The sequence below is a fragment of the Pseudomonas sp. RIT-PI-q genome (assembly GCF_001297125.1).
Classification (GTDB): Bacteria; Pseudomonadota; Gammaproteobacteria; order Pseudomonadales; family Pseudomonadaceae; genus Aquipseudomonas.
The window spans coordinates 224,559-327,775 of record NZ_LHPC01000007.1 but is presented as its reverse complement, the minus strand read 5'-3'; the positions used below and the strand labels follow the sequence as shown (position 1 = coordinate 327,775).

103 protein-coding genes, 4 tRNA genes, 1 rRNA gene and 1 pseudogene (1 of these 109 only partly in view) are annotated in these 103,217 nt (G+C 58.7%); 78 read left to right on the top strand and 31 right to left on the bottom strand.

Features of this window, described 5'->3' with window-relative positions:
- The 51 genes from rrf to bfr form a co-directional block, all read left to right on the top strand.
- Positions 1-102 (top strand): 5S ribosomal RNA (gene rrf, locus AEQ67_RS01795); the annotation flags it as partial.
- Between the two features lie 134 nt (positions 103-236).
- Positions 237-1,196, top strand: a complete 960-nt coding sequence (gene birA, locus AEQ67_RS01790; protein ID WP_059402173.1) for a bifunctional biotin--[acetyl-CoA-carboxylase] ligase/biotin operon repressor BirA — start codon at positions 237-239, stop codon at positions 1,194-1,196.
- Positions 1,186-1,935, top strand: a complete 750-nt coding sequence (locus AEQ67_RS01785) for a pantothenate kinase (RefSeq protein ID WP_059402172.1) — start codon at positions 1,186-1,188, stop codon at positions 1,933-1,935. The genes birA and AEQ67_RS01785 overlap by 11 nt, the downstream gene beginning before the upstream one ends.
- A 7-nt stretch (positions 1,936-1,942) precedes the next feature.
- Positions 1,943-2,383: a hypothetical protein gene (locus AEQ67_RS01780; RefSeq protein WP_059402171.1), complete on the top strand. Its 441-nt coding sequence runs from the start codon at positions 1,943-1,945 to the stop codon at positions 2,381-2,383.
- A gap of 142 nt (positions 2,384-2,525) precedes the next feature.
- A tRNA-Tyr gene (locus tag AEQ67_RS01775) sits at positions 2,526-2,610 on the top strand.
- A 23-nt stretch (positions 2,611-2,633) separates the two neighbouring features.
- A tRNA-Gly gene (locus tag AEQ67_RS01770) sits at positions 2,634-2,707 on the top strand.
- Positions 2,708-2,733: 26 nt separating this feature from the next.
- Positions 2,734-2,809 (top strand) — tRNA-Thr (locus AEQ67_RS01765).
- 84 nt (positions 2,810-2,893) lie between these two features.
- Positions 2,894-4,087, top strand: a complete 1,194-nt coding sequence (gene tuf, locus AEQ67_RS01760) for an elongation factor Tu (RefSeq protein WP_007896619.1) — start codon at positions 2,894-2,896, stop codon at positions 4,085-4,087.
- Between the two features lie 53 nt (positions 4,088-4,140).
- Positions 4,141-4,216, top strand: a tRNA-Trp gene (locus AEQ67_RS01755).
- A gap of 45 nt (positions 4,217-4,261) precedes the next feature.
- Positions 4,262-4,630, top strand: coding sequence for a preprotein translocase subunit SecE (gene secE / locus AEQ67_RS01750; RefSeq protein WP_008145488.1), 369 nt, complete (start codon positions 4,262-4,264; stop codon positions 4,628-4,630).
- Between the two features lie 9 nt (positions 4,631-4,639).
- A complete protein-coding gene (nusG, locus tag AEQ67_RS01745; protein WP_007896622.1) occupies positions 4,640-5,173 on the top strand; it encodes a transcription termination/antitermination protein NusG in 534 nt (177 codons plus the stop codon).
- Between the two features lie 117 nt (positions 5,174-5,290).
- The gene (gene rplK, locus AEQ67_RS01740) at positions 5,291-5,722 is read left to right on the top strand and encodes a 50S ribosomal protein L11 (RefSeq protein ID WP_003210097.1); all 432 of its coding nucleotides are present in this window, start codon (positions 5,291-5,293) and stop codon (positions 5,720-5,722) included.
- Positions 5,722-6,417, top strand: coding sequence for a 50S ribosomal protein L1 (gene rplA, locus AEQ67_RS01735; RefSeq protein WP_007896626.1), 696 nt, complete (start codon positions 5,722-5,724; stop codon positions 6,415-6,417). Before rplK ends, rplA begins: the two co-directional genes overlap by 1 nt.
- A gap of 198 nt (positions 6,418-6,615) precedes the next feature.
- Positions 6,616-7,116 (top strand): 50S ribosomal protein L10, encoded by a 501-nt coding sequence (gene rplJ, locus AEQ67_RS01730; protein WP_028621539.1) that lies wholly within the window; start codon positions 6,616-6,618, stop codon positions 7,114-7,116.
- Positions 7,117-7,196: 80 nt separating this feature from the next.
- Positions 7,197-7,562, top strand: a complete 366-nt coding sequence (gene rplL, locus AEQ67_RS01725; RefSeq protein WP_010467258.1) for a 50S ribosomal protein L7/L12 — start codon at positions 7,197-7,199, stop codon at positions 7,560-7,562.
- A 220-nt stretch (positions 7,563-7,782) separates the two neighbouring features.
- A complete protein-coding gene (gene rpoB / locus AEQ67_RS01720) occupies positions 7,783-11,856 on the top strand; it encodes a DNA-directed RNA polymerase subunit beta (RefSeq protein WP_059402170.1) in 4,074 nt (1,357 codons plus the stop codon).
- 64 nt (positions 11,857-11,920) lie between these two features.
- Entirely contained in the window at positions 11,921-16,120 is a 4,200-nt protein-coding gene (rpoC, locus tag AEQ67_RS01715; protein ID WP_007896632.1) for a DNA-directed RNA polymerase subunit beta', read from the top strand.
- 216 nt (positions 16,121-16,336) lie between these two features.
- The gene (gene rpsL, locus AEQ67_RS01710; RefSeq protein ID WP_002555494.1) at positions 16,337-16,708 is read left to right on the top strand and encodes a 30S ribosomal protein S12; all 372 of its coding nucleotides are present in this window, start codon (positions 16,337-16,339) and stop codon (positions 16,706-16,708) included.
- A gap of 117 nt (positions 16,709-16,825) precedes the next feature.
- Positions 16,826-17,296, top strand: a complete 471-nt coding sequence (gene rpsG / locus AEQ67_RS01705; RefSeq protein WP_002555493.1) for a 30S ribosomal protein S7 — start codon at positions 16,826-16,828, stop codon at positions 17,294-17,296.
- A gap of 30 nt (positions 17,297-17,326) precedes the next feature.
- On the top strand, positions 17,327-19,432 hold the full coding sequence (gene fusA / locus AEQ67_RS01700) for an elongation factor G (protein ID WP_059402169.1): 2,106 nt from the start codon (positions 17,327-17,329) through the stop codon (positions 19,430-19,432).
- A gap of 31 nt (positions 19,433-19,463) precedes the next feature.
- Positions 19,464-20,657, top strand: coding sequence for an elongation factor Tu (gene tuf / locus AEQ67_RS01695; protein WP_007896660.1), 1,194 nt, complete (start codon positions 19,464-19,466; stop codon positions 20,655-20,657).
- A 156-nt stretch (positions 20,658-20,813) separates the two neighbouring features.
- Positions 20,814-21,125: a 30S ribosomal protein S10 gene (gene rpsJ, locus AEQ67_RS01690; protein ID WP_003186070.1), complete on the top strand. Its 312-nt coding sequence runs from the start codon at positions 20,814-20,816 to the stop codon at positions 21,123-21,125.
- Between the two features lie 80 nt (positions 21,126-21,205).
- A complete protein-coding gene (gene rplC / locus AEQ67_RS01685; protein WP_003186059.1) occupies positions 21,206-21,841 on the top strand; it encodes a 50S ribosomal protein L3 in 636 nt (211 codons plus the stop codon).
- A 12-nt stretch (positions 21,842-21,853) separates the two neighbouring features.
- A complete protein-coding gene (gene rplD, locus AEQ67_RS01680) occupies positions 21,854-22,456 on the top strand; it encodes a 50S ribosomal protein L4 (RefSeq protein ID WP_007896707.1) in 603 nt (200 codons plus the stop codon).
- On the top strand, positions 22,453-22,752 hold the full coding sequence (gene rplW, locus AEQ67_RS01675; RefSeq protein WP_002555488.1) for a 50S ribosomal protein L23: 300 nt from the start codon (positions 22,453-22,455) through the stop codon (positions 22,750-22,752). Before rplD ends, rplW begins: the two co-directional genes overlap by 4 nt.
- A 14-nt stretch (positions 22,753-22,766) precedes the next feature.
- A complete protein-coding gene (rplB, locus tag AEQ67_RS01670; protein ID WP_003176423.1) occupies positions 22,767-23,591 on the top strand; it encodes a 50S ribosomal protein L2 in 825 nt (274 codons plus the stop codon).
- A gap of 16 nt (positions 23,592-23,607) precedes the next feature.
- Positions 23,608-23,883 carry a 30S ribosomal protein S19 gene (rpsS, locus tag AEQ67_RS01665; RefSeq protein WP_002555486.1) on the top strand — a complete coding sequence of 92 codons (276 nt, stop codon included), beginning with the start codon at positions 23,608-23,610 and terminating at the stop codon, positions 23,881-23,883.
- A 13-nt stretch (positions 23,884-23,896) separates the two neighbouring features.
- Positions 23,897-24,229: a 50S ribosomal protein L22 gene (rplV, locus tag AEQ67_RS01660; RefSeq protein WP_003103908.1), complete on the top strand. Its 333-nt coding sequence runs from the start codon at positions 23,897-23,899 to the stop codon at positions 24,227-24,229.
- A gap of 13 nt (positions 24,230-24,242) precedes the next feature.
- The gene (gene rpsC, locus AEQ67_RS01655; protein ID WP_003176422.1) at positions 24,243-24,929 is read left to right on the top strand and encodes a 30S ribosomal protein S3; all 687 of its coding nucleotides are present in this window, start codon (positions 24,243-24,245) and stop codon (positions 24,927-24,929) included.
- 12 nt (positions 24,930-24,941) lie between these two features.
- A complete protein-coding gene (gene rplP / locus AEQ67_RS01650; protein ID WP_008145497.1) occupies positions 24,942-25,355 on the top strand; it encodes a 50S ribosomal protein L16 in 414 nt (137 codons plus the stop codon).
- Positions 25,355-25,546, top strand: a complete 192-nt coding sequence (gene rpmC, locus AEQ67_RS01645; protein ID WP_008030901.1) for a 50S ribosomal protein L29 — start codon at positions 25,355-25,357, stop codon at positions 25,544-25,546. The genes rplP and rpmC overlap by 1 nt, the downstream gene beginning before the upstream one ends.
- Positions 25,547-25,548: 2 nt before the next feature.
- The gene (gene rpsQ / locus AEQ67_RS01640; protein ID WP_003176419.1) at positions 25,549-25,815 is read left to right on the top strand and encodes a 30S ribosomal protein S17; all 267 of its coding nucleotides are present in this window, start codon (positions 25,549-25,551) and stop codon (positions 25,813-25,815) included.
- 23 nt (positions 25,816-25,838) lie between these two features.
- Positions 25,839-26,207: a 50S ribosomal protein L14 gene (gene rplN / locus AEQ67_RS01635; RefSeq protein WP_002555479.1), complete on the top strand. Its 369-nt coding sequence runs from the start codon at positions 25,839-25,841 to the stop codon at positions 26,205-26,207.
- An 11-nt stretch (positions 26,208-26,218) separates the two neighbouring features.
- The gene (gene rplX / locus AEQ67_RS01630) at positions 26,219-26,533 is read left to right on the top strand and encodes a 50S ribosomal protein L24 (protein WP_059402168.1); all 315 of its coding nucleotides are present in this window, start codon (positions 26,219-26,221) and stop codon (positions 26,531-26,533) included.
- A 20-nt stretch (positions 26,534-26,553) separates the two neighbouring features.
- A complete protein-coding gene (gene rplE / locus AEQ67_RS01625) occupies positions 26,554-27,093 on the top strand; it encodes a 50S ribosomal protein L5 (RefSeq protein WP_003176415.1) in 540 nt (179 codons plus the stop codon).
- Between the two features lie 13 nt (positions 27,094-27,106).
- Positions 27,107-27,412, top strand: coding sequence for a 30S ribosomal protein S14 (gene rpsN / locus AEQ67_RS01620; RefSeq protein WP_003176414.1), 306 nt, complete (start codon positions 27,107-27,109; stop codon positions 27,410-27,412).
- Positions 27,413-27,621: 209 nt separating this feature from the next.
- Positions 27,622-28,014, top strand: coding sequence for a 30S ribosomal protein S8 (rpsH, locus tag AEQ67_RS01615; protein ID WP_003186040.1), 393 nt, complete (start codon positions 27,622-27,624; stop codon positions 28,012-28,014).
- Between the two features lie 12 nt (positions 28,015-28,026).
- On the top strand, positions 28,027-28,560 hold the full coding sequence (rplF, locus tag AEQ67_RS01610; protein ID WP_007896774.1) for a 50S ribosomal protein L6: 534 nt from the start codon (positions 28,027-28,029) through the stop codon (positions 28,558-28,560).
- Positions 28,561-28,570: 10 nt separating this feature from the next.
- A complete protein-coding gene (gene rplR / locus AEQ67_RS01605; protein ID WP_003186037.1) occupies positions 28,571-28,921 on the top strand; it encodes a 50S ribosomal protein L18 in 351 nt (116 codons plus the stop codon).
- 3 nt (positions 28,922-28,924) lie between these two features.
- The gene (gene rpsE, locus AEQ67_RS01600; protein ID WP_007943782.1) at positions 28,925-29,425 is read left to right on the top strand and encodes a 30S ribosomal protein S5; all 501 of its coding nucleotides are present in this window, start codon (positions 28,925-28,927) and stop codon (positions 29,423-29,425) included.
- A 2-nt stretch (positions 29,426-29,427) separates the two neighbouring features.
- Positions 29,428-29,604 (top strand): 50S ribosomal protein L30, encoded by a 177-nt coding sequence (gene rpmD, locus AEQ67_RS01595; RefSeq protein WP_003186033.1) that lies wholly within the window; start codon positions 29,428-29,430, stop codon positions 29,602-29,604.
- 3 nt (positions 29,605-29,607) lie between these two features.
- Positions 29,608-30,045 (top strand): 50S ribosomal protein L15, encoded by a 438-nt coding sequence (rplO, locus tag AEQ67_RS01590; RefSeq protein ID WP_007896782.1) that lies wholly within the window; start codon positions 29,608-29,610, stop codon positions 30,043-30,045.
- The gene (secY, locus tag AEQ67_RS01585) at positions 30,046-31,374 is read left to right on the top strand and encodes a preprotein translocase subunit SecY (RefSeq protein ID WP_003228718.1); all 1,329 of its coding nucleotides are present in this window, start codon (positions 30,046-30,048) and stop codon (positions 31,372-31,374) included.
- 27 nt (positions 31,375-31,401) lie between these two features.
- Positions 31,402-31,518: a 50S ribosomal protein L36 gene (gene rpmJ / locus AEQ67_RS01580; RefSeq protein WP_002555468.1), complete on the top strand. Its 117-nt coding sequence runs from the start codon at positions 31,402-31,404 to the stop codon at positions 31,516-31,518.
- A 130-nt stretch (positions 31,519-31,648) separates the two neighbouring features.
- Positions 31,649-32,005 carry a 30S ribosomal protein S13 gene (rpsM, locus tag AEQ67_RS01575; protein WP_003186020.1) on the top strand — a complete coding sequence of 119 codons (357 nt, stop codon included), beginning with the start codon at positions 31,649-31,651 and terminating at the stop codon, positions 32,003-32,005.
- 30 nt (positions 32,006-32,035) lie between these two features.
- A complete protein-coding gene (rpsK, locus tag AEQ67_RS01570) occupies positions 32,036-32,425 on the top strand; it encodes a 30S ribosomal protein S11 (RefSeq protein WP_002555466.1) in 390 nt (129 codons plus the stop codon).
- Between the two features lie 18 nt (positions 32,426-32,443).
- Complete coding sequence (rpsD, locus tag AEQ67_RS01565; RefSeq protein WP_003210056.1) at positions 32,444-33,064, top strand: 30S ribosomal protein S4; 621 nt, start codon at positions 32,444-32,446, stop codon at positions 33,062-33,064.
- Between the two features lie 22 nt (positions 33,065-33,086).
- On the top strand, positions 33,087-34,088 hold the full coding sequence (locus AEQ67_RS01560) for a DNA-directed RNA polymerase subunit alpha (RefSeq protein ID WP_003186012.1): 1,002 nt from the start codon (positions 33,087-33,089) through the stop codon (positions 34,086-34,088).
- Between the two features lie 42 nt (positions 34,089-34,130).
- Positions 34,131-34,517 carry a 50S ribosomal protein L17 gene (gene rplQ, locus AEQ67_RS01555; protein WP_008145500.1) on the top strand — a complete coding sequence of 129 codons (387 nt, stop codon included), beginning with the start codon at positions 34,131-34,133 and terminating at the stop codon, positions 34,515-34,517.
- Between the two features lie 189 nt (positions 34,518-34,706).
- Positions 34,707-36,155, top strand: coding sequence for a catalase (locus AEQ67_RS01550; RefSeq protein ID WP_059402167.1), 1,449 nt, complete (start codon positions 34,707-34,709; stop codon positions 36,153-36,155).
- Positions 36,156-36,310: 155 nt separating this feature from the next.
- Positions 36,311-36,775, top strand: coding sequence for a bacterioferritin (gene bfr / locus AEQ67_RS01545; protein WP_059402166.1), 465 nt, complete (start codon positions 36,311-36,313; stop codon positions 36,773-36,775).
- A gap of 170 nt (positions 36,776-36,945) precedes the next feature.
- Here bfr and uvrA read toward each other — a convergent pair whose 3' ends face one another.
- The gene (gene uvrA / locus AEQ67_RS01540; RefSeq protein ID WP_059402165.1) at positions 36,946-39,780 is read right to left on the bottom strand and encodes an excinuclease ABC subunit UvrA; all 2,835 of its coding nucleotides are present in this window, start codon (positions 39,778-39,780) and stop codon (positions 36,946-36,948) included.
- Positions 39,781-39,971: 191 nt separating this feature from the next.
- On the opposite strand from uvrA, the gene AEQ67_RS01535 reads away from it, so the two are divergent.
- Together AEQ67_RS01535 and AEQ67_RS01530 are read left to right on the top strand one after the other, a co-directional pair.
- Positions 39,972-41,369 carry an MFS transporter gene (locus AEQ67_RS01535; protein WP_059402164.1) on the top strand — a complete coding sequence of 466 codons (1,398 nt, stop codon included), beginning with the start codon at positions 39,972-39,974 and terminating at the stop codon, positions 41,367-41,369.
- Positions 41,370-41,378: 9 nt separating this feature from the next.
- Positions 41,379-41,906: a single-stranded DNA-binding protein gene (locus AEQ67_RS01530; protein ID WP_010467282.1), complete on the top strand. Its 528-nt coding sequence runs from the start codon at positions 41,379-41,381 to the stop codon at positions 41,904-41,906.
- 190 nt (positions 41,907-42,096) lie between these two features.
- Here AEQ67_RS01530 and AEQ67_RS01525 read toward each other — a convergent pair whose 3' ends face one another.
- A complete protein-coding gene (locus tag AEQ67_RS01525) occupies positions 42,097-44,301 on the bottom strand; it encodes an OsmC domain/YcaO domain-containing protein (protein ID WP_059402163.1) in 2,205 nt (734 codons plus the stop codon).
- 154 nt (positions 44,302-44,455) lie between these two features.
- Entirely contained in the window at positions 44,456-45,010 is a 555-nt protein-coding gene (locus AEQ67_RS01520) for a cysteine hydrolase family protein (RefSeq protein WP_059402162.1), read from the bottom strand.
- Positions 45,011-45,111: 101 nt separating this feature from the next.
- Here AEQ67_RS01520 and AEQ67_RS01515 point away from each other — a divergent pair, with 101 nt between their 5' ends.
- From AEQ67_RS01515 to AEQ67_RS01505, 3 genes are all read left to right on the top strand, one after another.
- A complete protein-coding gene (locus AEQ67_RS01515) occupies positions 45,112-46,104 on the top strand; it encodes a GlxA family transcriptional regulator (RefSeq protein WP_059402161.1) in 993 nt (330 codons plus the stop codon).
- 300 nt (positions 46,105-46,404) lie between these two features.
- The gene (locus AEQ67_RS01510) at positions 46,405-47,514 is read left to right on the top strand and encodes a DUF3182 family protein (protein WP_059402160.1); all 1,110 of its coding nucleotides are present in this window, start codon (positions 46,405-46,407) and stop codon (positions 47,512-47,514) included.
- Positions 47,504-48,262, top strand: a complete 759-nt coding sequence (locus AEQ67_RS01505; protein WP_059402159.1) for an alpha/beta hydrolase family protein — start codon at positions 47,504-47,506, stop codon at positions 48,260-48,262. Before AEQ67_RS01510 ends, AEQ67_RS01505 begins: the two co-directional genes overlap by 11 nt.
- Positions 48,263-48,403: 141 nt before the next feature.
- Here AEQ67_RS01505 and AEQ67_RS01500 read toward each other — a convergent pair whose 3' ends face one another.
- The 5 genes from AEQ67_RS01500 to AEQ67_RS01480 all read right to left on the bottom strand — a co-directional run bounded on the left by AEQ67_RS01500 (position 48,404) and on the right by AEQ67_RS01480 (position 54,339).
- Entirely contained in the window at positions 48,404-49,390 is a 987-nt protein-coding gene (locus tag AEQ67_RS01500) for a lysylphosphatidylglycerol synthase domain-containing protein (protein ID WP_059402158.1), read from the bottom strand.
- Complete coding sequence (clsB, locus tag AEQ67_RS01495; RefSeq protein ID WP_059402157.1) at positions 49,377-50,672, bottom strand: cardiolipin synthase ClsB; 1,296 nt, start codon at positions 50,670-50,672, stop codon at positions 49,377-49,379. Before clsB ends, AEQ67_RS01500 begins: the two co-directional genes overlap by 14 nt.
- Positions 50,669-51,466 carry an endonuclease/exonuclease/phosphatase family protein gene (locus AEQ67_RS01490; RefSeq protein ID WP_059402156.1) on the bottom strand — a complete coding sequence of 266 codons (798 nt, stop codon included), beginning with the start codon at positions 51,464-51,466 and terminating at the stop codon, positions 50,669-50,671. Before AEQ67_RS01490 ends, clsB begins: the two co-directional genes overlap by 4 nt.
- Complete coding sequence (locus AEQ67_RS01485; protein WP_059402155.1) at positions 51,463-52,389, bottom strand: DUF72 domain-containing protein; 927 nt, start codon at positions 52,387-52,389, stop codon at positions 51,463-51,465. Before AEQ67_RS01485 ends, AEQ67_RS01490 begins: the two co-directional genes overlap by 4 nt.
- Positions 52,390-53,136: 747 nt before the next feature.
- Positions 53,137-54,339 (bottom strand): MFS transporter, encoded by a 1,203-nt coding sequence (locus AEQ67_RS01480; RefSeq protein ID WP_059402154.1) that lies wholly within the window; start codon positions 54,337-54,339, stop codon positions 53,137-53,139.
- Between the two features lie 339 nt (positions 54,340-54,678).
- On the opposite strand from AEQ67_RS01480, the gene AEQ67_RS01475 reads away from it, so the two are divergent.
- Entirely contained in the window at positions 54,679-56,805 is a 2,127-nt protein-coding gene (locus tag AEQ67_RS01475) for a mechanosensitive ion channel family protein (RefSeq protein ID WP_059402153.1), read from the top strand.
- A gap of 131 nt (positions 56,806-56,936) precedes the next feature.
- Here the strand turns inward: AEQ67_RS01475 and AEQ67_RS01470 are convergent, their stop codons facing one another.
- On the bottom strand, positions 56,937-61,253 hold the full coding sequence (locus AEQ67_RS01470) for a DEAD/DEAH box helicase (protein ID WP_059402152.1): 4,317 nt from the start codon (positions 61,251-61,253) through the stop codon (positions 56,937-56,939).
- Between the two features lie 324 nt (positions 61,254-61,577).
- Between AEQ67_RS01470 and AEQ67_RS01465 the strand changes: the two genes are divergently transcribed.
- Positions 61,578-62,462: a sugar nucleotide-binding protein gene (locus AEQ67_RS01465; protein WP_059402151.1), complete on the top strand. Its 885-nt coding sequence runs from the start codon at positions 61,578-61,580 to the stop codon at positions 62,460-62,462.
- Entirely contained in the window at positions 62,455-63,384 is a 930-nt protein-coding gene (locus tag AEQ67_RS01460; RefSeq protein WP_059402150.1) for an NAD-dependent epimerase/dehydratase family protein, read from the top strand. Before AEQ67_RS01465 ends, AEQ67_RS01460 begins: the two co-directional genes overlap by 8 nt.
- A 204-nt stretch (positions 63,385-63,588) precedes the next feature.
- Here the strand turns inward: AEQ67_RS01460 and AEQ67_RS01455 are convergent, their stop codons facing one another.
- The 5 genes from AEQ67_RS01455 to AEQ67_RS01435 form a co-directional block, all read right to left on the bottom strand.
- Positions 63,589-64,287, bottom strand: a complete 699-nt coding sequence (locus AEQ67_RS01455) for an OmpW/AlkL family protein (protein ID WP_059402149.1) — start codon at positions 64,285-64,287, stop codon at positions 63,589-63,591.
- 224 nt (positions 64,288-64,511) lie between these two features.
- On the bottom strand, positions 64,512-65,024 hold the full coding sequence (locus tag AEQ67_RS01450) for a DUF3299 domain-containing protein (RefSeq protein WP_059402182.1): 513 nt from the start codon (positions 65,022-65,024) through the stop codon (positions 64,512-64,514).
- 11 nt (positions 65,025-65,035) lie between these two features.
- Complete coding sequence (locus AEQ67_RS01445; protein WP_059402148.1) at positions 65,036-66,301, bottom strand: ABC transporter permease; 1,266 nt, start codon at positions 66,299-66,301, stop codon at positions 65,036-65,038.
- A 1-nt stretch (position 66,302) separates the two neighbouring features.
- Positions 66,303-67,013, bottom strand: coding sequence for an ABC transporter ATP-binding protein (locus tag AEQ67_RS01440; protein ID WP_059402147.1), 711 nt, complete (start codon positions 67,011-67,013; stop codon positions 66,303-66,305).
- Positions 67,014-67,161: 148 nt separating this feature from the next.
- A complete protein-coding gene (locus AEQ67_RS01435) occupies positions 67,162-67,740 on the bottom strand; it encodes a DUF2796 domain-containing protein (RefSeq protein ID WP_059402146.1) in 579 nt (192 codons plus the stop codon).
- 134 nt (positions 67,741-67,874) lie between these two features.
- Between AEQ67_RS01435 and AEQ67_RS01430 the strand changes: the two genes are divergently transcribed.
- A complete protein-coding gene (locus AEQ67_RS01430) occupies positions 67,875-68,216 on the top strand; it encodes a hypothetical protein (protein WP_059402145.1) in 342 nt (113 codons plus the stop codon).
- Positions 68,217-68,318: 102 nt separating this feature from the next.
- Here AEQ67_RS01430 and trxA read toward each other — a convergent pair whose 3' ends face one another.
- From trxA to AEQ67_RS01415, 3 genes are all read right to left on the bottom strand, one after another.
- Positions 68,319-69,191 carry a thioredoxin gene (gene trxA, locus AEQ67_RS01425; RefSeq protein WP_059402144.1) on the bottom strand — a complete coding sequence of 291 codons (873 nt, stop codon included), beginning with the start codon at positions 69,189-69,191 and terminating at the stop codon, positions 68,319-68,321.
- Positions 69,192-69,388: 197 nt separating this feature from the next.
- Positions 69,389-70,045, bottom strand: coding sequence for a class I SAM-dependent methyltransferase (locus AEQ67_RS01420; RefSeq protein WP_059402143.1), 657 nt, complete (start codon positions 70,043-70,045; stop codon positions 69,389-69,391).
- Positions 70,042-70,506 carry a hypothetical protein gene (locus tag AEQ67_RS01415; protein WP_059402181.1) on the bottom strand — a complete coding sequence of 155 codons (465 nt, stop codon included), beginning with the start codon at positions 70,504-70,506 and terminating at the stop codon, positions 70,042-70,044. The genes AEQ67_RS01420 and AEQ67_RS01415 overlap by 4 nt, the downstream gene beginning before the upstream one ends.
- 128 nt (positions 70,507-70,634) lie before the next feature.
- Here AEQ67_RS01415 and nrdR point away from each other — a divergent pair, with 128 nt between their 5' ends.
- The 12 genes from nrdR to AEQ67_RS01355 all read left to right on the top strand — a co-directional run bounded on the left by nrdR (position 70,635) and on the right by AEQ67_RS01355 (position 79,608).
- On the top strand, positions 70,635-71,099 hold the full coding sequence (nrdR, locus tag AEQ67_RS01410; protein ID WP_003228656.1) for a transcriptional regulator NrdR: 465 nt from the start codon (positions 70,635-70,637) through the stop codon (positions 71,097-71,099).
- Complete coding sequence (gene ribD / locus AEQ67_RS01405; protein ID WP_059402142.1) at positions 71,096-72,229, top strand: bifunctional diaminohydroxyphosphoribosylaminopyrimidine deaminase/5-amino-6-(5-phosphoribosylamino)uracil reductase RibD; 1,134 nt, start codon at positions 71,096-71,098, stop codon at positions 72,227-72,229. The genes nrdR and ribD overlap by 4 nt, the downstream gene beginning before the upstream one ends.
- A 46-nt stretch (positions 72,230-72,275) precedes the next feature.
- Positions 72,276-72,941 (top strand): riboflavin synthase, encoded by a 666-nt coding sequence (locus AEQ67_RS01400; RefSeq protein WP_059402141.1) that lies wholly within the window; start codon positions 72,276-72,278, stop codon positions 72,939-72,941.
- Between the two features lie 31 nt (positions 72,942-72,972).
- On the top strand, positions 72,973-74,064 hold the full coding sequence (gene ribBA / locus AEQ67_RS01395; protein ID WP_059402140.1) for a bifunctional 3,4-dihydroxy-2-butanone-4-phosphate synthase/GTP cyclohydrolase II: 1,092 nt from the start codon (positions 72,973-72,975) through the stop codon (positions 74,062-74,064).
- A gap of 91 nt (positions 74,065-74,155) precedes the next feature.
- A complete protein-coding gene (gene ribH, locus AEQ67_RS01390; protein WP_003185938.1) occupies positions 74,156-74,632 on the top strand; it encodes a 6,7-dimethyl-8-ribityllumazine synthase in 477 nt (158 codons plus the stop codon).
- On the top strand, positions 74,629-75,129 hold the full coding sequence (gene nusB / locus AEQ67_RS01385) for a transcription antitermination factor NusB (protein ID WP_059402139.1): 501 nt from the start codon (positions 74,629-74,631) through the stop codon (positions 75,127-75,129). The genes ribH and nusB overlap by 4 nt, the downstream gene beginning before the upstream one ends.
- A 174-nt stretch (positions 75,130-75,303) precedes the next feature.
- Positions 75,304-76,269: a thiamine-phosphate kinase gene (thiL, locus tag AEQ67_RS01380; protein ID WP_059402138.1), complete on the top strand. Its 966-nt coding sequence runs from the start codon at positions 75,304-75,306 to the stop codon at positions 76,267-76,269.
- Complete coding sequence (locus tag AEQ67_RS01375; RefSeq protein WP_059402137.1) at positions 76,266-76,769, top strand: phosphatidylglycerophosphatase A family protein; 504 nt, start codon at positions 76,266-76,268, stop codon at positions 76,767-76,769. The genes thiL and AEQ67_RS01375 overlap by 4 nt, the downstream gene beginning before the upstream one ends.
- Before the next feature lie 22 nt (positions 76,770-76,791).
- The gene (locus tag AEQ67_RS01370; protein WP_059402136.1) at positions 76,792-77,526 is read left to right on the top strand and encodes a substrate-binding periplasmic protein; all 735 of its coding nucleotides are present in this window, start codon (positions 76,792-76,794) and stop codon (positions 77,524-77,526) included.
- 248 nt (positions 77,527-77,774) lie between these two features.
- On the top strand, positions 77,775-78,392 hold the full coding sequence (gene ribA, locus AEQ67_RS01365) for a GTP cyclohydrolase II (RefSeq protein ID WP_027924335.1): 618 nt from the start codon (positions 77,775-77,777) through the stop codon (positions 78,390-78,392).
- Positions 78,389-78,808, top strand: a complete 420-nt coding sequence (locus AEQ67_RS01360) for a hypothetical protein (RefSeq protein ID WP_059402135.1) — start codon at positions 78,389-78,391, stop codon at positions 78,806-78,808. Before ribA ends, AEQ67_RS01360 begins: the two co-directional genes overlap by 4 nt.
- Positions 78,808-79,608 (top strand): cobalamin-binding protein, encoded by an 801-nt coding sequence (locus AEQ67_RS01355; RefSeq protein ID WP_059402134.1) that lies wholly within the window; start codon positions 78,808-78,810, stop codon positions 79,606-79,608. Before AEQ67_RS01360 ends, AEQ67_RS01355 begins: the two co-directional genes overlap by 1 nt.
- 109 nt (positions 79,609-79,717) lie before the next feature.
- Here AEQ67_RS01355 and AEQ67_RS01350 read toward each other — a convergent pair whose 3' ends face one another.
- The 5 genes from AEQ67_RS01350 to AEQ67_RS01330 form a co-directional block, all read right to left on the bottom strand.
- Positions 79,718-81,601, bottom strand: a complete 1,884-nt coding sequence (locus AEQ67_RS01350) for a TonB-dependent receptor domain-containing protein (RefSeq protein ID WP_059402133.1) — start codon at positions 81,599-81,601, stop codon at positions 79,718-79,720.
- Between the two features lie 129 nt (positions 81,602-81,730).
- A complete protein-coding gene (dxs, locus tag AEQ67_RS01345; RefSeq protein WP_059402132.1) occupies positions 81,731-83,629 on the bottom strand; it encodes a 1-deoxy-D-xylulose-5-phosphate synthase in 1,899 nt (632 codons plus the stop codon).
- A 92-nt stretch (positions 83,630-83,721) separates the two neighbouring features.
- Positions 83,722-84,609, bottom strand: a complete 888-nt coding sequence (ispA, locus tag AEQ67_RS01340; protein ID WP_059402131.1) for a (2E,6E)-farnesyl diphosphate synthase — start codon at positions 84,607-84,609, stop codon at positions 83,722-83,724.
- Entirely contained in the window at positions 84,606-84,848 is a 243-nt protein-coding gene (locus AEQ67_RS01335; RefSeq protein ID WP_007894317.1) for an exodeoxyribonuclease VII small subunit, read from the bottom strand. The genes ispA and AEQ67_RS01335 overlap by 4 nt, the downstream gene beginning before the upstream one ends.
- Before the next feature lie 230 nt (positions 84,849-85,078).
- Positions 85,079-86,248 carry a Fic family protein gene (locus AEQ67_RS01330; RefSeq protein WP_059402130.1) on the bottom strand — a complete coding sequence of 390 codons (1,170 nt, stop codon included), beginning with the start codon at positions 86,246-86,248 and terminating at the stop codon, positions 85,079-85,081.
- Between the two features lie 277 nt (positions 86,249-86,525).
- Between AEQ67_RS01330 and AEQ67_RS01325 the strand changes: the two genes are divergently transcribed.
- From AEQ67_RS01325 to AEQ67_RS01300, 6 genes are read left to right on the top strand one after another with little or no spacing between them, the layout of a single operon-like run.
- Positions 86,526-87,317, top strand: coding sequence for a YfaP family protein (locus AEQ67_RS01325; RefSeq protein WP_059402129.1), 792 nt, complete (start codon positions 86,526-86,528; stop codon positions 87,315-87,317).
- Between the two features lie 34 nt (positions 87,318-87,351).
- The gene (locus AEQ67_RS01320) at positions 87,352-89,049 is read left to right on the top strand and encodes a DUF2138 domain-containing protein (protein WP_059402128.1); all 1,698 of its coding nucleotides are present in this window, start codon (positions 87,352-87,354) and stop codon (positions 89,047-89,049) included.
- Positions 89,034-89,684 carry a DUF1175 domain-containing protein gene (locus AEQ67_RS01315; RefSeq protein WP_059402127.1) on the top strand — a complete coding sequence of 217 codons (651 nt, stop codon included), beginning with the start codon at positions 89,034-89,036 and terminating at the stop codon, positions 89,682-89,684. Before AEQ67_RS01320 ends, AEQ67_RS01315 begins: the two co-directional genes overlap by 16 nt.
- Complete coding sequence (locus AEQ67_RS01310; protein WP_082377758.1) at positions 89,681-94,237, top strand: alpha-2-macroglobulin family protein; 4,557 nt, start codon at positions 89,681-89,683, stop codon at positions 94,235-94,237. Before AEQ67_RS01315 ends, AEQ67_RS01310 begins: the two co-directional genes overlap by 4 nt.
- 1 nt (position 94,238) lies before the next feature.
- Positions 94,239-95,858 carry a DUF2300 domain-containing protein gene (locus AEQ67_RS01305; RefSeq protein WP_059402126.1) on the top strand — a complete coding sequence of 540 codons (1,620 nt, stop codon included), beginning with the start codon at positions 94,239-94,241 and terminating at the stop codon, positions 95,856-95,858.
- Between the two features lie 3 nt (positions 95,859-95,861).
- The gene (locus tag AEQ67_RS01300) at positions 95,862-96,668 is read left to right on the top strand and encodes a YfaP family protein (protein ID WP_059402125.1); all 807 of its coding nucleotides are present in this window, start codon (positions 95,862-95,864) and stop codon (positions 96,666-96,668) included.
- Between the two features lie 71 nt (positions 96,669-96,739).
- On the opposite strand, the pseudogene AEQ67_RS01295 reads toward AEQ67_RS01300, so the two are convergent.
- From AEQ67_RS01295 to AEQ67_RS01255, 9 genes and pseudogenes are all read right to left on the bottom strand, one after another.
- Positions 96,740-97,043, bottom strand: a pseudogene (locus tag AEQ67_RS01295) (type II toxin-antitoxin system RelE family toxin).
- Positions 97,033-97,272, bottom strand: a complete 240-nt coding sequence (locus AEQ67_RS01290) for a type II toxin-antitoxin system RelB/DinJ family antitoxin (protein ID WP_054616768.1) — start codon at positions 97,270-97,272, stop codon at positions 97,033-97,035. The pseudogene AEQ67_RS01295 and the gene AEQ67_RS01290 overlap by 11 nt, the downstream one beginning before the upstream one ends.
- 475 nt (positions 97,273-97,747) lie before the next feature.
- Positions 97,748-98,500 carry a S24 family peptidase gene (locus tag AEQ67_RS01285; RefSeq protein WP_059402124.1) on the bottom strand — a complete coding sequence of 251 codons (753 nt, stop codon included), beginning with the start codon at positions 98,498-98,500 and terminating at the stop codon, positions 97,748-97,750.
- A 230-nt stretch (positions 98,501-98,730) separates the two neighbouring features.
- Entirely contained in the window at positions 98,731-99,258 is a 528-nt protein-coding gene (gene ppa / locus AEQ67_RS01280; RefSeq protein WP_028620880.1) for an inorganic diphosphatase, read from the bottom strand.
- Positions 99,259-99,531: 273 nt separating this feature from the next.
- Positions 99,532-100,344: a zinc-dependent peptidase gene (locus AEQ67_RS01275; protein WP_059402123.1), complete on the bottom strand. Its 813-nt coding sequence runs from the start codon at positions 100,342-100,344 to the stop codon at positions 99,532-99,534.
- A gap of 6 nt (positions 100,345-100,350) precedes the next feature.
- Positions 100,351-101,007 carry a DedA family protein gene (locus AEQ67_RS01270; RefSeq protein ID WP_059402122.1) on the bottom strand — a complete coding sequence of 219 codons (657 nt, stop codon included), beginning with the start codon at positions 101,005-101,007 and terminating at the stop codon, positions 100,351-100,353.
- A gap of 298 nt (positions 101,008-101,305) precedes the next feature.
- A complete protein-coding gene (locus AEQ67_RS01265; RefSeq protein ID WP_059402121.1) occupies positions 101,306-101,767 on the bottom strand; it encodes a GNAT family N-acetyltransferase in 462 nt (153 codons plus the stop codon).
- A 112-nt stretch (positions 101,768-101,879) separates the two neighbouring features.
- Positions 101,880-102,716, bottom strand: coding sequence for an ethanolamine ammonia-lyase subunit EutC (gene eutC / locus AEQ67_RS01260; RefSeq protein ID WP_059402120.1), 837 nt, complete (start codon positions 102,714-102,716; stop codon positions 101,880-101,882).
- Positions 102,713-103,217, bottom strand: the 3' end of a protein-coding gene (locus AEQ67_RS01255) for an ethanolamine ammonia-lyase subunit EutB (RefSeq protein ID WP_059402119.1). The gene runs 890 nt beyond the window's last position; the window shows 505 of its 1,395 coding nt (coding positions 891-1,395); its start codon lies beyond the right edge, outside the window; it ends in the stop codon at positions 102,713-102,715. Before AEQ67_RS01255 ends, eutC begins: the two co-directional genes overlap by 4 nt.

The following is a 103,217-nucleotide window of genomic DNA, read 5'->3' as shown; positions in this document are numbered from 1 at the left end:
AGCATTGGAACCACCTGATCCCATCCCGAACTCAGCAGTGAAACGATGCATCGCCGATGGTAGTGTGGGGTTTCCCCATGTGAGAGTAGGTCATCGTCAAGATTAAATTCCGAAACCCCTATCTGCGAATGCAGGTAGGGGTTTTGTTTTGTCCGCAGGAAAGTGGTCTGTACGGTTTCTATGCAACGGCTCGGGGCATAGCTATCATGCGGACCTCATTGTGAGGCGAGACTTGCATGCTGACGTTGTTAAAGCTTCTTAAAGATGGCCGATTCCATTCAGGTCAGGCCCTGGGCGTTGCCCTGGGTGTCAGTCGCAGTGCTGTATGGAAGCAGCTTCAGCATCTGGAAGCTGAACTGGGTTTGTCCATCCATAAGGTGCGGGGGCGCGGCTATCAATTGGCTGCACCTTTAACTCTGCTTGATCCTGTGGAGATAAGAGCGCGGGCGCCTTCTTGTGATTGGCCTGTTCTGGTATTCGATTCCATTGACTCCACTAATGCTGAAGCACTGCGTGCCATAGAGCGGGGCCAAGCCGCGCCCTTTCTGGTGCTCGCCGAGCGGCAGACTGCCGGTCGCGGGCGGCGTGGGCGGAAATGGGCTAGCCCGTTTGCGGAAAACATCTATTACAGCCTGGTGCTGCGTATAGAAGGTGGAATGCGTCAGCTTGAAGGCTTGAGTCTTGTTGTTGGGCTCGCCGTCATGCAGGCCCTGCGAGAGCTTGGTGTTTCGGGTGCAGGGTTGAAGTGGCCCAACGATGTTTTGGTTGGTCAGAAGAAGATCGCCGGCATATTGCTTGAGTTGGTGGGAGATCCCGCGGACGTGTGTCATGTGGTGCTGGGTGTTGGCATTAATGTGAACATGCAAATGACGGATGAGGTTGATCAGCAGTGGACGTCTATGCGTCTGGAGTCAGGCAGGGTGTTTGATCGTAATCACCTGGTCGCGGAGTTGGGCGTGATGCTTCAGGCTTATTTGAGTCGTCATCAAGTCGGCGGATTTTCAGCTATCCAGGCAGAGTGGGAGCAAAATCATCTATGGCAAGGGCGGGCAGTGTCGTTGATTGCCGGTGTCAACCAAATAGATGGTGAAGTGCTTGGTATTGATAATCAGGGTGCTCTGCGCTTGAAGGTGGATGGTGTGGAAAAAGTCTTTAGTGGCGGTGAGCTTAGTCTGAGGTTGCGTGATGATTCTTGAGCTCGACTGCGGAAACAGTTTCATTAAGTGGCGTGTGCTCGACGCGGATGCTCGACGGGTGGTTGGTGAGGGCGTCGTTGATTCAGATCTCGCGCTGCTGGAGAGCCTGAAGAGCCTCTGCGGGCTGGCTCTCAAGTATTGTCGGTTGGTCAGTGTCAGGACTGCCGAAGAAACTGCCGCGTTGATTTCACTGCTTGAAGAGGCTTTCAGTGTGTCGGTGATGTGTGCGGCTCCTGCTCGGGAAATGGCCGGGGTGCGCAACGGCTATGAGGAGTTCGAGCGGCTAGGGCTTGATCGCTGGCTGGCAATGCTTGGAGGTTTTCATCTCGCGTCGGGCGCAAGTCTTGTGCTCGATTTTGGCACTGCTGTTACTGCTGACTTCATCTCAAAGGACGGGGGGCATCTCGGAGGGTTCATATGTCCGGGAATGCCATTGATGCGAAATCAGTTGCGAACCCATACCCGTAGAATTCGTTACGGGGATCTTGCGGCGGAGCGCGCTCTGGAAAGTCTTGTTCCGGGTCGTACAACAGTCGAAGCGGTCGAGCGGGGATGCTTGCTGATGCTGAGAGGCTTTGTCCTGACCCAATTGGAGTTAGCGCGTAGCTACTGGGGGGATGACTTCGATGTATTCCTCACTGGAGGGGATGCGGATCTGGTCGCTGAGGTCGTACCCGAGGCCAGGGTTGTTCCAGATCTGGTATTTGTAGGTTTGGCTATGGCGTGTCCCTTGTCCTGAGGTTTTTATGCGTTGGTTGTTTCTGCTGCTGCTTGTTCTCAATGTGTTCTATTACATCTGGCACCAACAGGAGGCTCCTCTTCGTGCGAAGGACGTAACGCCGTTGAGTTTGTATCGGGGGTCGCAACAGGACATCCGCTTGTTGAGCGAGACGGCTGACGCGGCTCGCGATAAAGCAAAATCTACCCAGGCCGACAATGGTTGCCTCTACCTCGGCGGTTTTACGCGTCAGGAAGCCGCTCAGGCGGTTGAGCGGCGGCTGAGTGGTATGGACATCAAGTACCAATCCTTGCCAAAGGATCCCTCGGAGTCTGCTGGTTACTGGGTGCGTGTGGCACCAGAAAGCCGACGCTGGCTGGATGACGCTCAGCTAAAAAACCTTTCTAGAGAATTCAATGAGTTAAAACATAAAATAATGCCGTGTGAGGGGGTTGCACCTGCCGAATAGTTTGCATAGAATGGCGCCCGCTTCGCAGTGAACACCTTTAACGGTTAACGCTACGAAGCGACGTCAACGCAGCTAACCTCAGGTTTTTAATGAGAAAATGCTTGACAGAAGGCTGGCATGATATAGAATGCCGGCTCGCTTAGGAGGGGTTCCCGAGCGGCCAAAGGGATCAGACTGTAAATCTGACGTCTACGACTTCGAAGGTTCGAATCCTTCCCCCTCCACCATTTTTAGCGAGAGCTGCAAGCTCGCGGGTATAGTTTAGTGGTAGAACCTCAGCCTTCCAAGCTGATGATGCGGGTTCGATTCCCGCTACCCGCTCCAAGTTTGCAGATCCTGCGCAGTGTTACGCTCTTGTAGCTCAGTTGGTAGAGCACACCCTTGGTAAGGGTGAGGTCAGCGGTTCAAATCCGCTCAAGAGCTCCATATAACAAGGCAGATATGAAAATATCTGCCTTTGTTTTAATGGCTTGTTTGACTTGCTCAATTCTTCTCCTAAGGGTGATTTTGATGGCTAAGGAAAAGTTCGAACGTAATAAGCCTCATGTCAACGTTGGAACCATTGGTCACGTAGATCACGGTAAAACCACGCTGACAGCTGCTTTGACCCGCGTCTGCTCCGAAGTTTTCGGCTCGGCAAAGGTCGACTTCGACAAGATCGATAGCGCCCCTGAAGAGAAAGCTCGTGGTATTACCATCAACACCGCTCATGTTGAGTATGATTCGGCCGTGCGTCACTACGCACACGTGGACTGTCCTGGTCACGCCGACTACGTAAAAAACATGATCACCGGTGCTGCTCAGATGGATGGTGCGATTCTGGTTTGCTCGGCCGCTGATGGTCCGATGCCACAAACCCGTGAGCACATCCTGCTGTCCCGCCAGGTTGGTGTTCCGTACATCGTTGTCTTCCTGAACAAGGCTGACATGGTTGACGACGCTGAGCTGCTGGAACTGGTTGAGATGGAAGTGCGCGATCTGCTGAGCACTTATGATTTTCCAGGTGATGACACTCCAATCATCATTGGTTCTGCGCTGATGGCGCTGAACGGTCAAGACGACAACGAGATGGGCACAACTGCCGTCAAGAAGTTGGTTGAAACTCTGGATAGCTACATTCCGCAGCCTGAGCGCGCTATTGATAAGCCGTTCCTGATGCCGATCGAGGATGTGTTCTCGATCTCCGGTCGCGGTACTGTCGTGACTGGTCGTGTTGAGCGTGGCATTGTCCGCATTCAGGAAGAAGTTGAGATTGTTGGTCTTCGTGACACTGTCAAAACTACTTGCACTGGTGTTGAGATGTTCCGCAAGCTGCTCGACGAAGGTCGTGCTGGCGAGAACTGCGGCGTTTTGCTGCGCGGTACAAAGCGTGATGATGTTGAGCGTGGCCAGGTTCTGGTCAAGCCGGGCACCGTCAAGCCGCATACCAAGTTCACTGCTGAGGTTTACGTTCTGAGCAAGGAAGAAGGTGGTCGTCATACGCCATTCTTCAAAGGCTACCGTCCACAGTTCTACTTCCGTACGACTGATGTGACTGGTAACTGCGAATTGCCGGAAGGTGTTGAGATGGTAATGCCAGGTGATAACGTCCAAATGACAGTCACTCTGATCAAAACCATCGCAATGGAAGATGGTCTGCGTTTCGCTATCCGTGAAGGCGGTCGTACCGTCGGAGCTGGTGTCGTGGCAAAGGTTATCGAGTAAATTGTTGTAATGTCTTTTTCGGGCCGGCATAATGGTCGGCCTGATTTTGTTTTAGGTCAGTAGCTCAATTGGCAGAGCGACGGTCTCCAAAACCGTAGGTTGGGGGTTCGATTCCCTCCTGACCTGCCAGATTCACTTGGTGTATCTGGCTTTCTTTTCACAGGATCTTCATAGATGACTCCTAAAGCTGAAGCTCAAGGCTCTCGCTTCGATCTGCTCAAGTGGCTAGTAGTAGTCGCTTTGGTGGTTGTTGGCGTTGTTGGCAATCAGTATTACTCTGCTTCGCCTATCCTGTACCGCGTACTTGCTTTGCTCGCCATTGCTGCTGTAGCTGCCTTTGTAGGCCTGCAGACAGTCAAGGGCAAGTCTTTCTTTGTACTGGTTAAGGAAGCTCGCACCGAGATTCGTAAAGTCGTGTGGCCAACTCGCCAAGAAACCACGCAGACCACACTGATTGTTGTGGCTGTTGTTCTGGTTATGGCGTTGCTGTTGTGGGGGCTCGATTCCCTGCTCGGCTGGCTTGTTTCCTTGATTGTCGGCTAAGGGTGTCCCGTGGCTAAGCGTTGGTACGTTGTGCATGCTTACTCCGGTTACGAGAAGCATGTCATGCGCTCGTTGGTAGAGCGCGTAAAGCTGGCTGGCATGGAAGATGGCTTTGGCGAAATTCTGGTTCCCACTGAAGAAGTGGTTGAAATGCGTAATGGCCAGAAACGCAAAAGCGAGCGCAAGTTCTTCCCAGGTTATGTGCTGGTTCAGATGGACATGAATGAGGGTACTTGGCACTTGGTCAAGGATACTCCTCGGGTGATGGGTTTTATCGGCGGTACAGCTGATAAGCCGGCACCAATCACAGATAAAGAGGCAGAAGCGATTCTGCGTCGCGTCGCTGATGGTAGCGACAAGCCGAAGCCGAAGACGTTGTTCGAGCCAGGCGAGTCGGTACGTGTCAATGACGGTCCGTTTGCCGACTTTACCGGCACGGTCGAAGAAGTTAACTACGAAAAGAGCCGGATCCAAGTGGCGGTGCTCATTTTCGGTCGCTCTACTCCGGTAGAGCTAGAGTTCAGCCAGGTCGAAAAGGTCTAGCTGGGCAAGCATCCCAACCCCGCAGCCCTAGGCTGTGGGGTTTTGTCGTCACTGGGATAAACGCGCAAGTAACCGGGGAGCCTTTCGAGGCGTTCGAACCCGTAATTGGAGTGCCTCATGGCCAAGAAGATTACCGCTTACATCAAGCTGCAAGTGAAGGCCGCTCAGGCTAACCCAAGCCCACCTGTTGGTCCTGCTCTGGGTCAGCACGGCGTGAACATCATGGAATTCTGCAAGGCTTTCAACGCCCGTACTCAGGGTATTGAACCAGGTCTGCCGACTCCAGTGATCATCACTGTCTACAGCGACCGTAGCTTCACTTTCGAAACCAAATCCACACCTGCTTCGGTTCTGCTGAAGAAGGCTGCTGGTCTGACTAGCGGTTCCGCTCGTCCGAACACCGTTAAGGTTGGCACCGTGACTCGTGCTCAGCTGGAAGAAATCGCGAAAACCAAAAACGCGGATCTGACTGCAGCTGATATGGATGCGGCCGTGCGTACTATCGCCGGTTCTGCTCGTAGCATGGGCCTTAACGTGGAGGGTGTGTAATGGCTAAGTTGACCAAACGTCAAAAGGCTATCGCCGGCAAAATCGAAGCAGGCAAGTCCTACAACTTTGTAGACGCTGCTGCTTTGCTGGCTGAGCTGTCGACTGTCAAGTTCAGCGAGTCCTTCGACGTTGCTGTAAACCTGGGTGTTGACCCGCGTAAATCCGACCAGGTCGTTCGTAGCGCTACTGTGCTGCCACACGGCACTGGCAAGACTGTTCGCGTTGCTGTGTTCACCCAGGGTCCAGCTGCTGAGGCCGCTTTGGCTGCCGGCGCTGACCGTGTAGGTATGGACGATCTGGCTGCCGAAATGAAAGGCGGCGACCTGAACTATGACGTAGTTATCGCATCCCCGGATGCAATGCGCGTTGTTGGTCAGTTGGGTCAGATCCTCGGCCCACGTGGCCTGATGCCTAACCCAAAAGTCGGCACCGTAACTCCAGACGTAGCTACCGCGGTTAAAAACGCCAAGGCTGGTCAGGTTCGTTATCGCACCGACAAAAACGGCATCATCCACACCTCCGTTGGCAAAGTCGGCTTCGACGCCGTCAAGCTGAAGGAAAACGTTGAAGCCCTGATCGCTGATCTGAAGCGTATCAAGCCAGCTTCCTCGAAAGGTATTTACGTCAAGCGCGTTACCCTGAGCACCACTATGGGTCCAGGTCTGGTCATCGACCAAGGCTCGCTCGACGCGTAAGACACAGGTTGGCGCAAGCGATTGCGCCAATTGAAAGATTGGGGTCCCTGCCTGGCGGGGGCTATCCAAGACCGTAGGCGACGCAAGTCTTAAACCTCAAGCCTACGCAGATGGTGCTCCCGGTTCCTTACCGAATCAGACACCAAAACGACATCCGGCTCCGGTTGGATGAAACGGTAACAAGCAGGAGTTAAACCCGTGGCAATTAAACTCGAAGACAAGAAGGCCATCGTCGCTGAAGTCAACGAGGCTGCCAATGTTGCCCTGTCTGCTGTTGTGGCTGATGCCCGCGGCGTGACAGTAAGCGCTATGACCGGACTCCGTAAAGAGGCTCGTGAAGCTGGCGTTTACGTACGTGTTGTACGTAACACCCTGCTCAAGCGCGCCGTTGCTGGCACTCAATATGACGTGCTCAACGACGTGTTCACTGGCCCGACCTTGATTGCATTCTCCAAAGAACATCCGGGCGCTGCTGCTCGTATCTTCAAAGAGTTCGCAAAAGGTCAGGATAAGTTCGAGATCAAGGCAGCTGCGTTCGAGGGCAAGTTCCTCGCAGCTAATCAGATCGACGTACTGGCAAGTCTGCCGACCCGTGACGAAGCAATTTCTCAGCTGATGAGCGTGATTCAAGGCGCAACCAGCAAATTGGCTCGTACTCTGGCGGCCCTTCGCGACCAGAAAGAAGCTGCCGCAGCCTAAGGCTGAGCGACTCCTTTCAGCGTTTATTGTTTATTTCGATGGCCGCGTAGGCTGTCACCCCAATACAGGAATTTATAGTCATGTCTCTGACTAACGACCAAATCATCGAAGCAATCGGCGAAAAATCCGTTCTGGAAATCGTTGAGCTGATCAAGGCCATGGAAGAGAAGTTCGGCGTTTCCGCTGCCGCTGCTTCCGCTGGTCCAGCTGCTGTCGCTGCCGTTGTTGAAGAACAAACTGAATTCAACGTCATGCTGCTGGAAGCTGGCGAGAAGAAAGTTAACGTGATCAAGGCAGTACGTGAACTGACCGGTCTGGGCTTGAAAGAAGCCAAGGCTGTAGTTGACGGCGCTCCTGGCATGGTTCTGGAAGCTGTTTCGAAAGACGCAGCTGACAAAGCCAAAGCCACTCTGGAAGAAGCAGGCGCTAAAGTCGAGCTGAAGTAAGCATCGACTTTGCGTCTCCAGCCCGAGCGTTAAGCGAAAGGCTGATGGCTGGTGGCTCTTGCCACCGGCCTTTTTCCGTTATTGGCAGCCGACTGGGTCGGTGCTGGTAACGAGCTGTAACCACCCGATGCGGTGGCGCAAACCATGGGGTTTGCACGATTTTCTGGCTGCTCCCGTCGGGAGGGGCCAAACAAGCAGGTGACCAAGCTGGGGAACGCTGATGGCTTACTCATATACTGAGAAAAAACGTATCCGCAAGGACTTTAGCAAGTTGCCGGACGTCATGGATGTGCCTTACCTCCTGGCCATCCAGCTGGATTCGTATCGTGAATTCTTGCAAGCGGGAGCGACTAAAGATCAGTTCCGCGACGTGGGCCTGCATGCGGCCTTCAAATCCGTTTTCCCGATCATCAGCTACTCCGGCAATGCTGCGCTGGAGTACGTCGGTTATCGCCTGGGCGAACCGGCATTTGATGTCAAAGAATGCGTATTGCGCGGTGTAACTTACGCCGTACCTTTGCGGGTAAAAGTGCGCCTGATCATTTTCGACAAAGAATCGTCGAACAAAGCGATCAAGGACATTAAAGAGCAAGAAGTCTACATGGGTGAAATCCCCCTGATGACTGAGAACGGTACTTTCGTAATCAACGGTACCGAGCGTGTAATCGTTTCCCAGCTGCACCGTTCCCCGGGCGTGTTCTTCGACCACGACCGTGGCAAGACGCACAGCTCCGGCAAACTGCTTTACTCCGCGCGCATCATTCCTTACCGCGGTTCGTGGTTGGACTTCGAGTTCGATCCGAAAGATTGCGTATTCGTGCGTATCGACCGTCGTCGCAAGCTGCCTGCATCGGTACTGCTGCGCGCGCTCGGCTATACCACTGAAGAAGTGCTCGACGCGTTCTACACCACCAACGTCTTCCACGTGCAGGGTGAAAACCTCAGCCTGGAACTGGTGCCTCAGCGCCTGCGTGGTGAAATTGCTGTCCTGGATATCCTGGATGACAAAGGCAAGGTTATTGTCGAGCAAGGTCGTCGTATCACTGCTCGCCACATCAACCAGCTGGAAAAAGCCGGGATCAAAGAGCTGCAAGTGCCTCTGGACTACGTCCTGGGTCGCACTACCGCCAAGGTCATCGTGCATCCGGCAACCGGCGAAATCCTGGCAGAGTGCAACACCGAGCTGAATACCGAGATCCTGGCAAAAATCGCCAAGTCCCAGGTTGTTCGCATCGAAACTCTGTACACCAACGATATCGACTGCGGTCCGTTCGTCTCCGACACGCTGAAGATCGACTCCACCAGCAACCAATTGGAAGCGCTGGTCGAGATCTATCGCATGATGCGTCCTGGCGAGCCGCCAACCAAAGACGCTGCCGAGACTCTGTTCAACAACCTGTTCTTCAGCCCTGAGCGCTATGACCTGTCTGCGGTCGGCCGGATGAAGTTCAACCGTCGTATCGGTCGTACCGAGATCGAAGGTTCGGGCGTGTTGTGCAAGGAAGACATCGTCGCGGTTCTGAAGACTCTGGTCGACATCCGTAACGGTAAAGGCATCGTCGATGACATCGACCACCTGGGTAACCGTCGTGTTCGCTGCGTAGGCGAAATGGCCGAGAACCAGTTCCGCGTTGGCCTGGTACGTGTTGAGCGTGCGGTCAAAGAGCGTCTGTCGATGGCTGAAAGCGAAGGCCTGATGCCGCAAGACTTGATCAACGCCAAGCCAGTGGCTGCGGCGGTGAAAGAGTTCTTCGGTTCCAGCCAGCTTTCCCAGTTCATGGACCAGAACAACCCGCTGTCCGAGATCACCCACAAGCGTCGTGTGTCTGCACTCGGCCCTGGCGGTTTGACTCGTGAGCGTGCTGGCTTTGAAGTTCGTGACGTACACCCGACTCACTACGGTCGTGTATGCCCGATTGAAACGCCGGAAGGTCCGAACATCGGCCTGATCAACTCCCTGGCCGCTTATGCGCGCACCAACCAGTACGGCTTCCTCGAGAGCCCGTACCGTGTGGTGAAAGACGCACTGGTCACCGACGAGATCGTGTTCCTGTCCGCCATCGAAGAAGCTGATCACGTGATCGCTCAGGCTTCGGCCACGATGAACGACAAGAAAATGCTGATCGACGAGCTGGTAGCTGTTCGTCACTTGAACGAGTTCACCGTCAAGGCGCCGGAAGACGTCACCTTGATGGACGTATCGCCGAAACAGGTAGTTTCGGTTGCAGCGTCGCTGATCCCGTTCCTCGAGCACGATGACGCCAACCGTGCGTTGATGGGTTCGAACATGCAGCGTCAAGCTGTACCAACCCTGCGCGCTGACAAGCCGCTGGTCGGTACCGGCATGGAGCGTAACGTAGCCCGTGACTCCGGCGTTTGCGTCGTGGCTCGTCGTGGTGGCGTTATCGATTCCGTCGACGCTAGCCGTATCGTGGTTCGTGTTGCTGATGACGAAGTTGAAACCGGCGAAGCTGGTGTCGACATCTACAACCTGACCAAGTACACCCGCTCCAACCAGAACACCTGCATCAACCAGCGTCCGCTGGTGCGTAAAGGTGATCGGGTTCAGCGCAGCGATATCATGGCCGACGGCCCGTCCACCGATATGGGTGAGCTGGCACTGGGTCAGAACATGCGCATCGCGTTCATGGCCTGGAACGGTTACAACTTCGAAGACTCCATCTGCCTGTCGGAACGAGTCGTTCAAGAAGATCGCTTTACCACGATCCACATTCAGGAACTGACCTGTGTGGCACGTGACACCAAGCTTGGGCCAGAGGAAATCACTGCAGACATCCCGAACGTGGGTGAAGCTGCACTGAACAAGCTGGACGAAGCCGGTATCGTTTACGTAGGTGCTGAAGTAGGCGCAGGCGACATCCTGGTTGGTAAGGTCACTCCGAAAGGCGAGACCCAACTGACTCCGGAAGAAAAACTGCTGCGTGCGATCTTCGGTGAAAAAGCCAGCGACGTTAAAGACACCTCCCTGCGTGTGCCTACCGGCACCAAGGGCACCGTCATCGACGTACAGGTCTTCACCCGCGACGGCGTTGAGCGTGATGCTCGTGCACTGTCGATCGAGAAGACTCAGCTCGACGAGATCCGCAAGGACCTGAACGAAGAGTTCCGTATCGTTGAAGGCGCGACTTTCGAACGTCTGCGTTCCGCTCTGGTCGGCCACAAAGCCGAAGGCGGCGCCGGCCTGAAGAAAGGTCAGGACATCACCGACGAAGTTCTCGACGGTCTTGAGCATGGTCAGTGGTTCAAACTGCGCATGGCTGAAGATGCTCTGAACGAGCAGCTCGAGAAGGCTCAGGCCTACATCGTCGATCGTCGCCGTCTGCTGGACGACAAGTTCGAAGACAAGAAGCGCAAACTGCAGCAGGGCGATGACCTGGCTCCAGGCGTGCTGAAAATCGTCAAGGTTTACCTGGCAATCCGTCGTCGCATCCAGCCGGGCGACAAGATGGCCGGTCGTCACGGTAACAAAGGTGTGGTCTCCGTGATCATGCCGGTTGAAGACATGCCGCACGATGCCAATGGCACCCCGGTCGACGTCGTCCTCAACCCGTTGGGCGTACCTTCGCGTATGAACGTTGGTCAGATCCTTGAAACCCACCTCGGCCTCGCGGCTAAAGGCCTGGGCGAGAAGATCAACCGGATGATCGAAGAGCAGCGCAAAGTCGCTGAGCTTCGTAAATTCCTCGACGAGATCTACAACCAGATCGGCGGTCGTAACGAAGATCTGGATAGCTTCTCCGACCAGGAAATCCTGGATCTGGCGAAGAACCTGCGTGGCGGCGTTCCAATGGCCACTCCAGTGTTCGACGGTGCCAAGGAAAGCGAAATCAAGGCCATGCTGAAACTGGCGGACCTGCCAGAAAGCGGCCAGATGCAGCTGACCGACGGCCGTACCGGCAACAAGTTCGAGCGCCCGGTTACTGTTGGCTACATGTACATGCTGAAGCTGAACCACTTGGTAGACGACAAGATGCACGCTCGTTCTACCGGTTCGTACAGCCTGGTTACCCAGCAGCCGCTGGGTGGTAAGGCGCAGTTCGGTGGTCAGCGTTTCGGGGAGATGGAGGTCTGGGCACTGGAAGCATACGGTGCTGCTTACACTCTGCAAGAAATGCTCACAGTGAAGTCGGACGATGTGAACGGCCGTACCAAGATGTACAAAAACATCGTGGATGGCGATCACCGTATGGAGCCGGGCATGCCCGAGTCCTTCAACGTGTTGATCAAGGAAATTCGTTCCCTCGGCATCGATATCGATCTGGAAACCGAATAACACGTGACGCGAATCGAGAGCGGGGCAGGATTGCCCGCTCTCTGCTCCGCCAGGAGGAAAGGCCTTGAAAGACCTACTGAATTTGCTGAAAAACCAGGGTCAAGTCGAAGAGTTCGACGCCATCCGTATTGGATTGGCATCGCCTGAGATGATCCGTTCGTGGTCGTTCGGTGAAGTTAAAAAGCCGGAAACCATCAACTACCGTACGTTCAAACCTGAGCGTGACGGCCTGTTCTGCGCCAAGATCTTTGGCCCGGTAAAGGATTACGAGTGCCTGTGCGGTAAGTACAAGCGCTTGAAGCACCGTGGTGTGATCTGCGAGAAGTGCGGCGTTGAAGTCGCGCTGGCCAAAGTTCGTCGTGAGCGCATGGCGCACATCGAACTGGCCTCGCCAGTTGCCCACATCTGGTTCCTGAAATCGCTGCCGTCACGTATCGGCTTGCTGATGGACATGACCCTGCGTGATATCGAACGCGTTCTCTACTTCGAGAGCTATGTCGTTATCGATCCAGGCATGACCACCCTTGAAAAAGGTCAGCTGCTCAACGACGAGCAGTACTTCGAAGCGCTGGAAGAGTTCGGCGACGATTTCGATGCCCGCATGGGTGCCGAAGCTGTCCGTGAACTGCTGCACGCTATCGACCTGGAACACGAGATTGGCCGTCTGCGTGAAGAAATTCCGCAAACCAACTCCGAAACCAAAATCAAGAAGCTGTCCAAGCGTCTGAAGTTGATGGAGGCCTTCCAGGGTTCCGGCAACCTTCCAGAATGGATGGTGCTGACCGTTCTGCCGGTTCTGCCGCCAGATCTGCGTCCACTGGTCCCGCTGGATGGCGGTCGCTTCGCGACTTCCGACCTCAACGATCTGTATCGTCGAGTGATCAACCGTAACAACCGCTTGAAACGTCTGCTCGATCTGTCCGCTCCGGACATCATCGTGCGCAACGAAAAGCGTATGTTGCAGGAAGCTGTCGATGCACTGCTCGACAACGGTCGTCGTGGCCGCGCTATCACCGGTTCGAACAAGCGTCCTCTGAAATCCCTGGCTGACATGATCAAGGGTAAGCAAGGTCGTTTCCGTCAGAACTTGCTCGGTAAGCGTGTTGACTACTCCGGTCGTTCGGTAATTACCGTAGGTCCGACCCTGCGTCTGCACCAGTGCGGTCTGCCGAAGAAGATGGCTCTCGAGCTGTTCAAGCCGTTCATTTTCGGCAAGCTGGAAATGCGTGGTCTCGCGACCACCATTAAAGCTGCCAAGAAGATGGTCGAGCGCGAGCTGCCGGAAGTGTGGGACGTTCTCGCTGAAGTAATCCGCGAACACCCGGTTCTCCTCAACCGTGCACCGACCCTTCACCGTCTGGGTATCCAGGCGTTTGAACCGGTACTGATCGAAGGTAAGGCTATCCAGCTGCACCCTCTGGTCTGTGCTGCGTACAACGCCGACTTCGACGGCGACCAAATGGCCGTGCACGTACCGCTGACACTGGAAGCTCAGTTGGAAGCGCGTGCGTTGATGATGTCGACCAACAACATTCTGTCGCCAGCCAACGGTGAGCCAATCATCGTTCCGTCGCAGGACGTTGTATTGGGTCTGTACTACATGACTCGTGAAGCGATCAACGCCAAGGGCGAAGGTCGTGTGTTCGCGGATCTGCAAGAAGTTGACCGTGTGTTCCGTGCCGGCGAAGCCGCACTGCACGCTAAAGTCAAAGTGCGGATCAACGAAACCGTCAACGATCGTGATGGTGGCAGCGTCAAGAACACCCGTATCGTCGACACCACTGTCGGCCGTGCGCTGTTGTTCCAGGTTGTTCCACCTGGCCTGTCGTACGACGTCGTCAACCAGCCGATGAAGAAAAAGGCGATCTCCAAGCTGATCAACCAGTGCTACCGCGTGGTTGGTTTGAAAGAGACCGTGATCTTCGCTGACCAGTTGATGTACACCGGTTTTGCCTATTCGACCATTTCCGGCGTTTCCATCGGTGTTAACGACTTCGTTATCCCGGATGAAAAAGCCCGCATCATCGGTGCTGCTACCGACGAAGTGAAAGAGATCGAAAGTCAGTACGCCTCCGGCCTGGTAACCCAGGGCGAGAAGTACAACAAAGTGATCGACCTTTGGTCCAAGGCGAACGACGAAGTTTCCAAGGCGATGATGGCCAACCTCTCGAAAGAGAAAGTCATCGACCGTCATGGCGTCGAAGTCGACCAGGAATCCTTCAACTCGATGTACATGATGGCCGACTCGGGCGCACGGGGTTCTGCTGCGCAGATCCGTCAGCTCGCCGGTATGCGTGGCCTGATGGCCAAGCCGGACGGTTCCATCATCGAAACGCCGATTACTGCGAACTTCCGTGAAGGTTTGAGCGTACTTCAGTACTTCATCTCCACTCACGGTGCTCGTAAAGGTTTGGCGGATACCGCGTTGAAAACTGCGAACTCCGGTTACCTGACTCGTCGTCTGGTAGACGTGGCGCAGGATCTGGTTGTGACCGAGATCGATTGCGGCACCGAACATGGCCTGGTAATGACTCCGCACATTGAAGGCGGTGACGTTGTTGAGCCATTGGGTGAGCGCGTATTGGGTCGTGTTATTGCCCGTGATGTGTTCAAGCCAGGCACCGAAGAAATCATCGTTCCTGCCGGCACGCTGGTAGACGAGAAGTGGGTCGAGTTCATCGAGCTGAACAGCATCGACGAAGTGATCGTGCGTTCGCCGATCAGCTGCGAAACCCGCTACGGCATTTGCGCCAAGTGCTACGGCCGTGACTTGGCTCGTGGTCACCAGGTGAACATCGGTGAAGCGGTCGGCGTTATCGCTGCCCAGTCCATCGGTGAGCCGGGTACCCAGCTGACCATGCGTACGTTCCACATCGGTGGTGCGGCAAGCCGGACCTCCGCAGCCGACAGCGTTCAGGTGAAGAATGGCGGTACTGTCCGTCTGCACAACCTGAAGCACGTTGAGCGAGTGGATGGTTGCCTGGTTGCTGTGTCCCGTTCCGGTGAGCTGGCGATCGCTGATGACTTCGGTCGTGAGCGTGAGCGTTACAAGCTGCCGTACGGTGCTGTGATTTCGGTTAAAGAAGGTGACAAGGTCGACGCTGGCGCAATCGTGGCCAAGTGGGATCCGCACACTCACCCAATCGTTACCGAAATGAAAGGTACCGTGACCTACGTGGGCATGGAAGAAGGCATCACGATCAAGCGTCAGACTGACGAATTGACCGGTATGACCAACATTGAAGTCCTCGACGCCAAAGACCGTCCAGCTGCCGGTAAAGATATCCGTCCTGCTGTGAAGATGGTTGATGACAACGGCAAGGATCTGTTGCTGCCAGGCACTGACGTAATCGCTCAGTACTTCCTGCCAGCCAACGCCCTGGTCGGTGTTGCGGACGGTGCGAAGATCGCGATCGGTGATGTTATCGCTCGTATCCCGCAAGAAACTTCGAAGACCCGTGACATCACCGGTGGTCTGCCGCGTGTTGCCGACTTGTTCGAAGCCCGTCGTCCGAAAGAAGCCTCGATTCTGGCTGAAGTCAGCGGCACCATCGCGTTCGGTAAAGAGACCAAGGGCAAGCGCCGTCTGGTCATTACCCCGAACGACGGTAGCGATCCGTACGAAGAGCTGATTCCGAAGTGGCGTCACCTGAACGTCTTCGAAGGCGAACAGGTAAACCGCGGCGAAGTTATCTCCGACGGCCCGAGCGATCCACACGACATCCTGCGTCTGCTGGGTGTGAGTGCGCTGGCCAAGTACATCGTGAACGAGATCCAGGACGTTTACCGTCTGCAAGGCGTGAAGATCAACGACAAGCACATCGAGACCATCCTGCGTCAGATGCTGCGTAAAGTTGAAATCGCTGAATCCGGCGATTCCAGTTTCATCAAGGGCGACCAGATGGAATTGACTCACGTTCTGGTAGAGAACGAGCGTCTGGCTGGCGACGAGAAATTCGTTTCCAAGTTCACTCGCGTGCTGTTGGGTATCACCAAGGCGTCGTTGTCCACCGAATCGTTCATCTCGGCGGCTTCCTTCCAGGAAACCACTCGCGTACTGACCGAAGCGGCGGTAACCGGCAAGCGCGATTACCTGCGCGGCCTGAAAGAAAACGTAGTCGTGGGTCGTCTGATCCCGGCCGGTACCGGTCTGGCTTACCACAGCGAGCGTAAGCGCCGCCGTGATGCTGACAAACCGTTGCGCGTAAGCGCCAGTGAAGTGGAAGCTGCACTGACCGAAGCACTGAACTCGAGCGGTAACTGAGTTCTGCGGTAAATGAGCGTGAGGCCCCGGTCATTCCGTTCATCGAATCGAGACAATTTGTCGAGGTTGGATGAGCGGGGAGATCGGGGCCTTGCCTTGACTGGGGGCAAGATCCTCTTTAGACTCTTGTACCCCTAAATTTGGCGGGAATTCGTTCCTGCCATTTTGCTTTTCTTGCAAGACAATAGCGTCGCAAGACAACAGTGGAGCTAGTAGATGGCAACTATCAACCAGCTGGTACGTCAGCCGCGTAAGCGTATCGTCGAGAAATCCGACGTGCCTGCGCTGCAGAACTGCCCGCAACGTCGTGGCGTATGCACCCGTGTGTATACCACCACGCCGAAAAAACCTAACTCGGCACTGCGTAAAGTATGCCGTGTGCGTCTGACCAACGGTTTCGAGGTTTCCTCGTACATCGGCGGTGAAGGCCACAACCTGCAAGAGCACAGCGTGGTACTGATCCGCGGCGGTCGTGTAAAAGACTTGCCAGGTGTTCGTTACCACACCGTACGCGGTTCTTTGGATACTTCCGGCGTTAAAGGTCGTAACCAGGGTCGTTCGAAGTACGGTACCAAGAAGCCTAAGTAGTAGCGGCTTTTTGTAAAACTGATTTTCTATTTTTCTGAGTCGATAAGAGTAAGGTCGGAGGCGTCCCGAAAGGGCACCGATTCCGAGCGAACCTGAAGACCGTTTGAGGGCTTATCCATGCCAAGAAGACGCGTAGCAGCCAAGCGCGAAGTGCTTGACGATCCAAAATACGGCAGCCAGATCCTGGCCAAGTTCATGAACCACGTTATGGAAAGCGGCAAGAAAGCCGTTGCCGAGCGTATCGTTTATGGCGCGCTGGAAAAGGTTAAAGAACGCAAGAACAGCGATCCCCTGGAAATCTTCGAGAAAGCTCTCGACGCCATCGCTCCGCTGGTCGAAGTAAAGTCGCGCCGTGTAGGCGGTGCTACTTACCAGGTTCCGGTCGAAGTTCGTCCGTCCCGTCGTAACGCCCTGGCAATGCGCTGGTTGGTAGACTTCGCCCGTAAGCGCGGCGAGAAGTCTATGGCTCTGCGTTTGGCTGGCGAACTGTTGGACGCCGCTGAAGGTAAAGGTGCTGCAGTTAAGAAGCGTGAAGACGTGCACCGTATGGCTGAAGCCAACAAGGCTTTCTCGCACTACCGCTTCTAATTTTAGCGTCACTAATTTTGCGAGGGCTTTATGGCTCGTACTACACCGATTAACCGCTACCGTAACATCGGTATCGTTGCTCACGTGGATGCTGGTAAAACCACCACCACCGAGCGCGTCCTTTTTTACACTGGCAAAAGTCACAAGATGGGCGAGGTGCATGACGGCGCCGCGACCACAGACTGGATGGTGCAGGAGCAGGAGCGTGGTATTACCATTACTTCTGCTGCTATTACCGCCTTCTGGCAGGGTTCCGAGAAGCAGCACAAAGACCAATACCGCTTCAATGTCATCGACACCCCGGGCCACGTTGACTTCACTATTGAAGTTGAACGTTCCCTGCGTGTACTCGACGGCGCGGTCGTTGTGTTCTGCGGCACCTCGGGTGTTGAGCCTCAGTCGGAAACCGTATGGCGTCAAGCCAACAAATACGGCGTTCCACGTCTTGTTTACGTAAACAAGATGGACCGTGCTGGTGCGAACTTCCTGCGCGTGATCGGTCAGATCAAGCAGCGTCTGGGTCACACCCCGGTGCCAATCCAGTTGGCTATCGGTTCCGAAGACAACTTCCAGGGTCAGATCGATCTGATCGCCATGGAAGCTGTTTACTGGAACGACGCTGACAAAGGCATGGTTCCAGTTCGTAAGCCTATCCCTGCTGAATTGCAGGAACTGGCTGACGAGTGGCGCGGCAACATGGTTGAAGCTGCGGCCGAAGCCAGCGAAGAGCTGATGAACAAGTACCTCGAAGGTGAAGAACTCACCAACGTGGAAATCAAGGCCGCTCTGCGTCAGCGTACTATCGCTGGTGAGATCGTTCTGGCTGTTTGCGGTTCTTCCTTCAAGAACAAGGGTGTTCCCCTGGTTCTCGACGCCGTTATCGACTACCTGCCTGCTCCTACCGACATTCCTGCCATCAAGGGTACTGACCCGGATGACGAGACCAAGGAAATGGAGCGTCACGCAGACGACAGCGAGCCGTTCTCGGCTCTGGCGTTCAAGATCGCTACCGACCCATTCGTGGGCACCTTGACCTTCGTCCGCGTTTACTCGGGCGTGTTGGCCTCCGGCGACGGCGTGATCAACTCGGTTAAAGGCAAGAAAGAGCGCGTGGGTCGTATGGTGCAAATGCACGCAAACGCCCGTGAAGAAATCAAGGAAGTACGCGCTGGCGACATCGCGGCCTTGATCGGCATGAAGGACGTCACCACTGGTGAGACTTTGTGCAACGCTGACAAGCCAATCATCCTGGTTCGCATGGACTTCCCGGAGCCGGTTATTTCGGTTGCCGTAGAGCCTAAGACCAAGGACGACCAGGAAAAAATGGGTATCGCTCTGGGCAAACTCGCTCAGGAAGACCCGTCTTTCCGCGTCAAGACTGATGAAGAGACTGGTCAAACGATCATCTCTGGCATGGGCGAGTTGCACCTGGACATCCTGGTTGACCGGATGCGCCGTGAGTTCAACGTCGAAGCCAACATCGGTAAGCCTCAAGTTTCGTACCGTGAGCGCATCACGAAGAGCTGCGAAATCGAAGGCAAGTTCGTTCGTCAATCCGGTGGTCGTGGCCAGTTCGGTCATTGCTGGATTCGTTTTGCTCCTGCTGACGAAGGTCAGGAAGGTCTGCAATTCTTGAACGAAGTAGTGGGTGGTGTGGTTCCTAAGGAATACATCCCGGCTATCCAGAAGGGTATCGAAGAGCAGATGAAGAACGGCGTTGTCGCCGGCTATCCGCTGATCGGCCTGAAGGCTACCGTGTTTGATGGTTCCTACCACGACGTCGACTCGAACGAGATGGCGTTTAAGGTGGCTGCTTCCATGGCGACCAAGCAACTGGCCCAGAAGGGCGGTGGTGAGTTGCTCGAGCCGATCATGGCGGTAGAGGTTGTTACGCCTGAAGACTATATGGGTGACGTGATGGGCGACCTTAACCGTCGTCGCGGCATGATCCTGGGTATGGAAGACACGGTTTCCGGCAAAGTGATTCGCGCCGAGGTTCCGCTGGGTGAGATGTTCGGTTACGCAACCGACGTCCGTTCCATGTCCCAAGGTCGCGCAAGCTACTCTATGGAATTCAAAAAATACAATACGGCTCCGTCGCACATCGTCGAAACCGTTACCAAAAAACAAGGCTGATTCAGCCCCTTTAGGCTAGGAGTTAATTGTCGTGGCTAAAGAAAAATTTGACCGTACCCTCCCGCACGTCAACGTTGGCACCATCGGTCACGTCGACCACGGTAAAACCACGCTGACCGCTGCTCTGACTCGCGTCTGCTCCGAAGTTTTCGGTTCGGCCGTTGTTGCTTTCGACAAGATCGACAGCGCTCCGGAAGAAAAGGCTCGTGGTATCACCATCAACACCGCGCACGTTGAATACAACTCGCTGATCCGTCACTACGCTCACGTTGACTGCCCAGGTCACGCTGACTATGTGAAGAACATGATCACCGGTGCTGCTCAGATGGACGGCGCTATCCTGGTTTGCTCGGCCGCTGATGGTCCGATGCCGCAAACCCGTGAGCACATCCTGCTGTCCCGTCAGGTTGGCGTTCCGTACATCGTTGTCTTCCTGAACAAGGCTGACATGGTTGACGACGCTGAGCTGCTGGAACTTGTTGAGATGGAAGTGCGCGATCTGCTGAGCACTTACGACTTCCCAGGCGACGACACTCCGATCATCATCGGTTCGGCTCTGATGGCTCTGAACGGCCAAGACGACAACGAAATGGGCACCACTGCCGTTCGTAAACTGGTTGAGACTCTGGACAGCTACATCCCGGATCCAGTCCGTGTTATCGACAAGCCGTTCCTGATGCCAATCGAAGACGTATTCTCGATCTCCGGTCGCGGTACTGTTGTAACTGGCCGTATCGAGCGCGGTATCGTCAAGGTTCAGGATCCACTGGAAATCGTTGGTCTGCGTGACACCACCGTCACCACCTGCACCGGTGTTGAAATGTTCCGTAAGCTGCTCGACGAAGGTCGTGCTGGCGAGAACTGCGGCGTCCTGCTGCGTGGTACCAAGCGTGACGACGTTGAGCGTGGTCAGGTTCTGGTTAAGCCGGGTTCGGTTAAGCCGCACACCAAGTTCGAAGCTGAAGTCTACGTTCTGAGCAAAGAAGAAGGCGGTCGTCACACTCCGTTCTTCAAAGGCTACCGTCCACAGTTCTACTTCCGTACTACTGACGTGACTGGTAACTGCGAACTGCCGGAAGGCGTTGAAATGGTAATGCCAGGCGACAACATCAAAATGGTTGTCACCCTGATCAAGACCATCGCAATGGAAGACGGTCTGCGTTTCGCTATCCGTGAAGGCGGTCGTACCGTCGGCGCTGGCGTCGTAGCCAAAATCATCGAGTAAGCTCTTTTTGAGTAAGCTTTGATGAATTGAAAAAGCCCCCGCTTAGCGGGGGCTTTTTTATTGGGTTGACACCTATCTGGGGCGTCTATAGAATTGCGCCTCCTTTTAACGGGCGTATTGCGCTCGGTGGGAATAGCAGCCGGAGTCTGAAATCCAATGCAAAATCAGCAAATCCGTATCAGGTTGAAGGCTTTTGACCATCGCCTGATCGACCAATCCACCCAGGAAATCGTGGAAACCGCGAAACGTACTGGTGCTCAAGTGCGTGGTCCAATTCCACTGCCTACCCGTAAAGAGCGGTTCACCGTTCTGGTCTCCCCGCACGTCAACAAAGACGCGCGTGACCAGTACGAGATCCGTACTCATAAGCGCGTTCTGGACATCGTCCAGCCAACGGATAAAACCGTTGATGCTCTTATGAAGCTTGATCTTGCGGCCGGTGTGGAAGTGCAGATCAGCCTCGGCTAAGACTCGGTCTTAGTCGTGTAACGCTCTGAAATGGGCGGCCATAGCGGGTGAAAGCCCCGTACACTCATGAGGTTTACAACATGACTATTGGTGTAGTCGGTCGTAAATGCGGTATGACCCGTATTTTCACCGAAGAAGGTGTCTCCATTCCGGTCACGGTCATTGAGATCGAGCCGAATCGCGTCACCCAGTTCAAAACTGAAGAGACCGATGGCTATCGTGCAGTGCAAGTCACTGTAGGCGAGCGTCGTGCTTCGCGTGTTACAGCTGCTCAGGCTGGCCACTTCGCTAAAGCGAACGTTGCCGCTGGTCGTACCGTAATGGAATTCCGCCTTGAAGAAGGCGAGTACCAGGCCGGCGATCTGATCAACGCTGAAATCTTCGCCGCTGGTCAACTGGTTGATGTAACCGGTCAGTCCAAGGGTAAAGGCTTCCAGGGTACGATCAAGCGTTGGAACTTCCGCGGGCAAGATAATACCCACGGTAACTCCGTGTCCCACCGCGTTCCAGGCTCTATCGGCCAGTGCCAGACTCCTGGTCGTGTATTCAAGGGCAAAAAAATGTCCGGTCATATGGGCGCTGAGCGCGTGACCGTGCAGTCCCTCGAAGTAGTGCGCGTGGACGCTGAACGCAATCTGTTGTTGGTCAAGGGCGCTGTTCCTGGCGCTACTGGCGGCAACTTGGTTGTACGTCCAGCAGCCAAGGCTCGCGGTTAAGGGGAAGCTGACATGCAATTAAATGTAAATGACGCTCAAGCGATCGAAGTTTCCGAACTGACATTTGGCGGCGAATTCAACGAGACGCTGGTTCACCAAGCAGTCGTGGCCTACATGGCCGGCGGCCGTCAAGGTAGCAAGCAGCAAAAGACCCGTTCCGACGTTCGTGGTGGCGGTAAGCGCCCATGGCGTCAGAAAGGTACTGGCCGTGCTCGTGCCGGTACTATCCGTAGCCCAATCTGGCGTGGCGGCGGTACTACTTTCGCAGCTCGTCCTCAGGATCACACCCAGAAGCTGAACAAGAAGATGTATCGCGCAGCAATGCGTTCCATCCTTGCTGAGCTGGTGCGTACTGATCGTCTGGTTGTGGTTCAGGACTTCGCTGTTGATGCACCGAAGACCAAAGATCTGCTGAACAAACTGACCGGCATGGGCTTGACTGACGTCTTGATCGTGTCTGAAGTAGTTGATCAGAACCTGTACCTGGCTGCTCGTAACCTGCCACACGTTGATGTACGTGACGTGCAAGGTTCCGATCCAGTTAGTCTGATCGCATACGACAAGGTGTTGATCACCGTGTCGGCCGTGAAGAAATTCGAGGAGCTGCTGGGATGAACCAGGAACGCGTATTTAAAGTTCTGCTTGGCCCGCACGTTTCCGAGAAGGCTACGGTTCTGGCTGACAAGAAAGGCCAGTTCGTTTTCAAGGTTGCAACTGACGCAACCAAGCTGGAAATCAAGAAGGCCGTCGAAAGCCTGTTCAGCGTGAAAGTAGAGCGTGTTACTACCCTGAATGTTCTGGGTAAGAGCAAGCGCACTGCTCGCGGTCTGGGCAAGCGTAATGACTGGAAGAAGGCAGTTATCTCCCTTCAGCCAGGCCAAGATCTCGATTTCAGCAGCAGTGCTGAGTAAGGAAGGGGTGCATCATGGCAATCGTTAAATGCAAACCGACTTCCCCTGGCCGCCGTTTTGTGGTCAAGGTGGTCAACCAGGAGCTGCATAAAGGCGCTCCTCACGCACCGCTGCTCGAGAAAAAATCGAAGACTGGTGGTCGTAACAACAATGGTCGTATTACCACTCGTCACATCGGTGGTGGCCATAAGCAGCATTATCGTCTGGTCGATTTCCGTCGCAACGACAAAGATGGCATCTCTGCCACTGTCGAGCGTATTGAATACGATCCAAACCGTACTGCTCACATCGCTCTGCTGCTGTACGCAGATGGCGAGCGTCGCTACATCATCGCCCCTAAAGGCGTGAGTGCTGGTGACCAGCTGATCGCAGGTGCTTTGGCGCCGATCAAGCCGGGCAACGCTCTGCAACTGCGTAACATTCCAGTTGGTAGCACCGTACACGGCATCGAATTGAAGCCAGGTAAAGGCGCGCAAATCGCTCGTTCCGCTGGTGCTTCGGCTCAGCTGATCGCTCGTGAAGGTGTCTACGTGACCCTGCGTCTGCGTTCTGGTGAGATGCGTAAAGTGCTGGCTGAATGCCGCGCGACCCTGGGTGAAGTCTCGAACTCCGAGCACAGCCTGCGTTCGCTGGGTAAAGCTGGTGCCAAACGCTGGCGTGGCGTTCGCCCAACCGTTCGTGGTGTTGCCATGAACCCGGTTGACCACCCACATGGTGGTGGTGAAGGTCGTACCTCTGGTGGTCGTCATCCGGTATCGCCATGGGGCTTCCCGACTAAGGGCGCGAAGACTCGTGGTAATAAGCGTACCGACAAAATGATCGTCCGTCGTCGCAAGTAAATAGAGGGATACGACAGTGCCACGTTCTCTGAAAAAAGGTCCTTTTATTGATCTTCACCTACTGAAGAAGATCGAAGTGGCGGCGGAAAAGAACGATCGCAAACCAGTTAAGACCTGGTCGCGTCGTTCGATGATCCTGCCACAAATGGTCGGTTTGACCATTGCAGTGCATAACGGTCGTCAACATGTTCCAGTTCTCGTGAACGAAGACATGGTCGGCCACAAACTGGGCGAGTTTGCCGGTACCCGCACATATCGTGGGCACGTGGCAGACAAGAAAGCCAAGCGTTAAGGGGTAAGGAACGATGGAAGTAGCCGCTAAGTTGTCGGGCGCTCGAATCTCCGCCCAGAAAGCCCGCTTGGTCGCCGACCAGATCCGCGGGAAGAAGGTGGGCGAAGCGCTCAACCTGTTGGCTTTCAGCAGTAAGAAAGCCGCCGAGATCATGAAGAAAGTGCTGGAGTCGGCCGTAGCCAACGCCGAGCATAACGAAGGCGCAGACGTTGATGACCTTAAAGTCAGCACCGTTTTCGTCAACGAAGGGCGTTCGCTGAAGCGAATCATGCCACGTGCCAAAGGCCGTGCTGATCGCATCGTCAAGCGGTCTTGCCATATCACTGTCAAGGTTGCTGACAAGTAACGGAGTCGAAGAGATGGGTCAGAAAGTACATCCCATTGGCATTCGCCTGGGAATCGTCAAGGAGCACACCTCCGTCTGGTACGCAGACGGTCGGACTTATGCGGACTATTTGTTCGCTGATCTGAAGGTGCGCGAGTATCTCCAAGACAAACTAAAAAGCGCGTCCGTAAGCCGTATCGATATCCATCGTCCGGCCCAAACTGCACGTATCACCATCCACACCGCTCGTCCAGGTATCGTTATCGGGAAGAAAGGTGAAGATGTTGAGAAACTGCGTCAGGACCTGACCAAACAAATGGGTGTGCCTGTGCACATCAATATCGAAGAAATCCGCAAGCCGGAGCTCGACGGTATGTTGGTTGCGCAGAGCGTAGCTCAGCAGCTGGAGCGTCGCGTAATGTTCCGTCGCGCTATGAAGCGCGCTGTACAGAACGCCATGCGCATTGGTGCCAAAGGCATCAAAATCCAAGTGAGCGGTCGTCTCGGCGGTGCTGAAATCGCACGTACTGAATGGTATCGCGAAGGTCGTGTGCCACTGCACACCCTGCGTGCCGACATCGACTATGCCAACTACGAAGCTCACACCACTTACGGTGTGATCGGTGTAAAGGTTTGGATCTTCAAAGGCGAAGTAATTGGTGGTCGCCAAGAAGAACTGAAACCACAAGCACCAGCGCCTCGTAAAAAAGCTGCTAAGTAAGGGGTACGCCAAATGTTGCAACCAAAGCGTACGAAGTTCCGCAAGCAGATGACAGGCCACAACCGTGGTCTGGCTCAGCGCGGTAGCAAAGTCAGCTTCGGCGAGTTCGCGCTGAAGTCTGTAGCTCGTGGTCGTCTCACCGCTCGTCAGATCGAGTCAGCGCGTCGTGCTCTGACCCGTCACGTTAAACGTGGCGGCAAGATCTGGATCCGTGTATTCCCGGACAAGCCTATTTCCAAAAAGCCACTCGAAGTTCGGATGGGTAAAGGTAAGGGTAGTGTGGAGTACTGGGTTGCCCAGATTCAGCCAGGCAAAGTCCTGTATGAAATCGAGGGCGTTACTGAAGAGCTGGCGCGTGAGGCTTTTGCCCTGGCTGCTGCAAAGCTGCCGCTCGCCACCGCCTTTGTTAAACGGACGGTGATGTGATGAAAGCGAACGAACTTCGTGAAAAAGACGCGCCGCAGCTTAACGAGCAACTGCTCGGCCTGCTGCGCGACCAGTTCAATCTGCGTATGCAGAAAGCAACTGGCCAGTTGGGGCAGTCTCACCTGCTCCGGCAAGTTAAGCGTGACATCGCTCGCGTGAAGACTGTGCTCAAACAGCAGGCAGGTAAGTAATCATGGCTGAAGCCGAAAAAACCGTCCGTACGCTGACTGGCCGTGTTGTCAGCGACAAAATGGACAAGACCATCACCGTTCTGATCGAGCGTCGCGTTAAGCACCCGATCTACGGTAAATACGTTAAGCGTTCGACTAAGCTGCACGCGCACGACGAAACCAATCAGTGCCACATCGGCGACAAAGTCACTATTCGTGAAACTCGTCCGCTGGCCAAGACCAAGTCTTGGGCATTGGTTGATGTTCTCGAACGCGCTGTGGAAGTCTAAGGACTAGGGGTCGGAGAAATTATATGATTCAGACTCAATCCATGCTCGATGTGGCCGATAACAGCGGCGCTCGCCGTGTTATGTGCATCAAGGTGCTGGGTGGCTCCCATCGTCGTTACGCTGGTATCGGTGACATCATCAAAGTTACCGTGAAGGAAGCAATTCCTCGCGGTAAAGTGAAAAAAGGCCAAGTGATGACTGCTGTTGTAGTCCGCACTCGTCACGGCGTACGTCGTGCTGATGGCTCCATTATCCGCTTTGATGGCAACGCTGCTGTTCTTCTGAACAACAAGCAAGAGCCGATCGGCACCCGTATCTTTGGGCCAGTGACCCGTGAACTTCGTACTGAGAAGTTCATGAAGATCGTCTCGCTCGCCCCAGAAGTGCTGTAAGGAGATCCGACATGCAAAAGATTCGTCGTGACGACGAGATCATCGTGATCGCCGGCAAAGACAAAGGTAAGCGCGGTAAGGTGCTTAAGGTTCTCGCTGACGACCGTCTGGTCGTTGGTGGTCTGAACCTGGTTAAGCGTCATACCAAGCCTAACCCTGCAGCGGGCGTACAAGGCGGTATCGTCGAGAAAGAAGCGCCATTGCACGCTTCCAACGTTGCCATTTTCAACGGCGAAACCAACAAGGCTGATCGCGTTGGTTTCAAAGTAGAAGACGGCAAGAAAATTCGTGTCTTCAAGTCGACCCAAAAAGCGGTTGATGCTTGAACACTGCTAGGTAGAAGACCATGGCACGACTAAAAGAGATTTACTGGAAGGAAATCGCACCGAAGCTTAAGGAAGAACTTAAGCTTTCGAACGTGATGGAAGTTCCACGCGTTACAAAGATCACCCTGAACATGGGTCTGGGCGAAGCGGTCGGTGACAAAAAAGTCATCGAGCACGCTGTTGCTGACCTGGAAAAGATCACCGGTCAGAAAGTCGTTGTGACTTACGCTCGGAAATCCATCGCTGGCTTTAAAGTCCGTGAAGGTTGGCCGATCGGCGTCAAAGTGACCCTGCGCCGTGAGCGTATGTACGAATTCCTGGATCGTCTGCTGTCGATCTCCCTGCCTCGGGTCCGCGACTTCCGCGGCCTGAATGCCAAGTCCTTCGATGGTCGTGGTAACTACAGCATGGGCGTAAAAGAGCAGATCATCTTCCCGGAAATCGACTACGACAAGATCGATGCTCTCCGCGGTCTGGACATTACCCTGACCACCACTGCCAAGAACGATGATGAAGGTCGCGCCCTGTTGCGTGCTTTCAAATTCCCGTTCCGCAACTGATTGGAGTAGGAAAATGGCCAAGATGAGCATGAAAAACCGCGAGCTGAAGCGTCAGCTCACGGTTGCCAAGTACGCCAAAAAGCGTGCAGCACTGAAAGCTATCATCGTTGATCTGAACGCAAGTCCAGAAGCGCGTTGGGAAGCTACAGTAGCTCTGCAGAAGCAGCCACGTGACGCAAGCGCTTCGCGCATGCGTAACCGCTGCCGCCTGACCGGTCGTCCACACGGCGTTTACCGCAAGTTCGGCCTCGGCCGTAACAAACTGCGTGAAGCTGCAATGCGTGGTGACGTACCTGGTCTGGTTAAAGCCAGCTGGTAAGCACTGTCAAAGTCTCGGTGTTCGGGATCGCAAGATCCTGACCACCGGTGACCTTGAACTTGAATCAAGCCCCTATTGGGGCTTGATTCATTTGTGGGGTGTGTCTAGAATACCCGGCTCGCCTGAGCCCGTACTTTTTTCGTGCGGATGTACTCGGCGACACGTAGTAGCCGCAAGGCTAATTTTTTTGTATTAGGAGCGTCTAGCCCATGAGTATGCAGGACCCGTTAGCGGACATGCTAACTCGAATCCGTAATGCCCAGATGGCTGAAAAGTCCGTCGTAAGCATGCCATCTTCTACTTTGAAGGTAGCTGTTGCCAAAGTCCTGAAGGACGAAGGTTACATTGCGGGTTATCAGATCAGCAGCGAAATCAAACCACTGCTGTCTATCGAGCTGAAATACTTCGAAGGCCGTCCGGTCATCGAGGAAGTGAAGCGCGTTAGCCGTCCAGGCCTGCGTCAGTACAAGTCCGTCGATGATCTGCCAAAAGTTCGTGGCGGTCTCGGTGTGTCTATCGTCTCCACCAACAAAGGTGTGATGACGGATCGTGCTGCGCGCGCTGCCGGTGTCGGCGGCGAAGTTCTTTGCACTGTGTTCTAAGGGGGGATAAGCATGTCACGCGTCGCTAAGAACCCCGTTAAGCTGCCAGCCGGTGTCGAAGTCAAATTCGCAGGCCAACAGCTTTCGGTGAAGGGTGCCAAGGGCACTCTCGAACTGAACATCCATTCGTCCGTTGAGATTGTTGAAGAAGCTGGTGAGCTGCGTTTCGCTGCTCGCAATGGCGATCAACAAACTCGCGCAATGGCTGGTACCACTCGTGCGTTGGTAAACAACATGGTCCAAGGCGTAAGCCAAGGCTTCGAGCGCAAGCTCCAGCTGGTCGGTGTTGGTTACAAAGCGCAAGCAAAAGGCACAGTGCTGAACCTGGCTCTTGGCTTCTCGCACCCAGTGGATTATGAACTGCCGGAAGGCATCACCGCTGAGACTCCTAGCCAAACCGACATCCTGATCCGGGGTATCGATAAGCAGCTGGTAGGTCAAGTGGCCGCCGAGATCCGCGACTTCCGTCCACCAGAGCCGTACAAAGGCAAAGGTGTGCGCTACGCGGACGAAGTCGTCCGTCGTAAAGAAGCCAAGAAGAAGTAGGGCATAGCAAATGACCGACAAAAAAGTTACTCGACTGCGTCGCGCTCGCAAAGCACGCCTGAAAATGCACGAACTCGAAGTCGTGCGTCTCTGCGTGTTCCGCTCGTCGCAGCACATCTACGCCCAGGTCATTTCGGCCGACGGCAACAAAGTCCTGGCATCTGCCTCGACTTTGGATAAAGAACTGCGTGATGGCGCCACTGGCAACATCGACGCGGCCACTAAGGTTGGCCAGCTGGTCGCTACGCGTGCTAAAGCCGCTGGCGTCTCGCAGGTGGCTTTCGACCGCTCTGGCTTCAAGTACCACGGCCGCGTCAAGGCGCTGGCTGATGCTGCTCGTGAAGCTGGGCTGGAGTTCTAAGTTATGTCAAATAACGACCAAAAGCGCGACGAAGGCTACATTGAGAAGCTGGTTCAAGTTAACCGCGTAGCCAAAACCGTAAAAGGCGGCCGTATCTTCACTTTCACCGCGTTGACCGTGGTTGGTGATGGTAAAGGGCGTGTTGGCTTCGGCCGTGGCAAGTCACGTGAAGTGCCTGCTGCGATCCAGAAGGCAATGGAAGCTGCTCGCCGCAACATGATCCAAGTTGATCTGAACGGCACCACTCTGCAGTACGCAATGAAGTCCGGTCACGGCGCTTCGAAGGTGTACATGCAGCCTGCTTCTGAAGGTACCGGTATCATCGCTGGCGGCGCTATGCGTGCTGTCCTCGAAGTTGCTGGCGTTCAGAACGTTCTGGCCAAGTGCTACGGCTCGACTAACCCGGTAAACGTGGTTCACGCCACTTTCAAAGGTTTGAAAGCTATGCAGTCTCCTGAGTCCATTGCCGCCAAGCGTGGCAAAAGCGTCAAGGAGATCTTCTGATCATGGCTACCGTTAAAGTTACGCTGATCAAAAGCATGACCGGCCGCATCCCTAACCACAAACTGTGCGTTAAGGGTCTGGGTCTGCGTCGCATCGGTCACACTGTAGAAGTGCTTGATACTCCCGAGAATCGCGGGATGATCAACAAGGCTTACTACATGCTGCGTGTCGAGGGTTAATCGATGAAACTCAATGATCTGAGTCCAGCGCCGGGTTCCCGTCGCGAAAAGCATCGTCCGGGCCGTGGTATCGGTAGTGGTTTGGGCAAGACCGGTGGCCGTGGCCACAAAGGTCAGTCCTCCCGCTCCGGTGGCACCATTGCTCCAGGCTTTGAAGGCGGTCAACAGCCGCTGCATCGTCGCCTGCCGAAGTTCGGTTTCGTTTCCCTGAAAGCCATGGATCGCGCAGAAGTGCGTTTGTCCGAACTGGCTAAAGTGGAAGGCGACATCGTCACCGTGCAGTCCCTGAAAGATGCCAACGTGATCAACGTCAACGTACAGCGTGTGAAAATCATGCTGTCCGGCGAAGTGACTCGCGCTGTTACCATCGGAAAGGGAATCGGCGCCACCAAAGGTGCGCGTGCGGCTATCGAAGCAGCTGGCGGCAAGTTCGAGGAATAAATGGCTAAGCAAGGTGCTCTCTCTGCGCTCGGCAAAGGCGGTATGTCTGAACTCTGGGCTCGTCTGCGTTTTCTGTTCCTGGCGATTATCGTCTACCGAATAGGCGCACACATCCCGGTTCCAGGTATCAACCCGGACCGACTCGCGGACCTGTTTCGACAGAATGAGGGGACCATTCTTAGCTTGTTCAACATGTTTTCTGGCGGCGCGCTGGAACGGATGAGTATCTTTGCACTGGGGATCATGCCGTACATTTCGGCATCGATCATCATGCAACTGATGACCGCCGTCAGCCCGCAGCTGGAGCAGTTGAAGAAGGAAGGTGAAGCTGGCCGTCGCAAGATCAGCCAGTACACCCGCTACGGCACTGTCGTCCTCGCTCTCGTTCAGGCTATTGGCATGTCCATTGGTCTGGCGGGGCAGGGCGTTGCGTTCACTGGTGACTTTGGCTTCCATTTCGTCGCGGTATCCACTTTTGTGGCTGGTGCGATGTTCATGATGTGGCTGGGTGAGCAGATTACTGAGCGTGGTGTTGGCAACGGTATCTCGATGTTGATTTTTTCGGGTATCGTCGCCGGTCTTCCGAGAGCAATCGGGCAGTCTTTCGAGTCTGCGCGTCAGGGTGATATCAACATCTTCGCCCTGGTTGCCATCGGTTTGCTGGCAGTAGCGATTATCGGTTTCGTGGTGTTCATTGAGCGTGGTCAGCGTCGTATTGCTGTTCACTACGCCAAGCGTCAGCAGGGCCGCAAGGTCTTCGCTGCGCAGACTAGCCACTTGCCGCTGAAGGTGAACATGGCCGGTGTTATTCCGGCCATTTTCGCGAGCAGCATTTTGCTGTTCCCGGCTTCGTTGGGTGCCTGGTTCGGCCAGTCTGAAGGTATGGGCTGGTTGCAGGACATCTCGCAGTCGATCGCTCCTGGTCAGCCGTTGAATATTCTGCTGTTTAGTGCAGGGATTATTTTCTTCTGCTTCTTCTATACGGCGTTGATGTTCAATCCGAAAGACGTAGCGGAAAACCTGAAGAAGTCCGGTGCCTTTATTCCGGGCATCCGTCCAGGTGAGCAGTCTGCGCGCTACATTGATGGCGTTCTGACTCGCTTGACCATGTTCGGTGCTCTTTACATGACGGCCGTGTGCTTGCTGCCCCAGTTCCTGGTGGTTGCAGCAAACGTACCGTTCTACCTTGGCGGGACCTCGTTGCTGATCGTCGTCGTGGTTGTGATGGACTTCATGTCCCAAGTACAATCGCACCTCGTTTCGCACCAGTACGAATCCCTGATGAAGAAAGCCAACCTGAAGGGTTACGGCAGCGGCATGTTGCGCTGAGTACCCATAAGGTTCGAGGAGTTGGTGATGAAAGTTCGTGCATCGGTGAAAAAGCTGTGCCGTAACTGCAAGATTATTCGCCGCGAAGGTGTTGTTCGAGTAATTTGCAGCGCGGAACCGCGTCACAAACAGCGCCAAGGCTGAGTGTGATTGTGCTTCAAGCCCGGTAGCTAGTGCGCTACCGGGTTGATTATTTGTTATTACAGCGATATTATCTCGCGCCCTATTTCTTGGCTTCCGGGGCGTAGGTAGCTGTCAATTGGAGTCCCACTGAATGGCCCGTATTGCAGGCGTTAACATTCCAGATAACAAGCATACTGTTATCTCGCTGACCTACATCTATGGTGTTGGTCGCACTACTGCACAGAAGATCTGTGCGGTGACTGGGGTAAACCCAGCAGCAAAGATCAAAGATCTGAGCGACGAGCAGATTGAACAGCTGCGTGGCGAAGTGGCGAAGTTCACCACTGAAGGTGACCTGCGTCGCGAAATCAACATGAAAATCAAGCGTTTGATGGACCTCGGTTGCTATCGCGGTCTGCGTCATCGTCGTGGTCTTCCAGTGCGCGGTCAGCGTACCAAGACTAACGCGCGTACCCGTAAAGGTCCGCGTAAGCCGATCCGCAAGTAATCGCCCCAGCGAATCGACAGGAAATTAATCATGGCTAAACCTGCTGCTCGTCCTCGTAAAAAAGTCAAAAAGACAGTGGTTGATGGCATCGCCCACATCCACGCGTCTTTTAACAACACAATCGTGACCATCACCGACCGTCAAGGCAACGCTCTTTCCTGGGCTACCTCCGGTGGTTCGGGTTTCCGCGGTTCCCGCAAGTCCACCCCGTTCGCTGCTCAAGTAGCTGCTGAACGTGCTGGTCAAGCTGCGCTGGAATACGGTCTGAAAAACCTTGACGTTAACGTCAAAGGTCCAGGCCCAGGTCGTGAATCTGCAGTCCGCGCTTTGAACGGCTGTGGCTACAAGATCGCCAGCATCACCGACGTGACGCCAATCCCGCACAACGGGTGCCGTCCGCCGAAGAAGCGCCGCGTGTAATCCAGGAGATTGTAAAGAATGGCTCGTTACATTGGTCCAAAATGCAAACTCGCTCGTCGCGAAGGCACCGATCTCTTTCTGAAGAGCGGCGTGCGCGCGATCGAATCGAAGTGCAACATCGAAGCAGCACCTGGTATCCACGGCCAACGCCGCGGTCGCCAGTCCGATTACGGCACCCAACTGCGTGAAAAGCAGAAGGTCCGTCGTATCTACGGCGTTCTCGAGCGTCAATTCAGCGGCTACTACAAAGAAGCTGCTGGCAAGAAAGGTGCAACCGGTGAAAACCTGCTGCAACTGCTCGAATGCCGTCTGGACAACGTTGTATACCGTATGGGTTTTGGCTCTACTCGTGCCGAATCCCGTCAGCTGGTATCGCACAAATCCGTCAGCGTTAACGGTCAGACCGTAAACGTACCGTCTTACCAGGTTCGTGCTGGTGACGTGGTCGCGATTCGCGAGAAAGCAAAGAACCAACTTCGCATTGTCCAAGCTCTCGATCTGTGTGCCCAACGTGGCCGCGTAGAATGGGTAGAAGTAGACACTGAGAAGAAGTCGGGCGTTTTCAAGAACGTTCCAGCTCGCAGTGATCTGTCCGCCGACATCAACGAAAGCCTGATTGTCGAGCTCTACTCCAAGTAAGGGCTAGAAAATAGGTGCATCCATGCAGATTTCGGTAAATGAGTTCCTGACACCCCGCCATATTGATGTGCAGGTTGTCAGTCCAACCCGCGCCAAGATCACTCTCGAGCCTCTCGAGCGTGGTTTCGGCCACACCCTGGGCAACGCGCTGCGCCGCATCCTGTTGTCCTCAATGCCCGGCTGTGCAGTAGTCGAGGCCGAGATTGATGGTGTACTCCATGAGTACAGCGCAATCGAAGGCGTACAGGAAGACGTAATTGAAATCCTGTTGAACCTTAAAGGTCTGGCTATCAAGCTGCACGGTCGTGACGAAGTTACGCTGACCTTGTCGAAGAAGGGTTCGGGGGTGGTTACCGCTGCCGATATTCAGCTGGATCATGATGTCGAGATCGTTAACCCCGATCACGTAATCGCTAACCTGGCGTCTAACGGCGCCCTGAACATGAAGCTCACCGTAGCTCGTGGTCGTGGTTATGAACCGGCAGACTCGCGTCAGAGCGATGAAGACGAAAGCCGCAGCATCGGTCGCTTGCAGCTTGACTCTTCGTTCAGCCCGGTTCGCCGTATCGCATACGTGGTGGAAAACGCCCGTGTCGAACAGCGTACTAACCTGGACAAGCTGGTTATTGATCTGGAAACCAACGGTACTCTGGATCCTGAAGAGGCTATCCGCCGCGCTGCAACCATTCTGCAACAGCAGTTGGCTGCGTTCGTCGACCTCAAAGGTGACAGTGAACCAGTGGTTGTCGAGCAGGAAGACGAGATCGATCCGATCCTGCTTCGCCCGGTTGACGATCTGGAACTGACTGTACGTTCGGCTAACTGCCTTAAGGCGGAAAACATCTACTACATCGGTGACCTGATTCAGCGTACCGAAGTAGAGCTGTTGAAGACTCCGAACCTTGGCAAGAAATCCTTGACTGAAATCAAGGACGTTCTGGCCTCCCGCGGTCTGTCCCTCGGCATGCGCCTCGACAACTGGCCGCCTGCAAGTCTTAAGAAGGACGACAAGGCGACTGCCTGATCGTCGTAATCACCGAACGTTGTGTTTGGTAAGGAATGAACCATGCGTCATCGTAAAAGTGGTCGTCACCTGAGCCGCACCAGCTCGCACCGCAAGGCCATGTTTCAAAACATGGCGGTGTCGCTGTTCGAGCACGAGCTGATCAAAACTACACTGCCAAAAGCTAAAGAACTGCGTCGCGTTGCTGAGCCGCTGATCACTTTGGCCAAGACAGACAGCCTGGCTAACCGCCGTCTGGCTTTCGACCGTACTCGTTCGAAAGCTATCGTTGGTAAGCTCTTCAACGACCTGGGCAAGCGTTACGCTACCCGTGAGGGTGGCTACCTGCGCATCCTCAAGTGCGGTTTCCGCACTGGCGACAACGCGCCTATGGCGTACGTCGAGTTGGTTGATCGTCCTGCCGGTGGTGAAGCTGTATCCGCTGAGTAAGACGTCAGTCTGAAACGAAGAACCGGGCCTAGTGCCCGGTTTTTTGTGCGCGCTTTAAAAGTGGCGCGTGCGTTAGTAATTTTCTATCGGTTCTGAAAGGTTAATGAATTTGTAGGTGTAACGTTCGTGGTCAATACTCCCTCTCAGCCGATTAGCCGGCAGTTAAAGACTGACAGAGGAAGAGATCGCATGAGCCAAAATAAAACGCTTACCACCGCCAGTGGCGCTCCTGTCGCCGACAACCAGAATTCCCGCTCCGCCGGCCCTCGTGGCCCACTGCTGCTCGACGACTTCCACCTGATCGAGAAGCTTGCCCACTTCAACCGTGAAAACATCCCGGAGCGCCGCGTACACGCTAAAGGCTCGGGTGCTTACGGTACGTTCACTGTGACTCGTGATATCACCGAGTACACCAGCGCCAAACTGTTTGAATCTGTCGGTAAGCAAACGCCAACGTTCCTGCGCTTTTCCACTGTTGGCGGCGAACGCGGCTCGGCTGACACCGAGCGCGATCCACGTGGTTTTGCCCTGAAGTTCTACACCGAAGAAGGAAACTGGGACATCGTGGGCAACAACACGCCCGTGTTCTTCATTCGCGATCCGCTGAAATTCCCGGATTTCATCCACACCCAAAAGCGCCTGCCGCAAAGCAACCTGAAAAGTGCGCAGATGATGTGGGACTTCTGGTCGCACTCGCCTGAGGCGCTGCACCAGGTCACGATTCTGTTCTCGGACCGCGGCATCCCTGACGGCTACCGTCACATGCACGGCTTCGGCAGCCACACCTACAGCCTGATCAGCGCCAAGGGCGAACGTCATTGGGTGAAGTGGCACTACAAGACCAAACAAGGGATCAAGAACCTGGCTCCCGCAGACGCAGCACGTCTGGCCGGCACCGATCCAGATTACGCTCAGCGGGACCTGTTCGAGGCAATCGAGCGCGGTGACTTCCCGAAATGGCGTGTGTGCATCCAGATCATGACCGAAGCTCAGGCGGCAGCGCACTACGAGAACCCGTTCGATGTGACCAAGACCTGGTCGCAAAAAGAGTTTCCGCTGATCGAGGTGGGCGAACTGGAGCTCAATCGCAACCCGCTGAACTACTTCGCTGAAGTTGAGCAAGCGGCGTTCGGTCCGAGCAACATGGTTCCAGGTGTCGGCCTGTCCCCGGATCGCATGCTGCAAGGTCGGGTGTTCGCCTATGCCGATGCCCACCGCTACCGTATCGGCACCAATCACCAGCAATTGCCGGTCAATGCGCCTCGCAGTCCGGTGAACAGCTACCAGCGCGATGGTTCGATGGCGTTCGGCAGTAACGGTGGTGCAGCTCCGAACTACGAGCCGAACAGCTACGTCGAATCGCCTAAACAAGCACCTCGCTACGCTGAGCCTGCGTTGGCGTTGAGCGGTGCTGCCGGTCGTTACGATCACCGTGAAGATACTGACTACTACAGCCACGCCGGTGCGCTGTTCCGTCTGATGAGCGATGAGCAGAAAACCCTGCTCGTCAACAACATTGCCGGCGCGATGGCCGGGGTTTCCAGTGACGTGGTCGATCGTCAATTGCAGCATTTCTTCAGGGCCGATCCGGCGTATGGAGAAGCAGTCGCAACGGCGTTGGGCGTAGCGCTTAACTAAGTCTAAACGAGAAGCAGAACCGCCCTCATTTGGGCGGTTTTTGCGTTATTTAAACCACTTTTCTCAGAATATCTTCGCTTTTATCGCGTAAACGCAGTGACCAAACAGCCGCCTTGGTTCAAACTACAGACTTTCAAGCAGGGAGATGTAGGGCGATGCAAGGCCACCCAGACGTAATCGATTACCTCAACACGTTGCTGACCGGCGAGCTGGCCGCGCGTGATCAATATTTCATCCATTCGCGGATGTACGAGGACTGGGGTTTCACCGAGCTCTACGAACGTATCAACCACGAGATGGAAGAAGAGGCTGGGCACGCCGATGCCTTGATGCGCCGAATCCTCATGCTCGAAGGTACGCCGCGCATGCGTCCGGACGACCTCGATGTCGGCACCACGGTCCCTGACATGCTGGCCGCCGACTTGCGCCTGGAGTACAAAGTCCGCGCCGCACTGTGCAAAGGCATTGAGCTCTGCGAGCAGCACAAGGATTACGTCAGCCGGGAGATGCTGCGTATCCAGTTGAACGACACCGAAGAAGATCACACCTACTGGCTTGAGAAGCAGTTGGGTCTGATCAAGTTGATCGGTCTGGAGAATTACCTGCAATCGCAGTTCTGAATTACCTCCTGTAGGAGCGAGCTTGCTCGCGATGGACTACAAACGCCGCGTATATTCATGGTTCACGCGTTATCGTTAACGACCATCGCGAGCAAGCTCGCTCCTACAGGTCAGATACAAAAAAGCCCCTGTCACTGTAGAAGTGACAGGGGCTTTTTCATGGGCCAGATTCAGGCCTTGTCACGAGCCAGCAGTGGCTTGAGGTAGAAGCCGGTGTGAGACTGCTTCATCTCGGACACTTCCTCCGGTGTACCGACGGCAATGATCTGCCCGCCCTTGGAACCGCCTTCCGGGCCCAGGTCGACCAACCAGTCCGCCGTCTTGATCACGTCGAGGTTGTGCTCGATCACCACCACCGTGTTGCCGTGGTCGCGCAGTCGATGCAGGACATCGAGCAGTTGCTGGATATCCGCGAAGTGCAAACCAGTGGTCGGCTCATCGAGGATGTACAGCGTCTTGCCGGTATCGCGTTTCGACAGCTCGCGGGACAGCTTCACCCGTTGTGCTTCACCACCAGACAATGTGGTCGCCGATTGCCCCAGCTTGATGTAAGACAGACCCACATCCATCAATGTCTGGAGCTTGCGCGCCAGGGCCGGAACCGCATCGAAGAACACCCGCGCTTCCTCGATGGTCATCTCAAGCGTCTCGTGGATGCTCTTGCCCTTGTACTTGATCTCCAGCGTCTCGCGGTTGTAGCGCTTGCTCTTGCAGACGTCGCACGGGACATAGATGTCCGGCAGGAAGTGCATTTCCACTTTGATCAGGCCATCGCCCTGACAGGCTTCGCAGCGTCCGCCCTTCACGTTGAAGGAGAAGCGCCCCGGACCATAACCGCGGGAGCGGGATTCCGGTACGCCGGCAAACAGTTCGCGAATCGGGGTGAACAAGCCGGTGTAGGTCGCCGGGTTGGAGCGCGGCGTGCGACCGATCGGGCTTTGGTCGATGTCGACGACCTTGTCCAGATGCTCCAGGCCTTTGATGCTGTCGTGAGCGGCGGCTTCAAGCGTCGTTGCACCGTTGAGCGCCGTAGCACTCAAAGGAAACAGCGTGTTGTTGATCAGCGTCGACTTGCCCGAACCGGACACGCCGGTCACGCAGGTCAGCAAGCCGATGGGAATGTCCAGATCGACATTGCGCAAGTTGTTGCCGCGAGCGCCCTTGAGGGACAGCGACAACTTCTTGTTGCGCGGGGTGCGTTTGGCCGGGACCGCAATCTTCACCCGCCCCGACAAATACTTGCCGGTCAGTGAGTCAGGGTGAGCCATGACCTCGGCCGGAGTACCTTCGGCGACGATGTGTCCACCGTGTACACCCGCTCCCGGGCCGATATCCACGACGTAGTCCGCCAGACGAATCGCATCTTCGTCGTGCTCGACCACGATCACCGTGTTGCCGATGTCCCGCAGGTGCTTGAGCGTGCCGAGCAACCGGTCGTTGTCGCGTTGGTGCAGGCCAATCGACGGTTCGTCGAGGATGTACAGAACACCCACCAGGCCCGCGCCGATCTGGCTGGCCAGGCGAATGCGCTGAGCCTCACCGCCGGACAACGTATCCGCACTGCGATCCAGCGACAGATAATCGAGGCCGACGTTGACCAGGAACTGCAGGCGCTCGCGGATTTCCTTGAGGATCTTGTCGGCAATTTCGCCACGGCGGCCGGTGAGCTTCAGCGCACCGAAATACTCGCAGGCATCGCCAATCGGCAGATTGGTCACCGCCGGCAGGGTCTTCTCGCCCACCCACACATGCCGCGCTTCCCGGCGCAGGCGAGTGCCACGACAATCCGGGCAATGCTGGGTGCTGAGGAACTTGGCCAGTTCTTCACGCACCGAGGCCGACTCGGTTTCGCGGTAGCGGCGCTCGAGGTTCGGCACGATGCCTTCGAACGGGTGCGAGCGTTTGACGATATCGCCACGGTCGTTCAGGTACTTGAAATCGACGTTTTGCGAACCGCTGCCGTGCAGGATGAATTTCTGCTGATCGGCCGGCAGTTCATTGAACGGCACTTCCAGGCTGAATTTGTAATGAGAGGCCAACGACCCGAGCATCTGGAAGTAATAGACGTTACGCCTGTCCCAGCCGCGTATCGCGCCTTCGGCCAGGGTCAGTTCGCCATTGACCAGTCGCTTGATGTCGAAGAACTGCTTTACCCCCAAACCATCGCACGTCGGGCAAGCACCAGCCGGGTTGTTGAAGGAAAACAGCTTGGGTTCCAGCTCGCTGATGGCATGGCCGCAGATCGGGCAGGCGAAGCGCGCGGAGAAGATCATCTCTTCGCCGGGCTCATCGTCCATCGGCGCCACCAGTGCAATACCGTCTGCCAGCTTCAGCGCGGTCTCGAACGACTCGGCCAGACGCTGTTGCAGATCGGCGCGGACCTTGAAGCGGTCGACCACGACATCAATCGAATGCTTCTTCTGTTTATCCAGCTTCGGCAACTCGTCCAGCTCGCAGAGCCGGCCGTTGACCCGAGCCCGCACAAAGCCCTGAGCGCGTAGTTCTTCGAAGACCGACAAATGCTCGCCTTTACGCTCGCGGATCACCGGCGCTAACAGCATAAGCTTGCTGCCCTCCGGTTGCGCGAGGACCAGGTCGACCATCTGGCTGACGGTCTGCGCTTCCAGCGGAATGTCGTGGTCCGGGCAGCGCGGAATACCGACGCGAGCGTAAAGCAGGCGCAGGTAATCGTAGATTTCGGTAATGGTGCCGACCGTCGAGCGTGGGTTGTGCGAGGTCGACTTCTGTTCGATGGAGATGGCTGGCGACAGGCCTTCGATGGTGTCGACGTCAGGCTTTTCCATCATCGACAGGAACTGCCGGGCATAGGCCGACAGCGATTCGACGTAGCGGCGCTGGCCTTCGGCGTACAGCGTGTCGAAAGCCAAGGAAGACTTGCCGGATCCGGACAGGCCGGTGATGACGATCAGTTTGTCCCGTGGCAGGGTCAGGTCGATGTTCTTCAGGTTGTGGGTTCGGGCCCCACGAATCAGGATCTTGTCCAAAGTGGCCTCGCTTGGCGGGCGTCGAAAACGTAGGAGTATACGGCCAAATACTGGATGGATGCACACTATCAAACGAGCGGATTTGTGTCTTACATGAAGAGTCTGTCAGCGGAGCGCGTCAAAGCGTCGCGATATACCCCGTCAATCGATGGGACTGGTAGAATCGCCGCCGGTTCACATGAGGTTTTTCCATGCACGATCCCCACAGCGAACGCATGAGTGGCAGTGAGACACGCGCAGCAAGCGGTCTGGCCCTGGTGTTCGCCTTCCGTATGCTTGGCATGTTCATGGTGTTGCCGGTACTGGCGACCTATGGGATGGACCTGGCGGGAGCGACCCCGGCCCTGATCGGGCTGGCGATTGGCGCTTACGGCCTGACCCAGGCGATTTTTCAAATTCCTTTCGGTTTCATTTCCGATCGCATCGGTCGTCGTCCGGTGATTTACCTGGGGCTGATCGTCTTCGCCCTCGGTAGCGTGCTGGCCGCCAATGCCGATTCGATCTGGGGCGTGATTGCCGGTCGAGTCCTGCAGGGAGCCGGGGCGATTTCCGCAGCGGTCATGGCGTTGCTGTCCGACCTGACCCGGGAACAGCATCGGACCAAAGCCATGGCGATGATCGGCATGACGATTGGTCTGTCGTTCGCTGTCGCCATGGTTGTAGGACCGTTGCTGACGCGCGCCTTCGGCCTGTCCGGATTGTTCCTGGCCACGGGTGGCATGGCGCTGTTCGGCATCGTGATCGTGATGTTCATGGTGCCGCGCGCAACCGGTCCGTTGCAGCATCGCGAGTCCGGTGTCGCGCGTCAGGCGCTGATGCCGACGCTCAAGCACCCGGACCTGCTGCGCCTGGACCTGGGCATTTTTGTGTTGCACGCGATGTTGATGTCGAGCTTCGTCGCATTGCCCCTGGCCCTGGTCGAAAAAGCCGGGCTGCCCAAAGAGCATCACTGGTGGGTGTACCTGACCGCGCTGCTGATTTCGTTCTTCGCCATGATCCCGTTCATTATCTATGGCGAGAAGCGACGCAAAATGAAACGAGTTTTGCTCGGCGCCGTCGTGACGCTGATGCTCACTGAGCTATTCTTCTGGCAGTTCGGTAACAGCTTGCGGGCCCTGGTGATGGGTACGGTGGTGTTCTTCACCGCGTTCAATCTGCTGGAAGCCTCGTTACCGTCACTGATCAGCAAGGTTTCACCCGCTGGCGGCAAAGGTACGGCGATGGGGGTTTACTCCACCAGTCAGTTCCTCGGTTCGGCACTGGGCGGGATCCTCGGCGGCTGGATGTTCCAGCATGGCGGTCTGTCGGTTGTGTTCCTCGGATGCGCCGGTCTGGCTGCCCTCTGGTTGGCCTTTGCTGTTACCATGCGCGAACCTCCCTACGTCACAAGCCTGCGCTTGCCGTTGTCGCCTGAGGCGATCCGTGAAGCGGGTCTGGTTGAGCGCCTGAAGGCGGTCGTAGGGGTAACAGATGCAGTGATCGTCGAGGATGAAGCGGCGATTTACATCAAATTGGACACCGAACTATTGGATCGCACGACCCTTGAGCGCCTGGTGAACAACCCGGCCGAGGCAGCGTGCGTAGCCTAGGAGAACGTTATGGCCCGTGGGGTTAACAAAGTCATATTGGTCGGCACTTGCGGCCAGGATCCTGAAGTTCGCTACCTGCCTAATGGCAACGCCGTGACCAACCTGAGTCTGGCGACCAGCGAACAGTGGACTGACAAGCAAACCGGTCAGAAGGTCGAGAAGACCGAATGGCACCGTGTATCGATGTTCGGCAAGGTTGCCGAGATCGCTGGCGAATACCTGCGTAAGGGTTCGCAGGTGTACATCGAAGGCAAGCTGCAGACCCGCGAGTGGGAAAAAGACGGTATCAAGCGTTACACCACTGAAATCGTGGTCGACATGCAAGGCACCATGCAACTGCTGGGCGGCCGTCCACAGCAGGGCGACCAACAAGGCGGGGGCAATAACTACCAGCAGTCCGCCCCGGCTCCACGTCAACAGGCGCCACGTCCGCAGCAGTCGGCACCGCAGCAGTCGCGTCAGGCTCCGCCTCCACAGCAGGCAGCGCCACAACCGGCTCCGGATTTCGACAGCTTTGATGACGATATCCCGTTCTAAGAGTCGGCTCAGACTTTCTTGTAAAGTTTAGCCGCGAAACCCCCGATCGGTCCTCTGGACGGGTCGGGGGTTTTCTTTTGCCCCTCATTTTGTAGGAGCCAAGCTTGCTGGCGAAGAACGATAACGCGGTTTTCCTGATTTACCGCGTCATCGTTCTTCGCCAGCAAGCTTGGCTCCTACAGGATTGCGGTCAACGGGATGAAGCGGTCACATTGGCCCGGGCCGAGTGCAGTTTCTTGTAGCTTTCGATCAACCGCAGGTGCCGGTCGAGCCCTTCCAGTTTCATGCTGGTCGGCGTCAAGCCATGGAAGCGCACACTGCCGTCCACCGAGCCGATGACTGCATCCATCCGCGCGTTACCAAACATCCGACGGAAATTGGCCTCGTAGTCTTCCAGCTCCAGGTCTTCGTCCAGCTTCATTTCCAGCACCGCGTTGACGGCTTGGTAGAACAAGCCACGGTCAACGGTGTTGTCGTTGTACTGCAAGAACATCTCCACCGCCTCTTTCGCCTCTTCAAATTGCTGCAAGGCGAGATAAATCAGCAGCTTCAACTCCAGAATCGTCAGCTGACCCCACACCGTGTTGTCGTCAAACTCGATGCCGATCAACGAGGTGATGTCGGTGTAGTCGTCCAGTTCGCTTTCCACCAGACGCTCAACCAGTGCTCGCAGTTCATCTTCGTCCAGGCGATGCAGGTTGAGGATGTCGGCGCGGAAGAACAGTGCTTTGTTGGTGTTATCCCAGATCAGGTCGTCTACCGGATAGATTTCCGAATAGTCCGGCACCAGGATACGGCACGCCGTCGCGCCGATATGCTCGTAGACCGCCATGTACACTTCTTTGCCCATGCCTTCGAGAATGCCGAACAAGGTGGCGGCTTCCTCGGCATTCGAGTTTTCACCCTGGCCGGAGAAGTCCCACTCCACGAATTCATAATCGGACTTGGAGCTGAAGAAGCGCCACGACACAACGCCGCTGGAGTCGATAAAGTGCTCGACGAAGTTGTTCGGCTCGGTCACCGCATGGCCTTCAAACGTTGGCTGGGGCAGGTCGTTGAGGCCTTCGAAGCTGCGGCCTTGGAGCAATTCGGTCAGGCTGCGCTCCAGCGCCACTTCCAGGCTCGGGTGCGCGCCGAACGAGGCGAACACGCCGCCGGTGCGCGGGTTCATCAACGTGACGCACATCACCGGGAATTCACCTCCCAGGGACGCATCCTTCACCAATACCGGGAACCCTTGTTCTTCCAGCGCCTGAATACCAGCCAGTATGGCGGGGTACTTCGCCAGCACGCTGGCCGGCACATCCGGCAGTGCAAATTCACCTTCGATGATTTCGCGTTTTACCGCGCGCTCGAAGATCTCCGACAGGCACTGCACCTGGGCTTCGGCCAGTGTGTTACCGGCACTCATGCCGTTGCTCAGGTACAGGTTTTCAATCAGGTTGGACGGGAAGTACACCACCTCGCCGTCCGACTGGCGCACGTACGGCAACGAGCAGATGCCGCGCTCTTCATTGCCCGAGTTGGTATCGATCAGATGGGAACCGCGCAGTTCGCCGTCGCGGTTGTAAATCTTCAGGCAGTACTCGTCGAGAATCTCAGTCGGCAGCGCGTCTTTGCGGCCAGGCTTGAACCAGCGCTCGTTCGGGTAATGCACAAACGCCGCGTTGGCGATGTCTTCGCCCCAGAACTGGTCGTTGTAGAAGAAGTTGCAGTTGAGGCGTTCGATAAACTCGCCCAACGCCGACGCCAACGCGCCTTCCTTGGTCGCACCCTTGCCGTTGGTAAAGCACATCGGTGAGTGTGCGTCGCGGATATGCAGCGACCACACGTTGGGCACGATATTGCGCCACGAGGCGATTTCAATCTTCATGCCCAGGTCCGCCAGAATGGCCGACATGTTGGCGATGGTTTGCTCCAGCGGCAGATCCTTGCCGGCGATGTAAGTGCTCGCCTCGGCGTTAGAAGCAGGCATCAACAACGCCTGGGCATCGGCGTCGAGGTTTTCCACCTCTTCGATCACAAACTCAGGCCCGGCTTGCACCACTTTTTTCACGGTGCAACGGTCGATGGAACGCAGGATGCCCTGGCGGTCCTTGTCGGAAATGTCCGCTGGCAACTCGACCTGGATCTTGAAAATCTGGTTGTAGCGGTTTTCCGGGTCAACAATATTGTTCTGCGACAGGCGGATGTTGTCGGTGGGGATATTGCGCGTGCTGCAATACAGCTTCACAAAGTAGGCGGCACACAACGCCGACGACGCCAGGAAGTAGTCGAACGGACCCGGTGCCGAGCCGTCGCCTTTGTAGCGGATAGGTTGATCGGCCACCACCGTGAAGTCGTCGAACTTGGCTTCAAGCCGAAGGTTGTCGAGAAAGTTGACCTTGATTTCCATGGGGGATTACCAGAATAACGGGCTAGACGATTTGGCCGCCATTATCCGGCTTTTCGGCCGTAAGTCTCAGAAAAAAGGCCAGTCACGTGCGCACGCGACTGGCCTTGTTTGTTTCGGGAGCGTCGGATTGCAGCACCTGACGCAGAAGCGTTGATCAGTGATGTGCCGCCAGGAACTCGTCGGTGGATACTACGCTTGCATAGGCGAAGCCCAGGGCCGACATGAAGGCCGCGTGAACGTGGGCTGCCGGAACCGTGAGACCGTTGAACTCCAGGTCACGGGAGGCACAGGCATCGTGGATCACTGTGACGCTGTAGCCAAAGTCGGCAGCGGCGCGGGTGATGCCATCGACGCACATGTGGCTCATGCTGCCGACGACCACCAGTTCCTTGATGCCTTGCTCGTCGAAGATCGATTTCAGATCGGTTTCGCGGAACGAGTTGACGAAGTGCTTGAGCACGACCGGCTCGTCGGCGCGGTTGAGGACTTTGGGGTGCAGCTTTGCGCCTTCGGAGCCTGGGGTGAAAAACGGTGCCGCGTCGGAGGTAAACTCGTGGCGGATGTGCACCACCGAATCACCGGCGTCGCGAAAGGCGTTGAGCAGACGGACGGCGTTGTCGGCCGCCGCGTCGGCGCCGACCAGCGGCCACTTGCCTTGGGGGAAGTAGTCGTTTTGGATATCGACTACGATGAGTGCTTGCTTGGCCATGACTGTTTCCTCGAAGTGCTTGTTGGTGTGGAATCAAGTATCGGGTCTGGCAGGCCGTCCGAGGATTGGCCGCACCGACAATAGAAGGGGGAAAACTGACAATGGACGTAGAACGGGCAATCGCCGAACTGGGCGTGCTGATCTATCCCGGCGCGCAGATGGCGGCGGTGCATGGGTTGACGGACTTGTTCGGGGTGGCCAACCGGATTGCCGCCGAGCATCAGTCTGCACAGTTGCCGTTGCTGCGGGTCAGTCATTGGCAGGTCGAGGGCGATCAGGCGCCGGTGCGGGTCTACGACAGTCATCCTGCTGCGGATGCCACGTTGGTGGCGGTGTTGATCCCGCCGTCGATCGGCGGTTTTTCCGAAGGCCGGGCGCCGCAGGGGTTGATCCGCTGGCTGCGTCAGCAACACGCCAATGGCGCGACCCTGGGCGGGGTTTGCGTGGGTTCGATCCTGTTGGCCGAAAGCGGCCTGCTCGACGGTCGCAGCGCCACCACTCACTGGACCTCAGCGAAAGCCTTTGCCGAGCGTTACCCGGCCATCAAGTTGAAGGCCGATACGCCCATCGTCGACGACGGTGACTTGATTACTACCGCGGGGCTAATGGCTTGGTCTGAGCTGGGGTTGCGTCTGGTCGATCGCCTGTTGGGGCCGAGCATCGCCGCCAGCACCGCGCGTTTCCTGGTGGTGGAACACAGCGACAGCGCGAGCGAGTGCGGCAGCAACTTTTCACCGATTCTCAGCCATGGCGACGCGTCGATTCTCAAGGTCCAGCATTGGCTGCAAAGCACCGGGGCGATTGAGGTGTCGCTGACGACGATGGCGGAGCGGGCCGGGTTGGAAGAGCGCACGTTCCTGCGGCGCTTCCGGGCGGCGACCGGGCTCAAACCTACCGAGTACTGCCAGCACCTGCGGGTCGGCAAGGCTCGGGAAATGCTTGAGTTCACCAATGGCACCATCGATCACATTGCCTGGACCGTGGGTTATCAGGACCCAAGTGCGTTTCGCGCGACGTTCAAGAAAATCACCGGACTGGCGCCGAGTGATTATCGAGCGCGGTTTGGGGTGACACCGGTTGCTGCAACCCGGTAGAAGCCTCACCCAAATCCCTGTAGGAGGGGGCTTGCCCGCGAAAGCGGTGTGTCATTCAGCATTAATGTCGACTGACATACCGCTTTCGCGAGCAAGCTTGCTCCTACAGCGGATATGCGCAATGTTTGAGTCGTGCAAAATGCCAGAGTAGATAATCGGGTCGTGCAGAATAAAACAGGCGTGGTGCCATCACGTTTTATGCAACTGGCTGATTCGAAAACCGTTTCACGCCAGCCGCCCTTGGCCTGATCTCTGCACCCCTTCAACTACATTCATCACGCGCAGATTGAAGGGGGACGCATGACCCCAACAAACCGCAAGAAACTGGTGGTCGCCCATTCGGTGCGCCCCGAGGCGCCGCTGCACGAAGTCGAAACCAACCGTGCGCTGGCCCGCTGGCTGGCGCAGATTGTCGGGCTCAAGTACGGCGGCAGTTACGACCCCGAACTTCACGATGGCCAAGACCTTTACCTGCTGCCGACCCAGACACTGGTTGGCGCCGCTGCCGCACGAGCATTGGGCGTCAAAGGGCCGGAGGATTTGTGGGGCGGTTACGTCGACCACGACTTCATCTGCACCAAAGCCATCAGCCACGGGTTGCTGAACAGACATGCGCGCGCGCCCGACGGCTGGGCGCCGTTGTTTTCCGAACGGGTGCGTGGCGTGGTGCTTGATGGTCTCAGCGTGTTTTCCCTCGACGATGCGCGTCCTGCGGCGGAACATTTGCTCTACAACGGCCCGATCCGCCTCAAGCCGATTCACGCCTGTGCCGGGCGCGGTCAGGAAGTGATCAAAAGCCTCGACGCGTTCGATGCCATCCTCGCCAGACCCGAGGCCAGAAAGCTGTTCAGCGAAGGCGTGGTACTGGAACAGGATCTGGACAAAGTGATCACCCACAGCGTCGGCCAGAGCTTTATTGGCGACAAGGTGTTGAGTTACTGCGGTGATCAATACTTGACCGAAGACGGTGGGGGCGAGCAGGTTTATGGAGGTTCCAACCTGCTGGTGGTGCAGGGTGATTACGACGACCTGCTCGCGTTGGAATTGCCGGAAGATGTACGACTGGCGATTCAGCAGGCGCAGGTGTTCGACAGCGCCGCGGACGAGGCCTACCCCGGTTTCTACGCCTCGCGGCGTAACTATGACATCGCCCAAGGCCTGGATAGCAGCGGCAAACAGCGCAGCGGCGTGCTCGAACAGTCCTGGCGCATGGGCGGCGCCAGCAGCGCCGAAATCGCTGCCTTGCAAAGCTTCGTCAATGATCCACGGATGCGCGCGATTCGCGTGTCTTCGGTCGAGACCTACATCGACCAACCGTTGCCCGCGGACGCCATCGAGGTGTATCGCGGGCCGGCGCAAGGTAGTGACTTTCTTCTCAAGTACGTAACGGTTAAATCCTATGACGGCTAGAAGCGAAACCATTCAGATCGACATCGACGACGAACAGATGAGCGGGACTTTTCTCAGTCCCAAATCGAAAGTCCCCGGCGTGCTTTTCGTGCACGGCTGGGGCGGTAGTCAGGAGCGGGACCTGGAACGGGCCAAGGGCATCGCCGGTTTGGGTTGCGTGTGCCTGACGTTCGACTTGCGTGGCCACACGGGCGGGACCGGGATTCCGCTGTCGCGCGTGACCCGTGAAGATAATCTGCGTGACCTGCTGGCGGCGTATGACCGATTGCTTGCCCACCCGGCGCTCGACACATCGGCGATTGCGGTGGTCGGCACCAGTTACGGTGGTTACCTGGCTTCGATCCTGACTTCGTTGCGGCCCGTTCGCTGGCTGGCGCTGCGCGTGCCGGCCCTGTATCGCGATGATTTGTGGCACACGCCCAAGCGTGAGTTGGACAAGGTTGATTTGCGCGATTACCGCAGCACGCTGGTTCGCGCCGACAGCAATCGAGCGTTGCATGCGTGTTCGCAATTCACCGGGGATGTGCTGCTGGTCGAGTCCGAGACCGATGACTACGTGCCCCACGCGACCATCATGAGTTACCGCGCGGCGTGTCAGCAGACGCATTCGCTGACCCATCGCATCATCGACGGCTCCGATCACGCGTTGAGCACGCCCATTGCGCAACAGGCGTACACCTCGATCCTGGTGGACTGGATTACCGAGATGGTGGTGGGCGAGCGGTTGAGCATTATTCAGTCGACCTGAGATGTGCGGTGCTCGTGAAGACGCCTTCGCGGGCAAGCCCGCTCCCACATGGATCTTCGGTGAGCACTTATCTGTGTGCATCCGCGATCAACTGTGGGAGCGGGCTTGCCCGCGATAGCGGCCTCCGGCTCAGCACATGTCTCAGGAGGGTTTCTTCGCAATCCGCAACGACTTGGCCTTGGCCTCCACCACCAAATACATCACCAGCGTAATCAACAACGGCAGGATGAAATAAATCGCCCGATACGCCAGCAAACCCGCCACCAGGCTCCCCCGTGACACCTCATGTTGCAGCAGCGCCACAAACACCGCCTCCAACACCCCAAGCCCGGCAGGAATGTGTGTGATGACCCCGGCGATGGCGCTGATCAGCAACACGCCGAGCACCAGCGGATAATCCAGTTTGCTCGGCAGCAGGGTGAAAATTACTGCCGCCATCAACGACCAGTTCAGCGCCCCGAGCGCCAGTTGCAGGATGGCCATGCGCAGCGACGGCAGGTCGATTTCTATCCCGCGAATCGCCCACTCCCGCCGTTTGGAAAACCGACACGCCGCCAGATACCCCGCGCTCAACAGCAGCAGTAAAACGCCCACGCCTTGTAACGCGTCGCTGCTCAGCTTCCAGCCCGGCGGCATGCGCACCAGCCCGCTGCTGAACACCGCGCCGGCAATCACCATGTAGCCAAACCAGTTGGTCGCCAGGCTCAGCCCGAGTATTTTCGCGATGTTGCCCTTGCTCACCCCGAGTCGCGAATACAGCCGATAACGCATGGCAATGCCGCCCACCCAGGCACTCAAATTGAGGTTGAACGCGTAGCTGATAATCCCCACCGGCAGGATCTGTTTCCAGGTCAGGTCCTGGCGAATGTAGGTGCGGCCGATCAGGTCGAAACAGGCATAGACCAGAAAACTCACCAGCGTCAGCCCGGACGCGATGACCAGCGTGCGCACTTTGAAATCGGCGAGGTTGTCGAACACTTCGCCCCATTCGAGGCGCTGGGCAAGCATCGTGAACAGCACGATTAGCGCGAGGAAAAACAGCATCGTCAGCGGCTTTTTCCAGCGGCTCCAACGGGACTTGGGCTGGGTGTCGGCGTGAGGTGCAGCGTGGGCTTCAACGCGGCTCATGGTGATCGCTCCCGGCCGGATGCGTGAAAGGTTTCAAGCGCGGTTTGTGCGCCGGCAACCAACCGGCCCACGCCGGGAAGTGCCGCAGAAAGTGAAACACCAGAAAGCCGACGGTCATGTGCCAGACCCGTCCGCGCGGGGCCTTGTCGGCGCACATGGCCTTGCAATGGTTGTTACTCAGATCTTCGAGGCGCTCGAACAAATCGCGGTTGAAGGCGCGATCGCGGATCAATACGTTGGCTTCCAGGTTCATCGACAGGCTTAACGGATCGAGGTTGCTGGAGCCGACGGTGCTCCAATCCTCGTCCACCAGCGCGACCTTGCCGTGCAGTGGGCGCTCGCAATATTCGTGGATCTGCACGCCCGACTTGAGCAGGTAGTCGTAGGTCATGCGCGCGGCCAGTTTGGCCACTAGCATGTCCGGCTGACCTTGCAGAATCAGTCGCACATCAACCCCACGCCGGGCCGCGTTGCGAATCTCCCGCAGCAGGCGATAACCCGGAAAGAAGTAGGCGTTGGCGATCACTACTCGCCGCTGGGCACTGCGCAGCACCTGGCGGTAGACCTCTTCGATATCGGTCGGATGCTCACCGTTATCGCGGAACACCAGGCGAACCTGGCCGTCATGATCACTGAACGCCAGTTCCGAGCGGCGTTGCCGGCGACGTTGCCACCAGTATTTGGCCCTGGCCTGACGACCGCTTTGCAACAGCGCGAAGTGATGAATATCGGCTACCGCCGGGCCTTGTACTTCAACCGAGTAATCCTGCTTGGCCTCGGGACCGAAATCGCCCAAATGGTCGGCGGAAAAATTGATTCCACCGATGAAGGCGACGGTGCCGTCCACCACCACGATCTTGCGGTGCAGGCGTCGGAACCAGTTGGTGCGGATGCCCAGACGCTTCGGCGCCGGGTCGAATATCTGGATGTGCACACCGGCCTCGCTCAGGGCGGTGAGGTAACTTGTGCTCAGTTCGCCGCAGCCAAAACCATCGAGACTGGCGGTAACCCGCACGCCGCGCCGGGCGGCATCGCTGAGCACTTGTTGCAGCTCATTGCCGACCTTGTCCTCAAACACAATGAAGGTTTCCAGGAGAATTTCGGTTTTCGCCTGGCGCATGACCTCGAACACCCGAGGGAAATAAGCTTCACCGTTTTCCAGCAGCTCGACGCGGTTGTTCCCCTGCCAGCCGTACTCGACGTCAACCGCGCCTGGCGCCCGGGCGGGCGCGTTGGTGGAGAGGTGTTCCACGGTCGATTTTTCCATCGATGGGGCGCTCATAGCTCGATCTCCACCGATAGCGGTGCATGGTCGGAAAGGTGTGACCAGGGCCGCGCCGACAACACTTGCGGGTGGCTGGCCTTGAGGTTGCGTATGTAGATGCGGTCCAGGCGCAGCGCGGGCATTCGCGCTGGAAAACTACGCGCCGGCTTGCCGTGGTGTTCGGCGAACACTTCCCGCAGACCGCTGGGCTTGAGCAGTGCATCGGCGCGCTGGCGCCAGTCGTTGAAGTCACCGGCGACGATCACCGGGGCATCACTGGGCAGCTCTTCGAGGCGTCGCGCCAGTAGCTTGAGTTGTTCCGTGCGGTGGGTTTCGCGCAGCCCGAGATGGACGCAAATGGCGTGCACTTCGGTGCTGTCACCGGGCAGGCGCAACACGCAATGGAGAATGCCGCGGTTCTCGTGGCCACCGATGGAGACGTCGAGGTTGTCGTGGCGAATGATCTGGAATTTCGACAGCAGCGCATTGCCGTGATCGCCCGCCGGGTAGACAGCATTGCGGCCATAGGCGAACTGCGGCCACAGGGTGTCGGCCAGGAATTCGTATTGCGGCATCGTCGGCCAGTTGCTGTAGCGCTGGGGATGATGCTCGTGAGTGCCGTGAACCTCCTGCAAAAACACCACGTCGGCAGACACACTGCGCACCGCTTCGCGCAACTCGGGCAGGATGAAGCGCCGGTTCAGCGCGGTGAAGCCTTTATGGGTGTTGACCGTCAACACAGTGAAGCTGCGCACGGCGGTGATGATGGGTTGCTGTTCATCGGTAGTGCCGACCGGTTCGGAAATGCTCATGTCAGCACTCCTTCGGCGGCCGGTTCACCGGGGCGGGTGGCGAGGTCTTTGTCCAGATGGAAGCGCTCCAGAAGGCTGCGCGCATCGAAAGGCGCGCGGACTTTGATGTCGTTGTCGAAGTAGCAAAACACTTCCCGGGACTTGCGCGCCTTGGGCTTCTGCCGCGGCGCGATCAACTGCGGGTCGCTCGGTTGCCGGCCGTGATGCCAGGCTTCGATCCGATCGCCCCAGCGTTTCAGCGCTTGAGGGGTGTAACCGCTGGCGTAGAGCTCCTCGGCACCGTGCAGGCGCAGGTAGACGAAATCGCTGGTGATGTCTTCGCGGTACGGCCATTTACCGGCGGTGTCGGCGATGACCAACGCGGCGTTGTGGCGTTTGAGCAGGCGGACGAAGGCCGGGTCGACGAAGCTGTCATTGCGGATTTCCACGGCATGGCGCACCGGCATTTTCTTGTAGGCCTTCATGCTGGCGTGACCGTGCAAGTGCGAATCATGCTGGTGGGCGAGGGCGGCGGCCTGTTCGGTGTCGTGGGGGAGTTGTTCGAGAAAGGTTTCGAACAGTTCGGCATCGAATTTGAAGTTGGGCGGGAATTGCCAGAGGATCGGACCGAGTTTGTCCTTGAGCTCCAGCACCCCGGAGGCGAAGAAATTCGCCAGGGGTGTATGAACGTCCCGCAGGCGCCTGATGTGGGTGATGAAACGTGGGGCTTTGACGCTGAAGACGAAGTCCGCCGGGGTTTCGGCGTACCACTGGGCATAACGTTCAGGCCGTTGCAGGGCGTAAAACGATCCATTGATTTCGATGCTGTTGACCGCCCGCGAGGCGAATTGCAATTCGCGCTTCTGGGTCAGCCCCTTCGGGTAGAAATCGCCCCGCCAGGGCGTGTAGCGCCAACCTGAAATACCGATGTGAATCGCCGCCATGTCGCCTCCCGTCTAATGGTCCTCGGACAACCCTGTCTTTTGATGACTGTCGGGCGAACGAGAAAGTTTCGACGGCATTACGGGCGGCACACCTTCTACGAATCACCACGGATCCTGTGGGAGCGGGCTTGCCCGCGATAGCGGTGTGTCAGTCACATCATCGCTGGATGTGCCGCCGCCATCGCGGGCAAGCCCGCTCCCACAGTGGATCGGTGGTGAATACAAAAGGGGTAAACACTGCAATTCAAATGTGGGAGCGGGCTTGCCCGCGATAGCGATGGGTCAGGCGCATCAATGCTGGATGTGCTGCCGCCATCGCGGGCAAGCCCGCTCCCACAGTGGATCGGTGGTGAGTACAAAAGGGGTAAACACTGCAATTCAAATGTGGGAGCGGGCTTACCCGCGATAGCGGTGGGCCAGGCGCATCAATGCTGGATGTGCTGCCGCCTTCGCGGGCAAGCCCGCTCCCACAGTGGATCGGTGGTGAATACAAAAGGGATAAACACTGCAATTCAAATGTGGGAGCGGGCTTGCCCGCGATAGCGATGGGTCAGGCGCATCAATGCTGGATGTGCCGCCGCCATCGCGGGCAAGCCCGCTCCCACAGCGGATCGGTGGTGAATACAAAAGGGGTAAACACTGCAATTCAAATGTGGGAGCGGGCTTGCCCGCGATAGCGATGGGTCAGGCGCATCAATGCTGGATGTGCTGCCGCCTTCGCGGGCAAGCCCGCTCCTACAGGGGTTATCAGTGGCCTGTGACTACTCGGGTTGAACCTTCGGCATACACCGGGCCCAAGCGGTCGAGACGGCCACTCCAGGCGGTCAGTGCCAGGGCCACCAGCACCACCAAGCCACCAATCCATGCGGTGTGGATCAAGCCCATGTGGGCGACGATCAAGCCACCGCCCCATGCACCGCCGGCGATGCCGAGGTTGAACGCGGCGATGTTCAGGCCCGAGGCCACGTCCACCGCATTGGGGGTGTGATGTTCGGCCTGACGCACCACATACACCTGCAAGCCAGGCACGTTGCCGAACGCAACCGCGCCCCAGACCAGCACGGTGGCCAGGGCCAGCCATGGATTGTCGGCGGTGAAGGTCAGTACGAACAGTACGGCAGCCAGCAGGGCGAAGATGATTTTCAGGGCGCTGATCGGGCCGCGTTTGTCCGCCAGTTTGCCACCCCAGATGTTACCGACGGCCACCGAGATGCCGTAAACCAACAGCACCAGGCTCACGGTGCCGGCGCTGAAACCGGAAATGTCCTGAAGAATCGGTGCCAGGAAGGTGAAGGCGATAAACGAGCCGCCGTAACCGACCGCCGTCATGGCGTACACCAGCAACAGGCGTGGTTGCTTGAGCACTTGCAACTGTTCCAGCAACGACGCCGGTTTGCTGTGGGCAATGTTTTTTGGCACGTAGAGCAGACTGCCGATGAAGGCGATTACACCCAGCGCCGACACGGCGAGGAAGGTTTCACGCCAGCCGAAATGTTGACCGATGAACGTCCCCAACGGCACGCCGGTGACCAGCGCCACGGTCAGGCCGGTGAACATGATGGCAATCGCGCTGGCGGCTTTTTCCTTCGGCACCAGGCTGGTGGCGATGGTCGAGCCAATCGAGAAAAACACCCCGTGGGCCAGGCCGGTGACGATCCGCGCAATGATCAGCGATTCGTAGCTCGGCGCTTTCCAGGCCAGCAAGTTGCCGAGGGTAAACAGTACCATCAGCGACAACAGCAGCAGTTTGCGCGGGACTTTGCCGGTGAGGGCGGTCAGCACCGGGGCGCCAATGGCAACACCCAGGGCATAGAGGCTGACCAGCAGGCCGGCGGAGGGCAGGCTGACGCCAAGGTCGGCGCCGATGGTCGGTAACAGGCCAACGATGACGAACTCGGTCGTCCCGATGGCAAAGGCGCTTAGGGTCAGCGCGAGCAAGGCAATGGGCATGGCTGCAACTCCGGTGGACTGATTGATGGAGCGCAGTGTCGGGGTTTAGGTTGTGCGGAAAAATACAGGGATTGGCATTTGATATTTGATCTGTACGCAAATATGGACCTTGTAGCAGCTGGCGAAGCCTGCGTTCGGCTGCGCAGCAGTCGTGAAATCCGATAACTCGGTGTAACAGGTAAACCGCGTGCTCAGGGTTTACGACTGCTGCGCAGCCGAACGCAGGCTTCGCCAGCTGCTACAAGGATTGCGATATGGTCGTTATCTCTCGGCTAAAACCGAACTTGCCTACAATGTTTCGATCAGTTCCTTACAGACCCTTTCGCAGGAGCGCCGCGTTTGTTCAAGTTCAAGACCGCGATACTACTGGGGGCGTTGCTGATTCTGGGCAGCAATGAACTGGAGGCAGCGGCGATACCGGGTATCCCGGCGGCCGCCACGCCTGCCGTGCCACCGGCACACCCCGAACCGCTGGTTCAGGGTGGTCTGCTGGGGGCCATCAGTTCGAGCATCGAGGAAGTCCAGGGCAAACTCGATCTCAACGAAGACCTGCTCGACGCCTGGCGCGTACGTGCCGACCGGGCGGCCGATGAGGTGGATCAACTGGTCAATCATCCATCGGCCCGTTCGACCTGGAGCGTGGCCGGGGACTTCCTGCTGTTGTCCGGCGTGTGGATTGGCGTCTTTGCGTTGCTTTGGTTGCTCGGAGGACTGCTCACCAAACGTCTGTGCCAGAACCGCCTGCTGCTCACTCGCGAACGGGGTCAGGCGTTGCTGGGTTACGTGTTGCCCTACACGATTCCGGCGCTGATCAGCCTGCCGCTGACGCTGTATGTCAGCCACTTTCTGAAGGTGTCCGCCGGACGTGCGCTGGCGTTGTGTTTCGCCTACGCCACCAGCAGCGGCATTTTCGCCGCGTCGCTGTTGTTGTCGCTGGTGGTGCTGTTCAATGCCGGTCACAAGCGACCGGCGGTGCAGATCATTCGCCAGTACAGCCCGAAGCCGCTGTTCGTGATTGGCTTCCTGGTGGCCCTCAGCGATGCCTTGACCAGCCCGCAGATCGCCCGTCTGCTGGGCGGCAATCTTACCAGCAGCATCGCGGTGTTCACCGGGCTGGGCGCGTCGATTTTCTTTGGCCTGCTGGTGATCAAAATGCGCCGCCCGGTCGCTCATCTGATCCGCATCCTGCCGTTGCCCCAGCGTCAAAGTCAGCCGGCATTGCGCGAAATGCTGCGGATTTTTTCCGGGCTCTGGTATTGGCCGATTCTGTTGATGGTGCTGGTGTCGGTGATCAACCTGATCGGCATCGGCGATGACAACCAGAAAGTGCTGCGCTGCGCGCTGTTCACCACGGTGTTGTTGATTGCGACGGTGTTTCTCAGCACCACGCTGCATCATCTGTTCAAGTCGCGCAGCGAGTCGGCGGCGCGCCGCAGCAGCGCCTACAAGGATCGCTTTCTCAGCCTTTCGCACGCGTTGCTGCGGATCGCCATGGCCATTGTTTTCATCGATATCCTCGGGCGTATCTGGGGTGTGTCGCTGTTCGAATTTGCCGTGAGTAACACGGTCGGCCGGGCAATCAGTGATTCCCTGAGCCGTATCGGTTTGATTTTCCTGATCACCTGGATGGTCTGGGTGGTCCTGGACACGGCGATTCAGGAAGCACTGAAACCGCCCGTCAGCAAGCGCTCGGCGCGTCAACCCAGCACCCGAGTCAAAACCATCCTGCCGCTGCTGCGCAACGCGATCAAAATCATCCTGGTGGTGATCTGCGCCATCACCACCATGGCCAACCTGGGGATCAACGTTGCGCCATTTTTGGCCGGTGCAGGGGTCGTGGGGTTGGCGATCGGTTTTGGCTCGCAGCAACTGGTGCAGGACGTGATCACCGGGTTGTTCATCATCATCGAAGACACGCTGTCGATTGGCGACTGGGTGGTGCTCGATTCCGGTCATGCCGGCACGGTCGAAGGGTTGACCATCCGCACCTTGCGCCTGCGCGATGGCAAGGGGTTCGTGCACTCGGTGCCGTTCGGCCAGATCAAGGCAGTTACCAACCAATCGCGGCAATTCGCCTATGCGTTTTTCTCGGTGCAGTTCACTTACGACACCGATGTCGACAAGGCCATCGAACTGATTCGCGAGGCCGGGGATTCGATCCGTGAAGACGCGTTCCTCAAGTACAACCTGCAAGGGCCGCTGGATGTGTTCGGCGTCGACAAGATGGACTTGAATGGCGTGGTGTTGACGGCGCAGTTCCGCACGGTGTCGGGCGGGCAATATGCGGTGAGCAGGGCGTTCAACCAGCGCTTGAAAAAGCTTGTGGATAACTGCCCGTGGGTGCATTTCGCGCAGACTTATCCACAGCAGGTTTTGTTGGCGCGGCAGGGGGTCGAGCCGAAAGAGGGTGTTCCGGCGGTGGAGCATTCATCGGTGTTGATGCCGGACCAGTCGCGCACTCAATGAGTTGTGTTGGGCCTGATGGCCTCATCGCGGGCAAGCCCGCTCCCACAGTGATCTCTGTTGTTTACAAGTTCTGTGTTACAGAAAAACCTGTGGGAGCGGGCTTGCCCGCGATGGGGCCAGACCAGACAACATCAATGCCGGGTCAGTTTGTGGTGAAGCTGGGCAGTTGATTGCTGATCCAGTTCCAGCCAGAAATGCTGTTTGCCGGCAATCTCGGCCGCCGCCGGCAATCCATCGCGATACACCAGCCGATTACTCGCCAGCGCCGGGACTTTCGCCCCAGGCAAAAGTGTGCCGGCGAGGTTCAGCGGATCGACACCGCACACCGCGATCAAGCTCCCGTCATGCGGCCGGCGTCGCACTTCGCGCAGTAACGGAATCGCCTCGGGCAGCGCAAACTGCTCACCCGCCAACCCGCTGACAAACCGCCCGCCACGAATCTCGCCCCGCGCTTCCAGTCGATGGAAAGTACGCAGCAATTCCCGCCAGCTCGGCAGCCAATCCGCCTCACGTTCCAGCAAACGCCAGAACACCACGCCGTAGCGGCGCAGCAAGGTCATGGCGATGTGTTCCAGGGTGTCAGCGGGTGTGGGCGCCGGGCGTTTGTTATCCACAACCGGTGGCGCCGCTCCGCGTCGCAACAATGCCCAGCGCCCGGCATCGTCCATCCCGCCGACAAACGCCCCGCGCCCACGTCGGCTGCTGCGATTCTGCCGTTTGCTGGCGGGAGTGATCAGCGCGCGCAGGCCGGCGAAGCTGTCGGCATTCACCAATCCGGCACCGACCAATTCCTGCAAGGCGATTTCCAGTTCCGCGCGCAGCAGATGCGCTTCGTGAGTCAGCTCATCAAAAAACAGCGCACCGTGTTGGCTGAGTGCCTCAAAGACCTTCTGGGTCTTGGGGGAAAGTTCGCTGACCGGTGTCTGTTCGGTCAGGCTGCTCCACAATCCGACCTGACTGCGCGGCAGCAGCAGAATCGGCGTGCTGCGCAACGCGGTGCTGGCGCTCTTGTTGCGCGCGGTCAAACGCGTCCAGACCAGTTTGCCGCTGCGGCACACGTCATCCAGCCAACTCGCCGAATAGTCTTTGATGCGTGCCGGCAGAATGTCGCTGTCCCAGGCTGACGCCGCAGCGGGGTAGCCTTCGAACTGGCTGATGATCGCCGGCAAAATCGCGCTGCCCTGACCTTGTGTCGTCGTGGACAGATGCTGCCAGTCGAACAGGAACCGCATGAAATCCTGCAACGCCACCGGCTCGATTTCCCGCCGCAGACGCTTGACCGTGTAGCGGTGAATGCGCGCCAGCAAATGCCGCTCGCACCATTGTTCCTGATCGGCGCCCGGTGTGAATTGGCCGCGCAGCACATAACCTTCGCGCTCCAGTTGTGCCAAGGCTTGAGTGACTTGAGTCGCCGCCAAACCGAGCGGCTCGGCGATCGCGTTAAGCGGTAACGGACCAAAGGCACTTAGCCGTGCGCGGATCACTTCCAGCACCGCTTCGTCCGGCTCCCAGGCTTCATCGAAACCGGGCAATGCCTCCAGCGGCGGCAGCAATGTGGCGCGTGGATAAATCGCTCGCAGACACGTCAGCCGCTCCAGTGCCAGCCACAACGACTGCCCGGCATTGATCTGCAAACGAGTGGCGCGGCCGCTGTCAGCCAGGGCGTTCAGCCACTCAAGCCAATGTGGATTGGTTTGCGCTTCGGCGTCGGTGATGCACGAAAGGCTCATCAACGCCTCATGCATTTCATCGGCGCCAGTGGGCGCTGGCCAGGCTTCGTCGCGCACCGCTTGAATCGCCTCGGCGTCCAGCGCACCAAGGTCGTCGGTGGACTGCGGATCGCTCCAGCGCCGGTTGAGCACCGCTTGCGTGCGGCGTTCCTCCAGCGGCGCGTCGTCGAGAAAGGTGTAGGGCCGGGCGCTGAGGATTTCCGCCGCCAGCGGCGAGGGCGCCGGCAGGTCGCGGCTGATCAGGCGGATGTCGCCACGCTCCATGCGGCGCAACAACGCCAGCCAGCCTTCGCTGTCCATGGCGTCGTGCAGGCAATCGTCGAGGGTTTGCTCCACCAGCGGATGGTCGGGAATTTCTCGTTCGCCGGCGAGGTTTTCCACGCAGGCGATCTGGTCGGGGAAGATGCTGGCGATCAGGTCTTCGCTTTTCATTCGCTGGATCTGCGGCGGTACTTTGCGCCCGCCGCTGTAGCGCGGCAGTGCCAGGGCCACCCCGGCATTCCAGCGCCAGCGCACGCCGAACAGCGGCGCATCGAGCACCGCTTGAATCAGCGTGTGTTCGGCGCTGTTGCTGTGCAGGTAGCGCCAGACATCCTCGAGCTCAAAGCTATGGCTGGTGGACAGCGACAGTACGATGGCGTCTTCGCTGGCGGCGGCCTGTAATTCGAAGTTGAAAGTGCGGCAGAAACGCTTGCGCAGGGCCAGGCCCCAGGCACGGTTGATGCGGCTGCCGAACGGCGTGTGGATGATCAGTTGCGTGCCGCCGGATTCGTCGAAAAACCGCTCCATCAGCAGCGTGTCTTGCGACGGCAGGGCGCCGAGGGTCAGGCGCGCACGGGCGAGGTATTCCACCAGTTGTTCGGCGCTGGCGAAGTTCAGGCCCAAGGTTTGGGTCAGCCAGTCGAGGCTCGGTTGCAAGTTGCCTGGCGTGGCGCCGAGCAGTTCATCGAGCTGCGCTTGCAGGCGTGCCACGGCAAACGACAGTTCCGCGCTGCGCCCCGGTGCTTCACCGAGCCAGAACGGAATGGTCGGCGGTTGACCTTGGGCGTCTTCGACCCGGACTTTGCCGGTTTCGACCCGCAGGATTCGGTAGGACGTATTGCCCAACTGGAAGACATCCCCGGCGATGCTTTCCACCGCAAAGTCTTCGTTGACGCTGCCGATGTTCAGCCCTTGGGGCTCCAGCAAAACACTGTAGTCGGCGTTGTCCGGAATGGTCCCGCCGCTGGTCACGGCCGTCAATTTGGCGCCCCGGCGGCCGCGCAGGGTGCGGCTCACGGCGTCGCGATGCAGGTAAGCGCTGCGGATGCCCTGACGACCGTTGTAACCTTCGGCGAGCATGTGCAGCAGCGCCTGGTAATGTTTTTCATCGAGTTCGACGTAGGGCGAGGCTTTGCGGAATGTCTCCAGCAGCGCCTGTTCCTGCCATTCCTGGCAGCTGACTTCGGCGATGATCTGCTGGGCCAGCACGTCCAGCGGCGCCTGCGGGATCAGCAAGGTGTCGAGCTCGCCACGGCGTACGCAATCGAGCAGGGCGGCGCATTCGATCAGATCGTCACGGGTGGTGGCAAACAAACGGCCCTTGGGCGTGCCACCGACCTGGTGCCCGGAGCGGCCGACCCGTTGCAGAAAACCGGCGATCGAGCGTGGCGATGCAATCTGACACACCAGGTCGACGTCGCCGATGTCGATGCCCAACTCCAGGGACGCCGTGGCAATCAACACTTGCAACTCGCCACGCTTGAGCCGCTGTTCGGCGTCCAGGCGAAATTCCTTGGCCAGACTGCCGTGGTGAGCGGCCACCGCGTCTTTACCGAGGCGCTCGCTCAAGTGCCGGCTCAAGCGTTCGGCCAGGCGCCGGGTGTTGACGAAAATCAGCGTGGTGCGGTGTTCGCGGGCGAGGGTGGCGAGGCGGTCATAGACCAGCTCCCAGACGTCATTGGCCATCACCGCCGACAACGGCACCGGCGGCACCTCGATGTCGAGGTCTCGCGGGCGGGCGTGGCCGATGTCGATGATTTCGCAAGGACGGTCGCGGCCCACCAGAAAGCGCGACACCGCTTCGATGGGCTTTTGCGTGGCGGACAGACCGATGCGCACCAACGGTTCGGCACACAGCGCTTGCAAACGTTCCAGACTCAGGGCCAGGTGACTGCCGCGCTTGCTCGCGGCGATGGCGTGGATTTCATCGACGATCACCGTGCGCGTGGTGCCGAGCATCTGCCGGCCGGAATCGGAGCCGAGCAGTACGTAAAGCGATTCCGGGGTGGTGACCAGGATATGCGGCGCGTTCTTGCGCATCGCCGAGCGGTCTTTTTGCGGCGTATCGCCGGTGCGCACGGCGGTATTGATCTGCAATTCGGGCAGGCCCATCACCCGTAATTGCTCGGTGATCCCGGCCAGCGGGTTTTGCAGGTTGATCTGGATGTCGTTGGACAGGGCTTTTAGCGGTGAAACATAGACCACCAGGGTTTCGTCCGGCAGATGGCCGCCGTTGGCCAGGCCTCGATGGACGAGCTCGTCGATAACGGCGAGGAACGCGGTGAGGGTCTTGCCGGAGCCGGTGGGCGCGGCGATCAGGGTCGAGCGGCGCTGGCGGATCAACGGCCACGCCCAGGCCTGGGCGGCGGTCACCGTCGGGAAGGTGCTGCTGAACCAGGCGCTGACGGCGGGGTGGAAGCCTGCCAGGGCGCTGTCCGGTGGAATTGGCAGATTCATGCCCTGATTTATGCGGGTGAGTGGGGGAAGTTGCAAGTACCGCTCAAGACCTTCGCTGGCCTTCAGGGCCCCATCGCGGGCAAGCCCGCTCCCACAGGGATCTTCTGTGAATGCAAAATGTGTGAACAACACAGAACACTGTGGGAGCGGGCTTGCCCGCGATGGGGCCGGCAGCTGCGCCACAAATCCCTGCCAACTACACTTTACGGATGACGGTTGCGCACTAAACCCGCAAAATGCAACGATTCCGGCAACTATCAACGACATCGCCCGTGGGCGGCGTCGATAAACCATTGTTCCAATCAGACTGGGCCTGCTGACTCTATGCGAATGCGCCTTATGTTACTGGGCGGCGGAAATGCCCTTGGGCAGGCGCTGATTCGCCTCGGTGCGGAGGAAGACATCGGCTTCCTCGCCCCCCGCCCACCGCAAGACGGCTGGGATGCCGCGAGCCTGACGCAACTGCTCGACGATACCCGCCCGGACGCGCTGATCAACCTCGCCTACTACTTCGACTGGTTCCAGGCGGAGACGGTCAGTGAGACGCGTCTGGCCGGGCAGGAGCGGGCGATCGAGCGTCTGGCCGAACTGTGCCAGCATCACAACATCGTGCTGCTGCAACCGTCGAGCTATCGCGTATTCGACGGCTCCCGGGCGACTGCCTACAGCGAAAAGGACGAACCGGTGCCCTTGGGCCTGCGCGGTCAGGCCTTGTGGCGAATCGAGCAAAGCGTGCGCGCTACCTGCCCGCAGCACGTACTGCTGCGTTTCGGCTGGCTGCTCGATGACAGCCCCGATGGCACCCTCGGGCGTTTCCTCGGTCGGGCCGAACAGCCTGAAGAGCTGCTGATGGCCGACGACCGTCGAGGCAATCCGACGCCAGTGGACGACGCTGCGCGGGTGATCATTTCGGTGCTCAAGCAACTCGATTGTGCAGCACCGCTGTGGGGCACCTACCATTACGCCGGGCATGAGGCGACCACGCCGCTGGCATTGGGGCAAGCTATCCTCACTGAAGCACGCAGCTTGCATCCGCTGGCCATCGAAGCACCGACCGCCCAGGCTCACGCCGCGCGCCCGGATGCCGCCGAAGAGCCACAGCACGCGGTGCTGGCCTGCAAGAAGATTCTGCATACGTTCGGCATCAAGCCACGCGCCTGGCGTGCGGCACTCCCTGGCTTACTGGATAGGTTTTATCGCCATGGCTGACGGCCCTGTTTTAATCACCGGCGGCGCCGGTTTCATCGGCTCGCACCTGACCGATGCCTTGCTCGCCAAGGGCCATTCGGTGCGCATCCTCGATGACCTTTCCACCGGTAAACGCAGCAACCTGCCGCTGGACAATCCCAACGTCGAACTGATGGTCGGCGACGTCGCCGATGCCGCGCTGGTGGCGCGGGCGATGCTCGGTTGCCGCGCCGTGGCGCACCTGGCGGCGGTGGCGTCGGTACAGGCTTCGGTGGACGATCCGGTGAAGACTCACCAGAGCAATTTCATCGGCTCGTTGAATGTCTGCGAAGCCATGCGCCAGGCCGGCGTCAAACGGGTGCTGTTTGCTTCCAGCGCGGCGGTCTATGGCAACAATGGCGAAGGCGAGTCGATTGACGAAGACACGCCCAAGGCGCCGTTGACGCCCTACGCGTCGGACAAGTTGGCCAGCGAACATTACTTCGATTTCTACCGCCGCCAGCACGCGCTGGAGCCAGTGATTTTCCGCTTCTTCAACATCTTCGGCCCGCGCCAGGATCCGTCCTCGCCGTACTCCGGGGTGATCAGCATTTTCAGCGAGCGCGCACAGAAAGGCCTGCCGATCACCGTGTTCGGCGATGGCGAGCAGACGCGCGATTTCGTGTTCGTCGGGGATTTGGTCGACTTGCTGGTGCAAGCCATCGAGATGCCGCAGGTCGAGGTCGGTGCGGTGAATGTCGGCTGGAATCAGGCGACCACCCTCAAGCAAATGCTTGAAGCGCTGGAAGCCGTCGTGGGTGAGTTGCCGCCGATCAGCTACGGCCCGGCGCGCTCCGGTGACATTCGCCATTCACGGGCGAACAACCGGCGATTGCTCGAGCGCTTTACCTACCCGCAGCAGACACCGCTGAGTGTCGGGTTGGCGCGGTTGTTGGGACGTTAGATCGAGATAAATACCCTGTCAGTAGCAACGCACACCCCTGTAGCAGCTGGCGAAGCCTGCGTCCGGCTGCGCAGCAGTCGCAAATCCTGCCTGCACGGTTTATCTGATACACCGCGTGTGCTGATTTTGCGACTGCTGCGCAGCCGGACGCAGGCTTCGCCAGCTGCTACAGGGTTTGTGTTGTTGATGAAATGGGGGGCGGATTTAGAACTTGTAGCCCAGGCCGACCATGTAAATGAACGGGTCGACGTCCACATCGACCTTGGCGCGGGTGCCCGGTGCCACGGCGTTGTTTTCCACTGTCGCGGTGGTGTCGATGTCGATGTAGCGCACCTGGGCGTTGAGCATGATGTTGTCGGTGATCATGTAGTCGGCGCCGACCTGGAACGCCATGCCCCAGGAGTTATCCGCCTTGAAGTTGCTGAAGCCGTTGGCGCTGGCTTCGCTGCCGACGTGTTCGTCGTAGATCCAGGTGTAGTTGATACCGGCGCCGACATACGGCTGGAAGGCGGACTTCGCGTCTAGCGGGTAGTACACAACGCTGAGGGTCGGTGGCAGGTGTTTCAGGCTGCCGAGTTTGCCATTGGCTGCGCCCAGGGCGGTGCCTTTGATCTTGACGTCATGCTCGAACGGCGAGGCCGCGAGCAGCTCAATACCCCAGTGGCTGTTGAGCATGTAAGCGAAGTTCAGACCCAGCTGCGTGTCGCTGCTCATCGTCGCCTTGCCACCCAGATCAGCACCGGCCAGCGGGCCTTGATCGACCTTGACACTGGAGCTGTCGGCTTTCGGGTTGACGGTGATGGCACCGGCGCGAAGGATGATGTCGCCAGCGTCGTGGGCATAGGCGAGCGGGGCTGTGAGCGCGAGGGCAAACAGCGAAGCGCTGAGCAAGGACTTGTGCATGGGAGCTCCCAAAGGACGTTAAAAATGTTCGATGTCCAATGGTACGGAGCCGTCTGATACGGTCTTTTGATTCAGCTCAATGAAACAGTGATGGCCCCGATTTTTGTGGAACCTTTAAGGGACCCTTCGCGGGCAAGCCTCGCTCCTACAAGGCAATCACCGATCCTGTAGGAGCGAGGCTTGCCCGCGAAGGCGTCCTCACAATCAACACAGAACCACCGGTTTCACTCCGGCAATTCATACACATAAATCTTGTCCGCCTCCATCTGATACCCGGCATCCGCCAGCTCGCTGGTCGACGCTTTGACCTGCAACGCCCCTTCGATCCAATACGGCTGATACAGCTCATCCAGCTTCACGCCGACTTCGCTTTTCACATGCACGATCTGGTTCGACGGAGGTGGCGGTACGTGAATGCAGGCGCCGAAATATGGCACCAGCAAAAACTCCGTGGTGCGGCCTTCTTCACTGACTTCCAGCGGCACGATGTAGCCTGGCAAGCGAATGTTCTGGCCATCGAGACTTTTCACCACCGGCGCATCCGGCAGGTCCTGCTTGGCGGCCGGCGCGGACTCCAGTGCGTTGCCCATCTGCGACAGGTCGTGCAGCGGCGTCATGTTCGGCACTTCCGGTGCGGCGTCCGGCGGGATCATTTCCGACCAGGTCAAATCCTTCGGCTCGGCCGCCCACAGGGGCAGGGCGACCAGCAGCAACAGCGCAAGCAGAGCGCGGGGCATCATTAACGTCCTCATAAACGGATCGACAGGCCATCGGCCAAGGATTGGCGATACGCGCGCCAGGCCGGCACGCTGCCCATCAGCAGCGCGGCGATCAGGATGCCACCGAGTAGCGTCCATTCATATTCGCTTGGCCAGGCCAGCGGCAGATACAGACCGTAATTGGCCTGCACATAACCCTGCGCGGCGGCGATGCACACGTACAGCAGCGCCACGCCGGCAATCACTCCCGACAGCGCCAAAGCAAACGCCTCCAGCACCAGCAAGGTCGCGATGTGCCACGGCCGCGCACCCACCGAACGCAGAATCGCCATCTCGCGGCGGCGCTCGTTGAGGCTGGTGAGAATCGCCGTGAGCATGCCGATCAACCCGGTCAGCACCACAAACAGCGAGACCACGAACAAGGCTTTTTCCGCCGTGCTCATCAGACTCCACAACTCTTGCAACGCCACGCCCGGCAGAATTGCCAACATCGGTTCGCCACGGAATTCGTTGATCTCGCGCTGCACGGCGAATGTCGAAATCTTGCTGTTGAGGCCGAGCATGAACGCAGTAATCGCTTGCGGCGTGAGGTCCATGTTGCGCGCCTGATCGGCACTGATCCGGCCTTTGCCTTGCGCCGGCACGCCGTTGTGCCAATCGATGTGAATTGCCTCCATGCCACCGAGGCTGATGTGCAACGTGCGGTCGACCGGGGTGCCGGTGCGCTTGAGAATGCCGACCACGGTGAACGGCTTGTCGTCGTGCTTGACCAGGCTGATCACCGCGACGCCGTGGGCCAGCACCAGTTTGTCGCCGAGTTTGTAGTGCAGCGCATCGGCCACTTCGGCGCCGAGCACCACTTCGAACGGGTCGGTGGCGAAGGCACGGCCGTCGACCAGTTCCAGGTGTTGTTGATGACCGTATTGATAGTGCTCGAAGTACGCCTCGGTGGTGCCCATAACGCGATAACCGCGATGGGAATCGCCGAGGGACATCGGGATCGCCCACTTCACTTTCGGGTTGTTGGCGAAGTGTTCGAAGCTGTCCCAACGGATGTTGTTGGTGGCGTTGCCGATGCGAAACACCGAGTACAGCAGCAGGTTCACCGAACCGGAGCGGGCGCCGACGATCAGGTCGGTGCCGCTGATGGTGCTGGCGAAGCTGGCTTTGGCTTCGGTGCGCACCCGCTCCACGGCCAGCAGCAGGCAGACCGACAGGGCAATGGCGAACGCAGTGAGGATCGCGGTGAAGCGGCGGTTAGCCAGGCTGGCCATGGCTAGACGAAACAAATACATCTCAGACCTCTTCAGGCGTGGCGGCGCGATTGAGCTCGGCCAGCGACAGGTTGCGATCGAACAGTGGCGCCAGGCTCTGATCGTGGCTGACGAACAGCAGGCTCGAGCCGGCTTCGCGGCACTCGGCGAACAGCAGGCGAATGAAGTTCTCGCGGGCGTCGTAATCCAGGGCCGAGGTCGGCTCGTCGGCGATCACCAGTTCCGGTTGGCCGATCAAGGCGCGTGCGGCGGCGACCCGTTGCTGTTGGCCGATGGACAGCGAATCGGCGCGGCGGCTGAGGATGCTTTCATCCTTCAGGCCCAGGTGCGCGAGCAAGGTCGCAGCCGCCTGATCGACGCTGCCGTGGCGCTGTTTTGCCCGTTCGGCGCGCAGTTTGGAGAAGTGGCAAGGCAACTCGACGTTCTCGCGCACCGAGAGGAACGGCAGCAAGTTGAACTGCTGAAAGATGTAGCCGGTGTGATCGACGCGGAAACGGTCGCGTGCACCGGCACCGAGTTCGGTCAACTCTTGGCCGAGCAGGCGAATGCTGCCGCGATCGGGCTTCTGCACGCCACCGAGCAGGCCGAGCAGGGTGGTCTTGCCACTGCCGCTGGGGCCCTTGAGGAACAGGGTTTCACCGGGTTCCAGGCGAAAGGCCGGGATATCCAGCAGCGGCGGGTGACCGGGCCAGCTGAAGCCCAGGTCGGACAGTTCGATGAGTGCTTGGGTCATGGCGCCGATTTCATGGGTTAGAGGATCTCAACACAACCCCCTGTAGGAGCGAGGCTTGCCCGCGAAGAGGTCGACACATTCAACAGAGATGTCGACGGTAAGACCGCTTTCGCGGGCAAGCCTCGCTCCTACAGGGTTTTGCGGTAGGTCAGAATTTCAGGGCGGCGGCCTTGGCCGTCACTTCAACGCCTTGCTGCCCGCTCGGGCTGATCAGTTGTACCTGAATTTTCTGGGTGGCCGGGAACGTGTTGAAGATGTTTGCCAGGTCCAGGGTTTTCAGCGCGCCAGGGGCCGAGCAACTGAATTGGTAATGCGCGTGGATTTCGCTGTGTTCATGGTGATGCTCGCCCTTGGCGTCTTCATCGTGATCATCATCGGCATCCGGCTTGTCGCCGAACAACGGGCTTTCCAGTTCCTGCATCGCCACCACACAACCTGCGGCTTTCGGCAGATTGAACAGCGTCAGCGGTTTTTCCAGTTGGGCACGGGCGGCGGCGACTTTGGCTTTGTCGGCGTCAGTGGTGGCGGCGTGTTCGAAACCCACCAGGTTCATCGCCGGGCTTTCCAGTTCCAACTCCAGGGTCTGGCCGTCCAGCGCCGCGTTCAGTCGACCGACGCCATGTTCATGGGCGCCAAGGCTGCCGTGTTCGTGATCATGTTCGTCAGCCGCGTGGGCGACGGCCAGCGGCAACAGGGCAAACGGCAGAGCGAGAAGCAAACGGCGCATGGCGGGTCTCCGAAAGTAAAATGAAGAATTTGTTATGTGATCTTATAACGTAAGCGCGGAGAGTTTGACCGCCCGCTTGGCGTTGCACAAGTCCCATGGGAGCATGCAAGTCAGAAATGTGCAGGAGCAGACTTATGTTGCGAATTCGCGGAAGCATCGGCGACTGGCCGGTGGATTTGACGCTGGAGATGGACGACGGCGACTGGGCCCGGCTCGGCGCGCAGTTGCAAGTGGTCAAGCCGGAAGCAAGTGCAGCCCCGGCGAAACCGCTCAATCAGGATGATGCGCTGTGGCAGATCGCCAAGGATTTGCTGCGCAAGGCCGGGCAATTGAGCGGGCCGGATTTGCTTGAGCAGCTGGAAGGGCTGACCGGCAGCGCGGCGGCGGGCAAGCGCTTGCTGGTGCGCTTGCGGCAGTGTGCGGGTGGGGAAGGGTCGAGTGGCGGGGATACGCCGCTCTACCGCTGGATCGAATAAACCGCAAAAGATCGCAGCCTCGTTTCACTCGACAGCTCCTACAAGGGATCCGGTTTCCCCTGTAGGAGCTGTCGAGTGAAACGAGGCTGCGATCTTTTGATTTTAATAAAGCGCAGCAAACAACTTGCGGCGGTATGTGGTCACCAGCGGGTGATCGTTGCCCAGCAGTTCGAACACCTGCAACAAGGTCTTGTGCGGCAAGCCTTCGCTGTAGCTGCGATTGCGCACGAACAGCTTGAGCAACGCATCCAGCGCCGCGTCGTACTGCTGGCGGGCCAGCTGCTGGATCGCCAGTTGATACACCGCCTCATCGTCCTGCGGATTTTTCGCCAGGCGCGCTTTCAGGTCCGCGGCATCCGGCAGGTCCTTGGCCTGGCCGAGAAACTGGATCTGCGCCTTGGCGCCGGCCAATGCCGCTTTGTGCTCATCGCTTTTCACCGCGTCGAGCACGGTTTGCGCTTCAACCAGCTCACCACGTTCGGTAAGGCAGCGGGCGTAGAGGATCAGCGCCTTGGCATTGGTGTTGTCTTCGCCCAGTAATACGGTGAGAACGGCTTCGGCGTCGGCAAAACGACTGTCGTCGAACAGCGCCTGTGCCTGCTCGAACGGATCAGCTGCTGCCGGTGGCGGCATTTGCACGTGGGGCTCAAGCATCGCCCGCACGGCCGATTCCGGCTGTGCACCGGCGAAACCGTCGACAGGCTGGCCATCCTTGAACAGCACCACAGTCGGCAAGCTGCGAATGCCGAAACGGGCGACGATGTCTTGTTCGAGATCGCAATTGACCTTGGCCAGCAGCAACTCGCCCTGATAGCTCTCGGCAATGGTCTGCAGCAACGGCATCAGCACTTTGCAGGGCGCACACCATTCGGCCCAGAAATCCACCAGCACCGGTTTGTGGAAAGAGTTCTCGATCACCGACTGGTCGAAATCGGCAGTCGTGGCGTCGAAGATGTACGGCGTTTCCTGACTCATGGGCAATCTCTTGGAAGCGTGAATAGGGCAACTATACGGCCTGGCGGGGGGCGGCCGGAAGCGGGGTGGCCATTGAGAGGTGTGTTGCCTGACAGGACGGCATCGCGGGCAAGCCCGCTCCCACAGTGGTTGGTGTGCACCACAAATCTTGTGGCCGACTTCATTTCTTGTGGGAGCGGGCTTGCCCGCGATGCTTTTTAGCCGCGCCGCGCATGGTAAAGGCTCACGTGCCGAAACTCTTCCGGCTCGGCCAGATCCGGCAAGGTCATTGCTTCCAGCATTTCAATGCGCTGATACAGCGGATGACGAAAATCCCGAACCCGTGAATCGGCCACCAGCGCTTCCCGGCCACGACTCAAAAACTCATCGAGCAACGGCAGGTTCGCCCGGTCGTACAACACGTCCGCCACCAGAATCAGATCAAACCGATCCGCCTCGGCAAAAAAATCCGTCGAGTAGTTCAGCTGTACGTCATTGAGTTCAGCATTCGCCCGACACGCGGCAATCGCCAGCGGGTCGAGGTCACAGGCCACCACTTCGAGTGCGCCGGCCTTCACCGCCGCAATCCCCGCTACACCGGAACCGGCACCGAAATCCAGCACGCGCTTGCCTTTGACCCACTCGGGAAATGCTGCCAGATAACGCGCCACCGCCAGCCCGCTGGCCCAGCAGAAACTCCAGTACGGCGGTTCATGCAGAATCCGCCGGGGTTCTTCCGGGCTGAACGCGCGGTCCATCTTGTCGCCGTCGATCAGCCACAGCTTCAGGTCGGTGTCCGGCAGCGCACAAGCTACCAGTTGGGCGTCACCCAGCAGTTCACTCAGCGCCTGTTGCAGGTGGAGCGGTGCACTCATGGCGCTTTGACAAACTGCAACTGACCCAGCGCTTGCGTCGTTGGCTGGGAGATGACTTGCGATGGCAGATGCAAAATCAACTGGCCGGACTGGCTGGCGCGGCCACGCAGTTCCACGCGGGCCCCGACTGGAAAGGAGTCCGGGTTGAAGCGCAGGTGGAACGGCAGAATCTGATTGGTGCCGATCAGGCTGGAACTGGCGAGTAATTGTTGCGGGCGACTTTTTTCGTCGATCACCAACAGCGCCAATTCGACTTCGGCACCGGCCGGCACGCCTTGCAGGGTGCCGCTCAATTCACGCTGATAAGCGGGCAGCGGGCCGAGGTTGGCCGACTCCTGGGCTTTCTTCTGCGCGGCTTGCGGAGCAGGGCCTGGCGTCGGTGGCTGGGGCTTGGGCGCATCACTGCCGCAGGCCACCAGCAGGCTGAAAATACTGAGCAGGACGAGCGGTCTTAAGGACATTTGCGGCTCCAGCAAGGTGTAATCCATGGATCAAGCTCTATAACCCGTCTGTATACCGCAAACCCTATGGCTTGTCTTGCCACCCGGATGCGCTACCATGGCCCTCCCTTTTTTTGTTGCCTGCCACCATGCACTGTCCCTTCTGCGGTGCCAACGACACCAAGGTCATCGACTCGCGTCTGGTCGCCGAGGGCGAACAGGTGCGCCGCCGGCGCGAATGCCTGGCCTGCGGCGAGCGTTTCACGACGTTCGAGACCGCCGAACTGGTGTTGCCGCGCCTGATCAAAACCGACGGCAGTCGTCAGCCGTTCGACGAAGAAAAACTCCGCGCCGGCATGCAGCGTGCCCTCGAAAAGCGCCCGGTGAGTGTCGAACGCCTGGAATCGTCGTTGGTGCACATCAAACACAAACTGCGAGCCACCGGCGAGCGCGAGGTCAAATCCCTCGTGGTCGGTGAACTGGTGATGGCCGAGCTGCAAAAGCTCGACGAGGTCGCCTACATTCGTTTCGCCTCCGTGTATCGACGCTTCCAGGACCTCAACGAGTTCCGTGAAGAGATCGATCGCCTGGCCCGTGAGCCGGTGAAAGAATGACCACGTCCGCAGAGCAAGCGATCCTCGACGCCCATTACATGGCCCGTGCCCTGGAACTGGCGCGCAAAGGTCACTACACGACGCACCCCAACCCACGGGTGGGCTGCGTGGTCGTGCGTGACGGGGAGATTGTCGGCGAAGGCTGGCACGTGCGCACCGGTGAACCTCACGCCGAAGTCCACGCCTTGCGCGCCGCTGGTGACAAGGCCCGGGGCGCCACCGCCTACGTAACCCTCGAACCTTGCAGCCACCACGGCCGCACGCCGCCCTGCGCCGATGCGCTGGTGCATGCGGGCGTTGCCCGGGTTGTCGCGGCGATGCAGGACCCGAACCCGTCGGTCGCCGGTCGCGGCCTGCAGCGCCTGGCTCAGGCCGGTATCGCCACTGAAAGCGGCGTGCTGGAAGGCGAGGCGCGCAAGCTCAACGAAGGCTTCCTCAAGCGCATGGAACACGGCTTGCCGTTCGTGCGGGTCAAGTTGGCCATGAGCCTCGACGGTCGCACGGCGATGGAAAGCGGCGAAAGCCAATGGATCACCGGCCCGGCCGCGCGCTCGGCAGTGCAACGCCTGCGCGCCCAGGCCAGCGTGGTGCTGACCGGTGCCGACACGGTGCTGGCGGACAATGCCCGCTTGACCGTGCGCGCCGACGAACTGGGCCTGGACGCCGAGCAAACCGCCCTGGCCATGAGTCGCCCGCCGCTGCGGGTGCTGATCGACGGCCGTCTGCGAGTGCCACTGGACGCACCGTTCTTCAAGGCCGGCCCGGCGCTGGTCGCCACCTGCATGGCCATCGAAGAGCAATACGCCAACGGCCCGGAATGCCTGATCGTGGCTGGCGACGACGGTTTGGTCGACCTGCGCAAACTGCTGGTCGAGCTCGCCGCCCGTGGGGTCAACGAAGTGTTGGTCGAGGCGGGGCCGCGTCTGGCCGGAGCTTTTGCCCAGCAAGGCCTGGTGGATGAATTCCAGATATTCATTGCCGGCAAGTTCCTTGGCTCCTCGGCCCGCCCATTGCTGGACTGGCCGCTGGCGCAAATGAAAGACGCGCCCGCGCTCAAAATCACCGAAATCCGCGCGGTTGGCGATGACTGGCGAGTCATCGCCATTCCTGTGCCAGCGGCGAGCGTATAATTCCCGGCCTGCGCCAAGCGAAGGTTTTGTTCTCGAGGAGGACTTCATGTTTACCGGCATCATCGAATCCATCGGCAGTATTCGTGCATTGACCCCAAAAGGCGGAGATGTGCGGGTCCACGTAGAAACCGGCAAGCTCGATTTGAGCGACGTCAAACTGGGCGACAGCATCGCGGTCAACGGCGTGTGCCTGACCGCTGTTGAACTGCCAGGCAACGGCTTTGCGGCGGACGTCAGTCGCGAAACGCTCGATTGCACCGCGATGAACGACCTGAAAAGCGGCAGCCCGGTGAACCTGGAAAAAGCCCTGACCCCGACCACGCGTCTGGGCGGGCACCTGGTCAGCGGTCACGTCGATGGTGTGGGCGAAGTGGTTGCCCGTACCGAAAACGCCCGGGCCGTGGAATTTCGCATCCGCGCACCAAAAGAACTGGCCAAGTACATCGCCCATAAAGGCTCGATTACGGTCGACGGCACCAGCCTGACCGTGAACGCGGTCGATGGCGCCGAGTTCCTGCTGACGATCATTCCGCACACCCTGAGCGAAACCATCATGGCGTCGTACCAGCCAGGTCGCCGGGTGAACCTTGAAGTTGACTTGCTGGCACGTTATCTGGAACGCCTGTTGCTGGGCGACAAGGCCGCAGAGCCTACAAAATCCGGGAACATCACCGAAAGCTTTCTGGCCCAAAACGGCTACCTCAAATCCTGAAGCTCAAATTTCGAAAGAAGGGGGGTGCCTTGTGGCGCTCAATAGCATCGAAGAACTGGTAGAAGACATCCGCCAAGGCAAGATGGTCATCCTCATGGATGACGAAGACCGCGAGAACGAAGGCGACCTGATCATGGCCGCCGAGTGCTGCCAGCCTGAACACATCAACTTCATGGCCAAGCACGCCCGTGGCCTGATCTGCATGCCGATGAGCCGCGAGCGCTGCGAACTGCTGAAGCTGCCCCTGATGGCGCCGCGCAACGGTTCCGGTTTCGGCACCAAGTTCACCGTATCGATCGAAGCGGCTATTGGCGTGACCACCGGCATCTCCGCCGCCGACCGTGCGCGCACCGTGCAGGCCGCTGCCGCGAAAGACGCCAAGGCTGAAGACATCGTCAGCCCCGGTCACATCTTTCCGCTGATGGCCCAGGCCGGCGGCACCCTGGCCCGTGCCGGCCACACCGAAGCGGCGTGCGACCTGGCGCGTATGGCCGGTTTCGAGCCAAGCGGCGTGATCTGCGAAGTGATGAACGACGACGGCACCATGTCCCGTCGCGCCGAACTGGAAACCTTCGCCGCCGAACACAACATCAAAATCGGCACCATCGCCGACCTGATTCACTACCGGATGATCCACGAACGTACCGTTCAGCGGATTGCCGAGCAGCCGCTGGACAGCGAACTGGGCCAATTCAACCTGGTGACCTATCGTGATTCCGTGGAAGGCGACGTGCACATGGCACTGACCCTGGGCACCGTGTGCGCCGAAGAACCGACGCTGGTGCGGGTGCATAACATGGACCCGCTGCGCGACCTGCTGATGGTCAAGCAGCCCGGCCGCTGGAGCCTGCGCGCCGCCATGGCTGCGGTCGCCGAGGCTGGCAGCGGCGTGGTGCTGCTGCTCGGTCACCCGCTCGATGGCGACGTGTTGCTGGCGCATATTCGTGAAACCGCCGACCACGCGGTCGCGAAAAAACCGACCACCTACAGCATTGTCGGTGCCGGTTCGCAGATCCTTCGGGACCTGGGTGTACGCAAAATGCGCCTGATGAGTGCGCCGATGAAATTTAATGCGATATCCGGTTTCGATCTGGAAGTTGTAGAATACGTGCCCTCCGAATAATGACCGGTTGTTTCCTGTCGTTGATTCGCGGCTAACAAATCACTGAGGGACGCGTAGAAAACGCGTCCCGGCTCTTTAAGAGATCTAACGAATGACCCTGAAGACCATCGAAGGTACGTTCATCGCCCCTAAAGGCCGCTACGCTTTGGTAGTAGGCCGTTTCAACAGCTTCGTCGTTGAAAGCCTGGTCAGCGGTGCAGTTGATGCCCTGGTTCGCCACGGTGTGAGCGAAAGCGACATCACCATCATCCGCGCGCCTGGCGCCTTCGAAATCCCGCTGGTTGCGCAGAAAGTCGCTCAGAAGGGCGAATACGCGGCAATCATCGCCCTGGGCGCGGTCATTCGTGGCGGTACTCCGCACTTCGAATACGTGGCTGGCGAATGCACCAAGGGCCTGGCCCAGGTGTCCATGGAGTTCGGCGTTCCGGTCGCTTTCGGCGTCCTGACCGTTGATTCCATCGAGCAAGCCATCGAACGTTCCGGCACCAAGGCCGGTAACAAAGGTGCTGAAGCTGCCCTGTCCGCTCTGGAAATGGTCAGCCTGCTGGCGCAGTTGGAGGCCAAGTGATTAGCGACGAAAGCGATCGTTTCAACCCGCGCGATCCAAAGCCTGCGGATGCCGGCAAGCCATCGAAAAGCGTCAAGCGTCGCGAAGCCCGTCAGCTCGCGACTCAGGCGCTGTACCAATGGCACATGGCCAAGCAGTCGCTGAACGAGATCGAAGCGCAGTTCCGGGTCGATAACGATTTCAGCGATGTCGATGCCGCTTATTTCCACGATATCCTGCACGGCGTTCCGGCCCACAAGCCTGAGATCGACGCTGCACTGACGCCGTGCCTGGACATCACCATCGAAGAGCTTGATCCGGTTGAACTGGCGGTTCTGCGCCTGTCCACCTGGGGACTGCTCAAGCGCGTCGACGTGCCGTACCGCGTTGTGATCAACGAAGGTATCGAGCTGGCCAAGGGCTTCGGGTCCACCGACGGCCACAAGTTCGTCAACGGTGTACTCGACAAACTGGCCCCGCGTCTGCGTGAAGCTGAAGTGAAGGCGTTCAAGCGCTGATTGGCGCTTGCAGTGCCCTGTCTCGCCGATACGTTCGTTTTTTAGCGAGTGGCTGGTGTTGCCAGACAAGGCGCCGCGACGAGTCATAGCTGGCTATGGCGAGGAGCGGCAACGCAGTATGGCGACACCAGACGCCGCTAAAAAATGAACAGTATTGGTGAGACAGGACACCCAATGGGCGAGTTTGAGCTGATCCGCAACTTCTTCGCCGCCGCGCCTTGTGCGCAGGGCGGCGAAGGCGTTGCCCTCGGAATCGGCGATGACTGCGCCTTGCTGGCTGTTCCTCCCGGGGAGCAGTTGGCGATTTCCACCGACACGCTGGTTGCCGGTGTGCATTTCGCAGATCCTTGTGACCCGTTTCTGCTCGGTCAGCGCTCGCTGGCCGTGGCGGTCAGCGATCTGGCTGCCATGGGCGCCACTCCTGTCGCCTTTACCCTTGCCCTGACCTTGCCGACGGTGACCGCCGATTGGCTGGATGCCTACGCCCGTGGTTTGAATGTCATGGCGCAGAGCTGTGGTGTGGCGCTGGTGGGCGGTGATACCACCCGTGGGCCATTGAGCCTGACGATGACCGTGTTTGGGCGCGTACCTGTCGGCAAAGCGTTGACTCGCAGCGGCGCGCAGCCGGGCGACTTGCTGTGTGTCGGCGGCGAGCTGGGCAATGCGGCGGGCGCCTTGCCGCTGGTGCTCGGTCAACGCACCGCTGACGCCGCCATTGCCGATCCGCTGCTGCGCCATTACTGGTCGCCACAACCGCAGCTTGGTCTGGGCATGGCGCTGCGTGACAAGGCGAGCTCGGCGATGGACATCTCCGACGGCCTGCTCGCCGATTGCGGGCATATCGCGCTGGCGTCGAAGGTCGGTATTGAGATTGAACAGGGCACGTTGCCGCTGTCGAATGCGTTAGTGGCCTTCCTCGGTCAATCCGGCGCCGAAGAGGCCGCGCTGAGCGGCGGTGACGATTACGTGCTGGCGTTCACCTTGCCGCCCGGCGAGTTACCGGCGTTGCTGGCCGACGGTTGGCCGATTCATGTGGTCGGGCGTGTGGTCGCGGGGCAGGGCGTGGTTCTGCTGGATGCTTCTGGGCAAGACATCACCCCGCAAACCCGGGGTTATCAACATTTTCGGGAGACACCGTGACAGATCATCCCAAACAGGTCCCGGCGGAATTCGTACCGCCGTCGGTCTGGCGCAATCCCTGGCATTTCCTGGCGTTCGGCTTCGGCTCGGGCACCTTGCCAAAAGCACCGGGCACCTGGGGGTCACTGGTTGCGCTACCCTTTATCCCGTTGTGGCAGATGTTGCCCGACTGGGGCTATTGGCTGATGCTCGGCATCACCATGCTGTTCGGCTTCTGGCTGTGCGGCAAAGTGGCCGACGATTTGCGGGTACACGACCACGAAGGCATCGTCTGGGATGAAATGGTCGGGATGTGGATCACCCTGTGGCTGGTGCCGGAAGGTTGGTACTGGTTGCTGGCGGGATTCCTGATGTTCCGCTTCTTCGACATCCTCAAGCCGTGGCCGATTCACTGGATCGATCGGCATGTGCATGGTGGCGTCGGGATCATGCTCGATGACGTGTTGGCCGGGGTGTTCGCGTGGCTGGGGATGCAGGGGCTGGTGTGGCTTTTCGCATGATTGGCGGAGCAGGAGACTAGGGATGGCTCGACACTGGTTAATGATGGTTCTCGCGCTGTTTTGTTCACTCGCCCAAGCGGGAGAGGCTGCGACGACACCGTCAGTGATTCACCTGGCCAGTGAAGAGTGGGAGGACTACACCGCCGCCGATGGCCATGGATTGGGCTGGGACGTGTTGCGGGAAGTGTTCGAGCCTGCGGGTGTCAAAGTCGATTTTCGTATCGAGCCGTACACGCGCTCCATCGGCCTGGCGCAACGCGGCGAAGTGGATGCCTGTGTCGGCGGTTATCGTAATGAAGTCAGCGATCTGCTGTATCCGCACTGGAATTACGATACCGATCACATCTATGCCCTGGGTTTGGCGACTAATCCGGCACCAACCCCGGAAACCCTGGGCAACTATCGACTCGCCTGGGTCCGAGGCTACGAGTACCAGGCGTATCTGCCCAACGTACGCCGTTACAACGAAGTCGTTCGGCGCACCGGGATTCTGTCGATGCTGATCCACAACCGTGCCGACTACTACATCGATGCGCTGACCGAGGTGGATTACATCGTCCGCCGGGCCAAGGATCCGACCCAGTTTCGTCGTACCCATATCGCCGAATTGCCGCTGTACTTGTGCTTCGCCAATACGCCCAAGGCCCGTTCATTGATGGCGCTGTTCGACCAGCGCATGGAGCAATTGGTGAAAAACGGCCAGTTGAAACCGATTTTCGAACGCTGGAAACAACCCTATCCATTCGACACCCACTGACCACAACGCCTGAAATCGACCACGAACCCACTGTAGGAGCGAGCTTGCTCGCGATGGTGGGTCAGATAGATGAGTGCTGGCTGACGCTCCATCGCGAGCAAGCTTGCTCCTACAGGTTTGGATGCCGGCATCAGTGATCTAACTTTTTGATCGTTATGCCCCATAATTCAGCCTAAGCGTCTGTCGGAACCTGCTGTTACAATGCCGCGTCTGCGAATCTCCAGTACCTATAGATCAGGAGCACACCGGTGCCTGTCGTTTTTGTCGCCGCTTCCAAGCTGCCAACGCCTTTTGCGCAATTCACCATGCACGGCTTTCTCGATGAAGAAAACGGGCGCGAGCACGTCGTGCTGAGCCTGGGTGAATTCGCCGATGGTGCCCCGGTACTCGGCCGGTTGCACTCCGAATGCCTGACGGGCGATGCCTTGTTCAGCCAGCGTTGCGACTGCGGCTCGCAACTCGAGGCCGCCTTGCAGGCCATCGCCCGTGAAGGGCGTGGCGTATTGCTCTACTTGCGTCAGGAAGGCCGTGGCATTGGCCTGCTGAACAAGATCCGCGCCTATGAATTGCAGGATGGCGGCGCCGACACCGTTGAAGCCAACGAGCGTCTGGGCTTCGCCGCTGACCAGCGTGACTACGCCATGTGCCTGCCGATGCTCGAGCATCTGGGCGTGAAATCCCTGCGCCTGATGACCAACAACCCACGCAAGGTCAAAGCCTTGACCGACATGGGCATCGTGGTCGCCGAGCGCGTGCCGCTGCACACGGGCCACAACCCGCACAACAAACTCTACCTGGCCACCAAGGCCAGCAAGCTCGACCACATGATGGGCAACGAGCATCAGGGCGAGGCAGACCGGGCGTGACCCGCGGTCAGGTGCGGCGGCGACTGTCCGTCAACTGGTGGCAATACCTGGCGCTGGCCTTGTTACCGCTGTTCGTGATCAACGGCGTATTTGGTCAGGGTGAGGCGATTCTGCCGGTGCTGGCGATGCCGTTGTTCATCGCCGGTGTGGCTTCGATGTTTGTCAGCCTGAAGTTTTTTGGCGGCTACAAGCACGCGCTGATCGCGACTCAAAAAGCCCTCGATACTCCTGAAGAACCCACTGCCTGGATCGATCTGGCTGCCAAGCGCCGCACGGCGTTCCTCGCTGCTGCGCTGCCGGCCTGGATCGGCGCGCTGGCGGTATTCGTCGGCCTTGAAGCGGTGCCGCTGGTGCTGCTGGGGTTGTCGACCCTGGTGCTGTTCTACCTCTACCGTATCCCGCGTCAACTCGCCTGATGCTTCGGGCCTGGCTGGCGGTTTTGTTGCTGGCCGTCAGCGGCTCTGCATGGGCGGTTGAGCGTGTGGTCAGCCTTGCGCCGTCTCTGTCTGAAATCGTCGTTGAGCTGGGTTCAGCCGACCTGCTGGTGGGTGTGCTGGACGCCGGCGAGCGTCCGGGCGAACTCAAAGACCTGCCTTCCGTTGGCCGCTATGGCCAGTTGGACATGGAACAATTACTCAGCCTGAAACCCGATTTACTGCTGCTCTGGCCCGGCAGCGTTGGCCCGGCGCAGCGTGAGCAACTCAAGCGCTTGAACATTCCCACCTACGTTGCCGAACCTCACAACCTTGAACAACTCACCGCCCAGATCGAGGCAATTGCCACGCAACTCGGCAGGCCTGAGCGCGGCGTTCCATTGGCCGCACAATTGCGTCAGCGACTGGAGTCATTGCGCCAGCGCTATCGGCGGGATGAGCCGCTGCGGGTGTTTTATCAGGTCTGGGATCGGCCGCTGTACACCGTCGGCGGCGGGCAGATCATCAGCGATGCGCTTGAAGTGTGCGGGGCGCGCAATGTGTTTGCCGACCTGACGTTGCCAGCCCCGCAAGTCAGTGTGGAGGCGGTGTTGCAGCGTAATCCCGAGGTGATCCTGGCCAGCGATCAGGCGCAGCTCGACGCGTGGAAGGCCTGGCCGCAAGTGACGGCGGTGACGCAGGGGCAGCTGCTATTGGTCACGGATAAGGGGCTGGAGCGGCCGAGCGGGCAGATGATCGAGGCGACGGCCAAGTTGTGCCGAGTGATTGCGCCCGACCGTTGAGACCGTGTCGCCTGCATCGCGGGCAAGCCCGCTCCCACAGGTTCAGTGTGACCCCTGTGGGAGCGGGCTTGCCCGCGATGAGGCCGGTGCTGACGATTCAAATCCCGGATCAGATTTCAGGTGTCCAGGTCACCCCAAACATCCACGCCCGACCTTCCTCGCGATACCCATACTGACTGCCGTCATGGCTGTACAACGCCCGGCTATAACCCTTATCCAGCAGGTTATCGACCTTCAGCTCAAGCTTGATCTCACGATTCAATTCCCAGCTACTGCGCAACCCCAGTAACGCGTACCCACCCAGCGGCTGCTGATTGTTCTTGTCGTCATAGCTGCTGCTCACCGTTTGCCAACTGGCACCGAGGCTCAGGCGATCGAACTGCCGATCCAGGTCCAGGCTCCGGGTCCGCCGTGCCCGACGTGCCAGGGTGTGGCCGCTGTCGCGATCCCGCGGGTCGATGATCGCTACGCCAAGGTTGCTCTGCCAGCCGAACAGTTCCTGTTTCAACGCCGCTTCAAAGCCGTTGATTCGCGCCGAAGCGACGTTCTGCGGCCGCGAGTTGCTGCCGAAAATAATCGCGTCTTCCAGGTCCGTGCGGTACAGCGAGGCTTCCAGCCGACTGCTGTCGGTCAACTGGCTGCGCCATTGCAACTCGTAACTTTTCGAGGTTTCAGGCTTGAGGTCCGGGTTACTGAAATCCGGGTAATACAGGTCGTTGAAGGTCGGCGCGCGAAAGCCTTCGCTGTAGGTCAGCAGCACGTCGTTGTCCGGGTTCAATGGCAGGGTAAAGGTGCCGCTCCAACTGTTCTGGCCGCCAAATTGCTGGTTCTGGTCGCGGCGCAGGCCCAGCTCCGTGGAGAAACTGTCCGCCTGGTAGCGATGCTGAATAAACGCCGCACGGTTCCAGCGGCTGTCCTCGTCGAACGGTGTACTGCTGTTGATCCGGTCTTCGTACCAGTCGCCGCCGAGGATCAGGCTGTTACGCTCGTCGAGGGTCAGGTCGTTCTGCCAGTTCACCGAGTCGCGATAAGTGTTGAACACGCTGCGTTCATCGCTGAGCTTGTCGAGGGTCTTTTCGCGGTTCTCGCTATGGCCGAATTCGACCCGGGTTTTCCAGACGTCATTAACCCGCGCATCGAGGTAACTGCTGACACTGCTCACATCGAATTCGCTGTAGGGCTGCTGCTGGAGCGACTCGAAAGTGTCCATGTCGAAGCGGCCGAACGGGTTGTCGAATGCGCTTTTACCGCGGTTATCCAGCAGGTTGGCGCCGATTTCGATGTCGTCGCTGAGGGCGTGACTCAGGCTCAGGCTCAACGATTTATTGCGGTATTCGTCGTGATCGCCGTCGCTGGGGTATGACGTGTGGGTGCGGTTGATCCCGGCCGTTTCATCGAGACTGGCGCCGAGATTGAAGCGGGTTTGTTCATCACCACCGGACAGCCCGAGACTGCGCTCCCAGGTCTGGTTGCTGCCAAAACCGACATGCATACGCGGTTGCAGACCCGGTTCATCGCCGCGCCGGGTGAAAATCTGGATCACCCCACCAATCGCATCGCTGCCATACATCACCGAGCGGGAGCCGCGCAGCACTTCCACGCGCTCGACCTGTTCGATGTTGATGTGTTGCAGGTTGCTGTCACCCGAGGTGGAGTTGCCGATCCGTTGACCGTCCACCAGCACCAGACTCTGCGCCGACTGGGTGCCACGAATGTAAATCCCCGGCAGGCTGCCGCGCCCACCGCTTTGCCCGACTTGCACGCCCGGCACACGGCGCAACAGATTAGTGACGCTGTTCGGTTGCAGGCGGTCGATGTCTTCGCGGGTGAACACGGTGTTGGCGGCGCTGCTGTCGTTGCGCGCTTCGACCTGGCGGTTGGCGCTGATCAGCACGTCGGGAAGCTTCAGGGCTTGATCGCGTTCGAAGGTGTCGGCCAGGAGTTGGCCGGACGGCAGAAGCGTCAGCGCCAGGGCGAGGGGGGAGAGTTTCATCTGAAATCCGTAGCAAACACGGTACTTGTAGGAGCGAGGCTTGCCCGCGAAGAGGCCATAACATTCAACATCCATGTTGCCTGTTAAATCGCCTTCGCGGGCAAGCCTCGCTCCTACAGGGGGCGGGGGTTAGATATTCAGCAGTTGCAAGCGCTGACGAATCGACGCTTCGATCCCCGCCTCATCCAACCCGCATTCAGCCAGCATTTGCGCCGGCTTGGCGTGTTCGACATAGCTGTCCGGCAAGCCCAGGTGCAGCATCGATTTGAGGATGTTCTCGCGAGCCAGGAACTCGCTGACCGCGCCACCGGCGCCGCCCATGATCGCGTTCTCTTCGATGGTCACCAGCAACTCATGGCTGCCAGCGATTTCACGAACCAGCGCTTCATCGAGGGGTTTGACGAAGCGCATGTCGACCACAGTCGCGTCCAGCTTCTCGGCGACTTTCAGCGCTTCGGCCAGTTGCACGCCGAACACCAGCAGGGCGACTTTGCTGCCCTGGCGGCGAACGATGCCTTTGCCGATTTCGATCGGCTCGAGGTTTTTCTCGATGGTCGCATTCGGACCCGAGCCTCGCGGGTAACGCACCGCCGCCGGGCCGTTATACAGGTGGCCGGTGCTGAGCATTTTACGCAGTTCGTTTTCGTCGCTCGGGGTCATCACCAGCATGCCGGGGATGCACCGCAGGAACGACAAATCGAAGCTGCCTGCATGCGTCGGGCCGTCTTCGCCCACCAGGCCAGCGCGGTCAATGGCGAACAGTACGTCGAGGTTTTGCACCGCGACGTCATGAATCAGCTGGTCGTAGCCGCGTTGCAGGAAGGTCGAATAAATCGCCACCACCGGTTTCGCGCCTTCGCAGGCCATGCCGGCAGCGAGAGTCACGGCGTGCTGCTCGGCAATTGCCACGTCGAAATAGCGCAGCGGGAAACGCTCGCTAAAGGCCACCAGATCGGAGCCTTCTTTCATGGCCGGGGTGATCCCGACAAGGCGCGCATCGGCAGCGGCCATGTCGCACAGCCATTCACCGAACACCGCGGAATACTTTGGACCACCAGCCTTTTTCGGCGCGGCGGCCGGGGCGTCCAGCGGTTCGAGCTTGGTGATCGCGTGGTAACCGATCGGGTCGACTTCCGCCGGAGCGAAGCCTTTGCCTTTCTTGGTGACGACGTGCAGGAATTGCGGGCCCTTCAGATCGCGCATATTGCGCAGGGTGGCGATCAGGGTCGGCAGGTCGTGGCCATCGATCGGGCCGATGTAGTTCCAGCCCAGCTCTTCGAACAGCGTGCCGGGCACCAGCATGCCTTTGGCGTATTCTTCGGTGCGCCGGGCAATTTCCCAGGCGCCGGGCAGGCGCGACAGGACCTTTTTGCTGCCTTCACGCATGCTTGCGTAAGTGCGGCTGGACAGGATCTTCGCCAGGTAATTCGACAGCCCGCCGACGTTGCGCGAGATCGACATGTCGTTGTCGTTGAGGATCACCAACATGTTGGCGTTCACTTCCGGCGCATGGTTCAGCGCCTCGAACGCCATGCCGGCGGTCAACGCACCGTCGCCGATCACCGCGATCGCCTTGCGATCACTGTTCTGCAGGCGAGCGGCAATCGCCATGCCCAGCGCTGCGCTGATCGAGGTGCTGGAGTGGCCGACGCCAAAGGTGTCGTACTCGCTCTCGGAACGGCGCGGGAAGGCGGCAACACCGTCCTTCTGGCGCAGGGTGCCCATGCGCTCGCGACGTCCGGTGAGGATTTTGTGCGGATAGGCCTGATGACCCACGTCCCACACCAGCCGGTCATCCGGGGTGTCGAAGACGTAATGCAACGCGATGGTCAGTTCGATGACGCCCAGGCCTGCACCGAAATGCCCACCGGTCTGGCCGACCGTGTAGAGCAATTCCAGGCGCAACTCATCGGCCAGGGTTTCCAGCTCGGCTTCGCCTAACCGGCGCAGGCCGTCCGGCGTGTTGGCACGGTCGAGCAGGGGCGTGGTCGGGCGCTTACGGGGAATCTCATGAAACGTCGTGGGCATCAGGCGAATCGTTATAGGTATAAAAGATGCGGCAGTTTACCTGATGCATCGTCCCCTGCCCACGCGTTGGTTTTAACTTGGCGGATACGCCGTCAGCTGCGCCGGTCGACGATATAGCGGGCCAGGTCGCGTAACGGCTCGGCGGCCGCGTCAAACGGTCGCAGCGCGTGCAGAGCCTGATCACGCAATTCCAGGGCGTAAGCCTTGGCCGCGTCGAGGCCGAGCAGGGCCGGGTAAGTCGGCTTGTCGCGTGCGATGTCCGCGCCCTGGCGCTTGCCGAGGGTTTCGGTATCGCTCTCTACGTCGAGAATGTCGTCCTGGACCTGGAACGCCAGGCCGATCGCCTGTGCATAAGTCTGCAAGGACTTCAGTTCGTCTTTCTCGGCGCGGCCACTGGCCAGGGCGCCGAGCTTGACGCTGACCTCGATCAGCGCGCCGGTCTTGTGCCGGTGCATGTATTCGAGGGCTTTTTGATCGAGCTTCAAACCGACCGAACCGAGGTCGATGGCCTGACCGCCGACCATGCCGGCCGGGCCTGCCGCCAACGCCAGGGCGCTGACCATCTGCAGGCGGATTTCCGCGTCCGAGGTGCTCAGGCGCGGGTCGAGCAGGGCGCTGAACGCCAGGCTCTGCAGGCCGTCACCGGCAAGAATCGCGCAGGCTTCGTCGAATTTTTTGTGCGTAGTCGGTTGGCCGCGACGCAGATCGTCGTCGTCCATCGCCGGCAAATCGTCGTGGACCAGGGAATAAGCGTGGATCAATTCCACCGCACAGGCTGCGCCGTTGGCTTGTTCAGCCTGGCCACCCAGCGCTTCGCAGGCGGCGTAGGCCAACAGTGGACGCACGCGTTTACCGCCATTCATCACGCTGTAGCGCATGGCCTCGTACAGGCGCGCGAGCTCAGGCCCCGGCGCGATGAACAGGCTTTCCAGTGCAGCGTTGACGCGGGCCTGGCTGGTCGCCGAATACGCTGCAATCATTCTGGCTGATCCGCGTCGAAGGGTTCCTCGGCCAGCTCGCCGTCGCGCTCGAGCAGCACCTGAACCTTTTGCTCGGCCTGGGCCAGCGCCGCCTGGCAATCACGGGTCAGACCGATGCCTTGCTCGAAAGCGGTCAGCGAGTCTTCCAGCGACAGTTCGCCATTCTCCAGACGCTCTACCAGCGTTTGCAGGTCAGCGAGGGATTGTTCGAAATCCAGTGCAGCTTTTTTGCGGGCCATGGCGGCGATTTCCGGTTGACGTTAAACCGGCGCGACACTAGCAGACATGGGGGTTATGGGCAAATGAACAGGGCATTTGCGCCACGGCCCTTGTAGCAGCTGGCGAAGCCTGCGTTCGGCTGCGAAGCAGTCGTAAAATCAGAACACGCGGTACATCAGGCATACCGTGCAAGCAGGGTTTACGACTGCTGCGCAGCCGAACGCAGGCTTCGCCAGCTGCTACAGGTGGGTTATGGCTTGGGTTTTTCGGCGTCCTGCAATTTTGCATCTTCGGGATAGCTGACTTGATACCGAGTACTGCGCCCACCACCGGGTAAGCGTTTCAGGCAGCCTTTCCCCATCAATTCGGTTAGATGACGGGTCGCGGTGGCTTTGGATACTTTTGCCACTGACTGGTATTGCGCCGCGCTGATTCCGCCTTCGAAACCCCGTTCCCCGCCATCGAGCAAGCGATTCAGTACCTTGGTCTGCTCCGCCGTCAACGTGGACTCCCGATGCGCCTGCCAGAAACGCGCCTTGCCTAACACCGACTCGATTCGCGTCATGGCTTGCATCAAGCTGCGCAACAAGGTTTGCAGGAACCACTCCAGCCAGTCAGTGATATTTGCTGTCGCCTTCTGGCTGGATTCCAGCACCCGGTAATAACCAGAACGGTCCTCGAGAATGCTCGCTGACATGGCGTAGAAACGGATCGACTGTGCCTCGCCCTGAGCCAGCGCCAGGTCGGTGATGGTTCGCGTCAGGCGACCGTTGCCGTCGTCGAAGGGGTGCAGGGTAACGAACCAGAAGTGCGCAATGCCGGCTCGCAGCAATGGATCGAGGCCAACCTGGTTTCGACTGGCGTTAAACCAGTCTAGAAAGGTATCCAGTTGTCGCTCAAGTCCTTGGCGGGGCGGAGCTTCGAAGTGCACGGTGGGTCTGTCGAGTCGCCCGGAAACCACTTGCATCGGCTCATCACCGCGCAATGCGCCGACATGGATTGACCGGGAGGCCAGGTCAGCGTTGTGATCCGGAAACAGCCATGTATGCCATTCCAGCAAACGCTCCAATGTTAGTGGTTGCCCAAAGTGCCGAGTGGCGTCGAGCATCAGTTGTGCCAGCCCTTCGCTTCGCTGGCTGATTTTATCGCCATCGACCAACTCCAGACCCAACCGGCGCGCCAATGACGAGCGAACCGAACCGACATTCAATTGTTCGCCCTCAATCGCCGACGAGGTCACGATGTTCTGCAGCAGCGCATCCAGCTCACTTTGCGCACTGAGCGAACTCCCCACCGAACGGGCCATGCCCATTAACTGGCCCTGCGCCCGAACGCACTCGCGCAGCAGTGGTGCCAAGCGCTCGGCTTGCCAGTTGAAATTCGGCCAATCAGGCTGCTGCCAGATCCAGTGAGGTGCCATAAATACGGTGCTCTTGAGTGGATGAGCCGAATAAAAATGCTATTCGGCTCATTTGGTGAGCCGAATATGACGCCTATTCGGCTCACCGTCCACAGTATCGCCGTGATACTCGCCGCAAATCGCGAAGCATCCGATTGTTAATAAACTGCCAACTGGCTACCCTTCGCGCCTCTACGACCCAATAGTCACGGGTCTTTCAGACGAAACGCAGTTTTTGCATCTGTAACGCGCCGAGGATCGGGCGCAAGGTTTCGTCAGGCATGGCAGGAGGCGTCACATGCGTTCATTTCTTCTAGTGCTGATGGGGCTGGTCTGCGCGACTGCGGCCTGGGCCGCGCCTTCGGCCGAATTGTCGGAGCCGGTGGGCGGTTGGCGTTACTCCGGCCTGCTCGATCGCAGCGAAAACCCGCAAGTCGCCTATCCCACGCCACCGATCGACCGGGGCGTGCAGCGCAATCGCACGATGATCGAAGGTCAGCTCAAAGCGATCGGTACGCAACGTGGGCCGCACACGCTGGCGGTCAATGGCAATCCTTTGAACTTGTACACCGACGAGCAAGGGCGTTTCGCCCGGCCGTATGCGTTCGGCGCCGGTTCCAACAGCGTCGAAGTGCGCAGTGCCGAAGGCCAGTCGCTCAAGCGCGTTCAATTCTATGAAGCCAACAACCTGCGCACCCCGGCGCGGATCCGCGTGGTGCTGGGTTGGGACGACCCGAAAGCCGAGCTCGACCTGCACATCATTACGCCCGACGGCCAGCACGCTTTTTTCGCCCACACGGCGTTGACCAACGGCGGTGGTCTGGACCCGGATGGCGTCGATGGCCCTGGCCCGGAAATGTTTACCATGACCGCGCCGATGCATGGCACCTATCTGGTTTACGTCAACTATTGGGGCAACTTCGGCAGCGAAGGCTATAACTTCGATGAGACCAGCAACCAGAACGAGGTGATTACCTCGCAGATCAACCTGGTGCTCAACGAAAACACCGTCGACGAAAAACGCGAGACCTTCATCGTGCCCCTGCGCGCGATCGGTGACCTGCTGCTGGTCAAGACTTTCAACTATTGAACATCCCGCACCACGGATGAAATGGGTTTTGTTAATGAGCGATAACACTGTATCCCCGGCTGCCAAACCTTCTCGTCGCTGGCCAGTCGTGCTGATCGGGCTGTGCCTGGTGGCGGGTGTCGCGGGCGGGTTGGGCTGGTTGCTGCACAAACCCAAGGCGCCACCGGCGGAACTGGCCAGTGACAAGCTGGGCATGAGCCGCCCGGACGGTCTGCTCGAAACCCATTCCTTGAGCCAATTGCCCAAGGATTTGCTGGCCGTGCCGTTCCTCAAGGAAACCCTGACCGAGGATTTCGTCTTCTATTACGAAACCCATGCGGATCGCCTCGGCTTGATCGGCAGTCTGCGGCGGATCATTTACGAACATGACCTGAAGTTGCAGGACAGCCTGATCGAACAGCTTTTCGATCAACCGGCGGACGTGGCGCTGTGGCGTGGGGCGGATGGTCGCCTGAAAGACTTTTTGTTGGTGATGGATCGCGGCGGTCTGGCCAAAGTGCTGGAGCCGTTGGCGAAAGTGGCGCTGGATGATACGCAACTGAGCAAAGTCGGCGAGGTGAAAGTCGGTGCCGACGATGTGGCGCTCTACCAACTGAGCTACAACGCCAGCAAGGCGCTGCTGTTCGCCTCCCATGGCGACAAACTGGTGGTGCTGTCCAATCCGTCGAAACTCTACGACCCGGAAAGTGGTTCTTTAGCAGAGCCAGGCAGCGTCTCGATCAAAGCCATCGCGGCACTGCTCAACGGCGACAAACTGTTCCCCGAAGCTTTCGGCCTGCCGCCGCGCGCGCCCGAGGTGAAGCAGCGTCTGTCGGTCAACTCCAGCGTCCTGGCCATGGGTTACCAACGTTTCATCCCGAATTTTGCCGGCCTGCGCTTCGACATGGACGACAAGGGCTGGCACAGCTTTCTCGCCATGGATGAACTGGACAACCAACCGGACTTCGACTTCAAACCGATCTGGCAAGCCATGCCGATGGGCGCCAGCGCCTGTGTCGCCTTGCCGCTCGCCGCCGAACAGCAGAAACCCTTGCTGGTAAAACTCGGCGCCGAAGAAAAAGTGGCCCAGGCCCTGACCGGACACATGGCCGGTGCCGCCGGCTTGTGCTGGTACGCTGATTCGCGGCTGTACACGCCGCTGTTGGTGGCCAGCCTGAACGACAAGGACAGCGCCAAACTCGACGGCGATTTGGGCAGTCTGTTCGGCTCGATGGTCGGTGCCTATGAAGGCAACGTCGAAGAACACGCGTTCCCGGTGGTCGAGAAACAGGAGGGTGAAACTCATCAGTGGCAACGTCAGGTCAGCTCCAACTTCGGCCCGTACGCGGCCAAGGACGCGGAGAACCCGGACGCGATCACCGGCAAGGCGTTCATGAAAGTGAGCCTGGCGCGCCATGGTTCAACATTGCTGTTTTCTCTCGACGACAAACTGCTCGACAAGGCCCTCGGCACTCTCGATAAACGGTTCCCGCCCATGGCGGATGTGGTGCCCAAAGACCTGTTGATGCCGGTCTATTTCGGCCCGGACTCCATGGCGCAGCTGATGCAACAGGAAACCCTCGACAGCCTGCCGCAAGACATGGAACCGGTGTTCTACAACGCCGCGCAAACCTACCTGATCCCCAAACTGCGCAAGCTCGGCGGCTACGGCAAATACGCCCTGACCTTGCCCGAAGGCAGCGAGCCCGACGGCCATTGGCAGTGGTTGCCGCTGGAATGGAAAGCCCTGTGACCGCACTCATCCGAGGCCTCGGCCTGCTGGCGATGCTGCTCGGCAGTCGGGCATTTGCCACCGAGGCACCGCCGCTCGACGTGCAGCAATCCCAGGTATTCCGCGCCTGGTTCGTGCGCATCGCCCAGGAGCAACTGACCCAAGGCCCGAGCCCGCGCTGGTATCAGCAGGACTGCGCGGGGCTGGTGCGTTTCGCCGCCAACGAAGCGCTGAAAGTCCATGACGACAAATGGCTGCGCAGCAACGGCCTGTCCAATCGCTACCTGCCGCCGGAACTGCAACTGAGCGACGCCCAACGCAGCCTCGCCCAGCAATGGCAGCAGGGCGGCGGCAAGGTCGGGCCGTACGTCAACGCAATCAAACTGATCCAGTTCAACAGTCATTTGGTTGGCCGCGACTTGGCGCAGGCCCGCCCCGGCGACCTGATGTTTTTCGATCAGGGCGACGACCAGCACCTGATGATCTGGATGGGCCGCTACATCGCCTATCACACCGGCACCACCACCCCCACCGACAACGGCATGCGTTCCGCGAGCCTGCAGCAACTCATGACATGGAAGGACACCCGATGGATACCCGACGCAGCCAATCCCAACTTCATCGGCGTCTATCGACTGAATTTTCTCTCCCAATGATCGGTGCCCGCATGCTGCGTTTTCTATCTGTGCTGTTGGTGTTGGTGCTGCCTTTTTCGGTGGTCAACGCCGAAGACACCGTCGAGCCGAGCGGCTACACGCCGGTGGCCGGTGAAAGTTTTTTCCTGCTGGCCGACAGCAGTTTTGCCAGTGACGAACAGGCAATGGTCCGCCTCGAAGCGCCGGGCCGTGACTATCGGCGCTTTCGCATGGAGCCTTACGGCGGCGCTGACATTCGTGTGTATCGCATCGACAAGCCACTGGATTTCCTCAAGCGTCAGAAGAACCTGCACCGCGTGGTCAGCGACGGCCAGTTCAAGGGCGAAGGCCTGTCGAACACCCTCGCGTACCTGTGGGACAACTGGTATCGCAAATCCCGTCGGGTGATGCAGCGGGCGTTTTCCTACGAGTCGCGTAAACAAGTCACCGAGGAAGTGCCGGAACTGAAGATGGGCACGGCCATCGCCGCACCAACGCCCTACGACGCACAGCCGCAATTCGCCTTGATTCCGGGCCTGCCGGTGGTCAGCCAATTCCGTTATCCACTGTGGGAAGCCAAACCGATCCAGCCGCCGGAAGGCGTGAACCTCGCCGGTTCTTCCAGCGAATTTGTCAGCGTCGCGCCGGGTAACATTTACATCCCGTTGGGCAACCTGAAGCCGGGGCTGTACCTGGTGGAAGCGCTGATCGGTAAGTATCGGGCGACGACCATGGTGTTCGTCTCCAACACCGTGGCCGTGAGCAAGATTGCCGGTGATGAACTGGTGGTCTGGGCTGCGCGCAAACACCAAGGCAGTTCGGTGCCGAAGGTCAATGTGCTATGGACCGATGGCCTCGGCGTGATGAGCAGTGGCGCCACCGATAGCGATGGTTTGCTGCGCCTGAAACACGTCAGCCCCGAGCGTTCGTTCGTGATCGGCGAGGACGAAGAGGGCGGGGTGTTCGTCTCCGAAAACTTCTATTACGACAGCGAGATCTACGACACCAAACTCTATGCCTTCACCGACCGGCCGCTGTATCGACCGGGGGATTGGGTGTCGCTGAAAATCGTCGGCCGCGAGTTCAAGAGTGCGCGTGATTCGGTGTTGCCGAGCGCTGCCGACGTCAACGTGACCGTGCTTGATGCCACCGGCACCGCGCTGCAATCGCTGGCGCTGAAACTCGATTCCAAGGCCGGCACCCAAGGCCGTTTCCAGTTGCCGGACAACGCGGTGGCGGGCGGTTATGAGCTGCGTTTCAGCTACAAGGACCAGGCCTACAGCAGCGCTTTTCGCGTTGCTGAATACATCAAGCCGCACTTCGAGATTTCGCTGAACCTGGCCAAGCAGGATTACCGTACTGGCGAGCCGGTCAAGGGCAGCCTGGTGTTGCTGTACCCGGACGGCAAACCGGTGGCCAACGCCAAATTGAGCCTGAGTTTGCGCGCCCAACAACTGTCGATGGTCGACAACGAATTGCAGTACCTCGGGCAATTCCCGGTGGAACTGACCAGCACCGAACTGACCACCGATGCCAAGGGCAACGCGACGCTCGACCTGCCGGCCGCCGACAAACCGAGCCGTTACATGCTCACGGTGTTTGCCAGCGATGGCGCGGCGTATCGGGTCAAGACCACCAAGGAAATCCTCATCGACCGTGGTGCCGCGAATTTCCGCCTGAGCGCGCCGCAACGGTTCAGCGCCGTGGGCGACAAGGTTGCGTTCAGCTACGCCAACGAAGGCGGCAGCGAGCCGGTTACGCCGAGCAGCTATGGCTGGGTTCGACTGGAAGACCAGACGACGGGCGAGGGCAAACTCGCCGCGACCGATAAAGGCTTCACCCTGGCCTTCGAGCGACCGGGCACTTACAACCTGACGCTGAAGGATGATCACGGTCGAGCGCTGGGCGCGACGGGCCATTCAGTCACCGGCGATGGCGTCAAAGCCGTGCCGGGCACCGTGGAAATCGTCCTCGATAAACCCGAGTACAAGGCCGGCGACGAAGCCCTCGCGTTGATCACTTTCCCTGAGCCGGTCAGTGATGCATTGCTGTCGCTGGAACGGGACAAAGTCGAGGCCACCGCGCTGCTGTCCAAGGGCGGCGACTGGCTGAAGATGGAAAAACTCAGCGAGACCCAATACCGCGCGCGCATTCCGGTGAAAGACAGCTTCGCGCCGAACCTGACCTTCTCCGTGCTCTACACCAAGGGTGGTCAGTACAGCTTCCAGAGCGCGGGCATCAAGGTGATCGCGCCGCAGATCGATGTGGCCATCGCTACCGATAAAGAGGCGTACCAGCCGGGCGATACCGTGTCTGTTGACCTGACCACCCAGTTCGCCGGCAAGCCGATCCCGGCGCACCTGACGGTCAGCGTGGTCGACGAAATGGTCTACGCGCTGCAACCGGAAGTCGCACCGACCATCGACCAGTTTTTCTACCATCCACGCCGCAACAACGTGCGCACCAGCGCCAGTCTCTCGTTCATCAGCTACGACGTGGCGTTGCCGGGCAGCCCAGGCGCGCCGGGCAAAGCCAACCGCAGTGAGCGCGGCGTGAAAGTGCTGGAGCGGCCGCGTCGCGAAGATGTCGACACCGCGGCATGGCAGCCTGAACTGGTGACCGACGCCAACGGCAAAACCCGCTTCACCTTCAAAATGCCCGATTCGCTGACCCGCTGGCGCATCACCGCCCGGGCCATTGCCGATGACGGTCAGGTCGGGCAGAAAAAGCAATTCGTACGCTCGGAAAAACCGCTGTACCTGAAGTGGAGCGGCCCGACTAAATTCCGTGCAGGCGACAAACCCGATCTCGGTGTGTTCGCTTTCAGTCAGTCCGAAACGCCGGTGAAAGCCGAGCTGGTGATTCACTACGCGGGTGCCGAGCAACGCGTGCCGGTGACGCTTAACAACGGCATCAACTACCTCGCACTGCCAGGGTTCGCGCTGACCAATGGCGAGTGGACCGCCGAGCTGCTGCAGGACGGAAAAACCGCTGACGCCTTGGCCGTGCGCCTGACCGCGACCGGTGAAGGCTGGCAGGTGACTCAGAGTCAAAGCCTGGACGTGGCCAGCGGTGATACGCCGCTGACGTTGCCGGCGGATGCCACGGACATTCGCCTGCGTCTGGATGACAGTCCGCAAGCGTTGTTCCGTTCGGCACTCGATGATTTGCTGAGCTATCCATACGGCGGCGTCGAACAAACCGCCAGTCGTTTGCTGCCGTTGAGCATTGCGTATCCGACGCTGTCGTCGAATCCGCAGATCCGCGATCGCCTGCGCCTGATCATGCAGAACAGCCGCTTGCGGTTGGTGCAAATGGCCGGGCCGTCGGCGAGTTTCACTTGGTGGGGCATGGACGGCGAGCCGGACGCCTTCCTCACCGCTTACGCCTATTACGCCGACTGGCACGCCAGCAAAGCACTGCAACTGAGCCTGCCGCCGGAGCATTGGCAGCGGGTGCTGGAGGTCTATGCCAAACAGGCGAAGAACACGCCACTGTTGCAGCGGGCGCTGATCCTGTCGTTCGCCAAACAGATGCAATTGCCGGTGAATACGTTGCTCAGCGGATTGATGGAGGACCTGGCAAAAGCGGGCGAGGGCAATGCCGCGAATCTGATGGAGGATGGCGAGGACAGTATTGTCATGAGCGATCCAGATTCGGCGTTGGGGTTGGCGGCGGCACGTGCGTTGACGGCCTCGTTGGCTCATCAGTCAAAAGTCACTTTGCCGGATGCCTTCAACCGTCAATTGCCCGATGCGCAGCAACGTTTGGCCGTCAGTTCTCAGCCGTTTGCCGAGGCTTTGAATCTGTCGCTGCAGGCTTTCGATCAGGCTCACGCGACAGCGTTGTTGCAGCGTCTGCTACCACAGCAATCGACGCTGGAACGCGCCTTGGCGCTGACCTGGTTGCAACGCAGCATCGAGCAGGCCTCGCCGACCATCGCCCTGGCACCGGGTGAAGGCTGGAAGAAACAGTACGGTGATACCGGCGAGACGTATTGGACGTGGCAGGGCGTTACGCCTGTGCCGGCAGCCTTGTCGCTGACGGGGACGCAAGAACGTCCGCTGCGTGCCGCGCTGAGCTATCAGACCAAGCAGCCGCCAGTCGATCCGATGGCCGTGACCATCACCCGTCGCCTGTCGCGTCTGGTGCCGGGGGACGAAGCGTTCACCTTCAAACTCGAAGCGGTCGGCAGCAAGCCGTTATCCAGCGACAGCCTCTATCTGGATGAAGTGATCATCACCAGCAAAGCCGCGAAGCCGCTGCGCTACGGCATGCTCGAAGTGCCGTTGCCACCGGGTGCCGATGTCGAGCGCACCACGTGGGGCATCAAACTCGTGGGCAAGGCTGGCACTGAACCGACGGCGCTGGAGAAGGCCCGCTTCGAACCGGGGCAAATGGCTTATGCGATTCCAGTGGATGCCTTGAGCGGCGAATTGCGCATGCGCCACCTGGTGCGCTTCTCGCAGAAAGGTCAGTTCAACGTGCCACCAGTGCGCTTCACGCAGGTCTACGCGCCACAGCATCAGGCTCAGGAACAGAAACCGGCCCTGGGCCAGGTCACGGTCAACTGACATGACCCGACCTCTGGTCTGGTTACTGCTGTGCTTGATCCCTGCGCTGGCCTCAGCGCAGGACGAGCCGTTGCGGCTGGCTTTCAAGGGTGAACTGATTGCCTTGAGTCGGACGCAAGTGCTGTCTCGCGAGCCATTGCCTGCCGATTTGCAGACGCCGTTGGGCAGTCTGTGGAAGTTGTTTGTCTACGGCTGGCTGGTGGATACCGGCGCGCGCGAGCCGGCGTATGAGTGCCGCGGGCAGTCGAAAGAGGAAGTCTATTGCTGCACGGCGGGCGGCAAGATTGAGCGCGATCAGGCGTTGGTGAAGTCTTGCGGGTTGTACTTTGAGCCGGCACGGTTGGGCATCGCTGAGGGTGATTGGCGTCAATATTGGCAGGCACGGCAGGCGCCGGAGTGGTTGCTGAACTTGCCGTCGCTGCAGCCTGCTACGCGAGTTTCCGTGGCCGAGTTGCTCAAGGTGTTGGCCGTGATGCCGGCGCAACAGCAGACACGGCGGGTGTTGCTGGATGTGGTGCTGAATGCGGCCGACGGCAATGTCGTGGGAGAACTCGGTGGCCGGCTGCGGGTGAAAACCTGGAGCTGGTTGGACGATCAGGATCCTTCAGCGCGCCAGGGTGGATTCGCCGGTTGGACGGCGGACGGTACGCCGATCTGGGCCGGTGGGCGGGGGACCAGTCAAATGGTGCTTCGTCATTACGGTGCGGCGTTGGCTTCAGTGTTGCCGGTTGATTGGCCTTTGGATGCAGGGCGCTGTGTCGAAGTTGGCTTGTTTTCACGCTATCCGATTGGACGGGTTTTGGCGGGGGATCGTGTTGTTTCTTCTGGGCAGATGCAGGGTGACTACCGCGTCGAATTTACCAACGGTAATCAGCTTGATATCCATAGCGACGGAGAGCTGTTTCTGGTGCAAGACAAAATAGTCGCCCGCGTGGATCGTGAAGAATACGTCGCCCGCGTCCTCCAGCGCGAAGCCAAATCCGAACCCGTCGAAGCCGCCAAAGCCCTGGCCGTCGCCATCCGCACCTACCTTCTGCAAAACGCCAGCCGCAACGGCGACTGCCTGAGCATCGATGACAGCAGCAGCCGCCAACGCGTCGCCCCACGTCCAGCGTCCGCCGAATCGCGCAACATCGCGGCGTGGACCAACGACCTGGTCCTGGCCGGCAGCACCGTCACCTACCACTCCGACCAACCCGGCCCGGACAAACTCTCCTGGCAGCAAGCCGTCGAACAAGCCAACGCCGGCCAACGCTACGACACCATCCTGCTGCACGCCTACCCCCGCGCAAGCCTCAGCCGCTGGGATAACCCGGTCGCCTCCTGCGAAGCATTGCCCGCCGCCCAGGACTGGCTGCAAAAACAACGCCGCGTCTGGCGCCAACGCCTCGAAAGCGAAACCGGCTACAACGAAGTCAGCACCTTCGCCGTCTGCCGCCTGGCCTTCGGCCGCCCCTACGTCGACCGCGAACGCCAACGCCTCTACGTGCGCGGCGTGCTGTCCCTGCAAGACCGCCTCGACCTGACCCACGAATACCTGCACCTGGCCTTCGAAGCACACCCCAACGGCCAGGATGAAACCTACATCGAAGGGCTCGCCCGCCACCTCTTGCTGGAATAGGCCATGAAACTCCGTTATCCACAGGTCTTCCTGTTCCTCTGCACCGTTTGCGCATGGCCAACGACGTACGCCGCCGTCAACCTTGATACCCCCGTCGGTGGCTGGCGTACCGGCGCGGTCGAAGGCGAAGGCGAAAACTTCCGCCAGACCGTCAACTACCCGGCCTCTTCGGTGAATACACCGGCAGGACAAGCCAACACCGCGCGCATCTCCGGGCAGATCAAAACCACACCCAAGTCCACAGAGCCCGGCCGACTGATCGTCAACGGCGTGAGCATGCCGCTGAAAATCGACCCCGCCGGCCGCTTCGATCGCCCGTTCTCATTCCCGAACGGCAGCAACAGCGTCGAAGTGCGCAGCCCTGATGGCCAACAACGCCATCGCACGCAATTCCTCAACGCCAGCGGCGGCGCGACCCCAGCCCAGTTGCGAGTGCTGCTTTCCTGGGACAGCGACAACACCGACCTGGATCTGCACCTCATCACCCCCGATGGCGCCCACATCTGGTACGGCGACCGCGTGGCGCCCAATGGCGCGGCACTGGATGTTGACGTGACTACCGGATACGGCCCGGAAATCTTCGCCATGCCGGCGCCGATCAAAGGGCAGTATCTGGTGTATGTGAATTACTTTGGCGGCGGGTATCGGAATGATGAGGAAGGGCAGGAGGACGCGGTTCAACCGCTGACGACGGCGCAGGTGACGGTGATTACGGAGGAGGGGACGCCGAGCGAGAAGATGGAGACGTTTTTGGTGCCGATGCGGGCGGTGGGGGAGTTGACGTTGGTTAAGGGGTTTAGTTATCCGTGAGGGTGAATTGTCGCAGCGGCACTGCCACAATTCGCTCTTGATTTGTCGTAGCAGTGCTGCAACTAATCGAATTAGTCCGCAGGCAGATGACCGATTCGGTCCTGTGCATCTTGGTATACAACTTCACGCTCGCGCTTTCCGATAGCAACCACGAAAACGGCGACCTTGTGATCCAGAACCTGATAGATCAGTCGGTAGCCGGCGCTTCGGAGTTTCAACTTGTAGCAATCCGGCAGTTGACGAAGCCGATTGGCTTCAATGCGAGGATTCTCGAGTACTTCAGCAAGTTTTTTCTTGAACTGTTGGCGCAACGTTGTCACCCAGTTTGTTCCACTCTTTCAGTGCACGACGATCAAATTCAAGGCTATAGGTCATCCAGACTTACCTTGACTCGCTGAGGTGCGGCAAGACGTTCGGTGACCACAGCGATGAGAGCTTCATCCTCTTCGCTGAGTAATGCAGCTTTGAAAGGCAGCTTGCCGCGCTCGGCAACGTATTGAAGGGTTTGGCGCAGGAGTTCGGAAGGCGTTACCCCGAGTTTTTCCAGCTCGGCAAATGAGCGCTGCTTCAGGTCATCGTCGATGCGGATGTTGATGGAAGCCATGATGAGATACCTGTAATGACGTTTGTCGTTACGCTAGCAATTGCTCCCTTGCATGGCAACACCGACTCAGAGTTTTCAGACGATGGGTATGGTTTTTTCCAGTCATTAAAAAGCCGGCTTGTGGCCGGCTTCTCGGGGACTGGCTTGGTTCATTTTTGGTAAACCGCGCCAGCCTTCAAAACGTACACCCGGATCTTGCGTCCGGCTGTGGGACTTGGCGAGAACGTGATCTGCCTTGTCGGTGCGATCTGAGCCTTAGGAAGGGTCGATGCGCAAATGTGGGGCGCAGCATACTGATTTTTTTGGGGAATTCCCAGTGTGGTGTGCGTGATAGAGCCTTAGGGTTGCTTTTGGACTCAATGCAAACCTGGGTTCTGATTGTGAGTGTTGCATCGCCTTCGCGGGCAAGCCCGCTCCCACAGGGTTTGTGCGATGCCCGTGAGAGGGGTTTGTCCGTGTAGAAAGCGGTGTGGTGCTATAGGAACGGGATGGCTGGCCTGCGTTTGTTGAGGGTTGACCACCAGAAAACCCAGCCCAGTACCCTGATGTTTTGTTCTTCGATTTGCGCGGTCCTGAAGACTTCATCCGGGTATTCGGCGCTGTTGTGGCTGCGCATGCGTATCGCATTGCCTGGTACTCGATGCAGGTATTTGATGCGCAGCATCCCGTCATGCTCGATCGCGTAAATTTCCCCATCGACAATTTGCGTAAGCCCGCGGTCGATCGCGACGATGGAGCCGTCATCAATTTTTTCGGTCATGCTGTTGCCGATCATGCGGGCGCAGATGGCGTCGGCGTGGTTGATTTCCAGGGAGTCGAGGTCGCTACGAGGCAAACGTATGGATTGGCCGGGGTCTTTGATGACATGGGTTTTGTTGGAGCCGGGTGTGATGACTGTTTCTTTGTAGAAGGGCAATTCGACATCGGTCGGCTCGATTACCCGGTAGGTGCCGCGGATCGCCTGGGCGTCGAAGGTGTTGCCGGATTCGTCGCACAAACGCAGTTCGCTGGCGTTTTTCGGGCCTTCGCCGATCTTCAGCCACTCGCTGTTCACGGACAACCTTCTCGCGACTTGTTCCATACGGTAATGGGGTACGCCGCGGGTGTACCAGTTATGGACGTTTTGTGGTTTGTTGATTTTCAGGAATTCGGCAAATGCCGTCGTCGTGATATTCGCCTCTTCGAGGAGCATTTTGAATCGCGCACCGCAGGTTTTGTTTTTCTTCATAAACACGAGTCTACCCGCGCGGCATAAGGCTTTGATTCAACGAAACGTTCAAATTTCGCGGGATATTTGAGTCCGGATGTAAGACGCATTGGGTAAAAATTAAACAAGAAAAAACCGATGCGGCGTGTGGTTCAACCTGCCGTTCAAGGCGCTTTATAAGCGCCCACAAAAAACCCCGGATCAACCGGGGTTTTTCTTGAAGCTTGTCGCTAGAAGCGTGTAGCTACTTCTCAGCCTTTATAGGCAGCAACCGACTTCATGATCTCGGTGCGAGCGGCTTCTGCGTCGCCCCAACCTTCGATCTTCACCCATTTGCCTTTTTCGAGGTCTTTGTAGTTCTCGAAGAAGTGCTTGATCTGTTCCAGCAGCAGCGGTGGCAGATCGGTGTATTCCTTCACGTCGACGTACAGCTGGGACAGCTTGTCGTGTGGGACTGCGATGACTTTGGCATCGCCGCCGCCGTCGTCGGTCATGTGCAGGATGCCGACCGGACGAGCGCGGATCACCGAGCCTGGGGCAACCGGGTAAGGGGTCACGACCAGCACATCGAGGGGATCACCGTCGTCAGCCAGGGTGTTCGGGATGAAACCGTAGTTGGCCGGGTAGAACATCGGGGTGGCCATGAAACGGTCAACGAACAGGCAATCGCTGTCTTTGTCGATTTCGTATTTGATCGGCGCGTGGTTGGCCGGGATCTCGATCGCGACGTAGATGTCGTTCGGCAGGTCTTTGCCAGCCGGAATCTTGCTGTAGCTCATTGGGCGGTGCCCCCGTTAGTTGACCAAAAACACTTGGCCGGATTGACCAAAAAGTGGCGGCGATTATAGGCATATTCCGCCACCGTTGCTATGTGCCAGAGGTCGTAGAGACCCTGGCGTCCTGTCTTACCGATACTGTTGCTTTTTGACGGCGTCCGTTGCGGCCATGCTGCGTTGCCGCTCCTCGCCATAGCCAGCTATGACTCGTCGCGGCGCCTTGCCTGACCACAACGGCCACTCGTCAAAAGAGCAACGTATCGGTAAGACAGGACACTAGTCGTGTGCCTGATAGACCGGGTCTTCGGCAAGAAGTTGCCGCAGCCGGGCCAGCGGATCCTGGCGGTAAAACAGCTTCAGCTGCTCGTAGACCTGAGGATACGCCTCGTGCAGCAAATCCGGGGCGCTGAAGAAGTATTCGCTGGTAACTGCAAAAAACTCAGCGGGATTTTCCGCGGCGTACGGGTCGATGGCGGTTTCTGCGTCGGGATTGCGCTCCAGTTGCCGGTCGAGGTCATCGTAGGCCTCTTGCATGACTTTGGCCCAGTCGCTGACGCGCATGTCGGCGTGCAGCGGCGGCAGGCCGTTGGCGTCGCCGTTGAGCATGTCGAGTTTGTGCGCCAGTTCGTGAATCACCAGGTTGTAGCCTTCCCAGCCACCGCTGGCCATCACGCCGGGCCAGGCGAGGATGATCGGGCCTTGTTGCCAGGCTTCGCCGCTGTGTTCGCCGTCCCATTCATGCTCGACGCCACTGGCGTCACGATGACGCTGGGGGCTGAGGAAGTCGTCGGGGTAGAGGACGATTTCGTGGAAACCCTGATACCAGTTCAGATCGCCCAGATGCAACAACGGTAATTGAGCCTGGGCGGCGAGCAGCAGACGTTGCTCCTGGTGGAGTTCAACGCCGCGCAAGGCGGTCAGGTGTTTGTCTTGCAGAAACAGCACGCTGGCCTCGCGCAACCACCGGTCTTCTGCGTCGCTGATACCGTCGAGAAAGCTCAAATGATGGCGCACCCGTTGCCACATGTCGTCGGCAATCGGGTGCTTGGCCAAGGTGCGCTGGCGTCGCCAGGCGCTAAGGGACCACATCGTGAATCAGCGCGGGTGGGCTTTGGAAGCGGCGTTGCCGAAGCGGCTGCGGACGATACCGATGATCATTGGTATCAGCGACAGCAGGATGATGCCAACGACCAGCAAGGACAGGTTTTGCTTGATGAACGGTACGTTACCGAAGAAGTAACCGAGGGTCACCAGGCCACCGACCCACAGGATGGTGCCGAGGACGCTGAAGGCGAAGAACCGCGGATAAGGCATTTTCCCCACACCAGCGACGAACGGTGCAAAGGTGCGGATGATCGGCAGGAAACGCGCGAGGGTCACGGTTTTGCCGCCATGCTTGTCGTAGAAGTCGTGGGTTTGCTGCAGGTAGTCGCGACGGAAGATTTTCGAGTTCGGGTTGCTGAAGAGTTTTTCGCCCGCCGTTCGTCCGATCACGTAGTTGGTGCTGTCGCCGAGAATTGCCGCCAGCATCAGCAGGCCGCCCAGCAACACTGGGTCCATACCGCCGCCGGCCGCTACGGCGCCCGCGATAAACAGAAGGGAATCGCCCGGCAGGAACGGCATCACCACCAGACCGGTTTCGCAGAAGATCACCAGGAACAGAATGGCGTAGATCCATGGCCCGTAGTTGTTTACCAGCAAGTCGAGGTAAACATCGAGATGCAGGATAAGGTCGAGCGGGTTGAAATCCATGGGGGCACCTGTGGTGATGGCCCGACTCAGCAGGCCGTGCGGATGACTTCATATAAGACTACAGATGGATGTAGTTTTTCTTACAAGCCGGGAAGATCGGCATTATACGGGCTGAAACGTGAAAAGCGCGTCGAGTTTGTAGCGGGGGATTTCGCATCAGGCCGGCAATTGGCGCGTCCTTACTTGTAGGAGCGATCTTGCTCGCAATGCACTTCAGAACGCTGCGGGGTGTCAGGTTTGCAGCGTTATCGTTGGCGAACATCGCGAGCGAGCTCGCTCCTACAGGTATGCGGTGTGGTCAGAGTTCGTCGCTGATCGGCAATACGTAGTTCTTGAACTCGGTGTCTTCCTTGAACCCGATGGATTCGTAGGTTTTTTGCGCGACTTCGTTGTTGCTGCTGGTGGAAACGCGCATGCGCACGGCATTGGTTTCCTTGGCCATTTTCTTCGCGGTGCGAATCAGATTGTCGGCCACCAGCTGGCGCCGGGCCTCTTCGGCAACGTAAATGTCGTTGAGAATCCACACGCGCTTGAGCGAAAGCGAGGAAAAGCTCGGGTACAACTGACAGAAACCCATTAGTTTGTTGCTGTCGTCATCGGCCAGGGCCAGGTAAATCACTGACTCCTTGCGCCGCAGGCGTTTCTCGAGGAATGCCCGGGACGAGTCCGGATACGGCAGGGAGCCATAAAACTCGCGATATTTGACGAACAACGGGGTAAGCAGGTCCAGGTGTTCGAGGGTCGCTTGAATAATCCGCATGGTTGGTCTCGTCTTCAAGTGGCTGTCTTACAGGATGACGGCGACGGGAAACCCTGGCGTCCGTGCATCGATCCTGCCTGAAACCGGAACAGAAACGCAATGCGGAAACGGTTCAGGAATTCGGCGGATTCAGTAGGAAATTACCTTTCAAATCCGTGCCTGCGTCCGACTCCAGCGTCTGAACCTGGGCTTCGTCCTTCAGATTGACTCCCGACAGCTGCCGCCGGCAGGCTTCGCGCATCAAATAAAGCAAACGGTGTGCCGCCATGCCATAACTCAGGCCTTCGAGGCGGACATTCGAGATGCAATTGCGATACGCATCCGTGAGCCCGACCTTGGGATTGTAGGTGAAATATAAACCCAGACTGTCCGGGGAGCTGAGGCCAGGGCGTTCGCCGATCAGGATCACCACCATTTTTGCGCCCAGCAACTCGCCAATCTCGTCGGCGACAGCGACGCGGCCCTGTTCCACCAGAACCACCGGTGAGACAGACCAGCCTTCAGCCACGATCTGTTCTTCCATCCGCGCCAGAAACGGCAGGGTATGGCGATGAACCGCCAGTGCCGACAAGCCATCGGCGACCACGATAGTCAGATCGACCCCGCCAGAATGGGTCTGCGCGTACTCGCGCAGGATGTGCGCCGAGTCATCACTCAGTTTTCGCCCCAAATCGGGGCGTTGCAGATAACTGTCCCGATCCTTGGCCGCGCTGTGCAGCAGCAAGCTGTCGCGCCCGCCCTCGGCCAATTGTGCGCTGAGCCCAGCGTGATCGAACGGCAAGTGCACCGCATCCCGTGCCTGGGCATGGGCGTACTGGAAATCCAGTTGCGCACGGGTCGGCATGCTGGTGCCCGTGCGACCGAGGGCAATCCGCGCCGGGGTCAGACGGCGCAGTTCCAGCAACGGGTTCTGCGGATCGACGGGAGGTTTTTCCATCTCAATACTCATCCCAGTTGCGCCATGGCTTGGCGGAAGGCCGGTGGCAGGCTGTTACCGAAGTGAACTTTGCCATCGGCCTGGGTAAAGATGCCCATTTTGGCCAGCCATTGTTCAAACTCTGGCGCCGGTTTCAGGCCCAGGGTCTGACGGGCGTAAAGGGCGTCGTGGAACGAAGTGGTCTGGTAATTGAGCATGATGTCGTCGGAGCCGGGAATGCCCATGATGAAGTTGATCCCGGCCACGCCCAGCAGGGTCAGCAAGGTGTCCATGTCGTCCTGGTCGGCTTCGGCGTGGTTGGTGTAGCAGATGTCGCAGCCCATCGGCACGCCCAGCAACTTGCCGCAGAAGTGGTCTTCGAGCCCGGCGCCGATGATCTGTTTACCGTTGTAGAGGTATTCCGGGCCGATAAATCCTACGACGGTGTTCACCAGGAACGGCTTGAAATGGCGCGCCACGGCGTAGGCGCGAGTCTCGCAGGTCTGTTGATCGAGGCCGTGGTGGGCGTTGGCT

What these genes read in the sequence shown, in the direction of transcription:
- rpoB (WP_059402170.1), top strand. Translation starts at nt 7,783, where the DNA reads ATGGCTTACTCATATACTGAGAAAAAACGTATCCGCAAGGACTTTAGC.
- AEQ67_RS01265 (WP_059402121.1), bottom strand. Translation starts at nt 101,767, where the DNA reads ATGCGGATTATTCAAGCGACCCTCGAACACCTGGACCTGCTTACCCCG.
- rplK (WP_003210097.1), top strand. Translation starts at nt 5,291, where the DNA reads ATGGCCAAGAAGATTACCGCTTACATCAAGCTGCAAGTGAAGGCCGCT.
- AEQ67_RS01550 (WP_059402167.1), top strand. Translation starts at nt 34,707, where the DNA reads ATGAGCCAAAATAAAACGCTTACCACCGCCAGTGGCGCTCCTGTCGCC.
- AEQ67_RS01530 (WP_010467282.1), top strand. Translation starts at nt 41,379, where the DNA reads ATGGCCCGTGGGGTTAACAAAGTCATATTGGTCGGCACTTGCGGCCAG.
- AEQ67_RS01270 (WP_059402122.1), bottom strand. Translation starts at nt 101,007, where the DNA reads ATGGATTTCAACCCGCTCGACCTTATCCTGCATCTCGATGTTTACCTC.
- AEQ67_RS01785 (WP_059402172.1), top strand. Translation starts at nt 1,186, where the DNA reads ATGATTCTTGAGCTCGACTGCGGAAACAGTTTCATTAAGTGGCGTGTG.
- AEQ67_RS01525 (WP_059402163.1), bottom strand. Translation starts at nt 44,301, where the DNA reads ATGGAAATCAAGGTCAACTTTCTCGACAACCTTCGGCTTGAAGCCAAG.
- rpsJ (WP_003186070.1), top strand. Translation starts at nt 20,814, where the DNA reads ATGCAAAATCAGCAAATCCGTATCAGGTTGAAGGCTTTTGACCATCGC.
- rplO (WP_007896782.1), top strand. Translation starts at nt 29,608, where the DNA reads ATGAAACTCAATGATCTGAGTCCAGCGCCGGGTTCCCGTCGCGAAAAG.
- rplE (WP_003176415.1), top strand. Translation starts at nt 26,554, where the DNA reads ATGGCACGACTAAAAGAGATTTACTGGAAGGAAATCGCACCGAAGCTT.
- rpsN (WP_003176414.1), top strand. Translation starts at nt 27,107, where the DNA reads ATGGCCAAGATGAGCATGAAAAACCGCGAGCTGAAGCGTCAGCTCACG.
- AEQ67_RS01470 (WP_059402152.1), bottom strand. Translation starts at nt 61,253, where the DNA reads ATGAATCTGCCAATTCCACCGGACAGCGCCCTGGCAGGCTTCCACCCC.
- ispA (WP_059402131.1), bottom strand. Translation starts at nt 84,609, where the DNA reads ATGATTGCAGCGTATTCGGCGACCAGCCAGGCCCGCGTCAACGCTGCA.
- fusA (WP_059402169.1), top strand. Translation starts at nt 17,327, where the DNA reads ATGGCTCGTACTACACCGATTAACCGCTACCGTAACATCGGTATCGTT.
- trxA (WP_059402144.1), bottom strand. Translation starts at nt 69,191, where the DNA reads ATGAGTCAGGAAACGCCGTACATCTTCGACGCCACGACTGCCGATTTC.
- rpsD (WP_003210056.1), top strand. Translation starts at nt 32,444, where the DNA reads ATGGCTCGTTACATTGGTCCAAAATGCAAACTCGCTCGTCGCGAAGGC.
- AEQ67_RS01315 (WP_059402127.1), top strand. Translation starts at nt 89,034, where the DNA reads ATGGAAAGCCCTGTGACCGCACTCATCCGAGGCCTCGGCCTGCTGGCG.
- AEQ67_RS01535 (WP_059402164.1), top strand. Translation starts at nt 39,972, where the DNA reads ATGCACGATCCCCACAGCGAACGCATGAGTGGCAGTGAGACACGCGCA.
- AEQ67_RS01460 (WP_059402150.1), top strand. Translation starts at nt 62,455, where the DNA reads ATGGCTGACGGCCCTGTTTTAATCACCGGCGGCGCCGGTTTCATCGGC.
- rpsG (WP_002555493.1), top strand. Translation starts at nt 16,826, where the DNA reads ATGCCAAGAAGACGCGTAGCAGCCAAGCGCGAAGTGCTTGACGATCCA.
- ppa (WP_028620880.1), bottom strand. Translation starts at nt 99,258, where the DNA reads ATGAGCTACAGCAAGATTCCGGCTGGCAAAGACCTGCCGAACGACATC.
- AEQ67_RS01370 (WP_059402136.1), top strand. Translation starts at nt 76,792, where the DNA reads ATGGCTCGACACTGGTTAATGATGGTTCTCGCGCTGTTTTGTTCACTC.
- rplF (WP_007896774.1), top strand. Translation starts at nt 28,027, where the DNA reads ATGTCACGCGTCGCTAAGAACCCCGTTAAGCTGCCAGCCGGTGTCGAA.
- thiL (WP_059402138.1), top strand. Translation starts at nt 75,304, where the DNA reads ATGGGCGAGTTTGAGCTGATCCGCAACTTCTTCGCCGCCGCGCCTTGT.
- rplD (WP_007896707.1), top strand. Translation starts at nt 21,854, where the DNA reads ATGCAATTAAATGTAAATGACGCTCAAGCGATCGAAGTTTCCGAACTG.
- rpsE (WP_007943782.1), top strand. Translation starts at nt 28,925, where the DNA reads ATGTCAAATAACGACCAAAAGCGCGACGAAGGCTACATTGAGAAGCTG.
- rplC (WP_003186059.1), top strand. Translation starts at nt 21,206, where the DNA reads ATGACTATTGGTGTAGTCGGTCGTAAATGCGGTATGACCCGTATTTTC.
- rplR (WP_003186037.1), top strand. Translation starts at nt 28,571, where the DNA reads ATGACCGACAAAAAAGTTACTCGACTGCGTCGCGCTCGCAAAGCACGC.
- rplP (WP_008145497.1), top strand. Translation starts at nt 24,942, where the DNA reads ATGTTGCAACCAAAGCGTACGAAGTTCCGCAAGCAGATGACAGGCCAC.
- secY (WP_003228718.1), top strand. Translation starts at nt 30,046, where the DNA reads ATGGCTAAGCAAGGTGCTCTCTCTGCGCTCGGCAAAGGCGGTATGTCT.
- AEQ67_RS01420 (WP_059402143.1), bottom strand. Translation starts at nt 70,045, where the DNA reads ATGAGTGCACCGCTCCACCTGCAACAGGCGCTGAGTGAACTGCTGGGT.
- AEQ67_RS01275 (WP_059402123.1), bottom strand. Translation starts at nt 100,344, where the DNA reads ATGTGGTCCCTTAGCGCCTGGCGACGCCAGCGCACCTTGGCCAAGCAC.
- nrdR (WP_003228656.1), top strand. Translation starts at nt 70,635, where the DNA reads ATGCACTGTCCCTTCTGCGGTGCCAACGACACCAAGGTCATCGACTCG.
- secE (WP_008145488.1), top strand. Translation starts at nt 4,262, where the DNA reads ATGACTCCTAAAGCTGAAGCTCAAGGCTCTCGCTTCGATCTGCTCAAG.
- rpsL (WP_002555494.1), top strand. Translation starts at nt 16,337, where the DNA reads ATGGCAACTATCAACCAGCTGGTACGTCAGCCGCGTAAGCGTATCGTC.
- AEQ67_RS01450 (WP_059402182.1), bottom strand. Translation starts at nt 65,024, where the DNA reads ATGCCCCGCGCTCTGCTTGCGCTGTTGCTGCTGGTCGCCCTGCCCCTG.
- AEQ67_RS01780 (WP_059402171.1), top strand. Translation starts at nt 1,943, where the DNA reads ATGCGTTGGTTGTTTCTGCTGCTGCTTGTTCTCAATGTGTTCTATTAC.
- AEQ67_RS01465 (WP_059402151.1), top strand. Translation starts at nt 61,578, where the DNA reads ATGCGAATGCGCCTTATGTTACTGGGCGGCGGAAATGCCCTTGGGCAG.
- AEQ67_RS01330 (WP_059402130.1), bottom strand. Translation starts at nt 86,248, where the DNA reads ATGGCACCTCACTGGATCTGGCAGCAGCCTGATTGGCCGAATTTCAAC.
- AEQ67_RS01510 (WP_059402160.1), top strand. Translation starts at nt 46,405, where the DNA reads ATGACCCCAACAAACCGCAAGAAACTGGTGGTCGCCCATTCGGTGCGC.
- AEQ67_RS01415 (WP_059402181.1), bottom strand. Translation starts at nt 70,506, where the DNA reads ATGTCCTTAAGACCGCTCGTCCTGCTCAGTATTTTCAGCCTGCTGGTG.
- AEQ67_RS01520 (WP_059402162.1), bottom strand. Translation starts at nt 45,010, where the DNA reads ATGGCCAAGCAAGCACTCATCGTAGTCGATATCCAAAACGACTACTTC.
- clsB (WP_059402157.1), bottom strand. Translation starts at nt 50,672, where the DNA reads ATGAGCGCCCCATCGATGGAAAAATCGACCGTGGAACACCTCTCCACC.
- rplN (WP_002555479.1), top strand. Translation starts at nt 25,839, where the DNA reads ATGATTCAGACTCAATCCATGCTCGATGTGGCCGATAACAGCGGCGCT.
- rpsK (WP_002555466.1), top strand. Translation starts at nt 32,036, where the DNA reads ATGGCTAAACCTGCTGCTCGTCCTCGTAAAAAAGTCAAAAAGACAGTG.
- rplB (WP_003176423.1), top strand. Translation starts at nt 22,767, where the DNA reads ATGGCAATCGTTAAATGCAAACCGACTTCCCCTGGCCGCCGTTTTGTG.
- AEQ67_RS01355 (WP_059402134.1), top strand. Translation starts at nt 78,808, where the DNA reads ATGCTTCGGGCCTGGCTGGCGGTTTTGTTGCTGGCCGTCAGCGGCTCT.
- AEQ67_RS01480 (WP_059402154.1), bottom strand. Translation starts at nt 54,339, where the DNA reads ATGCCCATTGCCTTGCTCGCGCTGACCCTAAGCGCCTTTGCCATCGGG.
- ribH (WP_003185938.1), top strand. Translation starts at nt 74,156, where the DNA reads ATGACCCTGAAGACCATCGAAGGTACGTTCATCGCCCCTAAAGGCCGC.
- AEQ67_RS01440 (WP_059402147.1), bottom strand. Translation starts at nt 67,013, where the DNA reads ATGACCCAAGCACTCATCGAACTGTCCGACCTGGGCTTCAGCTGGCCC.
- rplA (WP_007896626.1), top strand. Translation starts at nt 5,722, where the DNA reads ATGGCTAAGTTGACCAAACGTCAAAAGGCTATCGCCGGCAAAATCGAA.
- AEQ67_RS01490 (WP_059402156.1), bottom strand. Translation starts at nt 51,466, where the DNA reads ATGAGCATTTCCGAACCGGTCGGCACTACCGATGAACAGCAACCCATC.
- birA (WP_059402173.1), top strand. Translation starts at nt 237, where the DNA reads ATGCTGACGTTGTTAAAGCTTCTTAAAGATGGCCGATTCCATTCAGGT.
- ribD (WP_059402142.1), top strand. Translation starts at nt 71,096, where the DNA reads ATGACCACGTCCGCAGAGCAAGCGATCCTCGACGCCCATTACATGGCC.
- rpsM (WP_003186020.1), top strand. Translation starts at nt 31,649, where the DNA reads ATGGCCCGTATTGCAGGCGTTAACATTCCAGATAACAAGCATACTGTT.
- AEQ67_RS01445 (WP_059402148.1), bottom strand. Translation starts at nt 66,301, where the DNA reads ATGTATTTGTTTCGTCTAGCCATGGCCAGCCTGGCTAACCGCCGCTTC.
- rplV (WP_003103908.1), top strand. Translation starts at nt 23,897, where the DNA reads ATGGAAGTAGCCGCTAAGTTGTCGGGCGCTCGAATCTCCGCCCAGAAA.
- tuf (WP_007896619.1), top strand. Translation starts at nt 2,894, where the DNA reads ATGGCTAAGGAAAAGTTCGAACGTAATAAGCCTCATGTCAACGTTGGA.
- rplQ (WP_008145500.1), top strand. Translation starts at nt 34,131, where the DNA reads ATGCGTCATCGTAAAAGTGGTCGTCACCTGAGCCGCACCAGCTCGCAC.
- AEQ67_RS01310 (WP_082377758.1), top strand. Translation starts at nt 89,681, where the DNA reads ATGATCGGTGCCCGCATGCTGCGTTTTCTATCTGTGCTGTTGGTGTTG.
- bfr (WP_059402166.1), top strand. Translation starts at nt 36,311, where the DNA reads ATGCAAGGCCACCCAGACGTAATCGATTACCTCAACACGTTGCTGACC.
- eutC (WP_059402120.1), bottom strand. Translation starts at nt 102,716, where the DNA reads ATGAGTATTGAGATGGAAAAACCTCCCGTCGATCCGCAGAACCCGTTG.
- AEQ67_RS01500 (WP_059402158.1), bottom strand. Translation starts at nt 49,390, where the DNA reads ATGAGCCGCGTTGAAGCCCACGCTGCACCTCACGCCGACACCCAGCCC.
- rpmC (WP_008030901.1), top strand. Translation starts at nt 25,355, where the DNA reads ATGAAAGCGAACGAACTTCGTGAAAAAGACGCGCCGCAGCTTAACGAG.
- AEQ67_RS01305 (WP_059402126.1), top strand. Translation starts at nt 94,239, where the DNA reads ATGACCCGACCTCTGGTCTGGTTACTGCTGTGCTTGATCCCTGCGCTG.
- rpmJ (WP_002555468.1), top strand. Translation starts at nt 31,402, where the DNA reads ATGAAAGTTCGTGCATCGGTGAAAAAGCTGTGCCGTAACTGCAAGATT.
- rplL (WP_010467258.1), top strand. Translation starts at nt 7,197, where the DNA reads ATGTCTCTGACTAACGACCAAATCATCGAAGCAATCGGCGAAAAATCC.
- AEQ67_RS01455 (WP_059402149.1), bottom strand. Translation starts at nt 64,287, where the DNA reads ATGCACAAGTCCTTGCTCAGCGCTTCGCTGTTTGCCCTCGCGCTCACA.
- AEQ67_RS01560 (WP_003186012.1), top strand. Translation starts at nt 33,087, where the DNA reads ATGCAGATTTCGGTAAATGAGTTCCTGACACCCCGCCATATTGATGTG.
- AEQ67_RS01300 (WP_059402125.1), top strand. Translation starts at nt 95,862, where the DNA reads ATGAAACTCCGTTATCCACAGGTCTTCCTGTTCCTCTGCACCGTTTGC.
- rpsH (WP_003186040.1), top strand. Translation starts at nt 27,622, where the DNA reads ATGAGTATGCAGGACCCGTTAGCGGACATGCTAACTCGAATCCGTAAT.
- rplW (WP_002555488.1), top strand. Translation starts at nt 22,453, where the DNA reads ATGAACCAGGAACGCGTATTTAAAGTTCTGCTTGGCCCGCACGTTTCC.
- AEQ67_RS01285 (WP_059402124.1), bottom strand. Translation starts at nt 98,500, where the DNA reads ATGAAGAAAAACAAAACCTGCGGTGCGCGATTCAAAATGCTCCTCGAA.
- AEQ67_RS01320 (WP_059402128.1), top strand. Translation starts at nt 87,352, where the DNA reads ATGAGCGATAACACTGTATCCCCGGCTGCCAAACCTTCTCGTCGCTGG.
- AEQ67_RS01335 (WP_007894317.1), bottom strand. Translation starts at nt 84,848, where the DNA reads ATGGCCCGCAAAAAAGCTGCACTGGATTTCGAACAATCCCTCGCTGAC.
- AEQ67_RS01350 (WP_059402133.1), bottom strand. Translation starts at nt 81,601, where the DNA reads ATGAAACTCTCCCCCCTCGCCCTGGCGCTGACGCTTCTGCCGTCCGGC.
- rpsQ (WP_003176419.1), top strand. Translation starts at nt 25,549, where the DNA reads ATGGCTGAAGCCGAAAAAACCGTCCGTACGCTGACTGGCCGTGTTGTC.
- rplX (WP_059402168.1), top strand. Translation starts at nt 26,219, where the DNA reads ATGCAAAAGATTCGTCGTGACGACGAGATCATCGTGATCGCCGGCAAA.
- AEQ67_RS01430 (WP_059402145.1), top strand. Translation starts at nt 67,875, where the DNA reads ATGTTGCGAATTCGCGGAAGCATCGGCGACTGGCCGGTGGATTTGACG.
- AEQ67_RS01290 (WP_054616768.1), bottom strand. Translation starts at nt 97,272, where the DNA reads ATGGCTTCCATCAACATCCGCATCGACGATGACCTGAAGCAGCGCTCA.
- AEQ67_RS01485 (WP_059402155.1), bottom strand. Translation starts at nt 52,389, where the DNA reads ATGGCGGCGATTCACATCGGTATTTCAGGTTGGCGCTACACGCCCTGG.
- AEQ67_RS01400 (WP_059402141.1), top strand. Translation starts at nt 72,276, where the DNA reads ATGTTTACCGGCATCATCGAATCCATCGGCAGTATTCGTGCATTGACC.
- AEQ67_RS01325 (WP_059402129.1), top strand. Translation starts at nt 86,526, where the DNA reads ATGCGTTCATTTCTTCTAGTGCTGATGGGGCTGGTCTGCGCGACTGCG.
- rpmD (WP_003186033.1), top strand. Translation starts at nt 29,428, where the DNA reads ATGGCTACCGTTAAAGTTACGCTGATCAAAAGCATGACCGGCCGCATC.
- AEQ67_RS01435 (WP_059402146.1), bottom strand. Translation starts at nt 67,740, where the DNA reads ATGCGCCGTTTGCTTCTCGCTCTGCCGTTTGCCCTGTTGCCGCTGGCC.
- dxs (WP_059402132.1), bottom strand. Translation starts at nt 83,629, where the DNA reads ATGCCCACGACGTTTCATGAGATTCCCCGTAAGCGCCCGACCACGCCC.
- AEQ67_RS01515 (WP_059402161.1), top strand. Translation starts at nt 45,112, where the DNA reads ATGGACGTAGAACGGGCAATCGCCGAACTGGGCGTGCTGATCTATCCC.
- AEQ67_RS01505 (WP_059402159.1), top strand. Translation starts at nt 47,504, where the DNA reads ATGACGGCTAGAAGCGAAACCATTCAGATCGACATCGACGACGAACAG.
- rpsC (WP_003176422.1), top strand. Translation starts at nt 24,243, where the DNA reads ATGGGTCAGAAAGTACATCCCATTGGCATTCGCCTGGGAATCGTCAAG.